This window comes from Atlantibacter sp. MEI4A-1023 (genome assembly GCF_056155425.1).
Genome location: NZ_CM149568.1, coordinates 3,561,560 through 3,676,902, shown reverse-complemented (window position 1 = coordinate 3,676,902; position 115,343 = coordinate 3,561,560). Strand labels below are relative to the sequence as shown.

The following is a 115,343-nucleotide window of genomic DNA, read 5'->3' as shown; positions in this document are numbered from 1 at the left end:
ACAGCTATGATCTTTTAAATCACGAGGCGTTACCGGATGGGTTTTTCGCTTGAAATAAGAGGGCGCTGCGACCACTGCAAAACGGAAATCCTTGGCAAGAGGCAGGGAAACCATATCCATATCGACCTGTTCGCCCAACCGAACGCCAGCATCATAACGTTCAGCGACAATATCTTTAAGTCCGTACTCGCTGATAATTTCAATGTTGATATCGGGATACTCAAGCATCACCGGGGCGAGTTTAGGCCAGAGAATTGCATCGGCTGCATGTTCAACGGCAGTAATACGCACAGTACCGGCTGGTTTTTCTCGCAATCCGCTCAGCGCAGCTATCTCACTTTCAATTTCGTCAAAATGGGGTCCTATACGGGAAAGTAGCCGCTCGCCAGCTTCAGTCACAGAAACGCTACGCGTGGTACGGGTAAGAAGACGAAGACCAAGGTCAGCTTCTAGAGTCCTCACCGTGTAGCTCAGCGCCGACTGTGAGACACCTAACTGAGCGGCCGCTTTAGTGAAGCTTTTTTCTCGGGCCACGGCGATAAAAGCTTGATAATCGTTCACATTTTTACGGCGCATTTATTGACCAGGTCCTTTTGGATTAATATTTCTTTCTTATAAAATAATTCCTGGGGTGGAGGTTTGTCTATTGGTAACGATCCGACGTTCCTCATCCATGACAAATATCCATTAGCACTCACTAATGCTCAACTTCCGCTTTTGGCACAAAGCAGACCTTAAATGGCGTCTGAATCGCACAACACGTGATCTTTAAAGTCAGATAAGGAAGGCATTGATACAGAAGGGATTGAGCTGCGATGCTAGCAGTAATGGGTGGCAATAACTACGTTGTCGGAAAACTCTTGGCAAAAGCAACAGGTGAGGCCATTTGCAATGCCGCATCTCGTAACTCAGCATAACGTTTATCGAAAGCGGCTGGCTTCGTTCTCTCTACCTGATGGACCTTTATTTCCTTTAACCCCCCGTCGGGTTCTACTTCACGCCATGCAGCCGCCAGCAACGACATTACTTCCTGAATTCCATCCGATGCAGAAGAGTCATATCGGGGATGACTGCAAACACCCAAATTGAATAGCATCATCATTCGACATGTCGAGGTACTTTCTGCCTCCCACAACCAGCGAAGAAGAGTAGGCTGCGACGGTTTACCCGCTTCAATACGTATCTTTGAATAATCGCCAATTCTGCAATAGGCTTCAGCGTGAAAACGTAGCAACTGGGCATTATCTTGTCGTGAGTTATCGCAGGAGTGGCAATTCGCATACTGTAGAATAAACTCCAGCGCAGCCAGTCGTGGGTAATGATCAGTCGCCTGCTGCAACACTCTACGAATAAGCATGACATTATTACCACTAGAGTTCGTCTTTAACGCTCCATTTTCAGCGCAATTGTTCATCGGTTTCTCTTTCAGTAATGGAAATTAGGGGGCGCGTTTAAAAGGGGAAGGTTTGGCCAAACAGGTCGTTTTCTGCTTTTGAGGCGGGTTACTGTGTACGGGAAATTTTTATGTTTGGGCATGTAATGAAACCGGCTGATGCCATAAAGGTTTCAACATGCAGGAAATGAGATTCCTGCCCATTCGGAGCAAGAATCGGAACTACCGGGCCACTGCAGTGGAAGCAGTAGAGTTTCCAGACTGAGGGAGAGCGAAAATCTTCCGCGTTGACCAGATTCCCCCATTCATCGACCGCGCATTTAGCAGGTTTTTGTTTCATACCGATACCTCAAAATTTTTCTTGGGTAGCAGGTGATGCAGGCAAATCACCACACCACTGACCTTCTTGTAAAACCCTGTTGATGTGTTGCTGGAGACCTTCTCTGGCCTGTTGAAACTTGCTGGTATCGGCAGAGTTTGCTCTTTGGCAGTAGAGCAATGAGGCTTTACTTAACTGCTCAAGTGCTCTCAAACGCCAACCATGCCGCTCGGCATCATTGCAATACCCAAACAAGCTATCCCGGCAGATCTTCATTCGGGTGATGTATAAACGGTATTCCGCCACCTTTACCGTGATTGTGTTCTCCGGCTGTTTCATTTTTGATTTTTCTTGTTTGGCAGGTATTAGAAAGACCCGACAGGGGGCGCTGCCGGGTATAAATGGAGTTGTGGAGCTGTTGATGCAGTACAGGTTGGAGCGTCAGGCTTCCAGGGGGCTGGTCCAGTCATTGCAGAGAGGACATTGTTTGTCGCCGTAATACCGGTGCTTGCACAGCATGCAGCACCGGTTGCGTACTGTTGTTCGTTGTCGAAGTTAGTGTTTAACCCATTCCGGAACGGGGGCTGAGTAGTCAAGGGGGTTCAGTACATGGTAAGACTGCTGGCCACCTTAGAGGTTATGACGGTATTTACAACTGTTTGCGCTGGCAAAGGTGTTGTGATTCGCCAGCACATACCAGTAATGCAATGTGTTATCTGCCTCGATTTCCTGCACCAATTGTACACCGCAGAATTCGGATACCAGAGGAGCATGGTCGATGTAGTTTTCATCAGCCAGTTCCTTATCCGGTAATGTAACTGCGTAAGGGGCGCGGATGAAGTGGAGTTACATGTGGAAGATCTCTGCTAAGGGTGACAGGCTGTCCGATAGCATTTAAACGGTTAGCGAGGGCGGGATTCCGCCACGCGATCCTGCATCCAGGCTTCAACTTCACTTTTACGCCAGCGACTGCTACGTCCAAGTTTGACAGGTTTCGGAAATTGTCCGTTTTTAATGAGTTTGAAGAAAAATTTGTCAGTCATGTTCGTGTATGTGGTGATAAAAACCATATCGATTAGTGGATCATCTGCGTTCAGTATTGTTGCGGTAGTCGTCATACTGTTTTTGGTATTCATACGTTGATTCCCCCTCTGAATGGTTAGCTACGGGAGAAGACCGGCAGGGTTGAGTGACATTGCTCGCCGGTACTCCTTCAGAGGATGACGTTCGTCTGTAAAAAAATACCGACACCACTAACCTGCGATATGGAACTGCCTATTAGGATCCGGATACTCCACCAGCGGACACTGCTAAACAGTGAAGTCACAGGCTGTGTATCCGGGTAAAAGATGATGCTCCATCTAATGTAATCCCCCTCTGTACAGGTGCAATGGTTATAGGCGGCTTTTACGACCATTCAGCAACGAGGGTCTGAACTGACTGCATTCGAAGGAGTGTTTATCATCACCATTGCATTTGGAATAGCGCTTAGCCAGATAAAACATCCGCTGTTCCGCATCCGTACGCTGGAAAGTGTTGTTATTTTCAATCCACATACAGGGGAAGTCAGATGGAAAACTGGCAAGGTTTGCGTACAATTCAATGGGTAATTTAATTGCACTACACCATGATCTCTGGATTAAATTTGCAAGCGTTCCAGGCCCTGAATCAGGAAGGGTGTAATTACCCAACTGATGAAACGTGTTTTTATTGAGCATCAGAACGACGTGGTAATGTTTGTTTCCATTGCGGGGACCAAACTCTCGTGCCCAGATATAATGCAGCATAGTCGGATGCACACGTTTACCTTCCGAACGCTTGTAATCAATGTAGGCGTTAATCTGGTATTTCAGGGCATCAATAAAACGTGAAATTGCTTTATCATCATCACGACCTGTTCCGTTTAGTGGAAATCTTAACGTGACAAAGAAACAGGCCAACTGGGAATGAATGCTGACTGCAGAGTTGACTGTTTGCAGAATACGTGCGATGTATGGCGGATGGTAAGAGTAATTAACGGACACGACTGACTCCGGTTGGAGATGATTTATTCTGGTTGGCTTTCCCATCAGAAACGCAATGATAAATCCTGAGTGAATTTTATTGATGAGGCATGACTAAGTGACTATGCTTTTTATAAGCACGGTGAGTGTCGCTGGTTAAATAATACTCATAATCAAGAGGGGCTAATAGCCAATAGGTATTGATGACTAAGGTATGTTATTACTGGTTAAAGTGTATTGATACTGATTGTTATATATCATTAATTTAATATATTTATATCCGACATGGCGTGGGCGTTAATTTACGTCTGGCATGGTTGATTTCTCTGGTTCTATTATATCTGAATGAATAAAGCAGATTCTGGAGTTATTTATCCACCTCACCATCATCTGACATTAACTCTATTTTGCAACCATCCCTCAATCTCGCTTTTAAGCCATCGCGAGCTGCGACCCAGTTTAATTGGCCCGGGTAAGTGACCGAGCTGAATTTGTCGGTAGACCCACTTATCACTTACACCGCAAAAGGCGGTGATAAAAGCCATGTCTACAAGCTGGTCGTTTAGTACAGATGTTGATGCAGGGCCACTGGCCAGTGTCGGATGAGTTCTGTTTGTCATGGTGATGCTCCCGTGAGTTAGTGTGATTTAGGGAGAGGGCCAGTTACTACTGGTGGGGTAACGGGTGTCCTTCTCATACCATACCCTAGGGTGTGAAAATTTACTTTATTTCCTTTGCTTAGGTTTGTACTGGCCCAAAGTACAGCCCTGAGAGCTGCCTGGTATCGTAACCAATCAAAAAGTTAAGCAGGCATATGTGATGGTATGCTGATTGAATTACCTGTATGAGAGCAAGTTTTTAAAGGTATGTGAATTTTAATTAACGGTATTTTTAAGGTATTGAGAGGGTATTTAATCGATATTGACACGGTACTAAGCAACGTTATAATTATCTGACAGAGTACACTTGATGGTTTTTTGAACGTTTGATGCGAAGCCATCTACTCCTTCATGAGGAAGAATGTCGGTGACGGAAAAAACAGGAAAAGACTCAAATTATCGAAATGCTAATGAAGAGATATCCAGCCGAAAACGGCGCTTTGTCCAGAAGAAAAGGATAGAGAGTTTTATATCTGGCAAGACAACGGAACCCCTAAAACGAGAATCATTTCAGGATAATTCAGAAGTGAACCTTCTTGACTGGATTAAAGGAGAACGTGCTATTTTTTTTGCCTGGGTTTACGTTAAATGTGCTACCTGCGATATTCTGGGTATCAAATTTCCAGAGCTTGGACTAGATGGCAGCCCTTATAAGACACTTTCTCTCCCAGAGAACCCTGTTACCAGCAAAGAAAGATTATCAATTATTCAGCGTTGGTTTTGTGAGATAGAAAAAAGTGTTGATTTTCGTTCAGCATGCGAAATAATGCTTCAGATGCGCACAGAATGGCTTTATATTCAAGAGAATATCAATCCTGTAAACTGGATAAGAAAAACGGATGTACATATCCGATGGTTATGGGGACGTCTTAAAAAAGATGAACTCTTCACAGATGGCTTCCTTTCCTGGTTTAACCCCGCAAATCCTAGTGAGCGTTTACTTGCGATTAATGCCGCGATTGACTTTTTTACGCCCAGTCAAACTTTAGATGTTCAAAAATTTACCAGACTTAAAAACAACTTCGTCTCTCGTGAAAAAAGAAATTACAACGCACACACTGCTTTTAAAGCTAAAAAAACATGTCAGGTAAGTGTGGGTTTATCTCCGGATGCGAAAATCATGCTGGATAAACTTGTCAAGTCAGGTGGTAAAACTCAGAGCGCGACAATCGAATGGTTAATCCGTGACAGGTGGACGACAACTAGCTCAGTTCAAGATGTAAGTGAACAGCAGGAGATAAATACTCGATTCGGTAATGATTAAGATCTTTGCTGTGGTTTCATGTAAGGATGATGCGCTATTGCTTATTGTCATCCTTTTTTAACAATCTTTTATATGCATTCGATAGAAAACGCTTGTCTATATCACTGATGTATTCTGATATTTTTTTCTGTTGATTTAAAAATTGCTCTTCAATGTAATTATTTTTGGCTTCAACGCTATTGTATATTTCTTTTCTGTTTTCCCAGTTATCTGAAAAGAAAGCAGTAAATAAATCTTCCTTGTCACTGTAGTACATAAAGGCAAAAAATAATGCTTTAGCTATTCTCTCCTTCCCACATGCATCACGAATATATTTTATCAGATTACGAATCCTGTCTGATTCTTGATGAAAGCCCAGTCTGTTGCACTCAAGCCACAAAAGTGTAAAGACAGGAGCGGGCTGGCTATTGAGGTTTACCCCTGGATGAAGCGTTTTCGGATGCACTGGTTTTAGCTCATCAGGAAAAAGTTCAGCAAGAGCGATGTCAAGTTTTTGCCTGTCACCACACGAATTTCGCAGAGCGGCATAGAGACTTCCTTTAAACTCTCCAGGAGTGTTACTTACGGGAAACTGTCGGACATACTCATCACGTTGCATGAAGGCATCAGCTTTTCGTCTGATGAACTTTGGAACAATAGCAAAATTGTGTGGCCAGGGTTGCCTTACTCTCGGCAGGGCACATATCTCCAGCTCAATGACGCCACTGGATTCAGCCTTAAATCTCTCAACGACGGCATAGAGCTGATACAGATGTACCACATCCGCAAAATTGAAATTATTCGGGCCTGTTTTTTCCGTACCAGAAAACAAACCCGGGACACACACTTTGCCACTGCGCTTTAGCATTTGCTGAACATTTAGCCATGCTCTGCTGCTTTTGATCTTTCTCGCGAGTGCAGGAGTTCCTGCTTCCCTGAATTTTTGTTGACGTAATTCCCTTTTATTTAACATTAAGCAATCAACCCATCCATTCCAGAATATTTCACAGCCATATTACCTCCTTGAACAGCCAATTAATCAACTATTGGCATAGCTTTTTCACAGGAGTAAATCATGCCTCAAATCCCCGACCCGCAGGATACAAGCAATGTTCTGCGCACCTGTCTTAATCTCTTACCCCCGCATTCTGCTGAACGTATTCTTTCCCGCCTCCAGGAGGCGATTCGCTATGAACCCATGATAGGCATAATGGGCAAAAGTGGTGCGGGCAAGAGTTCATTATGCAACGCGCTTTTTCAGCAACCCGTTTGCCTGACCAGTGATTTGCTCGGTTGCACCCGGGAACCCCAGCGGCTGATCCTGGATGTGGGTAATCGTTGTATGACACTGGTGGATTTACCGGGTGTGGGTGAGACACCGGAATACGACGAGGAATATCTGGCTCTCTATAAGGCGTTGCTGGCAGAGCTGGATTTGATTATCTGGGTGCTGCGTGCCGATGACCGTGCCCGGGCAACAGATATCAGTGCGTACAGGGCACTGATGGAAGCAGGTGCCGATCCTTCACGTTTCCTGTTTGTACTGACTCAGGCCGATCGCATTCCGCCCGTCAGGGGTGGGGAGCCATGGGAAGAAATACCTTCTTCTGAGCAATGCCTTTCACTGGCTGCAGTCAGTGCTCAGGTTGCCGGTCAGTTGCCGTCCTCTTTCCCGGTCATGGCTGTCTCTGCACATACCGGCTATAACCTGCCCGCCCTGGTGGAGTTGATGGTGCATGCCTTGCCCGTACAGGCCAGCAGTGCCGTGTATTGCCAGCTGAAACCAGAGCATCAGACTCCGGACACTGATGCCGCTGTACGGCAGCAGTTTGGTGAGGCAGCGGGTAAGGCTTTTGACACGGTGATTAATCCTGACCACCTACCTTCTGTCTGGACTGCTCTGTTAAGGAGTATCCGACAAAAGTTAGTGCAACTTGCCACGGCATTATGGGACCGAATATTTGGCTGATATCCGCCGCTTTACCGCTCAATTACCACATTCAAAAAACAGTATATTGATCTGTAAAAACGATCGATAATAAGATATCGATCGTTTTTATCTATTAAAATATCGATGTATTAGCTCCCTATTGATCGCTTTTACCTATCAAAGCAAAGGGATATTTCTTTCTCAAAAGTGTTCATGAGCACGACGAACAGGGACGTTGACATGATGGTCCGGATACAAAGGTGCATCAGGTTCTGTGTACCGCGTCCCCCGTTGCCGCTTCTGATTTACTAATAAGGTGACATATGAAAATTCAGACCGTGATTGCACTCGTTTTGTCAGCCGTTTCGGTTTCTGCTCAGGCGGGTAACTGGGCTGTGAAAAACGGCTGGTGCCAGACGCTGACCGATAATGGTCAGGCACTGGTGATGCTGAAAAACAACACCATTGGCATCTTTGGTCAGTTGCAGGGCTGCCCCAGTGGTCCGCAGGAGCTGATGGGGAGTCGCATCAGTGTAAACGGCAATCTGGTACCCACATCTCAGTTGTGCAACCAGCAAACAGGATTTAAGGCTGTTGAGGTTGAAGGCGGGCAGGCACCTGCAGCCGCCAGAAAGGCAATTGCTTCGATTGCAGGTCAGGAAACATCGACCCTTCAGGTCTTTGGTGCGCAACTGACATTCACCCGAGGGGACATGATGACGGTCTGCCCGAAATATGTATCTGGCCTTGCTGCCAGTGCCGGGAGCCGTGCGCCGGAGATTAACAAAGGGTCAGTCATGAAAGCAGCAAAAGAAGCCTACACGAAAGAGTATGACCGTGACACTGCTGAGGCCGCTGATTTTGGCAGCTACAAAGTGGAGGGAAATACTGTGGTTTATGAGGTCTACAATGCCGGGTATCGTACCTACGATAAGGTAGTTGTCACCGTGGGTACTGATGGTAAGGCCACCGGTGCCAGGGTTGAATATATGGGGCAATAACGCGTTATCCGCCACGCCATTTTTAATGTTAAAGGCCATGTTCCTTCGGGAGCATGGCCTTTTCTTTTTATACCGATAAACGCACAAAGGAGTGAATTATGCGATTAGCATCCCGCTTTGGTGCGGTGAACCTTGTTCGCCGTGACCGTCCCTTAACCCGTGATGAACTTGCTCACTATGTTCCCAGCGTGTTCAGTGAGGAAAAGCATGAATCGCGCAGCGAGCGCTATACCTGCATCCCGACCATCACTCTGCTGGATAACCTGCAGCGCGAAGGTTTTCAGCCGTTCTTTGCCTGCCAGACCCGTGTGCGAAACCCCGACAAGCGGGAACACACCAAACATATGCTACGTCTGCGCCGCGAAGGGCAGATTACCGGTAAACAGGTGCCGGAAATTATCCTGCTTAACAGCCATGACGGTTCTAGTTCCTACCAGATGCTGCCGGGACTGTTCCGAGCGGTCTGTCAGAACGGACTGATTTGCGGCGAGAGCTTTGGAGAGGTGCGAGTGCCCCATAAGGGCAACGTGGTGGAAAAGGTTATCGAAGGGGCTTACGAGGTGCTTGGGGTGTTTGACAGGGTGGAGGAAAAACGCGACGCCATGCAGTCACTAATGCTTCCGCCACCAGCACAACAGGCATTGGCAAAAGCTGCACTGACATATCGCTTTGGCGAGGAGCATCAGCCCGTGACGGAATCACAGCTATTGGCCCCTCGTCGCTGGCAGGATGAGTCCGGAGATCTCTGGACAACTTATCAGCGTATTCAGGAGAACCTAATCAAAGGTGGTTTGAACGGTCACAATGCAAAAGGAGGACGCACACATACACGTGCAATTAAAGGTATTGATGGTGATGTGAAGCTGAATCGAGCTCTGTGGGTGATGGCAGAAAATATGCTGCAACTCGCCTCATGAACGATATCTCCGTGTTTGTTTATAGCCCTGTAGCTGGTTGTTACGGGGCTTTTTCTTTTAAGGAGCCACCATGTCCGAACTGATTTTACCTTCGGTCTTCCCGATGAATGAGCAACGTACCATCCGTCGTGCCCTGCGATTACTGGAGAAATATCAGCGGCAGCCCAGTGAGTCGTTCCTAGCCGCTAGTTTCGCGAAAAAATGGTTACAGCTCTATTTGGCAAAGCAGGAGCGCGAAGTCTTTGTTGTTATCTATCTCGATAATCAACATCGTCTGCTGGAGCATGAAACGCTCTTCCTCGGCACGATTAACCATACCGAAATTCATCCTCGCGAAATTGTGAAATTTGCACTACGTCATAATGCAGCTGCGGTAATCATCTCTCATAACCACCCCTCTGGCATTACCGATGCCAGTCAAGCTGACAGAGCTATTACGTCCAGGATTAGAGAGGCGCTGGGTCTGGTCGATGTCCGGCTACTGGATCATTTCATCATTGGTGATGGTGAAGCGTTGTCGTTTGCTGAGCATGGATGGCTATAAGAAGAGGAAGGGCTAATGAAAATCATCAGTAAGCGTCAGGCGATGGCAATTTATCGTCTGCATCCTAAATCCCGATTGTTTCAATTCTGTACCGGGAAATATTGCTGGTTCGGGAGCGTCTGCCATTACTACGGTCGTGAAGTTCCGGATATCAAGGGTGTTCTGGCTGTCTTTGCCGAGCGACGCAAGGACCGGAACGGACCGTATGTCTCTCTGCGCAGCGTCACTCTCAATTAACCTTATGAAAGGAGCTTCAGATGTCGAGTAAGACACTGACAGTGAATGATGATACCGCTGAGCCCTGGTGGGGGCTGAATCGTAATGTCATTCCTTGTTTTGGTGCACGTCTGGTCCAGGAAGGTAACCGCCTACATTACCTGTCTGACCGCGCCAGCATAACAGGTCAGTTCAATAAAGCGGATTTGCTCCATCTTGACCAGGCATTTCCTGTTCTGCTGAAGCAGGCGGAGCTCATGCTTACCAGCGGCGAACTGAATCCCCGACACCAGCATTGCGTCACCCTCTATGCAAAGGGGCTGACCTGCGAAGCTGATACGCTGGGTTCCTGTGGTCACGTCTATATCTCCATTTATCCTACTCAACGCTAATTAACTTTAGAACTCACTTTTACGAGAACAACTCATGAATACTTTACCTGCAATAAACCAGCGGGCTGTTCAGACATGCTTATCACCCGTGGTTGTCTGGCAAATGCTGCTTGCTCGACTACTTGAGCAGCACTATGGCCTGACCTTAAATGACACGCCGTTCAGCGATGAGGCTGTTATTAAAAGACATATCGAAGCTGGTATCACGCTTGTCGATGCCGTTAATTTTCTGGTGGAGAAGTACGAATTGATCCGTATCGACCGCAGAGGATTTAGCTCACAGGGACAAGTGCCATATTTGACCGTGACAGATATCCTTCATGCCAGGAGAGCATGTGGATTAACGAACAGTTGTCCTTATCGGGAAGTAAGTAATATTGTTCTTGGCCGATCGCGGCAGTGAGGTGTACTTCAATAGCTGAGAAAATTTGTACGGTCTGTGAAGATATTAGTGGGATTAGCGACTCGATGAAAGGCTCATCGAGTCGCATGAAAAACAAGATGGGGGCACAAAAGGGGGCACTTATAAAGATGAAACAAGAAAAAACATATATTTATCAATGGTTATTCGCGGTGTGTTATGTTCCTATTATCGCACCATCTAAGCCTTTCCAGGTTTACCAAAACTCATTAAAAGCCCTTATCCTGCGGGTTACAGTCCGTTTCTTAATCTCCTATTACCTAACGGAATCAAGTTACAGTAGGGGCCTAAGTGGGGCATTTTGTGTGCTGTAGTAAGAGATGCCCCAATCAAGCTTTCCGCATGACAAGATCATGCCGCCAAAGCCAGAGGAAAGCCTAAAAGTGGGTAGATAAGTGTTGCCTTATCTTTATTCCAACAATAATGCTGCAAGACCCTGCTCAAGTACCGGCAGGGCCGCACCATAAATACCGAGATCGCGGCTCACCTGGCTAACGGTCAATGATTGAATTTCCTGACCAAAGAAACGATTTTTTTGTTCGAACCGTTCACGGAAAGATTGCCATATCCGTTGGTTTTGGACGAACGGGCCGGATACTACCAGCCTGTCCGGGAAAAATACGCGACAGACATTTGAAGCGGCCGTCGACATATGCTCCACGGCTTGCTGTATCGCGTGATTATCTGTTATGTCCTTGTCTTTCAGCACTTGCGCGATATGTTCTTCCTCGTCACCCGCCCGAAAATCTTCACCCAGGATAGGGGTGCCAATTGACCACAACGCCGTCAGTGTCTCCAGGCATCCCGTTTGCCCACAATGGCAGGACGTACCCTGATCGGTTACTCGCCAGTGCCCGATTTCACCAAACGCGCTTCCCCCTTCCACAATTCTGTCACTGGACTGGCCAAACGCGAAACCCACACCATATCCCCAGTGCAGTAGCAGGGTGCTTTGACGCTGAAGAAGCATATGAATGCGAAGCTCATTGTCCAGGGTGCGCGACAGGGAAATGGGGTGTTCTTCTCCGCTAAAAAGATGCTGAATATCCAGGTTATGCATTTTTGGCCAACGCGAAGTGTGGATCCAGCGGTGAGTGGTGCGATCAAAGACCCCGCCAAGGGAAAAAACGATACCGGCTAAATCTGCACCTGCGGGAAGCGCCATCATCACCGTTTGATAGAGCCGCAGAAAAATCGCACCCAGAGCCTCGTTATCACTCTCAGGTGACGCTTCCGCTTTTTCGTGACCAATGATCTCTGCTGACAGGTTGACCATAAACACATGCACTGACTGGCTGATAACCTGAAAGACAAGGGTTACCAGCCGTTCAGCGCAGGCATGCAATGTCCGCAACGGTCGCCCGCGACCTGCGCGGGCACTGATTTCCTCAGTTAGTAAGCGTCTTTCCAGTAAGTCGGCCACATGGTCTGAGATAGTCGTGGATCGAATCGACAACGTCCGGGTCGCTTCACTCCGGGAATGAACTTGTCCCCTGAGAACAGCAAGAAACACTCGCTCCCTGTCGTCGAGAACGGCACGGGTAACGGGTAAATGAGCCAGAAAATCCGAGACAGGAGTCTTATCCATGCGCATCCATACAGTGACGTATCGGGGCCGGGCCGGAATAGACACGGCATTTTCCTGTGAGAGGGCAGGCCCCATAAGCAGATAATATGAAAGAGTATCCTGAAAGCCGGGGCCTCTGGCAACCCCGGCGGGGGATGATGAATATACAGGAGCAGGGAAGGGGGAACTGGTGCCCCCGCTTCGTCAGCGGTAATGCCTGGTGAGGCCATGTCCTAAACGGCATTGCGTGACATGATAATTTTCATCCCAGATGACCTCACTGTGACAAAGCGCCCGCTGATGGTGTGCCAGTGATTTTTGCATCAACTGATGTGGACGTGTACTCGCCATCTCAACAGCCTCCTGGAAGCTGGTAAGTTCCCATTTCACCAGATTACGAATTGCCTGATCGAGTGTCAGGCTGGAACCTGCCAGGTTGGCGGCACCGGGCAGGCGCACCATCCCTTCACGGGTACATTCAACCTGTATGCCTGCAAAAGTATGTATGCCCGGATGCGCGCAGGCGGCGGCGCTCATTGCATCTGTCACCAGAATAGAACGGGCCGGCGTTTTAGCGCGCAGCAGGTTTTTCAGTGCAAAGGGGGGAATATGCACACCGTCTGCGATAAAACTTGCCTGAAGCTGGTCACAGCTGAGCTGAGCCTGGAGCGTGTTATCCAGCTTAGGTAATGTCTGAGGAATACCGTTTCCCAGATGTGTGCACAGACTGACTCCCGCAGTCGCTGCCGCCTCAAGTTGCGAATAATTGATACTGGAATGTCCTGCGGCAATACATTTTCCTCTTTGTTTCAGTGCACGAATAAAAACGAAGTTCTCATCCCGCTCGGGCGCGCAGGTAACAAGTAAAACAGGGCGCAAGATTTCCCTGTCAATATCATCAATTAACCGGATGTCCGGCGGCAGCATCGCTTCAGGGGGATGACAGCCAGCATATCCCTCGGCAGGATTCAGAAAGGGCCCTTCCAGATGATAACCCGGGATCATCAGTGCCCCGAGCTGGCTCTGCGCAACTGCCCTGTCGAGCGCCCTGAACCGGCGCAAAAGCTGCGGGACTGGCGCGGTGATAAGCGTAGGTAAGCAGCTTGTCACCCCGGTTTTCAGCATGGCTTCTAACGCCACATCCAGCCTGTCGGCGTCAATATTTTCATCATTGAAATCAACGCCAGCAAAGCCATTTACTTGCAGATCAAACAAACCCGAAGTGGCTTTCATCGTGCATCCTTTCATTCAGATAAGAGTGAGGCTGATTCAGTATCCAGAAACACCCGGCAGTCAGGATGCTGCTGTACGATAGACGCCGGCACTGCATTCGTAACCGGTCCTTCCAGCGCCATCTTGACGGCCTGGGCTTTGCGTCGGTCAGGAATACTCAGGATCAATACGCTGGACTGCATGATCTGATGAATACTCATCGAAATGGCCTGTAGCGGGACGTCGTCCAGGGTACTGAACCATTTTTCACCCAGTTGCTGCTGCCGGCAGGCTTCATCCAGATTCACCTTCAGAAAGGGTACCGTGGTAGTAAAGTCCGCTGGTGGATCGTTAAAGGCCAGATGCGCATTTTCACCAATACCGGCAAAGCAGACGTCAATTTCTTGCTCGCCAATGAGCTGATTCAGCCGTTCAATTTCGCGATCAATATTGTCCGCAGAGCCATTCACCCCCACGAAGCGATACAGAGAAGGCAGTTTATCCACCACACGTTCATGCAAATAGCGCCGGAAGCTTGCCCTGTGATCGTCTGGCAAACCAATATACTCATCCAGATGGAAAATCGTTACCCGGGACCAGTCGATATCGGCGCAGATAAGATTTTCAAGCATTTCAAACTGACTGGCGCCAGTGGCAAGAATAATGGCAATGCGCGCTTTGTTCGCCAGGGCATGTTGTATGGTCATAACCCCGCTTTGCGCTGCCAGTGTGCCAAGCTCATATTTATTTTCAGAAATCGTTATTTTCATTTTAACCTCACAGACGTGAACTGTTTCTCCGGGAACATTACGCGTGTTGCTTTAAGCCCTTCGCCATTTGCACGGCAATGAGCGTCAGCAGGCTGCAGAACATCAGGTAATAAATCAGGTAGGTGGGCTCCCCATTACCAAATGTGATCAGCGCAGCGGCGATGACTGGGGTGGAGCCGGCAAAGATAACGCTGTTCAGTTCACGCGACAGGGCAATACCTGAATAGCGATACTGGGTGGGAAACAGGTTCGCCAGAAATGCGCCTTGCGCACCCGATGTCGCACCATGCCCGATGCCATAGGCAATACACATCCCCAGCGTTGCCAGCATCAGACTGCCACTACCCAGAAGCCAGAACAGGGGGAAGGCGAATGCAGCAAGGAATATTGCACCAAATGAAAATACTGCCGTTGTGCCGAACCTGTCCGTCATTTTTCCCATAACAGGGGTCATCACGGTATTCACGGACACCGCAACCATCAGGGCCATCAGCCCTTCCGATCTTTCCATGCCTAACGTACTGGTCAAATAGCTGATACTGAAAACGCTTAGAACATATCCGTTTGCCTGATGGCCAGCCAGACTGAAGAAACCGCAAATCAAATTTAAAGGACTGTTTACAATCAGCGCCTTGAGGGGGACGGCCTGCGTTTTCCTGTTACGCTCCGCTTTTTCAACTGACTTCACATATTCCGGCGTTTCATCCAGATGCTTACGGATATAGATGGCCACAACAAACAGCACGATAGAAAACAAGAACGGCACCCGCCATCCCCAACTCATGAAGGCTTCATCCGGTAGTTGGGTGACCAGAAAAAAGGCCAGTGAGGATAAAAGTATGGCTACACCCGTTGAGGCATTGATTAACGAAGTGTAAAAACCTCGCTCCTTCATGGGCACATATTCTGCTACAAACGTCTGTGCCCCGGCCAGTTCAGCGCCTGACCCAAACCCCTGCATTAAGCGAATCACCACCAGCGCAACCGTCGCCCAGATGCCGATATGGTGATAAGTGGGCAACAACCCGAGCGCCAGCGTCGCGACGCCCATGAGCATTACGGCGAAAATCAACGCAGGCTTACGTCCGTACCGATCGCCGATGTGCGCAATGATCACGCCACCCAGTGGGCGGGAAACAAACCCTACCGCAAAGGTCAAAAATGCCGCCATCGTCGCAATAGTCGGCGACAGGTTTGGAAAGTAGAGCTTATTGATGATCAGACCCGCAGCGGCACCGTACAGTGAATAGTCATACCACTCAATGATGGTGCCGGAGACGCTGGCGAACATGACTTTGCGAATCGTTTTTTTGCTGGCCCTCTGCTCTTCGGGTATTTCCAGCACGCCGTCTTTAGTTAAGTTAGCTTCACTCATTGCTTCCCCTCTGGCTTTTAACCATTTGTTTTAAAAAACCTAATCTGTTTATGGGTACAGCGGATAAGCGGACATCAAACTCGCGTAAGATCAACGTAACACCACTTTGGTTATTTTTGAACGCATGTGTTCAAAAATAAGGCGCAAATGTGATGAGCGTCATAACTGCGCGGCTAAACTGCCAGAAGAGGAAAGGGCGAACAATGAATCCAGGAGAAAAGCAGAACGCTTTTATGATCCTGCTGTGATAGTCATTAAGTAATCATTAAAAGTGAAACCATTATTAAACATGGGATTCTATAAAGAGTGGAGCCTTTCACCTTGATTGAAAAAGATGCGTTTCAATTTTGCATTGTTTGACGTTTTATAGGGGTAACGTTTGTCTTCAATAATAAACCAGTCCTAAACAGCATCTCTTTAAATCAACAAAAATCCACGAGGGATTTTTAAATATAACCTAATGAACTGCTTGTTATTTTTACCAAAACAGTATGTTTTTAAAGAACCGCTGCAGCGGTTTTTTAATGGGCCATTTTATATGATTATGCTTCGTTGTAATTCCATTAAACTTTCACGGGGCAACATATAACCTTATATATTGCTGCTAAAAGAAATGTATTAATGAAAATTGATGCTAACGGTTATTTGTCGGATTTTTTGCCCTTTTCAAAGCCCTTTACCGGTGAAGAAGAAATCAGGGCAATCACCGATGTTATTCATTCAGGCTGGATAACCACAGGCCCTGTTAGTGAGGAGCTTGAACAGTCGATCCGGATGCTTACCGGTAGCCGCAATGCGATTGCGGTAAGTTCAGCGACAGCCGGAATGCATATTACCCTGATGGCACTCGGCATTGGACCGGGTGATGAAGTGATCACCCCTTCCATGACGTGGGTTTCAACCATAAATATGATTGTGTTGCTTGGCGCTACGCCCGTCATGGTGGATGTCGACCGGGACAATCTGATGGTCACTGCGCAAACGATAGAAGCCAGTATCACACCACGCACCAGAGCCATCGTTCCGGTTCACTATGCTGGCGCTCCGGCTGATATTGATGCTATCCGTCAGGTTGGCGAACGTCATGGTATCCCTGTGATTGAAGATGCCGCCCATGCAATAGGGACGTATTACAAGGGAGAGCATATTGGCCGTGGCGGTACAGCCATCTTCTCATTTCATGCCATAAAAAACGTGACCAGTGCAGAAGGCGGCATGATTGTCACTGATGACGATACGCTGGCCGATCGCCTGCGTAGCCTGAAATTTCACGGGCTTGGTATTGACGCCTATGACCGCCAGACGCATGGCCGTGTACCTCAGGCAGAGGTCATGACGCCTGGCTTTAAATACAACCTGGCTGATATTAATGCAGCGCTTGCACTGGTACAGCTTGGCAAGCTGAGTGGCGCAAATGCCCGTCGGGCGGTTATTGCCTGGCGTTATCTGAATGAGCTTGCCGATACGCCATTCCAGCCATTAAATCTTCCCGCCTGGGACCATTTTCATGCATGGCATCTGTTTATTATCCGCGTTGATGAAGCGCGTTGCGGAATAAACCGCGATGCGCTGATGGAAGCGCTGAAATTACGTGGTATTGGGACAGGGCTGCATTTTCGCGCTGTTCATACCCAGAAATATTACCGTGAGTGTTTTCCCGGGCTTTCATTACCGAATACCGAGTGGAACAGTGAACGCATCTGCTCACTGCCGCTTTTCCCAGGCATGACTCAGGATGATGTGACACGGGTTATCACTGCGCTGCGGGATATTGCGGGAGAACATCATGCTTAATCCTTCTCCGGTCAATAAAATCTCCGTGGTTATCCCGGTTTATAACGAGCAGGAAAGCCTTAGCGAACTGATTCGCCGCACTCATCTCGCCTGTAATCTCACCGGGAAATATTTCGAAATTTTACTGGTGGATGACGGAAGCAGTGACGAATCAGCCACCCTTATTATTAATGAAGCGCAAAAGCCGGACAGTTGCGTTGTCGCTATCTTACTGAACCGTAACTATGGTCAGCATTCCGCCATCATGGCGGGTTTCAGCTATGTGACCGGCGATCTGGTTATTACGCTTGATGCCGACCTGCAAAATCCGCCTGAAGAGATCCCGCGTCTGGTTGCTAAAGCGGAAGAAGGATTTGATGTGGTCGGGACAAAGCGTCTGAATCGTAAGGATAACGGGTTCAGAATAATGGGTTCGCGATCGGTCAACTGGTTAATCAAGCGCACCACGGGTAAGCCGATGGCGGATTACGGGTGCATGCTCCGGGCTTATCGTGGCCATATTGTCGAGGCCATGTTGAATTGCCATGAGCGAAGTACCTTTATCCCTGTTCTGGCTAATACCTTTGCTCGCCATACCGTGGATATTCCGGTCCAGCACGCCGAACGCGCATTTGGTGAATCCAAATACAGTTTCCTGCGTCTGATAAACCTGATGTATGACTTAGTCACGTGTCTGACAACCACGCCCCTGCGCCTGTTAAGTGTATTTGGCAGTGTTATCGCCTTATCGGGATTTTTCATTTCGCTTTTACTGGTGGTGTTACGTCTGACTCTGGGGCCGCAATGGGCAGCAGAGGGTGTTTTTATGCTGTTTGCCGTGCTGTTTATGTTTATTGGCGCACAGTTTATTGGAATGGGGCTTCTGGGCGAATATATCGGGCGAATATATAACGATGTCCGCGCCCGTCCCCGCTATTTCGTTCAACGTGTTGTCAGCCGTACTATAGATAAAGTTTCTGGAGAAGCGGAATAATGAAAGCTGTTGTCTTTGCCTATCATGATATGGGTTGCACAGGTATTCGCGCGTTGCTGGATGCCGGTTTTGATATTGCTGCGATTTATACTCATCCTGATCATCCTCAGGAAAATATGTTTTTTGATTCAGTTGCCCGGCTTGCGGCTGAAATAGGTATTCCTGTTTATGCACCTGATGATGTTAATCATCCATTGTGGGTTGAACGTATTAAAGCCATTAAACCGGACGTTATTTTCTCGTTCTATTACCGCAATCTGTTGAGCACAGAGATCCTCAATATTGCACCGCACGGTGCATTTAACCTTCATGGTTCATTGCTTCCGAAATACCGCGGATGCGCGCCGCTGAACTGGGTACTGGCCCAGGGTGAAACCGAAACGGGGGTAACGCTACATCAGATGGTTAAAAAAGCGGATGCCGGCGCGATTGTGGGTCAAATACGTGTGGCGATCGGCCCTGAAGAGATGGCGTTGTCATTGCATAATAAATTATGCAATACCGCCCAACAGCTGTTGCGCCATTATCTTCCCGGCATCAAAGAAGGGAAGTGGAAAGCAAAAGAACAGGACGAGAGCCAGGCAACCACTATGCGCCGTCGTACCCCGGAAGACGGGCGCCTGGTCTGGACGCAAAGTGCTAAAAAGCTGCATAACCTGGTTCGCGCTGTCTCGGCACCCTGGCCCGGCGCATTCGGTTTTGTCGGCAATACGAAATTCATGGTCTGGAAATCGCAGGTACGCACTGATTTCCCGGCCGCAAAAAGCGGCACCGTACTGAGTACTGCCCCCCTGGTGATTGCCTGTGGCGAACAGGCGCTGGAAGTGGCAACGGGGCAAACCGAAAATGGCGTATATATGCAGGGTGCGCAATTGGCGCAAACGCTGGGGCTGGTCGAGGGGGCAATGCTTGCCGCGTTTCCTGATGTTGTTAAGCGCGACCGGACCCGGGTATTAATCCTTGGGGTCAACGGTTTTATCGGCAATCATCTGACTGAGCGACTTTTACGCGATGATAAATACGAAGTCTACGGTATGGATATCAGTTCAGATGCCGTTTCACGCTTTACGGGCTGCCCTCGTTTTCATTTTGTGGAAGGCGATATCAGCATTCACAGCGAATGGATTGAATATCACATCAAAAAATGTGATGTCATTTTACCACTGGTCGCCATTGCTACGCCCATTGAGTACACCCGTAATCCCCTGCGGGTATTCGAACTGGACTTCGAAGAAAATCTCAAAATTGTGCGCGACTGCGTGAAGTACAAAAAGCGGATTATCTTCCCATCCACGTCTGAAGTGTATGGCATGAGTAGCGATACGGTTTTCGATGAGGACAATTCCAACCTGATTGTGGGCCCCATCAATAAGCAACGCTGGATCTACTCTGTCTCCAAACAGCTTCTGGATCGTGTGATCTGGGCCTATGGCGAAAAAGAAGGGTTACGTTTTACGCTGTTTCGCCCCTTCAACTGGATGGGGCCGCGCCTCGATTCGCTGAATGCTGCCCGCATCGGCAGTTCGCGTGCCATTACGCAACTTATTCTCAATCTTGTAGAAGGATCGCCCATCAAGCTGGTTGATGGCGGGCAACAGAAGCGTTGCTTTACGGATATCAGTGACGGTATTGAAGCCCTGTTTCGCATTATTGAAAACAAGGAAGGTTGCTGCGATCGGCAAATCATCAACATCGGCAATCCAGACAACGAGGCCAGCATAAGAGAGCTGGCAGAGATGCTGCTTGAGAGCTTTGAGCGTCATCCGTTGCGACCTTATTTCCCGCCTTTTGCCGGCTTCCGGGAAGTGGAAAGCAGCAGTTATTACGGTAAAGGTTATCAGGATGTGGCGCATCGCAAACCCGGTATTCGTAATGCCCGACGCCTGTTAGCCTGGAAACCGGAAATTGCCATGCGCCAGACTATCGATGAAACGCTGGATTACTTCCTGCGCACGGTCGACCTGCCGGACAGTGCCTCATGAAGAAGGTGGGGCTGCGTATTGATGTTGATACCTGGCGCGGTACCCGACAGGGAATGCCCCGATTGCTCGATATCCTTGAGCAATATGACGTGCGCGCCAGCGTATTTTTCAGTGTGGGACCCGATAATATGGGTCGCCATTTATGGCGACTCCTGAAACCCGCTTTCTTAACCAAAATGTTGCGTACCCGGGCAGCAAAACTCTATGGCTGGGATATCTTGCTTGCCGGCACTTTCTGGCCCGGTCGTCGTATTGGCGCTGGTAACCATGACATTATCCGCCGCACAGCGATCCGCCATGAAGTGGGTCTGCACGCCTGGGACCACTTTGCCTGGCAAACTTTTGCAGGGTCATGGGAAATCGAGCAGCTGTATGCAGATATCAACCGTGGCGTGACCGAACTGGAAACGATCACCGGAAGGTACGTGCCTTGCTCAGCAGCGGCGGGCTGGCGGGCTGACGAGGACGTTTTACGGGCTAAAGAGATTTTTGGTTTTCGTTATAACAGCGACTGCCGTGGAGAGTGTCCCTTTATTCCGCTCTTTGAAGACGGCAAATCCGGGACGGTGCAAATTCCGGTTTCTCTTCCCACCTGGGATGAAGTGGTGGGCAGGGAAACCGGTGCCACAGACTTCAACCGATATTTACTCGATAAAATCCATTCTCACAACGGCATACCGGTTTATACCCTTCACGCAGAAGTTGAAGGTATCGCGGAAGCCGCAAATTTTGAGGCATTACTGGAACTAGCCCGGCATGAGTCGGTCCAGTTTTGCCCGCTTGGTGAACTTATGCCGCAGGACCTGACGACGTTGCCTCAGGGCAGGATTGTCCGTGGACGGATAGCGGGCAGGGAAGGGTGGCTCGGTTGTCAGGAAAAGATGAGAAATAAATAATGAAAAGCGCCAAAGCCCTCTTATTAATGCTGATGGGTTATGTCCTGTATTATCTGGTTCCGCTAAATGCCAGAGCGCTCTGGCAACCGGATGAAACCCGTTACGCTGAAATCAGTCGGGAAATGCTCGCTTCAGGTGACTGGATCGTGCCGCATTTTTTCGGCTTACGCTATTTTGAAAAACCCGTCGCAGGTTACTGGATAAATAATATTGGCCAGTGGCTTTTTGGGCATAATAACTTTGCCGTACGCTTTGGTTCAGTATTATCCGTTACCCTGAGTGCGTTACTGATTGCCTGGCTGGCATGGCGGATGTGGGGTGATAAACGCACTGCGCTACTGGCTTCTGTCATCTACCTCACCTCATTTCTCGTCTATGGTGTTGGCACCTATGCCGTTCTGGATCCGATGGTGACACTGTGGCTTACTGCGGCGATGTGTCTTTTCTGGATGGCCACTCAGGCAACCACGAACGGAAAAAAGATACTGAGTTATGCATTACTGGGGGTAGCCTGCGGTTTCGGGGTGATGACAAAAGGCTTTCTGGCGCTGGCTATACCGGTCATCGCGGCGCTTCCCTGGATTATTTTTGCCAGACGATGGAAAGACGTTCTGACATTCGGTGGGCTGGCGATCGTGACTGCCACGCTGACGGTGCTGCCCTGGGGGATCGCCATTGCCCAACGCGAGCCGGATTTCTGGCACTATTTTTTCTGGGTGGAGCATATCCAGCGTTTCGCCAATGAAGACGCGCAGCATAAGGCCCCTTTCTGGTATTACCTTCCTCTGTTTTTAGCAGGATTTTTACCGTGGCTTGGCCTCCTGCCTGGCGCACTTCACTCAGGTTGGAAAAATCGGCATGACCATCCGGCATTGTTCTATCTGCTTTGCTGGACCCTTATGCCCTTGCTGTTCTTCAGTATTGCGAAAGGCAAGTTACCCACTTACATACTGCCTTGTTTTGCACCGCTGGCTTTGTTGACAGCCCGGTATGGCTTATACGCTTGCTCCACGGCGGTATACCGTATCAATGCCCGAATTAATATGGCGTTTGGCATTCTGGCTGCACTTTTTGTTCTGCTGGTACTTGCGCCGTGGAGTATTGCCAGTCGCCCGCTTTTTGCGCCATTTGAAATTTTCACGCTGGGTTTCGGCCTGTTAATCTTCCTGCTCTGGGCGGCTTTTGGCTATCTGAGCTATCGTGAACCGGAAAGACGCTGGACGCTGGCGGCGCTCTGTCCGCTTGGGATGGCACTGCTGATATCCCATGCTATTCCCGAAAGCGTTATTGATACCAAACAGCCGCAGTATTTTATCAAAACCATTCGCGCGTCATTAATGGGCAGTAAATATATTCTGGCGAACAGCCCGGGCATTGCAGCCTCCATCGCATGGGAATTAGAGCGAAGCGATATCTCCTTTTACGATCGAGCCGGAGAAATGAAATATGGGCTTCAGTATCCTGATGCTGCCGGGCGTTTTATCAGGGAAGCCGATTTCCCCGGCTGGCTAAAAGCGTTTAATCACAACGGAGACGTTGCGCTGATCTTACTGCTTTCTGAAAACGAAAATCTGGATTTTAAAACGCTTCCAAAGCCCGATTACATGCTGATGGAAGGCCGGCTGACATTGCTTTGCTATAAGCAGAAAAAATGAATATCTCCGGGATCATTCTGACCAGTTTACTGACCTGCACAGGGCAGACCCTGCAAAAAAAGGCAGCGCTTGCTGTTACACGGCGGGCAATAATCCTCTGGTTTGGCTTGTCCATCATTTCATTAACGCTGGGGATGGGCGTGTGGTTATGGGTATTACAAAGCACGCCGGTCAGTCTGGCCTATCCCATGCTGGCGCTTAATTTTGTCTGGGTCACCCTGGCAGCAAAATTAATCTGGAAAGAAAGGATCACCCCGGGACACTGGGTTGGTGTTTTCTTAATTCTCAGCGGGGTCGTCTTATTAACAGGAGCGTTGCCGTGGGGCTGATCAACGTATTGTGCAGTGTTTTTTTGGTGAGCCTGGCTCAGCTTTTATTAAAATTCGCCTCGATAAACCTGCATTCAGGATCGCTGTCAGACGCTTTATTCACTGCCCCTGTCTTTGCGCTCCTGGGGGGCCTTATAGGCTATGCGGTGTCTATGCTCTTCTGGTTTTTCGCTCTTCGCCGGGTTCCTCTGGGAAAGGCCTATGCGGTTCTGAGCCTGAGTTATCCTGCCGTATGGCTGGCTGCACAGTTTATACCGGCCATCGCTGAACCTTTTTTATGGCGAAGTCTTGTGGGTGTAGTACTGATAGTGTCGGGTGTGGTGATTATTTTTTCGGGCGGTTCGGAAATAACAAGCGGTAAAGAAAGGAGGAATTAACATTTGCCACCACTAAACGCTGGCTTTCTGCGAAAAAACCGCTGAGATTTCTTCTGAGCGGTTTCTATCCACAGTAATTACTTGCGTTCAATCGTTGCAAGTGTTCCGTAATAAGTTTTATAGAGATAGATTCCATTGTTAAACACGGCAGTGGATGTTGATATCTTCACCCCGTAAATAGCATTACCATCCCAGGCACTGTTCAGAAAATTTTTATACGCTTCGTAAAATTCATTTTTGTTTACTTCGGTTATGTCGCCGGTGAAAATTTTGTCTGAGATTTCAATTCGGTGGGTATATTCAATCAGCCCATGAATTTTGACCAGTTTCATCCCTTCCGGGAAATTATCCGTGCTTATAACAAACATAATTAATCCTTTTGGTAGGACAAAAATGCAGATGTCGTATCCTGAGTAATACGTGAGTCAAAATAGCCTGGTAGAGTGTTTCACGACGTCAGAAAGTACAACTTGACGGGGGAACAGAGACATCCACATGAATAAGTGACTTATTCATTGCAACAGATTATCTATGGCGTCAGAGGCGAATGCTCTGGTTCCCGAATTTCATGAATGCTTTGGCATAACTCACATAGTGAAAGCGCAGTTTAATTCTATGCAGCACCTAATCATAAACAGCTTTATCAGAAGCTGTATTTCAGACCGGCGGTCGTCATAAAATTGTAGTTTTCAATGCCGCTGGCACCGGCGACGTTATCGGTTGTATTTTCGTCGTAGTTGTAATCTGAAAGGCTTCCCTTTTTATTGGTGACTCGACTCCATATACCTTCAACATAGACCTTTGCGTTGTCAGTGACGTAATAGCCAAGACTGCCTGAAAGAGCATAATAATTCTGGTTATGAACCTTAGCTTTAAACGTGGTAGAGGTAAGATAATGTTCATCGTTATCGGTGGCATGCACCCAGCCGCTGTATTTGAAAGCGCCACTGGCTTCAAAATTGCTGTAACGGTAATTTCCGGTAAGACCGATATAGGGCATTTTGAAACGTTGCTGGTAACCTATAACCGCCACATCCCTCGGGAAATCGCCTGTATATTCACCGTTTTCATAGCTGTAAGCGCCACCCTTAGCAGTAAAGCTGTAGCGGCTTTCCTGATAACCCGCCATGACGCCGAGACGCCAGTCGGGTTCGTTAAAAAGCCATCCTTTCATATTTACATCAAATTCATTTGCATAATTCAGCCGTGTATTGGGATGACTGCTGTGATCGGTCCATTCTTTCTGCGTTTCACTCGTCCAGTCATAATCATTCATATCACCACCCCTGCTGGCAAGCGTGGTCCAGCCAGATGCGCCTAATGACACTCCTGGCATAAAATCCCAGTCAATGGCGCCGTTAATTACCGCTGCATTATTATATTTCCAGTTAAGCTGGCTAACCTTACGTCCCCCTTCTTCAGGATCGTAGACGCGTTCTTTGGTTTGTCCGCTTAGGGTGCCCAGATTAATGCCTGCTGATATTTTCTCTGGGGTAAATAAATCATCCTGCATGCTTGCCACGGATGAAAAACTTACCGGAACAGAAAAAACCAACAGGGCAACTTTTAATTTACTCATCATCACTTCTCTTTTTAGGGGGGAAGCTATATTTCCGCATTGCGTCTGATTGTTTTCAACAATTTTATGCAGGGCGTTGAGGTTATATTTAGGAATTATTTAACGGGGTGTCAGCAAGCGTTTTACTTGTTCCCGATTAACTTTTTTTTCACGGTTGTTCCGAAAAAATCGGTGTCGAAAGCGTGCCCGTATTCATTAAAGCACTTTTCATTAATATCTGTTCATGACTTCATCTTTGTCTCTTCCTCCTGGTCAAAGCGATCTTCCTCGCGGTCATTTTCCCGAAAACTATTAAAACCATTTCATTTAGGTAAGGTTTAATATAATAAGTCTTATTGACTATAACATTGCGGTACTATCAATAATCTTGACTGCGTTATGCATCATTAATCAGCTAATTATCTGGCATTGGCGGGTTTTGCTGGTCAATTGCTCTGCTGTTGCTGGCTTAAATGCTGAGTTTTACGGGATACCGGATTTACCTGTCGGTAATTGTTTAACTTCCTTCTCAGTTCAGAGCCCATGGATAAAAATACTTACGTATCTACCTCCCGCCAGGCGGGTTTTATTCATCATCGTCTTGTCAGCCTGATCGTCTGGCTGAATATCCTCATCCAGGTACTTTTCCCTCTCGCCGGAGCTTTTGCTCCTGTGATAGCCCGTGCCGCAGACAATGGCCCGCAGGTCACGCAACCCGCCAGCAGCATGGCCCCGCTGCCGGAAGTGACGTGGGACGATAAGGCCCCGGCGGGTGATGAGCAGGCCTCACGGATGGCCGGCTACGCCTCTCAGGTGGGCGGGGCGCTCGGTCAGCATGGCAGCAGCGATGCCGCGGCCTCCCTGGCCCGCAGCATGGCCACCGGCGCAGCCGGCGGCGCCGTCCAGGACTGGCTCAGCCAGTTCGGCACCGCCCGCGTACAGCTGGATGCGGACCGCAGCTTCTCGCTGAAAAACTCGCAGTTCGATATGCTGGTGCCCCTGTGGGAGCAGCCGGACATGCTGGCGTTCACCCAGACCGGCCTTCACCGCGCCGACGACCGCACCCAGGGCAACCTGGGCTTCGGGCTGCGCTGGTTCGCGGCGGATTACATGCTGGGTGCCAACACCTTTTTCGATTACGACTTCTCCCGCTACCACTACCGGGCGGGCGTGGGCGCGGAATACTGGCGTGACTACCTTAAGCTCTCCGCCAACGGTTACCTGCGCCTCTCGGACTGGCGGGACTCGCCGGACGTGACGGACTATGAAGCCCGCCCGGCTAACGGCTGGGACATCCGCACCGAAGGCTACCTGCCTGCGTGGCCGCACCTCGGGGCCACGCTGAAGTACGAGCAGTATTACGGCAACGAAGTGGCGCTGTTCGGCACCGAAAACCGCCAGCGCGACCCGCACGCCATCACGGCGGGTCTGACCTACACCCCGGTACCCCTGCTGACGCTGAGCGCGGAACAGCGCCAGGGGCAGAGCGGCAGGCATGACACGCGCATCGGTGCAGAGGTGACCGTGCAGCCGGGCGTGGCGTGGTCAAAACAGACAGACCCGGATGCGGTTGCGGCCCTGCGCAGCCTGGCGGGCAGCCGGCACGACCTGGTGGACCGCAACAGCGACATCGTGCTGGAGTACCGCAAGAAGGAGGTAATCCGTCTGAAGATGGCGTCACTGGTGACCGGCACCGGCGGCGAGCAGAAATCGCTGGGCGTCAGCGTTAACAGCAAATACGGCTACGCCGGAATGGCGTGGTCGGCGGCAGAGTTCGAGGCGGCGGGCGGCCAGCTGGTTGCCGACACGACCGGTCCGGGCTGGAGTGTAATATTGCCCGCTTACCAGCAAGGTCTGGAGGCAATCAATACCTACACCCTGTCTGCTGTGGCTAGCGATGCCCGTGGGAATCATTCAGCGCCTGCGGCAACCCAAATCACTGTGCTTTCCCCGCAGACTCAAACGACAGCGCCCCCCTGGCCAACGACTTCATCAATCAGAACCGATAAAACGGCTTACCCGGCAGGCAGCACCTTACAGGTGACAGTCACGCTGAACGATCCCGGGGGCAGCGCGATAATCGGCAAAGCCGCCCTGTTGACCGAAACAACGGTTAACGTACCGGGCGGAGAAACAGTGCCGGACAGCCGTTGGCAGGACAACAAAGACGGAACCTACACCAACCTTTACACCGTCACCGCGACCGGCGCGGGCCTTCAGGCTTCACTGCAGATCCCTGGCTGGAACACCTCTGTGCTGTCCGGTAAATATGCGCTGACAGGCAACCTCCCTGCACAGGCCAGTTCATCTATCGAAATGGATAACCAGGCCTACCTGATCGGCAATGATATGACCGTGACCGTGATGCTTAAAGACACGGAAGGCAGTCCGTTACCCGGCATGGCGGCACTGCTGAGAAGCGACAAAGTGAAGGTGCCGTCCGGCACGGCAAAAGCGGATAACTGGACCGACAACGGTGACGGCACTTACTCCCGGGTCTTTACGGCGAATACCGAAAACACAGGCCTGAAAGCCATACTGATGATGACAGGCTGGAAGGAGGAGGTCTCCTCAGCGGCCTACGATATTGTGGCTGCGCCCGTTGCGACAAGTTCAACCATCAGCACGGATAAAGATCGCTATTCTGCGGGACAGGATATGACGGTGACCGTCACGCTGAGAAGCCAGAAAGGCAACCCGGTCGTCGGGCAAACCGCTCTGCTGACAGATACCGTCGTGATGGTGCCGCATGCGATGCGCAAAACAGGCTGGTCGGATAATGGCAACGGGATCTACAGCGCAGTTTACACTGCCAGTACAGCGGGAAGCGGGCTGAAATCTTCACTACAGATGGTCGACTGGCGGATGCCGGTGGAATCAGGGGCATACGTATTATCGGCCCCCCTGCCAGCGCAAGTCAGCTCGGCCATTGTCTTAAACACTGATGAACACACCACCTATACCGTTGGGGAGGAGATGACCGTTAAGGTGGTACTGAATGATGCGCAATACAATCCGCTACCAGGCCAGGCGGATCTGCTGACTGACACCGCCGTGACGGTGCCGAACACGCTGCCTAAAACCCGTTGGACAGACAACGGCAACGGGACCTACACCAGGGTTTACACCGCCAGTACAGTGGGGGCAGGCCTGAAGGCCAGGCTGCAGATGGCCGACTGGAGCACGCCGCTGGAAACCAAAACGTATGATGTCATAAACGCTTTCCCTGCACAGGACGGTTCGACCATCAGTATCGATAAAAGCCTCTACGTTATTGATAATGACGTCACCGTAACGGTGACCCTGAAAGACGCGGCAGGCAATACCCTGCCCGGGCAGGCCTCTCTGTTGACGGACAGTGCCGTGAGGGTGCCGAATGTATACCGGAAAACCGACTGGAGTGACAACGGCGATGGTACCTACACACGGATATTTTCAGCAAGTTCACACGCCGTAGACACGAAGGCCACCCTGACCCTGCCTGGCTGGAGCGGCGAAAATACTTCATCGCCCTACAGTATTCTTACCGCTCCTGTACCTGACGGCTCGACAATCAGCACGGATAAAACCAGCTATATCGCCGGTGAAGATATGACCCTCATCATCACGCTAAAAGACCAGTTCGGCACTGGCGTTCCCGGAGAGATAGCGTTGCTGGAAGAGCGCAGAATAAAAGTAATGAGCGCGATGCTGAAAACAGCATGGGTAGATAACGGCGACGGAACCTATACCGCCGTGTATACCGCAACGCGTGCCGCGTCCGGTAGTAAGGCATTTGTGAGGCTGGCGGGTTGGAATGACAGCGTGTCATCAGGGGAGTATCTCATCAGTGCGGCAGCCCCGGCGCACGACAGTTCATCCATTACGCTGGATAAAAACAGCTACACCGCCGCTGATGACATGACGCTCACTGTCACACTTAAGGACGCGTGGAATAACCCCATCACCGGCCAGGCATCCCTGCTGACTGACGATGCCGTGTTGGTGCCAAATACACAGCCCAAAACCAGTTGGTCAGACAGCGGCAACGGAACTTACACGCGAGTGTATACGGCAAAAACGGCGGGAGCAGAGTTGAAGGCCACGCTGCAGATGACTGACTGGAGCGCGCCGCTGGAAACAGGGGCATTCGCTATAACAGCCGGTATTCCTGTTCAGGAAAACTCCGCCATCAGTACCGACAAAACCAGCTATATCGTGGGTGAGGACATGACGGTTGATATCACACTCAGGGACGCAGACGGCAACGGAACCCCCGGTCAGGCGGCACTCTTTGATCAATATACCCTTCACGTCCAAAGCGCCGAGCCTAAAACAGCATGGGTGGATAAGGGAGACGGAACCTACACCGCCGTCTATACCGCAAGGTGGGCCACAATGGGCGCGAAAGCCGTTCTGAGGCTGGTTGACTGGAAAGCTGATGTGAAATCAGACGGGTATTCCATCGATGCCGCTGCGCCTGCGCATGACACGTCTTCCATTATTGTGGACAACACCCGCTACAACGCCGCCGATGATATGAAAGTCACCATTGTTCTCAGGGACGCGTGGAATAATGCCATTATCAACGGCACCTCCCTGCTGACAGATGATGTGGTCACCGTCCCTCACACGCAGCCCAAATCCGACTGGCAAAACAACGGAAACGGAAGCTACACCCGGATTTATATTGCAAACGCGGTGGGCGCAGATCTGAAGGCAACGTTTAAAATGCCCGACTGGGACAGCGCGACAGAATCCGTAACTTACTCAGTCACAACCACAATCCCTGCCGAACAGGGTTCGGCCATCATGGTGGACAAAAACGAGTATGTCGTCGGCCAGGCCATCACCGTCACGGTGACGCTGAAGGATGCCGCAGGGAGTGCCATGTCCGGCCTGGGCTTTTTGCTGAATAACTCTGTCGTTGTGCCCCTTAGCGTAGACAGGGAGAAAGACTGGACAGACCATAATGACGGCACCTACACAAAAATTCTGACCGCGCAAAGCGAGCAATCGGCCCTCAAAGCCACCCTGAAAGTGAACGGATGGAGCGGCGACGTGTCCTCGGGAACCTATAACATTCTGGAGGCGCCTGTCAGGGATAACTCAACCATCAGCACCGACAAAACCCACTATGCTGCCGGAGAAGACATAAACGTGGATGTCTTTCTGGCGGGCTGGAATGGTGGTCTTCCAGGCCGGCTCTTTTTGCTGAACGAGCAGACGGTAAGCGTGGAAGGAGGGACGATGAAAACGGCCTGGACGGACGAGGGGAACGGGCACTACAGCGCGGTGTACGCGACCTCAAAGGCCAGTAAAGATGAGCAGCATGCGTGGTTATCACTGCCCCGCTATTTTAATAAACCTTCAGAGGGGTATTTCATCAACGCATCCGATCCAGCGGAGACAGGATCGTCCATCAGCATTGATAAAAATAGCTACAATGCCGGGGAGGGGATGACGGTCATTGTCACGCTCAGGGATGCATTTGATAACCCGATAGACGATCGCGTATCCCTGCTGACGTCAGAGAACGTAAAGGTGTCGGGTGCGAGAATCGATACGCGTACTGAATGGGTGGATAACAAGGACGGCACCTACACGACCCAGATAATCGCAGCTGAAGCCGGTACTGGTCAGACAGCCTCGATTCATTTTCCCGCATGGCGCGCAGAGGTGAAATCCACTGCCTATGACATTATTGCCGGCGCGCCATCAGAGCACGCTTCTGATATCAGCAGCGATAACACCCGATATACTGCCGGCGAGAACATGGCTGTTATCGTGACGCTCAGGGACGACTGGGGGAATGCCGTGCCTGGTCAGGCAGGCCTGCTGACCGACACGGTTGTGACCGTTCCGGGTGCGGAAGCGACAGCCGACAACGGCTGGAGTGATAAAGGGGACGGAACCTATTCACGGATATACGCAGCGAAAAGCATTGGCACCGGCCTGACGGCGTCCGTGAAACTCAACGAATGGAATGAGGGTATCCAGTCGGCTCCCTATGAGATAATCAGCACTGTCCCGGTACAGGGCAATTCAACCATTGCACTACAGGAAGACTATTATTTTACCGGCGAGAGCATGGCGGTGACTGTCACGCTAAAAGACTTATTTGGCAATGCCGTTGCTGGCGAAGTTGCCCGTCTGACAGATGCGGCTGTTACAGTGCCTAACGCAGTAATCAAGTCAGACTGGCATGACAACAATGACGGAACCTATACCGCCACTTACCGGGCACAATCCGCCGGTACTGGCCTGACGGCTTCGCTGCGCCTGGCGGAGTGGAGTAGCGGGTCCTCATCACAGGCATATTCAATCATGGTGGCGGTGGCCCCGAAGGAAATTGTGGTAAACGGGTATTCCTATGCGCCGGGCCAGGGCTTCCCGACCACCGGCTTTGCTGACGGGTCGTTCACTATCGTGCCAACTTTCGGCAGCGCTTCAGATTATATCTGGACAGTCGATGCAGACTGGGTAAAGGTCAGCAATGGTGAGGTGAAATTGTCGGGAGGCGATTACGGATCTGCCGGACAGAAAGTGACGGTTACCGCAAGGTTAAAAGACCATAATTCGGGGCTGGGAGTACAGTACAGCTTCACGATAAAAGAATGGTTTAATGTCATCAGTAAAACGATGAGTGTTTATGACGCCAGACATTTTTGCTCAGGCTCAGGCAGATTGCCCACGACCCAGGAACTCACCGGCAGCGCCGATCATGGTTCAGTGGTACGTGGCACTCTGGGTGGATTGATTAGTGAATGGGGCGAACTTACCCACTACCATGACTTTTCAGGTCAACGTACATTATGGACCGATGATTATATCCCTGATTATATGTACTGGGTTGTCGGGACGGATGGTTCGGTTAGCTCAATGAAGGGCGATTCGCTATTAAATGCGTATTGCATTCAGAACTAATACCGACAGCGTCGCGTCAACTGTTTTTATAAGAAACACCCGAGTGCGCAGGTTGCACTCGGGTGTGTGGACAACAGCCAGTGAGACCAACGCGCTCCGCGTGTTGCTGCTGGCCGCATTCCCTTATATAAAAAACCATCCCACAAAATCGACAGGAACCTTTTATGGTCAGGAAGATCCCGCAATCGCTGTTAGTCTGCGCCATGCTGGCGAGTACTTCTGCTTATGCTTCATTTGATATGGAAGATTGTGCCTGGAGCGCGGACAATTGTCTGCTAAAGGGCGTACCGGTTTTAACGTCGGGCAATGATTCGCGCGACAACCTGCTGCGCCTGCTCAGCGAGGCCAACTCTTTCGCGTTGCCCGTCCAGTCTATGCCTGCAGATATCACCCGTTCCCGCGATTATTATTTTGCTTATCACCCGCAGTGGGACGAGGCCGCCGTGCAACCTCCCGCAGCAGCGTCGCAAAGCGAAAACCCGCGTCTTGCGGAGCAGATCGCCGCGCTGCAACTCGATCCCGCCAGCCTGAGCGGACATGCTGACGAACTGGAAAACCGTTTTGTCTCCAATAATCTGGCGAGCGTAAGCCAGTTCTTTGCAGGGCTGCTGACTGACAGCGCGCTGACGCCCGAGCAGCGTCGCGGGCTGGCGCAGGTGCGCGTAGCGATTTTTGCGGGCGCGACGCCCGAACAGGCCATCACGGCGCTGACCGGGCTGCCGTCTAATGCGCCGTCATCGCCCTGGAAAACCTACCTCACGGCGGCGGCGCGCTTTTATGGCGGCGACTACCCCAATGCAGAACAAGATTTCAGCACGCTCACCCAAAGCGACCGCCCGTGGCTGGCGGAAGCCGCGCAGTATATGTTGATCCGCACCGCACTCAACAAAAGCAGCCAGAACAGCGTGGGCGAATATGGCGATTTTGACATCGCGCGCATCGATCGCGAGGACGCCGCCCAGGCGCAAACGGCGGCGCAGGCCTATCTGCAACGCTTTCCCCAGGGGCAGTATGCCGACTCCGCGCGCGGCCTGTTGCGACGCATCAACTGGTATCAGCAGGACTGGCCGCAGTTGGCGGAGCGCTATGAACAGATTTTTCAGCAGGCCGCCAGCCCGCAAGCGTTGCGCGACCTGGTGACGGAGTACGACAACGTCTATGGCATGCAATTCCTCGCCAACCCGGTGCACGAAGCGTTTCCTCAGGCGCCGCAGGTGAGTTATATCGAATTGCTGCGGGCGCTGCGCCTCAAGAGTGATAACAAACCCACGCTGACCCAGCAGATGCTCGACAATACCAGGCCGGTATTTGAAAAAAGCGGAAAACTGCCGCTATGGCGCAATCTCCAGCTTAACTTATGGATGGCGACAGAAAACTACGCCGCGCTGCTCAGGGAGGTCACGCCAGCAAAACAGCTCCCGGCTCACGATCTCCTCGCCTTCAGCGAGCAGGTAATGTACGGCGAAGCGTTGATGGGGCAGAAGCAGTGGCCTGCGGCGCGTGACTTCTGGCGACAGCTGCTTAAGCTCAGCCAGGATAATGAACAGCAGCAGTATCTCCAGGCCAAACTGGCCGCCACGCTGGTGTACAACGACGAAATCTCCGCCGTCTTTGCCCCTGAAAGCCAGGTGACAAGCCTGCGCTTTCGCTCCCGGATATTGAAAGCGGCGGCTTCGCCTGAGCTGTTGCGCCAGCAGGCGCAAAACGGGCCAAACAACGAGGCGCGCACCCTCGCTCTGCATACTCTGTTGGTGCGGGATCTCACGGAACAGCGCCTTGCTGACTGGTTAAAAGACAGGACGCTTATCAGCGCCATCACCCCGCCGGTGGTTGGCGAGGCGTTTGACGATGTCAATCTCAGCGCTTTTGACTGGAACGGCAAAGGCACCGAGCCGGGATATGTGTGCAGAAGCCTCGACGAAACCGTGCAGACGCTGAACAAAAAAGCGGATGACGCCCACGCGTTGAACTGCCTGGGCGAGTTCTTCCGCACCACGCAAACGCATGTCGATCTGTGGAAAGACAGCGCGGGCAACGATGTGCTGGAAGCGGCTATCGCCCGCGAGAAACCGTTCGGCCAGTTCGACCGCCAACATTATTATCAGCAGGTTATCGCCTCGACAGGCGCGGAGCCGGAAGATAAAAGCTATGCGCTGTATCGCGCCATTATGTGTTACGCGCCGTCCGGCATGAACGAATGCGGCGGCACCGAGGTGGATAAAGCGCAGCGCAAGCGCTGGTTCAGTCAATTAAAAACGCAATATCCGGGCAGCCCGTGGGCACAAAAACTCAAATACTACTGGTAATGGCGCTGCTGGCCGGGCAGGCGCGGGCGGCGGACATTGTCACGGCCCGCGATCATCCGGCCTTTTGGCTCTGGTCAGGCGTAAAAGCCAGTAACGAATTGCGCGACGCGCAAACCGTCTATCTGCATCAGGGCGACGTGCTGCAACGCGCAGGTGTGGTGGAATTTCAGCGGCTGGGGCTGCCGGTCAGCCGCCTGACGTTCCCGTCCATCTGGCTGACGGTGCGCTTTACCACACTTGATGTGCCGGAGACGATCGCGCCGCGGTTGGTGCGGCTTATGCAGCGCTGGCAAGCGGCGGGAAACCCGGTGATGGGGTTGCAGGTCGATTTTGACGCCGCCACGCACCAGCTTGACGACTACGCGCGCTTTTTGCGGCAGTTGCGCCACCAACTGCCGCCGCAGTTCGCGCTGGGCGTAACAGGGTTGTTGGACTGGGCGAAGACCGGCGATGTGGCGACGCTCAACGCCTTACCGGTGGATGAACTGGTGGTGCAAAGCTACCAGGGCCGAAGTACCGTGGCGAATTATCAGGACTATCTGCCCGCGCTGACCCGGCTGCGCATCCCGTTCAAACTCGGGTTGGTGCAACATGGCAAGCGCGACGTGCAGGCTGAAGCCCGGTTGCAAACCTCGCCGTGGTATCGTGGCACGGTGGTATTTATGCTCAACCCGGCTGACCGTTGAATATCGATTACGTTTCGCGCTGAGGCTGCAAACGGAACGCGATTCTCCGTGACAGTACCCGCCATTATTTCCTCATGTCATTAACCCGCTGATGGCATTACGCTTATTGGCGTAATTTGCCACGACTTTTTTCTATATCAAATTAAATATCGAAAATCGTACAAATTAAATAGCCGTTCCTTTCTGCAACAATTGTTCTAAATTCCGAAAGGCATTTGTTTAAAAATAAAAAAAGACTCTTTTTAACCCGTGCGTTTTATTTTTAACGCTCGGTGTCTTTGTTTAGCTATTATTTATCATTTAACATTTACAATTATTTTCATAAAAATGGAGAAGGGTATTTTAATGTTTCCGCCACGGAGAGGCAGTACCCTGGAATTTGAAAAATTCTTCAAGGCTGCATGGATGAGGAACTGAAGGCGCTCACGGCTTCAGGAACACCCATTCTTTTTCTATTATTTCACCGCAGCCTGAGCAGGCAAAGTTTTTCCCTGAGTGATGAACTGTTTTATGTGATGAGCGCGGTCGGTTATTTCTGCGCTAAAGAGCATGAAACTTTATTAACTGAAAATAACGTGTCCTCCCGCTGGTAATCATTATGGCGGGTTAATTGCGCACGCCCGATTCTTTTGAGTAGAAAATATGGATCAACGACATTCTCCTCCTGTATTTCGTCAGCCAGGCGGTCTTCATCGTCGCACCCGTCTGGTCAGCCTGGTCACCTGGCTGAATATCACCGTTCAACTGGTCTTCCCGGTTGCGATCGCGTTCACGCCCGCCATCACGCGCGCGGCGGAGCGTGGCCCGCGGGTTACGCAACCCGCCAGCAGTATGGCCCCGCTGCCGGAAGTGACGTGGGACGATAAGGCCCCGGCGGGTGATGAGCAGGCCTCACGGATGGCCGGCTACGCCTCTCAGGTGGGCGGGGCGCTCGGTCAGCATGGCAGCAGCGATGCCGCGGCCTCCCTGGCCCGCAGCATGGCCACCGGCGCAGCCGGCGGCGCCGTCCAGGACTGGCTCAGCCAGTTCGGCACCGCCCGCGTACAGCTGGATGCGGACCGCAGCTTCTCGCTGAAAAACTCGCAGTTCGATATGCTGGTGCCCCTGTGGGAGCAGCCGGACATGCTGGCGTTCACCCAGACCGGCCTTCACCGCGCCGACGACCGCACCCAGGGCAACCTGGGCTTCGGGCTGCGCTGGTTCGCGGCGGATTACATGCTGGGTGCCAACACCTTTTTCGATTACGACTTCTCCCGCTACCACTACCGGGCGGGCGTGGGCGCGGAATACTGGCGTGACTACCTTAAGCTCTCCGCCAACGGTTACCTGCGCCTCTCGGACTGGCGGGACTCGCCGGACGTGACGGACTATGAAGCCCGCCCGGCTAACGGCTGGGACATCCGCACCGAAGGCTACCTGCCTGCGTGGCCGCACCTCGGGGCCACGCTGAAGTACGAGCAGTATTACGGCAACGAAGTGGCGCTGTTCGGCACCGAAAACCGCCAGCGCGACCCGCACGCCATCACGGCGGGTCTGACCTACACCCCGGTACCCCTGCTGACGCTGAGCGCGGAACAGCGCCAGGGGCAGAGCGGCAGGCATGACACGCGCATCGGTGCAGAGGTGACCGTGCAGCCGGGCGTGGCGTGGTCAAAACAGACAGACCCGGATGCGGTTGCGGCCCTGCGCAGCCTGGCGGGCAGCCGGCACGACCTGGTGGACCGCAACAGCGACATCGTGCTGGAGTACCGCAAGAAGGAGGTAATCCGTCTGAAGATGGCGTCACTGGTGACCGGCACCGGCGGCGAGCAGAAATCGCTGGGCGTCAGCGTTAACAGCAAATACGGCTACGCCGGAATGGCGTGGTCGGCGGCAGAGTTCGAGGCGGCGGGCGGTCAGCTGGTTGCCGACACGACCGGTCCGGGCTGGAGTGTGGTGCTGCCCGCTTACCGTTATGGGCCGCAGGCAGTGAATAACTATATGCTCTCCGCGGTGGCGCTGGACACCAAAGGCAACCGCTCCGCACGGGCAGAAAGCCAGGTGACCGTCAACGCGCCGGCGATCAGCGCCGCTTCCTCCACCTTCACACCGGCGGAAGTCAATCTGCCGGCGGATGGCCTCAGCACGCAGGAGCTGGCGCTGACCACCCGGGATGACGCGGGCCAACTGGTGGATGTTCCGGCAGACATTATCGCTATCAACGTGACGCCGGTAGCGCAACGGGCGTCCGCATTGCGTGCCGCCGCCGCAGGGGTGCAATTATCCCCGCTCACTCGCGTATCGCCGGGTGTCTATAAAACCGTGCTCACCGCCGGAACAGGCCTCGGCGCATGGTCTGTGACACCGTCAGTAAATGGGATGGCGCTGTCCACCATTACCGTGACCCTCAATCAGGTAGCGCCTGATGCCGACAAATCGTCCTTCAAGGTCGACCCGGACAGCATTCCGGCAGACGGCAGTACTGTTGCCACCCTGACTTTTAGCGCTAACGACGCCAATGGCAATGCCATTCCGGGCCTCGCAGACAGTCTGGCGCTGGGCGTCAAAAACAGCGCGGGCGCTCCGCCCGCAGAAGGTGATGTGCAGGTCAGCAATCTGAGCGAGAGCGCAGCGGGCGTGTATACCGCGCGTCTGACCGGCACGCTGGCTGACAGCTACACCCTGACTCCACTGTACAACAACAAAACCGTGGGCAACCTGAGCGTCACGTTGACGCTGAACAGCCTCAAGCCTGACGCACCTGGCGCGCTGACGTTCTCTGCGGACGGCGCGATCCTGGCAGGCAAGGCGGCAGTAGGCACGACCGTGACGGTTATGTGGGAAGGTACGGTGCTGGGCAGCGTTATGGTTGGTGCTGACGGCACGTTCACCCTGAAACTGGATCCGCCGCAGAACGACGGCCAGACGCTGACCGTAACCGCCACCGATGCGGCAGGGCGCGTTAGCGATCCCACGACCATCACCGCGCCGATTATCGCACCCGATGCGCCAACCGAGCTAAACGTCACTGAGGACGGCATGACCCTGACAGGCCTCGCCACGCCAGGTGATACCGTAAAAGTCACCGACGGCACGCTGGATCGCGAGCGGGTTGTTCCCGTCAATGAAGACGGCACGTTCAGCGTAACGCTGACGCCGCCGCAGGTGAACGGCGAAACACTGAGTGTGACCGTCTTCAGCCCGGGTGGGCATCCTGGCCCGTCGGCCACCGTGCAGGCACCGGACAACACCCCACCGCCAGCGCCGACCAATCTGACATTCTCCACGGACGGCGCAACCCTGAAAGGCCATGCGGAAGCGGGTACCCGGGTCATTGCCTCAGCCGCAGAGGGCGAACCTGTGGGCCACACCGTGGCGCTTGCTGACGGTTCGTTTACCCTGCAACTGGATCCGCCGCAGACCGACGGACAGACGCTGTTGATCACGGCAGTAGATGCGAAGGGGCATATTAGCGATCCCACCACAGTGACGGCACCGGTTGTCCCGCCGGCAGCGCCCACCGACCTGATGTTCAGCGCGACGGGTGATATCCTGACAGGTAAGGCTATTGCGAATGGCAGTGTGAAGGTGTCGGGCGGCTCGCTTGAAGAAGAGACCAGTGCGCCAGTGAGCAGCACAGGCGAATTCACCGTCAGCCTGACGCCGCCTCAGGTGAACGGCGAAACGCTGAAAATCACCGCGATTAGCCCGGCGGGGCATCCCGGCGCATCGGCCACCGTGATGGCGCCCGATCTGACCCCACCGCCAATGCCTGAGGATCTGGCGTTCTCGGCGGACGGCGCGACCCTGACAGGCCGTGCTGAAGCAGATACCACCGTGATTGTTACCTATGAAGGCACAACGGTGGGGCGCAACCTTGTGCGTGCTGATGGTTCGTTTAGCGTGACGCTAACCCCTGCGCAGACGAAGGGGCAGATACTGATGGTGATCTCAGTTGACGTGGGAGGGAATATAAGCGATCCGGCCGAAGCGACGGCACCGCTCCTTCCTCCAGAGCCTCCCGCCGCGTTGGCGTTCTCTCAGGATGGCTCCACGCTCAGTGGGCGGGCAGAAGCGGGCGGCAGAGTCGACGCTTCCGTAAATGGCGAGCAACTGGCTTCGGGCGAAGCGGGGCCTGACGGCAGGTTCTCCCTGGCGTTGTCTCCGCCGCTGGACGACGGGCAAACCGTCACCGTGACGGTGACCGATTCGCTGGGCAATGTCAGCACGCCTGTTAACGTGACGGCACCGGTCGTTCCGCCTCCGGCACCTGTTGGCGTGGGCATCACGGTAGACGGCACGATGTTGACAGGCCTGGCTACGCCGAATGACACGGTGAAAGTGACGGGCGGAACCCTGGAGCCTGAGCCTGAGGCCACGATCCATGCAGACGGCTCGTTCAACGTCCCGTTGACGCCACCACAGGTTCATGGCGAAACGCTGACGGTCACGGTGTACAGCCCGGCGGGGCATCCCGGCGCGTCAGTGACGGTTGTAGCGCCAGAACTTCCGCCGCCTATGCCGGACCAACTTATCATCTCTGATGATGGTGCGAACCTGAGCGGCCACGCCGAGCCACAGAGCGTCGTGGCGGTACTTTATAAAGAGAGAGAACTGGCGCGTGTTACGGTAGGCGCTGACGGCGCATTCCTGATGGAATTCAGTCCACCGCAGACCGACGGGCAAACGTTAACCGTTATTGCAATCAATGCGAAGGGGCAGGTGAGCGCTGCTGCGACCGTAACGGCACCCATTATCCCACCGGCAGCGCCCAGCGATCTGGCGATTACGGTGGACGGTGTGACGCTGACAGGTCATGCGGTGCCGGGTGGCACGGTGAGCGTGATGGAGGGAACGCTTGAGCAGACGATCGTCGGTCCTGTGGATAGCCAGGGTAATTTTTCCGTCATCCTGACGCCGCCGCAGATACACGGTGAAACGCTGGCGGTTGTTGCCTTCAGCCCGGCAGGGCATCCTGGCCCGGCAACCTCGATTGTGGCACCGGATCTTCCGCCACCGATACCGGGCAATCTTCAAATCTCTGATGATGGCTCGACGCTGTCAGGCACGGCAGAAGCGAGCAGTAACGTGACGGTAACCTCTCAGGGTACCGAACTGGGGAACGTTATAGCGGATATGGACGGCAGCTTTATGATGGATCTCGCCATACCGCAGACAGACGGACAAACGTTAAGCGTTACCGCAACCAATGAGAGGGGACTTGTCAGCAAGCCCGCGACCGTGACGGCACCGATTATTCCCCCGGCCGCGCCCAGCGACTTAATGATAACGATGGACGGTTCGAGCCTGAGCGGCATTGCCATAGCGGACGGCACCGTGCAAGTGACAGGCGGTACGCTTGAGCACGAGATCACCGTTACGGTGGATCACGACGGCAATTTCACCGCTCCGCTGACGCCGCAGCAGGTCAGCGGCGAAACGCTGACGTTGATAGCCTTCAGCCCGGCGGGGCATCCTGGCCCGGCCGCCAGCATTACGGCACCCGACATCGCGCCGCCGCCGCCGCCCGCCAATCTTGCGGTCTCAGCAGATGGCTCTGCGGTGTCTGGCACGGCGCAGAGCCTCAGCACTGTAACCGTTTCTGGAGAGGGCATGGTGTTAGGTTCGGTTCAGGCAGGGATTGATGGTCGTTTTACCGCTGTGCTGGCTCAGGCGCAGACGGACGGGCAGACGCTCACGGTAACCGCAACCAACGCGGTAGGGAAAGTCAGCGAACCCGCGACCGTGAAGGCGCCATTGCCGGTCTCTCCCGCCTGCCAGGAAGTGAATGCCATTGAGAAAAATCATAGCTTTACTAAGCGCGATTTCGTGGGTTTTTATCAGGGCGAAAGTGTCACCGCACACATCACGACCAATGGTGAGCCGGGCGAGGGAGTCCCTGGTGATTATGTTTCTTTTGGTAAAGCTGGAACAGGGCAACTTGCAGATAAAATTTGGTTCTTTGCTAAAGAAGGCGAGGCGGGGGATCACATCAAAAAGGTGGAATCACTCTTTATTATGGCGGGCCCGACAGAAAACAATGGGCTTTCCGTTGCCGCCTTTATGGATAAGCAAATAACTGCACTCTCCTTTACCTGTAGCCGTTCACAGTAATAGCGATATAACGGGGCGACAGGGACGCCGCCGACAGTATTTTAGCAACCGCAGGAAACAGCGCGCTTTAATAAAAGCTATTTCCTGCAATAATTCTAAGGAACGATGATGAGCAACGTTAGCGTATTATTATATGAACCGGACAGGTATGCTCGGGCAGGTCTTGAAAAAATCGCAGAGGCGTTAAAAATTAATCATCTGCCTGTGACGGTTTTTGATTACGAGCACCTGTCTGTGTTTACCGCGTTGCCGGAAAATGCGGTGTTGATCCTGTGTACTGATACGCTGTTTACCGCAGAAGGCCGCGAGTGGCTGACCTCAGTAATTAAGTTAAATAAAACCCACCCCAATATTAAACTGCTTTGCCTGTGCCGCCATCGCCTGAGCGAGCGAGTGCTTCAGACCGCGATCTTGACCGGCTGCAGAGTGCAGGTGATCCCCGTGCAATCTTTTGCGAAAGCGCATACGCAACTGAATACCTGTTTTAGCGAACCCGATAACGACATACCGGAAGGACGATTAACTGCAAGGGAGCGCAAGGTGCTCAGACTGCTGCTCATTGGAATGAGCGTGTGCAATATCAGTATTATTATGAATATTTCACAAAAGACCGTGTATTCAATAAAATTGCGCGCCATGAAACGTTTCGATATTAATCATCTTAATCGCCTTTACTATTTGAGGGATGCGGTCCGGGTCATCTGAATATCGATTTTCAAATATTTATTATCTTCAGCGGAGTTACCAATTGCATGTTATTCAAAAAAATGGCGTTTATTTTCTCTTTTGCAGCATGCTTATACAGCTTTAGCAGCGTGGCACATCCTATTGATACCGATGATGCCGCAACAAAAACGGTCGGTATTGTTATTTTCCCGGGATTTGAGTTATTAGATGTTTTTGGCCCTGTCGAAATGTTTGGCGCATTGCCGGAGAAAATGAAACTGGTGCTGATTGGCACCACGACAGGCACTATCCCCTCTAATCAGGGGCCAGCCGTAAAGGTGGATACTGATATCGCGCATGCGCCCCACGTGGATATTTTACTTATTCCCGGCGGGCAGGGGGTACGAACAGAAATCGCCAACCCGGCCCTGCTGCAATGGTTGAAAAAAACGGCCTCGGGTACGCAATATGTTTTATCGGTCTGTACCGGCTCGGCGTTGTTAGCGAAAGCAGGCTTGCTGGATAACCACCGTGCCACCTCCAATAAAAGTGTTTTCGACTGGGTCGCCAGCCAGGGACCAAAAGTTAACTGGGTTAGAAAGGCGCGTTGGGTTGAAGACGGGAAATTTATTACCTCATCAGGCGTATCGGCAGGTATCGACATGAGCCTGTTCTTTATTAATAAACTGTACGGGCCGCAGGTATTAAAAGACGTCGAAAATTATACCGAATACACGTATAAGGCCGACGCCTCAGACGACAAGTTCAGCGATCTTTATTGACCTTCTCATCAATAAATAGGCAGGCTCCAGTCAGGGAGCCTGCGGAGCAAAAGGATGTACTGGCTTAGTCTTACCGAGCGCCTGGCACGGCAAAAGGTGCTTTGGTATGAAGACAAACTTGTAGATGTAGATATCGACATTTCTTGCCCGATGACAATACGTTAGTTCAGCCAATCACACCGCTCCATGCCCTGGGGGCATCTTAGCAAGCCGCTCTGGTAGACTCTCAACACGATAATAAATGAATGATATTCCACCACCTCTTCGTGCGCGCGTTCTTGCTGTTGCATATTTGCGTTTCCTTTCAGGGCGAGTGGAATGGAGTTACTGAAGGATTGATTCTCTGTTGTGGTAAGTCAGGACGTCTTTAAATGACGTCAAGGGGAAGTGCGTTCATTTTTATACAAGCTCATTCATGAATTCAGCCACTCATATATCGAATATCAGACATCAAAATAATGTTACATAATTTCTGGTGATGCTTACAGGTTAAATGAATCATATAGTGAATTGTATTTCACGCTTAATTAGGGTTAGCGAGGTCATTTCTTGCTTATTTTCATTTTCTTCATTTATGAGAATAAAGTCTGATTCAATATAAATACGTCATTGCTATCCTTCGCAGGCCCAGTTATGTCTGCAAAGTATAGCCATGATTCACTTTAATTAGTGACTGCTGATATTAATTATTCCGTTTAGCCCGCTTTACGTTACGCTGAATCGAGCGTTAAAATTAAAGGCCGACTTTAAATGATGGCACGCTGCCCGCCGAAGGGATTAATTAATTCAGGAGATAAATATATATGTCTGAATCATTTCAGAACGAGATGCCGCGTGCGCGCGTAAATATAAAACTGGATCTTTTAACGGGTGGGGCCCGGAAGAAAATTGAACTGCCGCTGAAACTTCTGAGTGTGGGTGACTTCAGCAATGGCAGGGCAGAAGGGCCCCTTTCTGAACGCGAAAAGATCAACGTCAACAGGAATAATTTCAACAGTGTTCTCGCTGACCTTAATCCTCAGGTCAGTCTCGCCGTTAAAAATACCCTCGCAAACGACGGCTCTGAAGAAAATGTGAAGCTGTCCTTTAAAAATATGAAAGATTTTGAACCTGAGGCTGTCGCGCGTCAAATTCCCCAGCTTCGTGCCATGCTCTCAATGCGTAATCTGTTACGCGATTTGAAATCCAATCTTCTTGATAATGTGACTTTCAGGAAAGAACTGGAAGCAATATTAAAAGACCCCCTGCTGTCCGATGAACTGCGCAGTGAGCTGAATGCGCTGGCCCCGCTCCAGGATTAATGACTGGAACTTCTTTTAACGGAATAATGACGAGTAAATGCTGATGTCAGTTAATAACGAATCCCGTAATCTGGCGGGCAGCGCCACAATTGAAAAAACACTGCCGCAGGGTGGGGTATATGCCTCGCTGTTTAACAAAATTAATTTAACGCCGGTCGCTGAGCTCGGTGATTTAAACGGTTTTGATGATAATACCGTGATGGCAGAAACGTCTGCGGATGCGCGTGTCACCGCCGCAGTGAAAGTGTTTATGCAGTGCCTGCAGAAATCCGGGCAGAAAGTGGACAAGCTGGATAAAACGATTCTCGACCAGCATATTGCAGAGCTGGATTTCCAGATAAGCCGTCAGCTTGATGAAGTCATGCATCATGAAGCGTTTCAGCGCACAGAGAGTATCTGGCGGGGTCTGAAATCACTGGTGGATAAAACCGATTTTCGCCAGAACGTGAAGCTGGAATTACTCGATTTGTCCAAAGAAGAGCTGCGTCAGGACTTCGAGGACGCTCCGGAAATTATTCAGAGCGGACTGTATAAGCAGACATACATCGCGGAATACGACACCCCGGGTGGCGAACCCCTTGCCGCGGTCATCTCTGCGTATGAGTTCGATGCATCCGCTCAGGATGTGGCGCTGATGCGCAATATTTCAAAAGTCTCCGCTGCGGCTCACATGCCGTTTATTGGTTCTGCAGGACCGGCGTTCTTTTTAAAAGACAACATGGAGCAGGTCGCGGCCATCAAGGATATCGGCAACTATTTTGACCGTGCCGAGTACATCAAGTGGAAAAGCTTCCGTGACACTGACGATTCCCGCTATATCGGTCTGGTGATGCCGCGCGTGCTGGGCCGCCTGCCGTATGGCCCGGATACCGTGCCGGTGCGCAGCTTTAACTACACCGAAGAAGTGAAGGGGCCGGAACACGATAAATACCTGTGGACCAACGCCTCGTTCGCTTTTGCCGCCAACATGGTGAAAAGCTTCATCAACAACGGCTGGTGCGTACAAATTCGCGGCCCGCAGGCGGGCGGCGCCGTGCAGGACCTGCCCATTCACCTGTATGACCTCGGTACCGGGAATCAGGTGAAAATTCCTTCTGAGGTGATGATCCCGGAAACCCGCGAGTTTGAGTTCGCTAACCTTGGCTTCATCCCGCTGTCTTACTACAAGAACCGCGACTACGCCTGCTTCTTCTCGGCGAACTCCACCCAGAAACCGGCGCTGTACGACACCGCCGACGCCACCGCCAACAGCCGTATCAATGCCCGTCTGCCGTACATCTTCCTGCTGTCGCGTATCGCTCACTACCTGAAGCTTATTCAGCGTGAAAACATCGGCACCACCAAGGATCGCCGCCTGCTTGAGCTGGAGCTCAATACCTGGGTGCGCGGCCTGGTAACGGAAATGACCGATCCGGGTGATGAACTGCAGGCCTCACACCCGCTGCGCGATGCAAAAGTGGTGGTGGAAGACATTGAGGACAACCCGGGCTTCTTCCGCGTCAGACTGTTTGCCGTACCGCATTTCCAGGTGGAGGGCATGGACGTCAGTCTGTCCCTGGTTTCTCAGATGCCGAAGGCAAAATCATAACCTGAGGCAAGGAAGCCGATGAAAACGGAACAACCGTTATGGGGAAGGGGCCAGATGGTCTCTCCCCAGCACTTCCAGCAACAGGCCGCGTATGCGGCCTGGTCTGCGGAATGCATCGCCCGGCTGGGGCTTTCCCACCCGTGGGGAATGATAGAGGCCACTTTCGAACCCGATGTACTGAAGCTGGGCCGCCTGCAGGCGCGTCATCTGCACATTCGTTTCCCGGACGGGACGCTGATTGATACTGATAATGCTGACGCCCTGCCACCAGTGTTATTGCTTGAGAGTGAAACGCAGAACGTGGTGGTGGTGCTGGCACTTCCACTGCTGCGCGCGAACGGCGGCAACTGCCTGAAACCCGATGAGGTGGCCGAGCGTCCGGTGCGATATCGTCAGCGCTGGCGGGATGTCCGCAATACCTTTGGGGATGACACCCGCCAGATAGCGGTGATGCAGCCAGAACTGACGCTGCGGTTTGCTCATCAGAACAACAGCGATTATCTGACCTGTCCGGTAGCCCGCCTGGAGCAGGATTCACAGGGGACCTGGCTGATTGATGAGACGTTTCTCCCCCCGCTGCTGACCATTCAGGGTAGTCGCTGGCTGGTCACTCAACTGGAACAATTGATGATGCAGTTGCGCGTCCGCCTGAGCCGCCTGATGGCCATGCGACGTGAAAGCAATGAGCGTATGGCCGATTTTGCCGTGGCCGACGTGTCTCTGTTCTGGCTGCTGAACGCCCTGAACAGCGCCGAGCCCGTGCTCGGGCAGTTTCAGCGTAACCTGCAAAGCCCGCCAGAACGCCTGTTCCCGGAACTTGCCCGTCTGGCCGGGAGCCTGCTGACCTTCTCGCTGGAGCATCAAGTGAGCGCCATTCCGCTCTGGCAGCATGAGCAACTGAATCACGTCTTCCCTCCGCTGTTTGACTTACTGGGTGATTTGCTGGAGGCCAGTCTGCCGTCACGGGTGGTGTCACTTGCACTTGACTATGATCCCCGCCTCCACTTCTGGCAGGCCCGTCTGCATGATCCACGCCTGCGGGAAGGGGCTGATTACTACCTTTCGGTGCGTTCACCGATGCCAGTGGCGCAACTCCAGGAGCAGTTCCCGCGTCAGTGCAAGGTAGGCAGTCCGGATCACGTCCGAAGTATTGTTAATTCATCCCGGGTGGGGGTTCCCCTGATGCCGTTGCGCCATGTGCCCGCCGCCATCCCATTGCGCCTGGAAAACCAATATTTCAGCCTCGATGTCTCTCATCCTCTGGCCACGGAAATGCTGCAGGGTGGCACCTGCATGTTTTATGTCCCGGGGATGCTCGGAGAGCCTGAACTTGAACTCTTTGCGGTACTGAGAACATGAGTGAGCGTAAACGCGGCACCGCCGCGCCCATTGATATTGATGCGTTACTGCAGGACACCTGGTTGCAGGTGATTAGTCTGCACCACGGTCCGACATTCCATGATGGGGAAGGGCGAACGCTGTGGGAGCGCTGTATCGCCGACGTGGAGCGGGTGCAGTGTGAACTGAAAGCGAGAGAGCTCGATGAGGCCAGTTGTCGGCATATTCTCACCGCGCAGTGCGCGCTGCTCGATGAGGCGGTTAAAGGCCGCGGCGTGGACGACGACGCCAGCGTGCAGTGGTATGACATTCCCCTGCAGGGGCATTTCCTCGGCACTATGGATGCCGGGGATACGCTGTGTGACCGGATGCGTGATGTGCTGCGCGAACCGGCCCCCGATCGTGACGTTATTACCTGCTTTCAGCGCGTGATGATGCTGGGATTCCTCGGCAGCTTTCGCTCCCTGAACGATCCGGATCGCCAAAAGCTTGTCAACGCTCTCAGTGAACATGTTCCCCCCTTCAGCTATCCACAAACCCATCCGATCCTGGCGGAAAGCTGCGGCGGACGGGGTATGGGCGGCTGGCTGGCGTCATGGCCCGTGCGTATTGCTCTGAGCGTGACGGTGGTCGCCGCCCTGTGGTGGGGGTTGAACAACTGGCTTGATCAGATGCTGCTGACCCTGCTGCCGGGAGTCGTGAAATGAATCATGCACAACAGCGAGGCCTTGCGCTGTGGGCAGCCCTGCTGTGTGCCGCCGTATGCCTGTTTTTTCTGCCAGCATCCCGGCAGGCGTCCGTTGTTATTTTTCTGGTTGTTCTGGGGCTGATTACGGCGTCCTGGTACATCGCCCGCCGTCGCGATCAGCACGACGTCACTCTGCGTCTGGATGATCTCCCGGAGGCGACGTACCGCCAGCCGGTGGTGCTGGTTTGTGGCGATCTGCCGCTGGCCTGGCCACAGCCGTCACAGGTGCTAACTGTCACGCAGGGTTGTTGGATCCGGGTAGAGGATTTTCAGGACCTGGAGCAGGTGGCCCGCCAGATACTATGGCAGCGCCCGGACTGGGGTCGCCAGCTGTCGGTCATGGTCTGTGTCTGCCCGCAGAAGCACGCTGATAGCGAAGCGTTGACCAGCCGTCTGCTGACACTGCGCTGGCAAATCAGCCAACTGCGTAAGGAGACCGGGCATTCCGTGCCGCTGGTTCTGAATGGTCAGGTCGGCAGTGCGATGACAAATGACAGGCTCTGGCAGGCGGCGCTCCCGGGTGAAGGCGTGAGGGTCTGGCGAGAATCCACCGCGCCCTGTTCGATTGCTGCGTGGGTCGCCAGCGGCGGTGCGCCTGCAATGCAGCAGCAGGTGTTGATGAACAGCCTGATGGCCTGGTTTCACAGCCACGTCACCGCCGTATTTATGGATGAGAACCCCGATGTGCCGGCCATTGAACCCGCAGCGGTGCTTTGGGGAATGGGACCCATTCTGGCCGGGAGCCTGGCATCTTCGGCCTGGACGGCGTGGTTGTCCCGTCACACGGCCATGCCGCAGGTAGCAGGCTGGCAGCCGGTAGGGACTGACAGCACGGTGATATCACCGCTGCCGGATTTTGCCCTGCCGCTGTTGCCGGAAGGGCGGGGACTCACCCCTCGTGGCCGCGCCTGGCGCTGTGCGCTGGGACTCTTCACGTTGGCGGCCATTGCAGCGCTGCTCAGCAGTGGCTGGAACAACCGCCAGTTGCTGCACCGCGTGAGCTTCGATATTACGCGTTATTACCGTATCCCGATGGATGATTACGATCCGAAAGCTGATGCCGTCGCGGTCCTGCGAGAGGATGCGGCACTGCTGGACGATCATGCGCGTAATGGTGTCCCGGTCCGGATGGGGCTCGGCCTGTATCAGGGTGAACGTCTGCGCCTTACGGTGCTGGAGGCCATCCGCTCATATGTTCCGCCACCCCCACCGCCCAAACCGCAGGCGACACTGGCACCGAAAATTGTCCGCCTCGACAGCATGTCGCTGTTCGACTCCGGCAGCGCGCACCTTAAGGCGGGCTCCACCCGCGTGCTGGTGAACGCTCTGGTGGGCATCAAAGCCAGACCGGGCTGGCTGATTGTGGTCGCCGGGCACACCGATAACACCGGCCTTCAGCAGATAAACCAGCCGTTGTCCCTGAAGCGTGCCGAAGCGGTACGCGACTGGATGCGTGACACCGGCGACGTGCCGGAAAGCTGTTTTGCGGTGCAGGGATACGGCGCAGGCCGCCCTGTCGCCACCAATGACACGCCGGAAGGCCGCGCGCTTAACCGCCGTGTCGAAATCAGTCTGGTGCCGCAGGCGAATGCCTGTCAGCTGCCGGGCACCCCCCCGGCGTCATCGCAGGATGATGACGCTTCACAACACAATGGAGAGTAATTTCATGGCAATTCCTGTTTATCTTTGGCTGAAAGACGACGGCGGCGCGGACATTAAAGGGTCCGTGGATGTTAAAGACCGTGAAGGCAGCATCGAAGTGGTGGCGCAGGAGCACAACCTGTACATCCCGACCGACAACAACACCGGCAAGCTGACCGGCACCCGCATTCACACCCCGTTCCTGTTCACCAAGGAAATTGACTCCTCCAGCCCGTATCTGTACAAGGCGGTGACCACCGGTCAGACCCTGAAAACGGCGGAGTTCAAATGGTACAAAATCAACGACGCGGGCCAGGAAGTGGAGTACTTCAACACGAAGCTTGAGAACGTCAAGCTGGTGAAAGTCGCGCCAAAAATGCACGACATCAAGGATCCTTCTTTCGAAAAGCATAACCACCTCGAGCAGATTGAACTGCGTTACGAAAAAATCACCTGGACCTACAAAGACGGCAACATCATTCATTCCGATTCCTGGAACGAACGCGCCACCGCGTAAGCCGCAAGCGGACAGAGTTTCTCTGTCCGCTTTTTTTGCTGAGCGTCCGCAGCCTGCGGGCCTTCAGCAAAGAAACCCACAACCTGCCAGCCCGACCCTGTGCGCTTTGGTCCCCTTCACGGGAAACAGCGAGGGGCGGTAGCGTGCCCAGGAAACGATAAAGAGAGAATCTCATGGAAAACCCGGCAATCCTCCTTCGACGTCTTAATCCCTTCAGTGCCCGTGCGATGGAAGGGGCGGCGTCGCTTTGCCAGACCCGCGCCCACGCGGAAATCCTGCCGGAGCACTGGCTGCTGAAGCTGCTGGAGCAGGGCGAGGGCGACCTGACGGTCCTGGCGCGTCGCTATGAATGGGATATGGATACTCTGTGGCAGGATTTGCTCGGCTGGCTGGATAAACAGCCGCGCTCTGTGCGCCACCGGCCCCAACTGTCTGACAACATTCAGACGCTGATGCAGCAGGCTTGGCTGACGGCTTCTCTCAATGGAGAAGCGCAAATCCGCAGTGTCCATCTGCTGATGGCCCTGGTGGATAAACCGAAACTGATACGCTGTGACGGTTTGTGGCCGCTGCTGACCCTGGGCCGGAGCCAGCTTGAGCGTTTACGCCCGCTGCTTGACGCGCAATCCGACGAACGCCCGGAAGCCCAGCAAGACGCAGAGCTGGCGCAGGGGCACGGCGGCGACGTGGAGTTTGTCGGTGGTGCGGTCGGGGCAGAGGTAAAAGAGGGTGAGCTCAATCCGGCGCTGCAAAATGCGCTGGATAAATTCACCCTCGACGCGGCCGCCAGGGCGCGTGAGGGCAAAATCGACCCGGTATTTGGCCGCGATACCGAAATCCGCCAGATGGTGGATATCCTCTCCCGTCGCCGTAAGAACAACCCGATTCTGGTGGGCGAGCCGGGCGTCGGTAAAACGGCCCTGGTAGAAGGCCTGGCGCTGCGCATCGCTGAGGGCAATGTTCCTGAATCGCTGAAAACCGTCAGCCTGCGCACCCTCGACCTGGGCCTGCTACAGGCAGGCGCGGGCGTGAAAGGTGAGTTTGAGCAGCGGCTGAAAAATGTCATCAGCGCCGTACAGCAGTCGCCGGATCCGGTGCTGCTGTTTATCGACGAAGCGCACACCATTATTGGCGCGGGTAACCGGGCGGGCGGCGCGGATGCGGCCAACCTGCTGAAACCCGCTCTCGCCCGCGGCGAACTCAGAACCATCGCCGCCACCACCTGGAGCGAATACAAACAGTATTTTGAACGTGACGCCGCGCTGGAGCGCCGTTTCCAGATGGTGAAGGTGGAGGAGCCGGACGACGATACGGCGTGCCTGATGCTCAGGGGCCTTAAATCCCGTTACGCGCAGCACCACGGCGTGCATATCACCGACGACGCCGTGCGTGCTGCCGTCACCCTGTCGCGCCGTTATCTGACCGGTCGTCAGTTGCCGGATAAAGCGGTCGACCTGCTGGATACTGCCTCCGCCCGCGTGCGCATGAGTCTGGATACCGTGCCGGAGCCGCTGACCCGCATCCGCGCGCAAATTACCGCGCTGGAAATGGAAAAGCAGGCGCTGCTGGAAGATATCGCGGTCGGCAGCCAGCGCCACGGCGAGCGTCTGGCGGCGATTGAGCAGGAAGAAAATAACTGCATCACTGAACGCGACGAACTGGAAACCCGGTACGGTCAGGAACTTAAACTTACCGCACAACTGCTGGAAAGCCGCCTGGATATCTCCCGTCAGAATGAAACGCTTGAGTTGCAACAGGCGCTTAACGGCATGCAGCATAGCAACCCGCTACTCCCGGTGGATGTGGATGTCCGCACCGTTGCCACCGTCATTGCCGACTGGACGGGCGTACCCCTGTCGTCGCTGTTGAAAGATGAGCAGACCGGACTGCTGACGCTTGAAAATGAAATCAGCAAACGCGTGGTCGGGCAGGACGTGGCGCTCAACGCCATCGCTCAGCGTTTGCGCGCCAGCAAAACCGGACTTACCCCGGAGAACGGCCCGCAGGGCGTGTTCCTGCTGGTTGGCCCGAGCGGCACCGGCAAAACCGAAACGGCGCTGACCCTGGCGGACGTGCTGTACGGTGGCGAAAAGTCGCTGATTACCATCAACCTGTCTGAGTACCAGGAGCCACACACGGTGTCCCAGCTCAAGGGGTCCCCGCCGGGCTACGTCGGTTACGGCCAGGGTGGCATTCTCACCGAAGCGGTGCGCAAACGCCCGTACAGCGTGGTACTGCTCGATGAAGTGGAAAAGGCGCACCGCGACGTAATGAACCTGTTTTATCAGGTGTTTGACCGCGGCTTTATGCGTGACGGCGAAGGGCGTGAAATCGACTTCCGTAACACCGTCATTCTGATGACCTCCAACCTCGGCAGCGACCAGGTTATGCAACTGCTGGATGAACAGCCGGAAGCGACAGATGTGGAACTGCACGAGCTGATGCGCCCCATCCTGCGCGACCACTTCCAGCCCGCGCTGCTGGCCCGTTTCCAGACCGTGATTTACCGCCCGCTGAATGAGGCCGCGATGCGCACCATCGTGCAGATGAAACTCGCCCAGGTCAGCCAGCGCTTACACCGTCATTACGGCCTGACCATGCACACCGACGAAAGCCTGTATGACGCGCTGACCGCCGCCTGCCTGTTGCCGGACACCGGGGCGCGTAATGTCGACAGTCTGCTCAATCATCAGATATTGCCGGTGCTGAGCCAGCAACTGCTAACCCGGATGGCTGCGAAACAGAAACCACAGTCACTTAGCCTTAGCTGGAGTGAGGAAGAGGGTATCGGGCTGGCGTTTGATCGTACACAGGGAGTGAACACATGAGCACCAGTCTCCCGATAATATTCAGCCACAACCACCACCTGCTGGCGGTGAAAGGGTGTGAGCCCGAACTGGACGTACTGGCCTTTGAAGGTCACGAAGCCCTGAGCACGCCGTTCAGTTATCGTATTGAATTCACAAGCCCTGACCATGCCATCAGCAAAGAAATGATGCTGATGAAAGCCGCTTCCCTGACGCTTCAGGCCCCGGTTGACCAGGGTTACGGCATCAGGGTACAGCAGGCAGTGCGTGTGATTCAGGGGGTAGTGTCCGGTTTTGAACGCCTCAGCACCTCGAAAGATGAAACCCATTACGCCGTGACGCTGCAGCCACGCCTGGCGCTGCTCGATCGTTCGCACCAGAACGCGGTTTACCAGGACATGTCGGTGCCGCAGATTGTGGAAAAAATCCTGCGTGAACGCCACGCCCTGCGCGGCCAGGACTTCCTGTTCTCGCTGGGTAACGACTACCCGCGCCGCGAGCAGGTGATGCAGTACGGCGAGGACGACCTGCACTTTATTACCCGCCTGCTGGGTGAGGTGGGGATCTGGTTCCGCTTTACCACTGATACGCGCCTGAACATCGACGTGGTGGAATTTTACGACGGTCAGCAGGGGTATGAAAAAGGTCTGACGCTGCCATCGGTTCCGCCATCAGGACAGCATTCGGACGGTGTGGACTCGGTCTGGGGCATGGAGAGCCATTATAACGTGGTGCAGAAGCAGGTCAGCACCCGTGACTACAACTACCGCCAGGCCACCGGGGACATGAACGCGCAGGCCGACGTGACCCGCGGGGATGCGACCACCTACGGGGAAGCCTACCATTATGCCGACAACTACCTGACGCCGGGCAGCGCGTATGACCGCCACCCGGCGCCGGAGTCCGGGGCGTTTTATGCCCGCATTCGCCATGAGCGTTACCTGAACGGCCGGACGCAGACCGCCGCCGTGACCAGCTGCCCGGTGCTCTCTCCCGGCCAGGTGCTGAAAGTCACCGGCGGGTATGAAGTGGCGGAGGCGTTTGCCCGGGGTGTGCTTATCACGGCGATGCACAGTTCTGCCCGCCGCGACCGTGATTTTGAGGTGCATTTCAGCGGTATCCCGGACAGCGCGGATACCGGCTTCCGCCCGGAGCCGGGTAAGCGTCCGGTGATGGCCGGCACGCTGCCGGCGCGGGTGACCAGCACCACGGAAAACGACGCCTACGGGCATATCGACAAAGACGGGCGCTACCGCGTCAGGATGCTGTTTGACCGGGATGCCTGGGAAACCGGCTTTGAGAGCCTGTGGGTGCGCCAGTCGCGCCCGTACGCCGGGGACACGTACGGCCTGCACCTGCCGCTGCTGGCGGGCACCGAGGTGGGGATTGGCTTTGAGGACGGCAACCCGGACCGGCCGTATATAGCGGGCGTGCTGCACGACTCGGCGCACGGCGACCACGTCACCATCCGCAACTATAAACGCAACGTGCTGCGGACGCCTGCGAACAACAAAATCCGCCTGGACGACAGCCGTGGCCGGGAGCACATCAAGGTCAGCACGGAGTACGGGGGCAAAAGCCAGCTGAACCTGGGGCACCTGGTGGACGGTGAAAGACAGCCGCGCGGCGAGGGGTTTGAGCTGCGAACCGACAGTTACGGGGCCATCCGCGCCGGGAAGGGGATATTTATCAGCGCCGACGGCCAGGCCGGGGCGCAGGGGCAACAGCTGGCGATGGAGCCGGCGCTGTCGCGGCTTTCCGCAGCGCTGGTGGAAATGCAGTCGCTGGCGGCCAGTGCCCGGCAGGCGCTGGCACTGGCTGCGGATGTCGGTCGCCAGCAGACGCTGCTGGAACAGAAGATAGCGCAGCTTAAGAAGGATGTACTGCTGGGCACGGCTCCGCAGGGCGTGGCGCTGGCAAGCGGTGACGACATGCTGCTGTCAGCGCAGGAGAACCTGACGCTGGTTGCCGGTAAGCAACTGGATGTGGGAGCACAGAAGGATTTCACACTGGCGGCAGGCAGACAGCTCAGTCTCTGGAGCGGGCAGGGGGCGAAATGGTTTGCATCGCAGGGCGATATTGATATTCAGGCGCAGGGCGGAAATTTCACCAGCTGGTCCACGCAGGACACGCATATTTCGGGCGGTAAAAAGGTGGTGATAACGGCACAGGATGAGCTGACGCTGGTCTGCGGGGGCGGCTATATCAGAATCAGGGGCGGAAACGTGGAGATGGGTGGCCCGGGCAAACTGCTGATAAAGAATGCCGGTATTAAAAAGGCAGGCGCAGGCAGTATGCAGGGGGTGATGAAGTCGTTTGAACCGGGAAGTTTTGATGAAAAATTTGTTATTACTCATCCGGCTTCTGGAAAGGCACTGGCGAATCAGAAATATGAAATCCACTTGCCAGACGGAAGCGTAATGTCTGGTGTGACAGATGCGATGGGACATTCTTCTCTTGTAAGTTCGCAAGCAATTGATGGACTGAAGATTATTTTGAAGAAATAACAGGGATAAAAATATGATAAATAAATTAACCGCATTGCTTTTGAGCCTGTTACTGTTGAGCTGTTTTCTGCTTTCATTAAGCGGTTGCGTTACTGAAGGGGCCGCATTCGGTCTGGGGGCAGGGAGCCTGCATGAAACGGTAATGAAAGAAAAAGACAAAAATGCGCCGCCACCGGTATATGGTCCGCCTCAGGTGATCTACCGGATAGATAATAATCGTTATTTTACATTAGAAAATTATACTCGTTGTGAGAATGGGCAAACGTTTTATAATAATAAAGAAAAAGATATTCATGTCAAAGTACTGGAAGGTTCAGGGTATCTGTTTAAAGGCCGTTTATTCTGGTTGTCCACGCGTAATGATTATCTGGCATTTCCAGCAACAATCGATACAAATCATGCAGCTTGTATGGGGTCAGATAAAGGTTGTATGAATGCCGTTCTGGTCACTACTGATAGTGGAAATATATTGGATGGTATTGCATATGGTGGCTATACCCAAGATCCTACAGGCGATACAAAGGATTATGATATGCTAGTTACGAATGGCGGGTTTTATTTGATTGAGTATAGAGGTATCAACCGGATTTACCCAGTTGTAGATAGATGGAATTTTGATAAAAACAGTTTTTCTGGTGTGGTTGAGTCAGATCATGAATATGATTTGTTCCGGCCCGCAGAAGAGGTTCCGGTTGGCGGATTTTACCAGATAGACCTTTCAAAATTTTATCCTAAAAATGGTGTGGTGAAAATGCAGTGCGATCGGACGTTGGAGCCATCCGTGCAGTCGTCAAGAGGTAGATAATAATGACAGATAAAAATGCTTCACCAACTAGAAAGGTTGAAACGCAACTTACCGATAACGGTACGCCCTTTGCCTATTCAATAACCTCGCATAAAAATATAAAGGTCAATGCTGAGGTTCAGCCGCCATTGCAGTTACCAGGTTTAATTATATTTGTTCATGGAGTTAATTCTGAAGGGGAGTGGTATAGTCATGCTGAAAAGGCACTTTGTTCGGGACTGAACCAGCGACTGGGCCTCAAGGATAAGCACTCTCTTATTGAGAATAAATATAAAAGTGGTTTTTTTGAGCCTTGTGATAAAAATAGCCCAGAATGGGCGGCATGTTACGGAGGTGATGATAAAAAAAAATGGATGCCTCCCTCTCGTAAAATGAAAGAAGAGGGCCGCTCCCCGGTTATCCGCTTCTATTGGGGTTACCGTGCTGCCGATAATGAGACCGATAAATACGCCATTCCGTTAAAAAACAAGAAAAGTGATAACTACTATGACCTCTCTCCCGAAGAGCGCAAAGCGAAAGGCCCATGGTACTGGGGCGGTGGGCCGTTCCAGAACGGCTGTAATCAGTTGGTCAGCCTGTGGAGCGAGCAGGGATTTAACAACTGGCCGAATGTGCTTGGTATGCCGATGCCGTTCAGCACACAACTGATGAATGGTGAACGTGATCGCCTGCTGACCGCGGCGCCGCCGCGCCACTATTATGCGCACGCCGCCGGGCGTCTGGCGGACCTGATAAAAACCATCCGCAGTAAACATCCTGAAGATACCGTCACGGTGCTGTCGCACAGCCAGGGGACAATGGTTGCGCTGGCGGCAGCAGCCATTGAGGCACCGGATGCGCTGTTCGTCATGAATTCACCTTATGCGCTGGATAACGAACCCACCACCTATATTTCCTATCCGGTGAAAGAGATCATCAGCAGGGAAGCCCGGGAGACTACGTTTGCCGATATCGTTAAAAAGGTGGCGGAAAACAAAACCCGCCTGGCGCAGCAGGGCTGCGATCACCTGCTGGCAGGCGTCAGCAGCGATGGCGAAAGCTGGACACCGGAAGGGAAAACTCACGCTGGTCTGCCGGAGCGCGATAACCACGGTACCACGTGGATTTACTGTAATCCGCATGACCGGGTGATGGGCTCGGCTCCGCTGCGCAGTATTGGCTGGCAGGGGTTACCCAATACAAAAGAAAGTAATTATTGTGAATCCCATTCTTTATTTAAGCTGGCAGGCGACACTCTGTATGTCCGTATGCTGGGGCGCAATACACCGTGTGGAAATGCACCGGATACACAAACCCATTTCAGTAACCTGGGGGATGGTAAGCCATTCTGGGACAGTACGACAACGCTGCTTCAGAAGATGACCTGGCCGGAACCAGATAAAGGACAAACGCTGAAGATTAATGCGCCGCGGGTACCAGAACCGCTGACTTCTGAGGAACTGAAAAATTTTGACCAAGATTATGCCAGTATTGAAAAGCAAACCGGCTCAATAGGATACGGCTACGGGCAGATTAACCCGACGACTAAAAAAGCCGTTGACACGGACTACCGTTATTACATTTCCCTCTACGGCTATTTTGACCAGAAGATGGTGCCTAAAAAAAATTCCTTCTGGTATCAGCCGGGGCCAGGCTCGAAAGAAGACCGGATAAAATATGAAAAACAGTCGAGAGCTGAAATGTTGGAAGATGTAAGGACCTATGTTCAGCGCCCGACCGATCACAGTACCCTGCCAATGAATGAACATTTTATGAGTCAGGTTGTGGCCTATGATCTACCGGTAGGGTACTGCTGGCATTCGTGGGATCGGGCAGGCCTGGCAGAGTTGCGCAGGCAGGCAGACTGGCTGGAAAGTGATGATTATTATTTCACAGGCAAACTGAATAAGCCGGCTATACCCCCGGCAATCCGGCAGGATGTGGCAGAAGATGCGGTGGAGAGAAAGACCGAAGAAACAGCCCGATGCACCAGAAACAAATAAAATTATCATCGAAAGCAATTGCTGTTTTTATCAGCAATAGAATTAATTACATGCGTATTTTCTGACTTAAGCGTTTATTAACTGCATGCCATTATGTGTGGCATTTTATTGCCTGATATACAAATTAATAACTTTGATTTGAAGAGTGTTTACGGTTAGTGGCTATTGTTTTATGGCTTCATGGGTTTTTATTTGTGACTGTGAAAAAAGAATTCATGATATGAAAACATGTTACGAGAACAGTTAGTTACAGGAAATACATATAATTAAGCGTGTTGTCGTTCATAACGATGCCACATCTCATAGCGGAAAGGTTATTTCTGTGTCGTCCACGTTTAATATTGAAGGTCAAAACTGAGTCGCAAAGCTTAAATATTATGATTGAGAGGGCTGTTTCATTTATTCAATATCCTGAGCATGCATCATTTGCAGATGAAACTAATGGTTACTATGCAGACCCGATGGAAATAATGTTTATTTTCATAATTATGAGCGTAATGGAAATGATTTAGGGAATGTTACTTAAAGCGATTTAAGAGATTCGAGGAATAACCGTTGGGCTGTAGTGATTGGAAGGGTAACAGAAATAGACCTGTCTTAACTTTGCCACAGAGGTCAAGTATTGATCATAATTTATCTCATGTTGGAGATGGAATGAAATTTCGTGGGAGAGGGTTTAAACAGTTAACTGATTTAGCGAGTTATACCGGGTATTGGACTTATAGAGAATAGTTAAGTCAAATGGGTTATGATAATAATTGGTGGCTAACTCCAATTCTATTAAGGCTTCCTGCAATTGATAATCCTCAGAATAAATCAAAAAATCCGTAAAATACATTGGTTCTGAAGGGCAATTCGTTGCAGAAAATGGAGTTTTACGAAGAGCTGATTGTGGGGTTGCTCGCGATAGTTCAAGAGTTGTTAGCATGGTGATAAATAGAGGGGATGATCCATCTTTTAATCGCAGATTTCAATAAATATAAGGTGCGCGCTCTATTGTTGGTAATAATTAAATGAAAATTATTATAATGTTTTTTTATTTATTTGCAGCATCGAATTACAGCGAAGGTTGTAAATTAATCCATGTCAAATAGGCTGTTGTCAGAATTTTTGTTAGTTGGTGTCTTAAAAAAATAATTATTGCCTACACATCAGAAATGAATATGTAAACGCATTTGATTTTCTTAAAATATATAGATTATCATCAGACGAAGAAAGTTATTATTTTACAACGAATAATGGCGGGGAATGGGTGGCTTTGACTGATGGTGTTCCTGTATTGTCAAATGTAAATGTTGCGTCGAAATTTACCGGTATGAGTGCAATTGTTTCTTGTAAATCTAAAAAGGACGCTGGGTATCATACTGAATAGTCTTTTCAGGCAGAGATAAGTTTACCAAAAAAGATAAAATTCATTTTTACTGATAGGGATGATTCATGTTTATTTAAGGATTATAAGAAAGTATACCTTTTATTTGAGGTTAAATAATAGAATGTGGAATATTTGGTCTAATGTAAATTGCACCAGAGCGCGATTTACCTGGACATGTCGGTGCCGCAGATTGTGGAAAGAATCCTGCGTGAGCGCCACGCCATGCGCGGGCACCGAGGTGGGGATTGGCTTTGAGGACGGCAACCCGGACCGGCCGTATATAGCGGGCGTGCTGCACGACTCGGCGCACGGCGACCACGTCACCATCCGCAACTATAAACGCAACGTGCTGCGGACGCCTGCGAACAACAAAATCCGCCTGGACGACAGCCGTGGCCGGGAGCACATCAAGGTCAGCACGGAGTACGGGGGTAAAAGCCAGCTGAACCTGGGGCACCTGGTGGACGGTGAAAGGCAGCCGCGCGGCGAGGGGTTTGAGCTGCGAACCGACAGTTACGGGGCCATCCGCGCCGGGAAGGGGATATTTATCAGCGCCGACGGCCAGGCCGGGGCGCAGGGGCAACAGCTGGCGATGGAGCCGGCGCTGTCGCGGCTTTCCGCAGCGCTGGTGGAAATGCAGTCGCTGGCGGCCAGTGCCCGGCAGGCGCTGGCACTGGCCGCGGATGTCGGTCGCCAGCAGACGCTGCTGGAACAGAAGATAGCGCAGCTTAAGAAGGACGTACTGCTGGGCACGGCTCCGCAGGGCGTGGCGCTGGCAAGCGGTGACGACATGCTGCTGTCAGCGCAGGAGAACCTGACGCTGGTTGCCGGTAAGCAACTGGATGTGGGAGCACAGAAGGATTTCACGCTGGCGGCAGGCAGACAGCTCAGTCTCTGGAGCGGGCAGGGGGCGAAATGGTTTGCATCGCAGGGCGATATTGATATTCAGGCGCAGGGCGGAAATTTCACCAGCTGGTCCACGCAGGACACGCATATTTCGGGCGGTAAAAAGGTGGTGATAACGGCACAGGATGAGCTGACGCTGGTCTGCGGGGGCGGCTATATCAGAATCAGGGGCGGAAACGTGGAGATGGGTGGCCCGGGCAAACTGCTGATAAAGAATGCCGGTATTAAAAAGGCAGGCGCAGGCAGTATGCAGGGGGTGATGAAGTCGTTTGAACCGGGAAGTTTTGATGAAAGTTTTGCATTACTTCATCCTGTGAGCGGAGAACCTATTGCCAATCAACGATTTCGCCTCACACTGCCGGACGGTTCTGTACAGGAAGGTGTAACGGATAATCAGGGGAAAACGCCGTTGGTTCAGGGAAATACTCTGGACGATGTTATTTTTGAACTGATCAAAGGGGATTAGGAATGTGCAATATCAAAGGAGTGGCCTTGTGGTTGACGGGAATTACAGGGTTGGTACTGTCGTGCTTTTCGCTTTCCGGTTGTGTTGTCACATCCGGTGCCGCGTTTGGTGCTGCATCGGGGGCGATGGCAGCAAAAGGTGTCGGCAACGATTTTAAATATTACGTTTTTGACGTACCACCGCAGGTTATTTATCGTATTGATGACCACCGGTATTTCACGCTGGAGAATTATAAAGATTGCGAACATGGTGGCATTGTTTATTACCATGATACGAATAAAAATATTAAACAGTATGTTAATGGTGGTTCAGACAGTAATTCAATATTGAAAGCAAACTAGATGATGTCATGGAAAGGACAGTTCATTTATGCAGCATCCGATAAAGTTCTGGCATATATATATCGACGTCCACTAATGAGTGACAGAGATACACATAGTGGTGTTTATGTTGTGTATGAAACTGATGGACGACATGGAAAGATAGAACTGGGTGGCGATACAAATCCTGGTTTTGATATAACGTTATTAATCACAGATGAAAATATTTATGTTACGTCGAAAGTTATTGATAGATATGCATATGATTTGTGGTCAACACCAGGAAGTCCACGAAAACTGCATATCGTGGGAAATGCATATAATTTACGGTCAACATCAGTGAACTCATATAATGGAGCCTTAAGCGATTATGATGAAGTTGAAGATAAAGACTGGCCGCAAATAAATACCCCTTCTGGCGCTATACGTTTTACCTGCAATATGTCAATCAGACCTACTAATGTCAGTGTCACACCTGAACAGGTTTATTCTGAGAATGCCACAGGGATACCCAGGCATGAATAATTCACAGTCAGAGCAGTTACGCGATGCACCCTTAAATATGGGTGATCATGGTAAACCGAGTTGGCGGGGTAAGTGTTCTCATAAGAATATTAAAATTTGTTCTGCCAGCCATGTAAAATGGGCTGCAGGGTTATGCGGACTGTTGCTGTCTTGTTTCTCGCTTTCCGGTTGTGTTGTCACATCCGGTGCCGCGTTTGGTGCTGCATCGGGGGCGATGGCAGCAAAAGGTGTCGGCAACGATTTTAAATATTACGTTTTTGACGTACCACCGCAGGTTATTTATCGTATTGATGACCACCGGTATTTCACGCTGGAGAATTATAAAGATTGCGAACATGGTGGCATTGTTTATTACCATGATGCGAATAAGAATATTAAACAGTATGTTAATGGTGGTTCAGATAGTAATTCAATATTGAAAGCGAATCAGATGATATCGTGGAGAGGTAAGTTTATTTATGCGGCATCGGATAAATTTCTGGCATATATATATCGACGTCCATTGATGAGTGACAGAGATACACATAGTGGTGTTTTTGTTGTGTATAAAATTGATGGCCGAATTGGGAAAATAGAACTGAGCGATGCTACAGACCCTGGTTTTGATATAACGTTATTAATTACAGATGAAAATATTTATGTTGCATCGAAAACTATTGACAGATATGCATATGATTTGTGGTCAACACCAGGAAATCCACGAAAACTGCATATCGTGGGAAATGCATATAATTTACGGTCAACATCAGTAGAATCATATAATGGAGCCTTAAGCGATTATGATGAAGTTGAAGATAAAGACTGGCCGCAAATAAATACCCCTTCTGGCGCTATACGTTTTACCTGCAATATGTCAATCAGACCTACTAATGTCAGTGTCACACCTCAACAGGTTTACGCTGCAGATGCCACAGGAATCCCTCATCATGAGTAATACACAACCAGAACCCTTACGTGATGCGCCGATGAGTATGGATGATAATGGTAAACCGAGCTGGCGGGGGATGTGTTCGCATAAAAATATCAAAATACGCTCCGCCTGTTATCATCCAGTTCAACTTCCAGGGCTAATTATTTTTGTTCATGGGGTTAACTCTGAAGGTGAATGGTATGATTTAGCAGAAGCAAATCTCTGCAACGGTCTGAATGACCGTTTAAATTTGCCTACTGATATGCAGCTCAAAAAAAATACTTATCAGACAGGTAAAACACAACTTCGGGAAATCGCTGACTCTGATGCCAGTCGTTCTCCGGTAATTCGCTTTTACTGGGGATATAGTGCAGAGCCGGGTACTGAAGACAATTACCAGATCCCGCTGCGTAACCTGGCGGGCGATGATTACCACGACCTGAAAAAATACCAGAAGCTACCCGATGCGCAAATCGCAGCCCGTGGTCCCTGGTACTGGGGCGGCGGCCCGTTCCAGAATGGCTGCAACCAACTGGTGTCGTTGTGGAGCGACCAGGGCTTCAGCAAATGGCTGAAACAGACGCCAATTCCGTTCAGCGTTCAGTTTGTCAACACCGAGCTGGATCGCCTGCTGGCCAGTGCGCCCGCCCGCCACTATTACGCCCATGCCGCCCGGCGGCTGGCGGATTTGTTGAATACTATCCGCAACACTTACCCGAAAGATACGGTGACGCTGGTTTCGCACAGCCAGGGCACGATGATTGCGATGGCCGCGACGCTGCTGGCGGATAAAGCGCCGGATGCCCTGTTTGTGATGAACTCGCCCTATGCCATGGAACACAAAACCATGGATCGGTTTTCGTATCCTTTTGCGGAGTGTATTTCCACGAAAGCGCGGCATAAGACCTTTGGCACCATTGTTGAAAAGGTGGCGAAGCAGGCCGGGCATCTCTCAGAAGCTGACTACAACCGCCTGGTGGCTGGGGTGGATGCTGATGGCCGGAGCTGGAAACCCACCGGTATGGCCGATAACGGTATTGCCGAGCGGGATAATCACGGTCGGACCTGGGTTTACTGCAATGCCCATGACCGGGTGATGGGGATGAGCGCGCTGCTCAGTATCGGCTGGCAGGGGTTGCCCAATGATGAAGCCGGGGGAACCAACCCGTTACTGATCGCTTATCAGGGGCACTTATTCCAGCGAATGATGGCCCGAGAAACGCCCTGTGGGGATACGCCACGGCAGGACATGCCCTTTGGCCGTCTGCCGCCGGCAGGATCGTCGTTCTGGGATGATGGTGGACAGTTTGGTGTTTACGATGCGCCGCCGCCTGAGCAGACGCTGTATATCAATGGTGAAAAAGTCCCCAAACCGATTACGGCCAAAGATTTAATTGGTTTTGATGCCACTCGCGTGGGATTACAGAAAGAGAACGAGAAAAATACCGGCGAGGAGGGCTACGGCTGGGGGCAATATTCTGCCGATGAAAAGGGAAACAAAACCTGGCATGACGATACCTTCCGCTGGTATGCCTCCTTGTACCCGGAGCAGTGGGTGACGGACAAGGGAACTATGAATTGGTATCCGCAGAACTCAAAGGATGAGCGTCAGAATCGCCACCGGGAAACCCGCGCGGAAAAGGATGCGCGGCTACGGATGTTTGTCTCCCAGCCCAGCGATCACAGCTCTCTTCCTTCAAACAAGCTATTTATGAGTCGAGTTGTGGCCTATGACCTGCCGGTAGGCATCTGCGAAAGCTCAAACGATAAAAGTTTCCTCGAACAGCTGCGCCGGATGGCCGACTGGCAGTATTCAGACGCGTATTTTCACACCGGCAGGCATCCGCCATACAGCAAGCCCGCCGAAGTGGATGCCGGGAGCGCCGGCGGCATCGGGCCGGAAGAAAAGGCCGAAATGAAGAAAATGGAAGCCTTGTATGGCCGTCATTAACAGGAAATGGATATGCCTGAACGTGTAGTAGTGCTTAACGATGCCACATCCCACGGTGGCAGGGTGGTTTCAGTTTCTTCCACCTTTGAGATCGAAGGTAAAAATGCGGCTTTGCTGAATGACACCGTATCCTGCCCGGAGCACGGCACTAACCCGATAGTGGAGTGCGATATGGGCTATGAGGAAAACGGTAAGGGAATTGTCGTGCATGGCTGTAAAAGCGCCTGTGGTTCGGTGGTTTATGCCAGCTTACCGGATGTGGAGATAGACTGATGAGTTGGTCATTACCGGAGGTTTCCGCGAAGCCGGATGCTCAGCCCTGGTCGCCTTGGGTATGCCTGTCGCTTACTTTCGCCGGTGTATTTATCGCACTGGTTCGGATAGTGCTGCATTCTCCCTCTGGCGGTTTACCAACGCTTGCCAGCGGCTACTGGCTCCCCCTGACCGGATATACCCTGGCAGGGATAATGATCGCCATAACTTTTTATTTGTTATGGTGGGAAATTCAGACGTTCCGCGTCCGTAACTGGAATAACTGGCGGCGGAATATGCATCTGGCGTGGCGGCATCAGGCATATCAGCATCGCTGTATAGCCTGCCATGCTTTACTGATGGCTGACGAACAACTTATTTCCCGGCTGGCAGGCGTTGCGTCAGAAAATGATGATGAACTTTCTTCTCGGGTATTACCTCATGAGGCGCCACTGATACCCGGTATACTGCGTTTTGAGCAGCTTTGTAGGCAACTATTCGGGCAGATTAAACCTGCTTTATTGCAATACAACCTATCCGGCTCGTTAACTGTATTTTTACAGACATCAGCACCAGAAAAAGAACAAGAGCTAACGAGTTTCGCCCGGTTGTGGAAGGCAGAAGCATTGCCCCGAATGCTCGATCTCCGGGTTATTGAAGCATTTCCTGCCAGCGACTGGAATCACACTCTCAATACGGTAAATGGGCCGCTGCTGGTGCTGGCATTACATTACCGCCAGCCGGAGGAAGACTTGCCTGAAGTCGCCTGTACGTTGCTGCTGTTGCCAGAAGCCATGCTGAAAACGTCAGAACGGCGTGATGCCGTGCGGGTATTTCGTGCCATGCCGCTGAATACCGGGGCGTTGCCCCGTGAGCTGGCTGAATTACGCGATATGGCGCAGCAGCCTGCCGGGATAAAACATCTGGTCTGGCACAGTGGGTTATCTGCGTCATCTGCACAGGCGCTGGGGCGAGTGGTGAATGAACTGCCGTTGCCCCTGCATGCTGATATCGCAGCCGGCGGCATCGTCGATTTTGCGAAAATCAGTGCAGACTACGGGTCTCTGGCCGGATGGCTGATGGCAGCTGCGGCAACAGAGATGGTCAATTACGGTCCGGGGAGCCACTGGCTGCTACAGGCGGATGACAAACAGGCCAGTGCAATGGTCGTCGGCAACAGCTTGCCGGTTATCCGTGATGAAGATATTAAGCTCTCTCCACTGCCTTATCCGGCAGGGTCACTCAGCCTTGCGGTATTGATTAATGTAGCGGTTTTTGGTGCCGTAGCCCGTTTATCTCCGGACTGGATGTTTTCATGGTGCGGCGTGCTCAGTGTGCTGCTGTCGCTGGCAACCTCACTACCCGGAGCCGTTTTCCTTCTGCGCCGCGCGCTCACTTATCTGCAACGCCCCCGCTTTATTCAGGCTGCCGGACTCGCCCGAAAGGAATAATCCCACATGAAAAGGTTTTTATACATACTGGGGGCAGGTCTCTGTGTCCTTGTTGTTTTGTCGACGCTGTTGTTTATTCTGGCTCAGACATCTCTTCTTACTGAAGGTGCTGATAATCGTTCATCCTGGATTTCGTTATTGGGTGTGGTTTTTCTGACCAGTGTGCTGAGTGTGCTGATATTTTTCCTTATTCCTTCCGAGAAAAACGACACGCCGGTGACGCCCCAGGGCAGTCATCAGACAGGTAAGATGGCGGATACACAGGAACGAAATGCCTCCATTTCTTCGCTAAAAAAATATCTCTCCCGCCGTTACGGCCTCTTCTGGCGCAGTACAGTCCGTCTGCTACTGGTTTGCGGAGAGGACAAACATATTGCCGCCATCGTCCCCGGTCTTGCAGAGAAACAGTGGCTGGAGGGCAACCACACGGTACTGATTTACGGCGGCAGCCTGTCATCTGCGGTGGACACCGAACGCCTGAGCGCCCTGCGTAAGCTGCGCCGCAGTCGTCCTCTGGACGGCATCGTGCTGGCGCTTGATGAGATACAGGCGACAGCCGGCGCGCTGGATAACTCTCTTCGCACCCTGGAGCAGGTCGGGGAGGCGCTGCACTGGCAGCCGCCGGTGTATCTGTGGCAGGTATGCGACACCCTGTGGTCGCAGGATACCCGCATCACCCAGACCGTGGGCGCGCTGTTTCCGGCACGGGCCACGCCGGAGGTGGTCGAACGCCAGCTTCGCGCCATTCTGCCGTCGCTGCGTGAACAGGGGATGCAGCAGATGTGCGCTGACCCGGCCCATGATTATCTGCTGCGTTTCGGGCGCTTCCTTGAGAAACAGGGCATTGCCCGCTGGAGCACGCTTCTGACACCGTGGCTGACGGAGCGCCTGAAACGTGTTCCGCTGCGCGGCCTGATGTTCAGCCCGTCGCTGACGGCGGACAGGAAAACGGATGGTGACCTTCATTCCCATCGCTGGCCCGCCCCGGCAATCTGGCAGGGGGTGACGGCAGACTGTATGCGCACGCGCGGCGTGCGGGTGGGGATGGCGTGGCAGCGTACCCTCGGCGTCACCCTGCTGACGCTGATTGCCCTGTGGGGCACCGGCAGCCTGCTCTCCTTTATGGTCAACCGCCAGCATATGGTGAGTGCCGCGGAGCGGGCGCAGCAACTGGTGAACCAGCATGCCGTCAGTGATGAACAACTGATGGCGTTACAGTTACTGCGTAACGATATCGGACGTTTACAGATTCAGGGTGAACGCGGTGCGCCCTGGTACCAGCGTTTCGGTCTCGACCATAATGCGCAGCTTGCTGCCGCACTGATGCCCTGGTACACGCAGGCGAATAACCGCCTGATACGTGATGCGGCAGTGCAGGTACTGACGCAAAAGCTTAGCGTGCTGGCAAATTTGCCGCCGCGTAGTCCGCAACGGACAACGCTTGCAAAAGCGGGTTACGACCAGTTGAAGGCGTACCTGATGATGGTGCGGCCGGACAAAGCTGACCCGACGTTTTACGCTCAGGTGATGAAAACAACCGGGCCCTCCCGATCAGGGATGTCCACGGCACTGTGGCAGAGTATTGCGCCGGATTTATGGGGTTTTTACATGCATAACCTGCCGTCGCAGCCAGCCTGGAAAATCACACCGGAAACCGCGCTGGTGTCCCAGGTGCGTCAGGTGCTGCTCGAACAAATCGGCCAGCGCAACGCTGAAAGCACCCTGTACGAAAACATGCTCACTCAGGTGCGCCGAAACTATGCTGACATGACCCTTGAGGAGATGACGCCACAGACCGACGCCAGCCGTCTGTTCAGCACGCAGGAGTCGGTGCCGGGCATGTTCACCCGCCAGGCATGGGAGGGCAGTATTCAGGACGCGATGGATAAAGCCGTGGCCTCGCGGCGCGATGAAATCGACTGGGTGCTGAGCGATAACCGGAAAACTGTGTCAACGGATGTTTCACCGGAGGCGCTTAAGCAGCGGCTGACGGAGCGCTACTTTACCGATTTCGCCGGGGCATGGCTGGGCTTTCTCAACAGTATCCGGCTTAATCCGGTGAACAATATCGCTGACGTCACCGACCAGCTGACTCTGGCAGGGGACGTGCGTCAGTCGCCGCTGATTGCCCTGATGAATACGCTGGCATACCAGGGGCAGACCGGGCAGCAGAAAGAGGCGATAGCCGACTCGCTGGTAAAATCCGCGAAAAATCTGCTGGGCAGGGACGATAAACCGGTGATTGATCAGCTGGCCACCGGGCCGGTCAGCCCGCTGGACGGCACCTTCGGCCCCCTGCTGGCCCTGATGGGTAAAAACAGCGCGCAGAACGTGATGGCGGCGGACAGTTCGCTCAGTTTACAGACGTATCTGACCCGTATCACCCGCGTGCGCCTGCGTCTCCAGCAGGTGGCGGGCGCTCCCGACCCACAGGCGATGATGCAACAGCTGGCGCAGACGGTGTTCCAGGGCAAAAGCGTGGACCTGACCGACACCCGGGAATACGGCAGCCTGGTGGCGGCGAGTCTTGGTGAAGAGTGGAGCGGATTCGGACAGACAATGTTTGTTCAGCCGCTGACGCAGGCCTGGGAGACAGTGCTGGAGCCTTCTGCGGCCAGCCTCAACGAGGACTGGCAGCGCTCGGTTGTCGCTAACTGGCATTCGGCCTTTGACGGGCGTTATCCCTTTGCAGCAGGTAAAAATGATGCCTCATTACCCATGCTGGCGGCGTTCATTCGTCGCGACAGCGGGCGTATCGACCGCTTCCTGACCAGCCAGCTTGGTGGCGTACTCCACCGCGAGGGCAGCACCTGGGTGGCGGACAGTACTCACAGTCAGGGGCTGGCATTCACTCCGGCGTTTCTGAAGGCGGTTAATCAGTTGAGTGAGTTGTCCGATATTTTGTTTACTGACGGCAGTCAGGGCATCAGCTTTGAAATGCAGGGAGTGGCGATGCCGGAGATTGTCGAGACGCAACTGACTCTCGACGGACAGACGCTGCATTATTTCAACCAGCTTGCCGACTGGCAGAGCTTCCGCTGGCCGGGCGTGATTAATAAACCCGGCGCGATGCTGACCTGGACCTCAACGGCGGCAGGCACCCGGTTATTTGCAAACGACAGCGGCCCCTGGGGAACCCTGCGGATGCTGGAGCAGATGAAGCGCCAGAAGGTGGGCGACGGACTGTACCGGCTGACCGTGACCGCACCGGACAACCGTCAGCTCCAGTGGCTGCTGCGCACGGAGCTGGGCAGTGGTCCGCTGGCCCTGCTGGCGCTACGCAACTTCAGCCTGCCGGAGCAGATATTCAGTGTGGGTGCTTCTGCAACGACGCAGGTGCTGACCAGTACGGATAATTCAGCCACGGATGGAATGGAATAATGACGCCATTACAAAGCATGCTCCACGACTGTGGAGCAGATGAAAATACCGTACTAATCCAGGCTCCAGGCCCACTCGCGCAGCGCTGAGTGGGAAAGCTGCCTTTCACCTGTTAATTAACCGTACACAGGGAGTGAACACATGAGCAGTCATCCCCCGACAAGATTCAGTCATACCCATCATCTGCTGGCGGTAAAGGGCTGCGCCTGCGATACCGACGTGCTGGCGTTTGAGGGTGATGAAGCCCTGAGCAGGCCCTTCCGCTACCGGGTGGAATTCACCAGTCCGGAGCATGCCATCAGCAGGGAGAGGATGCTGATGAAGGCGGCGTCCCTGACGCTGCAGGCCCCGGTGGACCAGGGCGCCGGGATTAGGGCGCAGCAGCCGGTGCGGGTGATACAGGGTGTGGTCACGGGGTTTGAGCGGCTGGCCACCTCGAGGGATGAAACGCATTACGCCGTGACGCTGCAGCCGCGCCTGGCGCTGCTGGACCGCGCGCACCAGAACGCGGTTTACCAGGACATGTCGGTGCCGCAGATTGTGGAAAAAATCCTGCGTGAACGCCACGCCCTGCGCGGCCAGGACTTCCTGTTCTCGCTGGGTAACGACTACCCGCGCCGCGAGCAGGTGATGCAGTACGGCGAGGACGACCTGCACTTTATTACCCGCCTGCTGGGTGAGGTGGGTATCTGGTTCCGCTTTACCACCGACACGCGCCTGAACATCGACGTGGTGGAATTTTACGACGGTCAGCAGGGGTATGAAAAAGGTCTGGCGCTGCCGTCGGTGCCGCCGTCCGGGCAGCACGCGCAGGGCGCGGACGCGGTGTGGGGAATGGAGAGCCACCATCACGTGGTGCAGAAGCAGGTCAGCACCCGGGACTACAACTACCGCCAGGCCACCGGGGACATGAACGCGCAGGCCGACGTGACCCGCGGGGATGCGACCACCTACGGGGAAGCCTACCATTATGCCGACAACTACCTGACGCCGGGCAGCGCGTATGACCGCCACCCGGCGCCGGAGTCCGGGGCGTTTTATGCCCGCATTCGCCATGAGCGTTACCTGAACGGCCGGACGCAGACCGCCGCCGTGACCAGCTGCCCGGTGCTCTCTCCCGGCCAGGTGCTGAAAGTCACCGGCGGGTATGAAGTGGCGGAGGCGTTTGCCCGGGGTGTGCTTATCACGGCGATGCGCAGCTCTGCCCGCCGCGACCGGGATTTTGAGGTGCGTTTCAGCGGTATCCCGGACAGCGCGGATACCGGCTTCCGCCCGGAGCCGGGTAAGCGTCCGGTGATGGCCGGCACGCTGCCGGCGCGGGTGACCAGCACCACGGAAAACGACGCCTACGGGCATATCGACAAAGACGGGCGCTACCGCGTCAGGATGCTGTTTGACCGGGATGCCTGGGAAACCGGCTTTGAGAGCCTGTGGGTGCGCCAGTCGCGCCCGTACGCCGGGGACACGTACGGCCTGCACCTGCCGCTGCTGGCGGGCACCGAGGTGGGGATTGGCTTTGAGGACGGCAACCCGGACCGGCCGTATATAGCGGGCGTGCTGCACGACTCGGCGCACGGCGACCACGTCACCATCCGCAACTATAAACGCAACGTGCTGCGGACGCCTGCGAACAACAAAATCCGCCTGGACGACAGCCGTGGCCGGGAGCACATCAAGGTCAGCACGGAGTACGGGGGCAAGAGCCAGCTGAACCTGGGGCACCTGGTGGACGGTGAAAGGCAGCCGCGCGGGGAGGGGGCAGAACTACGCACGGATGACTGGGTCTCTGTCCGTGGTGGCAAGGGTATCCTCCTGACGGCACAAGCACAGCCCAATGCTGTCGGTCAACAACTGAGTATGGATGAGATTAAGCAGCAACTCTCTGATGCGCTTGCTCTGGCGGAGTCATTATCCGGTGTTATGCAGGCGGCCCAGCTTGAGCCGCTGGACAACAGTACGCAGCAGAATTTTCTTCAGCAGAATATAGATTCTCTGCAAACACCAGCAATTGTCGCTGGTGCGCCGGGCGGTATCGCGTTGTCCACGCCGCAGCATATTCAGCTCAGCGCTAATGGCAGTCAGATACTGACGGCAGCCGGAAACACAGAAGTTTCTTCATTACAACGGATGGTACTGGCGGCAAAGCGTGGCCTGGTGGCTTTCGCACATGAGCTGGGGATGAAACTGGTGGCCGCAGCCGGAAAAGTGACCCTTCAGGCGCAGACCGATGCGATGGAAATAACGGCGATGAAGGGGATCTCCATCACCAGCACACAGGATGAAATCATCATCTCCGCCCAGAAGAAAATCACCCTTCAGTGTGGCGGCTCTTACGTGACGATCTCGCCGGACAAAATTGAGAACGGCTGTAGCGGGGATTTCAAGGTGAAGAGCGCAAACTTTGATTATGCCGGACCGGCCACGCTCAGCGCCACAATGCCAGGGTTTACGGCCTGTGAAAATACGGCTGCGGATGCCTCGGAGCAGGGGGCGGCAACAGTGCCGCTGAGTTGAGGAGGAGACATGATTACCCGTTATTACCGGCCAGAGCCGTTGTCGCTGTCTGCACACCAGTATCTGGTGATTGATCGCCTGAGCGCCGGAGCATTACCCGATACGCTGCCGCTGACGGAACTGGTCACACCGTTAACTGCCCCGCAGGCACACCTTTACCCCTGGTTGTTGTCACTGAATACCCTGTCGGTGGCTGACTGGAGATGGCTGGAGGAGCAGTTTCGATTGTCGGCAAAAAACAGCGGACGCCCGCCGGGTTGTCTGCTGTTAACCAGTCATCAGTCTGAGTCTGTGATGAAAAGCCATCTGATAAATATGTTATTTATCAGTGATGAACAGCGAAAGCGGCATATGCTGCGCTGGTTTGACCCACGGGTACTGTTTCACCTGTGCTGGATGATGGATGCCCGTAGCCTGGCAGATATGTTGCACATTCGTGACATTCCGGACTGGACATACTGGCTGAACGGACGATGGCAAACACTTTCGTTTGAGAAAGATAACGCACCGGAGAGGGAATTGCCTGAACCGCATCGCCTTTTTAATCAGTTGCAGCATGTCGGACTGATAAACGATGTACTTGCCACTATGCCGGATGAGGTGGATTTATTGCAGCGTGAGCGACTGAGTCAGCAGGTTCTCCACCTGGCGGAGACGGGAAAAAACTGGCTCAGCCATCCACGAGATTTGCAGGCGTTTGTTCTGCACGGCATAAAAAATGGTCCGCGTTTTTATGAATCGGAAATGATTCAGTCTCTGGTGAAAAAAGATGGCAAAACGCCCGGCGTTTATTACCAGGTGACCCGTAGCTGGAATGATGAGCAATGGCTGGCAGTAAGCCACAGTGTCACCAGAAAAGAGCATAAAGGATATTTCACATGAGTCAGAAACAGGGTTGTAATTTTTGTACCCGTCAGGGGCTGGCGTTGTTGCCGGTACGTCCGGGTATTAAAGGACTGGATGACCGCGCACCGGATTTCCCCGCGACATTCACACCACCGCCGGTGACGGCGCAGGGTGAAACAGCTTATACCACCCGGTTACTCCGTGAAGGATTTCTGTATATCTGGAATGAAATGGCCGGAAGCTGGATAAATTACTATGTGACGCAGGAAGGTTTTTATTATCCATTGCCGGAAAGCGGAAATGTGCCGCCGACAGTGGTGAATGGCAAAACAAAGCCCTGCATTACGGAACCCGCAGAACTGGCGCGCGCTTCGCTGATAACGCTGCTGGTGATGCCGCCGCCTTACCAGAATGGCATGTTCTGGTTTGCGTGGAGCGAGGTGGAATGGACGGATGCGGTGCGTAAACAGCACGAAGATGCGGGATACCAGGCCCGGTATATGCAGCGTTTTGATCTGAATGGCTGGCTGAATAGTGGTAAAGAGGAGAATGTGGTCCCCATTTCGGCACTGACGGAAACTGTTGCGGAATACAGTCAAGGTGCGGACGGCAGTGATATTCGTCTGTGGTCGCCGGTGTACTGGAAAAAGGCAAAAGCGCTGGATGGCACGAATCTGTTTCTGGCAGCGGATGCGCTGTCGCCAGAGAAGGGAGGGATGATTATGTTGCCAGACCCGGTGGCGGTGGCGCAGGAATTGAGTGCGCTGTCGAATTACCGGCTGGAGACAAATTTCAGCAACAACCCTGATTACAAACGGGGGCTGGCGTTATCTTCGGCCCTGTCGGGCCTGAAGGATGCGATGTGCACCCAGTTTGCCCGCGATTTGCTCGCGCAGGACGAGCGGATGGAAAGCCGGACCCGGTATGGCTGGGAGACGACAGGGGGCATAATAATCCCGGCACAACCGGAACGGGCGGATGATCTGCATGAACTGAATAACAGCGTGATGGAAACTCAGGTCGGTGAACGCTGGGCCGCATATGAAAAATATATCGACCGGGAGCAGGAAAAGGCATTCCTGAAAAAATACGATGATGCGCTGCTTGCGTATGATTCCCGCATCATCGTCCCAATGACAGAAATGTATCTGAACTGGATGAAAAGTGGCGAATTGCTGGACTATCTCGATCACAACTTTGATCCGGAAGATGTGGCAAGTGGAGGTCTGTTCGTTCAGGCAGTGACGGATTGTATTGCCGGGATGACCGACAAGAAAGGGGCATCAGATTACTTCTGTGAGCAAATGAGCCTGCCGTCGGTAACGGCCCGTAATATCCTGCTACGGGCCACGGTAATGAATAATACCTCGTGGATGCAACAGATAAACAGTTCGGTTTCAGGTGGTCGTTACGATGATTTGCCTTGGGATAAGCTGGCGGACGGCTTTAAGGATATTACCAAAGGGCTGAACGCTGGCATAAATCTGGCTATGGAAACGTATCTCAGTTCTGTGAGCAGCGTACTGCTGGCGGTTGCACGTAAGTCGGTGGAGGGGGCGCTGATGCCCGCACTGGTTGCACTGGCGTCATGCAGCGGTCATGCTTTAAAAACCGTACAACTGACGGGAAAGAGGAAACATTTTGTCAGTGCGGTGCTGGAACAACTCGCTGAGTTAACGGATGTGGACGACAGGGTCTCAAAGGATCGCCTGCGGCACTATATCGATATAGAAATGCGGCGGATGAAGATTTCCGGAGCGGAAATGAACGGTAAGCAGGAGAGTCGGTTCATTGTCATGATTGATATTGATGAAGCGAAACAACTGAAATCTTTGCCAGCCGTAGGAAGGGAGAAAGCGCTGGCGAAAACGATCCATTCAGCAGAAGAAATTAATGAATCGGTGTTTCCGAAATACTGGCGAAACAAGATGTCTGTCGTAAAAGGGATATCAACAAACCGACTGGCGGGCGATGCGGCCACTGCCGTACCATTAGCAGGCGGTGTGCTTTCTGTGGTGCTGCAATGGAATTCGGTCGTTGGCGGCGGTTTGCCAAAAAACTTTGAGAGTGGCAGTAAATTTACGGCCAATATTGTTTCAGCAGTAGGCGCTTCTGCGGAGGCGGTGGACACGGTCTGGCGGGAGTTCAGGACGATACGGCTTCGTGGGGTGGTGAGGCTGAGATACGGGGCGAGTATGGAGCGGTTTATAACCCAAACTTTAAAGGTGTTTAAATGGGTTGGTGCCGCCGCTGGAGTTGTGGCTGTATTGTGGGATACAGTGAACGGCATTGATGAAATGTTTTTTAAAGAAAATTATAGTGTAGGAGTTGCATATTTAGCATCTGCCGTCGGTGGTGGGTTCCTTTGGGTATCAGCCATGGGGTGGCTGGCATTAGGCCCTCTTGGAATAATTATTTGCCTGGTGCTGGTCTTTGGTTCGGCAATATATCTTGCTTCAAAAGAGAAGGATGAAATTCAGAAATGGCTGGCAGCGACCCTGTGGAGGAAAACTCCGCCTGAAGACAAGGATATACCTGCAATAATGCCGACGAGTAAAATTGAAATGGATGCATTTAATAAACTGATGCAGCAAGAAGGTGCTTCGGCATGATGAACTATACCGGATTATATACGCCTTATAAGCTGAACCGACCTTTAACAGAAAAGGAGCGGGATAGTCAGTTCCGTCAGGGGAAATGGCGAAGAGTGAAGTTTGTTATAGACGAACACTCCGTCGTCAGAATAAATTCAACATATATGGAAACAGTGTGTAAATATTATTCTGGTGTTGGAATTGCAACATCAATGCTTTTCCCCGTTTTTTTTGTTCTGTCTTGTGGGGTTGCAATTGGCATTTGGTCACTTATTAATTCCATTGATAATGGTGATCTAAATTCAATAATGATTAAATCAATTACGACAGTAGTTATAGCATTTTTTGCTGTTGCTGTAGTGAAGCTTCTAAAAAAAGAGTGGTTCAGAAAGACATATTATCCGATCCGTTTTAATCGCAGAAACCAGATGGTCTATGTTTATCAGGTGAATGGGCAGATACTTACTGTTCCCTGGAGTCAGGTGTTTTTTACCTCTGCAATGTCGAGGGGGGTGATGTCGGAATGGGGTATTGATGGACATATCTTGGCTGATGATGGCGAGACGGTGATTAACACCTTCAGTTTGGCGATTTCTGCGATGGGTGGCAAAAAACTGCTCAATGAATACTGGGAGTTTATTCGCTGCTATATGGAGGAAGATTGCATGGAGGAACTGGCGGGTATTGTGACTCTCTGTCCCCCCGTGGAGAACAGAAAAGAGGGATATATTTTTGGTCTGCAATATCTGCTGAAAATAGATTCCCGTCTGGAGTGGATATTCCTGCCGATAATGTTTCCTCTTGGTCTATTAGCCAGCATAGCTCGTTATGTCGCCATGCAATCCAGCAAAATTCCGCAGTGGTCGCAGGAGGTGCTGGACGCATGTCAGCCCGATCCGGACGATCCGGTAAATGTTAGTGCGGCAAACAACCCGGAACACCTGTGGCGCTACGTGCTGGCCAATGAAAAACGGGAAGAGTATGAAATACGCCATGCCCGACAAACGGCGGCAAATGAACGGATAAAGACAAAGCTGGCAGCGCGCTATGAGGGAAAAAATGGATAATGATATAATTGGACTATGGGAAAAAATAGAACTGTCTTCTGTCAATGATAAAGAAAAGGCAATTAATGATTTCCTTACGGAATTTACACTTATGGAATTCTGGATTGAATGTGAAGAGCATGATGGAACGTTAGGTTTTGTGCTTACGGAAGCAACTGAAGATGATCTGAAATCGTTGCTATTTGTATATCCAGCGGATAGAGCAGAAGAACCACCGGAGATGTTAGCTAATGCAATAAATGAAGGAGGTAAAAAATTTCATAAATTCGATGGCGCTTCATTGTTGGGGGTTTTACATGGTATTGGATGTTCTTTAATGATTGTATCCTCAGAGCAAAAATTTCTTTGTGTCAAAAAAGATATTATAGATAAATTTTATATTGCTCTGACAGGTGATGTGAACTCTGGTAATAATAATGGTGGTATGTCACAAAAGTGGTTTTTGGTTTGTATTGCTGTAATCGTATTGCTGTGTTTCCTGGGAGGTAAATTTTATCTGGACAGTTACCCCCAGATACCAACAACTAACTTATCTAAATTATCGTGGCGAATAGCAAAAATTGACGTCACGAAGGGTGATTTCTCGGTAGAACTACCATTTAATTATGAAGCTGATAGCTGGAAGAAAGATCTTGCTTATGAACTTCAAACAGGGAAGGTCTTTAGAGTTTATAAAAGCAACGATGCTGTATTTCGTAATCATATCATTAATATTGGTTTTATCCCCTCCGGAATATCACTGTCTGAATCAATGACTGATTTGGATGTTGAAACCAGTTTGATGCTGTCTGCAATGCAAGAAAAATTGGGAGAAATAAAAATAAGCAGCAGAGAACATGTTGATATTAACAATAAAGATATGGTTATGGTTAAGGGAAATATGAAAATAAACGGAGATGATGCGAGGCTTACTTCTGTTATTGCGTTAACGGATTCGGGGGTTATGTGGATACAAGTGATCTCTGCAAGAGGAGATTCTGAAGAACATGACTTTTTTGCAAATAAAATAATCAACAGTGTTGAGATCATGAAATGAAAGGCATCATCCGCAAAAACGACAAACTTTCCAGCGGGGGTTATGTCACTGTGGGTTCTGAGACCATGAAATTCGATGGTATCGGTGTGGCGCATAAGGACGACCCGGTGAGTTGCCCACTGGAGGGACACAGTCCTTCTTTTATTGCAGAAGGCCATCCGACCTTCAGGGATAATGGCAGGCAGGTTGCCTTTCACGGCTATAAATGTACCTGCGGCTGTACGCTTATCTCCTCCCTCGGCAATGCCACGACGAGTAAATAATGCCAGTCGATCTTACCTGCATACCTGCGCGGGCTGAAAACCGCACGGCGCCCTCGGCCAGGCGCTGGCTGGTGTTTTTGCTGGCGCTGCTGGCTGGAAACGGTCTAACAACCGCCTGGCTGTGGCCTGCCGGAGTTTCCACCCATATTCCGCTGTTCTGGATCTGTTTTCCAGGAGGGGCGATCGTTACCTGGCTGGCTCTTGTCATTGTCCGAAGCGCGATTTTCCTGACCCCGGTATTCGGTAATGACGGCTGGAACGATACGCGTGAAAGGGATCTTGCTCAGGAGATCCGGCGCGGGCAACGTAGCCTGGTTATGCTGGCTCAGGCCGCGCAGCTACCGCATGTGGTTGCCTCCGGAACATTATCCGGGCAGTTGCTGATACCTGATGGGATCTCCTTACCTCCGGTCGCCGATGCCACCGGGCAGAATGTGATTCATCAGGCACGGTTTGGCGACGCTTCGCTGGCGTGGATGGACAGGTTGAAAGTCCGGCTTCAGGCGCTGTTGTCAGACAACCGGGTGCAGTCTGCTCTTCGCGGTTTGCCCCCGCAAAGCTCCCTTGCGATCGCATTATTGACGGGCCCGGAAGATTCGGTGACCCCGGAACAACAGCAGATGTTAGAACAGATTATCAGAGAGATAACAGGATTATCGTTTCGTCTTTCATTTATTGAAGGAACCGGGCCGGACATTCTGGATCGCTGGCTGGACGAACCAGGGCTGATGCAGACTCTGCTGGTACTGGCTGTGAATCTGGTGGAAGAGGATGCTGACGGAACGGGGGAGGCCGCCGTTGCGCTGTTACTGCAACGGGACGACGGCCTGATGGAGGAAGCCGTGGTATCCATTCACCGTCCGGAACTGACCCATTCTGAGCTGGGCATAACATATGCGTTGCAGCAGGCGCTGTTGTGGGGAATGACTACACCAGATGCGGTTCGCCAGATATGGCTGACGGGTACAGGAACTGAAAATAAAGCCGATGGACTGTTTTCTGATGCAGGTATTCGTTTTCCGGGAGCGGGGCAACCCTGCGATATTGATTTGCGTACCGGGCAGACCGGATATGCATCTCCCTGGCTGGCGATGGCCGTGGCAGCCGAAAATCTTATCGCCACATCATCTCCACAGTTGCTTATGAGTGTTGGCGGAGAAAATTGTTCTCCGAGGTTCATGGTGATCCGTTCCCCGGCTGAGCCTGCCTAATTTCATCTCTTTTTACTGTCTCTCATCGCTGTAACAGGACCGCTCCTGCTGTCCGTCAGTTTCCTTACAGGAGTAAACCGTAGTGAAGCGCTTTCGCTCATTATTTAACATATTCAAAAATTCCGGCATTCAGTTGTGGCTGCTTTGTGTTGCTATTCTGGGGCTGGGCGGCGGCACCTGCCTGTTGCTGATATTACATCCTGAGTGGGTGAATATTCGGCGGGATTCTGTTGTGTGGTGGGTCTCTTTGATTGCCGGGGCTTTCGTTACCCTGATTTTATTTTCCGGCATCCTGATCCTGATGTTTACCAGCCGGAGCGTGGGGGGGCACGGGTATCTGAAAGCGAAGGCGCTGGCTGCGGGTAAGGGGAATGCCACAACGGCGGAGAAAAAGAAAACAGCTGCCAGCACAGATGACGATAGTTTTCGCAAAATGGTGGCCCATCTTCGCCGCCGTTACAACCGCTTCTGGCGCAGTAAAGTTCGCCTGCTGCTGGTCGTCGGTGAACCTGCACACATCGCCGCCATCGCCCCCGGTCTTGCAGAGAAACAGTGGCTGGAGGGCAACCACACGGTACTGATTTACGGCGGCAGCCTGTCATCTGCGGTGGACACCGAACGCCTGAGCGCCCTGCGTAAGCTGCGCCGCAGTCGTCCTCTGGACGGCATCGTGCTGGCGCTTGATGAGATACAGGCGACAGCCGGCGCGCTGGATAACTCTCTTCGCACCCTGGAGCAGGTCGGGGAGGCGCTGCACTGGCAGCCGCCGGTGTATCTGTGGCAGGTATGCGACACCCTGTGGTCGCAGGATACCCGCATCACCCAGACCGTGGGCGCGCTGTTTCCGGCACGGGCCACGCCGGAGGTGGTCGAACGCCAGCTTCGCGCCATTCTGCCGTCGCTGCGTGAACAGGGGATGCAGCAGATGTGCGCTGACCCGGCCCATGATTATCTGCTGCGTTTCGGGCGCTTCCTTGAGAAACAGGGCATTGCCCGCTGGAGCACGCTTCTGACACCGTGGCTGACGGAGCGCCTGAAACGTGTTCCGCTGCGCGGCCTGATGTTCAGCCCGTCGCTGACGGCGGACAGGAAAACGGATGGTGACCTTCATTCCCATCGTTGGCCCGCCCCGGCAATCTGGCAGGGGGTAAGGGCAGACTGTATGCGTGCGCGCGGCGTGCGTGTCGGTATGGCGTGGGAACAGACGTTTGCCTGGACGTTGATGGCCATTATCGGTCTCTGGGGGGCGGGGATGCTGCTGTCGTTTGCGGTAAACCGCCTGCAGATAGTTTCTGTTGCTGAACAGGCTCGTGCCCTGGTTGAACACCCCTCCGTTTCTGATTACCAGCTCACGGCCTTACATGCGCTGCGTAACGATGCCGGTCGCCTGCAACATCATGTTCAGGACGGAGCCCCGTGGTATCAGCGTTTCGGCCTTGATCATAACCCACAACTCCTGAGCGCCATGCTTCCGTGGTATGGCGTGGCGAACAACCGCCTGCTCCGCGACCCGGCCAGTGCCGCGCTGAGCCAGACGCTCACCGCGCTGGCGAGCTCAGCGCCGAACAGCGACCAGCGTGCGCAACTGGCAAAACCCGGCTACGACCAACTGAAAGCCTGGCTGATGATGGCGCGCCCGGACAAAGCGGATGGGGAGTTCTATGCCCAAACCATGAAGGCGGTCCAGCCGACCCGGACGGGTATTTCCACCGGCCTGTGGCAGAGCCTGTCGCCGGACCTGTGGGCATTTTACATGGACGAACTGCCGCAACAGCCGCAGTGGAAAATTACCCCCGATGCATCCCTGGTCAGCCAGAGCCGTCAGGTGCTGTTGCAGCAAATAGGACGGCGCAACGCGGAAAGTACGCTGTATGAGAACATGCTTAAATCCGTACGTCGTAACTTTGCGGATGTGTCTCTGGAAGACATGACCAGCGGTACAGATGCCCGCCGCCTGTTTACCACCGAGGAAGTGGTGCCGGGCATGTTCACCCGCCAGGCATGGGAAGGGGGAGTTCAGCAGGCCATCGAGAAAGCCGCCAGTTCCCGCCGGGATGAAATCGACTGGGTGCTGAGCGACAGCCGAAAAGCCGTATCCCCGGACCTGTCGCCGGAAGCACTGAAAGCGCGCCTGACGCAACGTTATTTCACCGACTTTGCGGGCAGTTGGTTGAGCTTCCTTAATAGTCTGCGACTTAACCCGGCGAATAACATTGCCGATGTGACCGACCAGCTGACGCTGATGAGCGACGTGCGTCAGTCGCCACTGATTGCCCTGATGAATACCCTCGCCTGGCAGGGGCAGACCGGCCAGCAAAGCGAAGGCCTTTCGGACTCCATCATCAAATCGGCGAAAGACCTGGTGGGGGGAAAAGACAAACCCGTGATTGACCAGTCTGCATCAGGCCCGCAGGGGCCGCTGGATGACACCTTTGGTCCACTGCTTCAGCTTCTGGGCAAAAACAAAGGCAACAACGTTATGTCGGCTGATAACTCACTGAGCCTGCAGACGTATCTGACCCGTATCACCCGCGTGCGCCTGCGCCTGCAACAGGTTGCCAGCGCCTCTGACCCGCAGGAGATGATGCAGACCCTGGCGCAGACCGTATTCCAGGGCAAAAGCGTGGATCTGACCGACACCCAGCAGTACGGCAGTCTGATTTCGGCGAGCCTTGGTGAAGAGTGGAGCGGCTTTGGCAGCACGATGTTTGTGCAGCCACTGACCCAGGCGTGGGAAACGGTGCTTCAACCGTCGGCGGCGAGTCTTAATGACAAATGGAGTCGCTCCGTAGTGGCGAACTGGCAAACGGCATTTGACGGACGCTTCCCGTTTGCCGTCAGCAAAAGTGATGCCTCCCTGCCGATGCTGGCTGAATTTGTACGCAAGGACAGCGGACGTATAGAGCGCTTCCTGTCGACGGAGCTCAGCGGTGTGCTGCACAAGGAGGGCAGCCAGTGGGTGCCGGATAAGGTCAACAGCCAGGGGCTGAGCTTTAACCCGGCCTTCCTGCAGGCCATTAATCAACTGAGCCAGTTGTCGGATATTTTGTTTACCGACGGCAGCCAGGGCATCAGCTTCGAACTTCAGGGGCGTCCTGTACCGCAGGTGGTGGAAACCCAACTCACCATCGATGGACAAAAACTGCATTACTTTAACCAAATGGCCGACTGGCAGAGCTTCCGCTGGCCTGGAGACAACTACAAACCAGGCACCATGTTGACCTGGACCACGGTTAACGCCGGGGCGCGTCTGTTTGGTGATTACAGTGGGACTTGGGGCTTTATTCGCTGGCTGGATCAGGGCAAGCGCCAGCAGCTTGACCACAGTCAGTGGATGATGAGTTTTACAACCCCGGATGGCAGCACGCTGCAGTGGGTGCTGCGCTCACAACTTGGCAAGGGACCTCTGGCATTGCTGGCCCTGCGCGGCTTCACGCTGCCGGACCGGATTTTTAGCGTCGACAGCGCGGCCACGGCTCAGGCGCTGATGGTCAACACGGAAAACAGTGACATGGACGGAATAGAATAATGAGCAATCTGCAGAATCTGGTTGCCGCCTGTCAGGCGGACGACGCGCTGCTGCGACAGCAGGCGCAGGGACGAACCGAAAACTGGCGTCGCTGGTATGCACCGATAAGCGACGCCAGCCCGACCGGCGAAGATCCCGGTTACGACGATGATTTTCAGCGTATCCGTGAAGAGGTCAACAAACTCTCCGGCACTGATACCGCTCTGATTTGCCAACTGGCGGAAAAATTACTGACGACTACTGCTCAGGATATTCGGGTTGCCACCTATTACTGCTGGGCCCGCCTGCATCAGGACGGCGAGACTGGTTTTGCCGAAGGGCTGGAACTGCTGGCGGGAATGTTGCAATGCTTCGGCACACTGCTGCATCCGCAACGCGATCGCAGCCGAAAAGCCGCACTGGAATGGCTAACAGGCTCCCGTGTACTCGACAGCCTGTCACTCTGGCCGGAAGTCGTACAGGAAGAGGCACAGCGCACCACCGGGGCGCTGTTGCTCATTCAGCGCTGCCTTGAGGCAGAACCGGAAGCGTCCCGGCCGGAGCTGAATGCTCTGTACAGCGCACTTGAATCCCGCCTGATAAAGGCGGGTGGCGTGGATGCCGTGGTGCCTCAGAACGCCAGTAATATCACTCAGAACATGCATACGTCTGACGCAACGGGCAGTGCTGCGCCAGCACTGACTCGCATCACGTCGGGTCAGGATTTGCTGGCTCAGGCCCGGATCCTGACGGAGTATCTGCGTGAGCAGCCAGATGGCTGGCTGGCATCACACCGGCTGATGAAGAGTCTGCGTCATGACACCCTGAGAGCCATTCCAGCCCCCGATGCGGAGGGAAAAACACGTATTGAACCTCCACGGGCGGATCAGCGGGCCATGCTCAAACGTCTGTACCTGCAAAAGAGCTGGTCGGAAATTCTGGAGCAGGCGGACAGTGCCTTTTCTCGTGGTGCGAATCATCTTTGGCTCGATTTACAGTGGTATATCCATCAGGCTCTGGTGAAGTCAGGGCAGGATATCCTTGCGGAGATTATCGTTGCGGACCTGAAAGGTTTGCTTCGTCGCCTCATCGGGCTGGAAACGCTGGCCTTTAACGACGGGACGCCGTTTGCCGATGAAGTCACGCTGGACTGGATAAACCAAAGTGTGCTGGACGATATGTCCGGTTGGCGCAATGAACCGGTCAGCGTCGTCAGCGCAGTCGAGAGCGAGCTTCTGGCTCTTGAACCGGAAGCGCTGGAGAAAGCTGACACTGACGGTCTGGATGCCACACTCCTCTGGCTGCAGACACGACCTGGCACGGACTCAACAAAAGATAAATGGCTGCTGCGCCTGCTGATGGCCCGTGTGGCGGAACAGAAAGGCAAGAATGAGCTTGCCCTGCATTTGTTGGACGAGCTCGACAGCACGGCACAATCCATCACCCTCACGCAGTGGACACCCGCGCTGTTGTTTGAAGTCAAATCACGGCGCCTCAGACTGCTGCGCATGAAAGCCACTCGTGGCGAGACGGATAAAGCCCGTTTGCAGCCAGAGATGGACAGGCTGCTTGGGGCACTGATCGCACTCGATCCTGCCAGTGCTGCAGTGCTAACAGGGTGAATGGCCAGAAATACGCGGGCACGTTACACAGTAAAAGTGGCTGTCCGTGTGCGGCAACGTTAATTCCTTCCCATCAGGAACGCACCTACGAAGTTTAAAACCTTCACTCTTGACCAGCACGCTTAACCGGATGGTCACACAATACTCAGGTTATCTATGGACGACTTAACCCTGCGTTATTACGACGCTGAAATGCGCTACCTGCTGGAAGCCGGCGAAGAATTCGCCCGAGCTCACCCGGAGCAGGCGGCAATGCTTAACCTCGACAAAGCGGGCGCGCGCGATCCGTACGTGGAGCGCCTGTTTGAAGGCTTTGCCTTCCTGATGGGCCGCCTGCGCGAGAAGCTTGATGATGATTTACCCGAACTGACCGAAGGGCTGGTCAGCCTGTTATGGCCGCATTACCTGCGCACCATTCCGTCGATGTCCGTGGTGGAGTTCACTCCCGACTGGCGTGGAATGAAAGAGCCGATGCGCATTGGCAAAGGCTTTGAAATTAATTCCCGGCCCATTGGCGAAAAAGGCACGCGCTGCCGGTACACAACCACCAAAGACATCACACTTCAGCCGCTGTCGCTGGAGCACGCCAGCCTGGCGACCGATCCTGATGGTCGGTCAGTTATCACGCTGCGCTTCAACTGCAGCCAGCTGGCGGACTGGAGCCGTGTCGATCTCAGTTATATTCCGTTCTATTTCAATGCTGATGCGCCGCTAGCTTGTGCCATGCACGAAGCCTTCACCATGAATGTGGCCAGGATGTGGTTGCGCCTTCCCGGTGATGTGGACAGAAGGCCGCTTGGCGGTCATTTCACCGCAGTTGGGTTTGGTGATGACGATGACCTGTGGCCGAAGGATAACAGTAGTTTCAGCGGTTACCAGCTGTTGCTGGAGTACTTCACCTTCCGTGAGAAATTTATGTTTACCGGCTTGCGTGGGCTGGAAACCGTGGCTTTCCCGGCTGAACTCCGCTGGTTTGAAATCGACGTGGTGCTGGCTGAACGCTGGGAGCATGACTTCAGCTTTACCGGGAAGCATCTGCGCTTGAATTGCGTGCCGGTGATTAACCTGTTCACGCTGGAATCCGACCCGCTGACGTTAAACTCCCTACAGACAGAGTACATGCTGCGTCCGATGCGTGTGCAGGACGGCCATACCGAGATTTACGCCGTGGACTCGGTCATATCATCCAGCCAGCATACCTACGTACCGTTCTCCAGTTTCCGCCATAAAGGCGGGATGATGCGCCATGACGCCCCGGAATATTACTACCACACCCGCGTGCGCCGCGGCCCGTCCGGGCTGCATAACACCTGGCTGATTCTTGGCGGCGAAGCCTTTGATAATCACACCGTGCCGGAAGATGAAAGCCTGTCGTTGACGCTCACCGGTACCAATGGTCAGTTGCCGCGGCGGGCGCTACAGAGCACGGTGCTCGATACGGTGATGAAAACCACTTCGGTCAGCATTGCGGTGCGCAATCTCTGCGCCCCGACGTTGCCCTGCTATCCACCGGCGCAGGACCGTTTTCACTGGCGCGTGCTGAGCCACCTCGGCAGCGGTTTTCTTTCGATGATGGATAACGCTGACGTGCTACGCGGCACCCTGGCACTGTATGAGTGGACAGACAGCGAGATGAACCGCCGTCGTCTGGAAGCCATCATCGAGGTGAAGCACAGTGAAACTGAGCGCTTCGAACAGGGCTATCTGGTGCGCGGTGTGCAAATTGAAGTGACACTGAACAGCCACGGCTTTGCCGGTCGCGGCGATATCTGCCTGTTCGGTGAGATGCTGAGCCGCTTCTTTGCCCTCTACACCGATATTTACCTGTTTAATCGCTTGATTATCATCCTGCAACCCACCGGAGAACGCCTGGAATGGGAAGAGAAGCACAACCGCCGCATTCCCGGCTAACCCCTCGGCTGGAAGCCGACCTTCACCGGATTAACTTTTACCGTTTCTGCCAACTGTTGGAGAAGCGTAACCCGGGCAGACCGCTGATGGGCTCAACCAGCCATCCCGCCGATGACCCGGTGCGCTTTGCCCCGCATCCCGGGATGGGGTTTCCGGCCAGTGAACTGAAAGCCGTCGAGTATGACGAGGACGATGACAGCAAGCCGCCGGTTATCCGCACCACGTTTATGGGGATGTACGGGGTCGATTCACCGTTGCCGACGGCCTATCTCGACGACATCACCCAGCAGCGGGAAGGGCATGAGGCGTTACAGGGGTTTCTGGATATCTTCAGCCATCGCATCCTGACGCAGTTTTACCGCATCTGGCGTAAACACTCTTACCCGGCCACGTTTGAGCCTGGCGGTACTGACAGCATTTCACAGTCACTGCTGGGGCTGGTGGGGCTGGGCATTCCGGGCACCGCAGAGCATATCGCCACCCCGGTTTCGCGCTTTTTGTCACTGCTTGGCGTACTGCAACAACCTGGAAAAACGCAGGAGGGAATGCAGTCACTGGTGAGCCTGCTGGCACCGCATACCACGGTGAAGGTCAGTCCATACTGCCTGCGGCCGGTTGAGCTCAGTCATCCACTGGGGTTTTACGGCGATGAAGATTTTCTGATGGATGGCAACACGCCGCTCGGTGAAGAAGCCATGGATGCCAGTAGCCAGTTGCAGGTGTCGCTGGCGACAGATAATGAGCAGGAGGCGCAGGGCTGGAAGCCTGATGGCCTGCTGTATCAGGATTTTCTGGTCATGCTGCGGGTCTATCTGGGCTGGCGATTCAAAGCCAGAATCATGCTCACAGTCAGTACCCGTCTTCTGATTGCCCCGCCTCTCGGTGATGGCCCTTTCTGGCTTGGCATGAATGGCGTGCTGGGCGCAGACAGCGCAGAACTATCAGAGGATATTCCTCAAACCTTTACGACGGAACTGGGCTATTACACAGGACTTCAGCCCGCAACACCACAACAAGGAAACCGACGTGTTACGTACAAATTTGACTAAATCCACACGCTGGCTGCTGCCAGTGCTGGCTTTGAGCCTGACGGGCTGCGGTGTGACGCAGGGCGTCGCAGATGGCACGAAATCAGTCTATACCTCTCTGTTTTACAAGAAGATTAAGAACCTGCATCTGGATTTCACGGCGCGTGAAGCGCTCAATACCGATGCACGGGAAAGCAACTCCCTGTCCGAACCTGTCGTGGTACGGGTCTACCAGCTAAAAGACCGTAAGGCCTTTGATAAAACGGTCTATCAGCAGTTGCTCCAGGACGGCGAAACTGTGCTGAAAGACGAACTGCTGGCCAGCCGTGATGTGGTGGTGAAACCGGGGGGTGATGCAAGCCTCGATATGCCGATGGAAGAGGACGCACAGTTTGTGGCCGTGGTAGGCCTGTTCCGTCATCCGGATATGGTGAACAACACCTGGAAGCGGGTTATCAAACGCGACGATTTGGATCCGGATAAGCCGCGCATTCTGGAAGCCGGGAATAATCAACTCACGTTACAGCCGCTAAAGGATGACTGATGCCAGAGGGACACAACACGCCATCGCTGTATGAAATGCTGAGCGGTAACTTCTCTGGCGGCCTCGCCCTCAGTCAGGTCAGTGAGCAGAACCAGGTGATTTTATCCGTACTCGATAACATGCAGCGTGTGCTTAACTGCCGCGCCGGTACGCTGGCGCACCTGCCGGACTACGGCTTGCCGGATATGACCAAAATCCTGCAGGGAATGCCGGGTACAGCCCATCAACTCATGGGCACTCTGTCGGCCGTCTTGCTCAAATACGAACCGCGGCTGAAGAAAATTAACGTGGTACTGCTCGAGCAGGACATGCCGGGCGAGCTGCGCTATGCGATTGATGCCGAACTCAGGGGGATTGGCCTGGTGCGCTACGGCACCGAATTTATGCCCGAAGGCCGTGTGCTGATACGCCACCTCAGACAGCAGCAATATCTTGATGCCCGGGCCTGCCTCTAACCTCACACCAGACCGAGAAAGCATGACGGCTAAAGCACGTTTTTTGAAGAAGCTACTGGACCAGCTACCCCGCAGCGCCACCTTTAACACCCGGGCAGAGGCCGATATCGCGGCGTTCCGCCAGCGGATAAGCCAGTTGCAGGAGACCATGGAGATATGGCTCGCCGGGACAGAGATCCGCACCGAAACCACAAACACCTCCCTGGTTGAATTACTGGTAAGCAGTAGCGCGTTTTCAGTCCCGGGCATCACGCTGCACTACCCGCAACGGAGTATCCGGTTTACGCCCATTTTTCTTTACGGGCAGGGTGTGACCGGGTGTATCGAAGCCAGTCTGTGTACAGCGGGTGGTATCCGGCCTTTGTACCGCCTGTTTATGCGCAGCGGAACAGAGAATGACTGGACATGGCGCCCGGCCGGAACGCTCAGCGGGAAACCTGCCCGGTTTGATGAAGACGCGTTCTTTACCCTGATTGCCTCCCTGCTTCCCGGGTAGCCACTGCATCTGAACCCGATTCTCCTTAATCCCCACGGATGACCTTAATATGTATAACGAACACCCCCGCCCGGTGAGAACCGGCGGCGATCCGCGCCCATTGTCAGAATTTATGGCGTTGCGCGATGAGATAAGTAAGCTGACACATCCGGCACGCCCGGACGTCGACTGGAAACAGGTGGAAGCCCTCTCACTCTCCCTGTTTGAAATAAACGGCGTGGAGTTGCAGACCTGCGCCTGGTACACCCTTGCGCGCAGCCATCTGGCGCGGATCAGCGGGATGAACGAGGGGGTGAACATCCTGAATGCGCTGCTGAGCCACCAGTGGGCGCAACTCTGGCCACAGCCAGCGCATGCCCGGGCAGAGATACTCAATGGCCTGCTACAGCGGTTACAGAAGCTCTTTCGTACCTTTTCGCTGAGCCCCGCAGATGTTCCTGCCCTGGCGCTGGCGGAAAAGCAGCTCCAGGAGATGAAGGAGATTCTCAGGCGCCAGGAGCTGAGTCACGCCTGCCCGATGAAACCGATGATGCAGTTGATCCAGAGCGCGTTAAGCCGTCTCGAAAACAGCCCTCATCCTGAGGATGTCCCTGCTGACAGCATGATTCCTCACCAGGCGTTGAGCCTAACGCAAGAGGCGGCTCCGGCCAGTCGTCTGGTCTATGTCATCCGGAAAGAGCCTGAAGTTGGCGTTCAGGTAACAGAGGACGTCCCGGCAACACCGAAACGCTGGCCCGCTTTTATGGCCGGCATGGCGACTGCACTGGTACTCAGTGCTGTCACCGTTTTTAGCGGGCAGGCGCTCCAGCGTCCGGATGAGGCCACACAGGCGATGGCCGCATCAGTAGCCCGGGTGCCGGAACCCATGACCCCCTCGCAGATAGACGCCTTCCGCGCAACGAATAACAGCCCATCGCATTCCCAACCGTGGATTGCGCATATCACGAACCAGGTCAACTGGATCACCCGCCAGGCGCCAGGCTGGCGTCTTCGCTACGGTCAGGGACTGGTCTCGCAGGCGCAGGCCCTGTGGCCGGATGATCCTGCAACCCGGGCACTGGTGCAGCAGTGGGCGCAGTATCAGGTAGCCAGAACGCTGCCTGCCAGTGAACTGAATGGCTGGCATGACGGCATGATGCAGCTTCGTGCCCTGTCGGCACAGTTGGATGCGCTGGACAGGCAGAAGGGTAAATATCTGACCGGCAGCGAGCTGAAGACGATTGTCTGGCGTATTACCAGCACGTTTGCCGGTGCCGTCCCGGTGGAAGAACAGTTGCGGCAGTTGGTTACCGAAACGGGAGAAGTCAATTCCCCCGGAGCCAGCATTGAACAGGCCGCACGCCACCTGGATTCGCTAATCTACGTTCTGGAACAACTGTCAGTAGATAAAACCGGGGTTCCGGCAGGAAAACCTGCTCGTGCCACCCCGTAAACGCAAGGGCGTCGTAACGGAATAGAATTGACTGAAGGCGTTACGGCCCGCTACTACGCTGCAACATCACTCTGCGCTTCGTTGACCTGGTGTTCGAGCGAGGCGCGCACGTCGTGCAGGGCTTTCTCCTGTTGGGCAAAATACGTTTCCATATTGTTCAGCGACGAGACCAACAGCCAGGATTCTTCTTTTTCCAGCTCCGCCAGTTCGCTCACCAGGGTATCGATTTGCTCGCGAACCTGCGCCATTCTTTTACGGATCCGTTCCAGATCGTTCAGCGTGTCGCTGGCCATTAGCGGCTCAAAGCCGTGTTGCAGGCGGGCAACCAGTGAGCGAATGGCCTTCACATCGCCGCGCTGCTTCGCCTGATTAAGCTGTACCATAATGGCATTCGCTTCTTCTTTCCGATCCTCGGCGACTAAATCCGGGTGGCAGAGCTTGCTTGCCTGGCGCCACAGCCGTTTCAGCTCGTTGCGGTCCTCTTCCGACAGCGCCTTGCCTTTACGCAACCGAATCTCCGCATCGTGGTGCTGTTCGCGGTATTTCTCGAACTCTTCGTTTGCCCGGTCCCGGGCCTTCCGCGCAGGCTCTTCTTCGCGGGTTAGCCCTGTTTCCAGTTCCAGCGCTTCGGCGAGCAGATTGGCAATCAGATCGCTTTGCTGTTGCAAATGCTTACGCGCATCGGCAGCCTGTACGGAGTCCGCCGGCAGTTCGCGCCAGCGTTGAGTGAGCGTTGCCAACACCTCCACCGCCTGGGCCATATAGTGCTGGCAGCGGCGGTAATCTTCTTCACGGCGGCGCGCTTCCGCCTGCTGACGGCGCAGGTTCAGCTCCGCCAGCGTTTTGCGCAGAGAGAGGATCTGCTGCATTAACGGCCCAAGGCGCGAGAAATAGAGATCGTTAAACTCATCCAACTGCTGTACCCGCGCATTGCGGCGGTCAATGAGATCGCGCAGGCGCTCCTCCAGCGCTTTCAGTTCCAGCTTGCTGGCCGCCATTTGCGGATCGCGCCACTGCGTCATGGCACGCTGGCTTTGCAGCCAGGCAGTAATCGCTGCCATTGCGGTGGTGTAGTTTTTCGCTTCGAGCGCCGTGACGATGGCCTGTAGCTCATCGCCAAACGCTTCGTTTCTCAGCCGTACCAGTTGGTTCTGGATGATGTCGTCATCTTCCAGCTCAATGGCATTTTTAATGATTTCCAGCCGTTTGATCGGTGTGCTCATGATGCTTTTCGCTTCAGCGCTTAAGTATTTGAGTTAAGGTTAGTTGTCGCTCAGTGCAGCGCAAATAATACACACGTATCATGATCGGCGCGATGGGGGAATTCTTTAGTTTCTGTCTGCTGTGACGCCTGTTTAAATCCCGGTAGGGTTATACGGAAGATTTGCCCTATAACCCCCCAGAAAACTTAAAAATCATGGCGCGAAAGCCCTACGTCCTTTAACTGCTCATCACTCATGCCCTGCAAAATCCGGCGCGTCCGGTGAAGGCGATACCCATTTTTTAGCGCCTCCCACAGCCAGATAAACAGGATAAACGGACGTTTTGAACGATTTTCATTGAATTCCATGATGTTTTCCTCACTGGTTAGAGGCTTTATCATCATGCAATTCCCGCCAGGCAATACAGAGCCAAAAACTACTTTTATTTAACATACAGATTGGTTAAAACGTTATCTGAATGCCGTTTTTAGCGGCAAACTGTACCGGTTTATTAATCTGTATGATGCCACCCAAGGATACAGCATGACGCGTTACCAACATCTGGCCAATCTGCTGGCCGAGCGTATTGAACAGGGTCTGTATCGCAGCGGCGAGCGTTTGCCCTCGGTGCGTTCGCTGAGCCAGCAACACGGCGTGAGCATCAGCACCATACAGCAGGCCTACCGGCTGCTCGAAAACCTTCAGCTTATTACGCCGCTGCCGCGCTCCGGTTATTTTGTTTCGCCCCGTAAGGCGCAGCCGCCGGTCCCGGCCATGACGCGTCCGGTTCAGCGCCCGGTGGAAGTGTCCCAGTGGGATGAAGTCATGACGCTGCTTGATACTCGCGGGGATAAAGATATGGTCCCTTTTGGCAGCGGATCGCCGGATCTCGACCAGCCTGGGCTCAAGCCTCTGTGGCGCGAAATCAGCCGGGTGGCCCAGCATCAGCCGGAAGCGGTATTGAGTTATGACATGCTCACCGGGCGCCAGGAGTTGCGTGAGCAAATCGCCCGTCTGATGCTGGATGGCGGGGCAGTGGTCTCGCCGGATGAAATTGTCGTGACCAGCGGTTGCCACGGCGCGCTGGCGATAGCCCTGCTGTCGGTATGCAAAGCCGGGGATATCGTAGCGGTCGAGTCGCCGTCTTATCACGGCACCATGCAGATGCTGCGCGGGTTCGATATCAAAGCCATCGAAATCCCCACCGATTCGCAAACGGGTATCAGTATTGAAGCGCTGGAACTGGCGCTTGAGCAGTGGCCGATCAAAGGCGTGATTCTGGTGCCAAACTGCAATAATCCGCTGGGTTTTATCATGCCCGATAACCGCAAGCGGCAAATTCTGGCATTAGCCCAGCGTCACGATATCGTGATTTTTGAGGATGATATTTACGGTGAGCTGGCGGCGGCTTATCCGCGTCCTTCCACCCTAAAATCGTATGATGTCGATGGTCGCGTATTGTTGTGCAGCTCCATTACCAAGAGTGTCGCGCCGGGCCTGCGCGTGGGCTGGATCGCGCCGGGGCGTTATTACGACAGGGTGGTGCATATGAAATATGCCGCCAGCAGTTTTGGCGTACCGGCGACCCAGATGGCGGTCGCCGCCTTTATCCGCGACGGCCACTATCATCGCCACGTGCGGCGTATGCGCCAGATTTACCAACAAAATATGGAAACGTACACCTGCCTGGTGCGGCAATATTTCCCGTGTGGAATTTGCATGACGCGCCCGCAGGGCGGCTTTTTGCTGTGGCTTGAGTTGCCTGAAGAGGTGGATATGGTTTCTGTCAGCAAGCAACTACGGCTTCAGAACATTCAGGTTGCTGCCGGCTCGCTATTCTCGGCGTCAGGGAAATATCGCAACTGTCTGCGCATCAACTGTGCGCTGCCGCCGAACGAGCGCAACCGCAATGCGCTTAAGCAGATTGGCGAGGCGGTGCAACGTGCGATGGAAGGAGCCTAAAAGCCGGTATAGCCCGCCAGGCTATACCGGCCGCTTTTCTTTAGCGCGCCATCAGGGCAAACACGCCCCAGCCGACATATTCCCGCGTCCAGGTCACATGACGTACAGGTGCCTGGGTTAGCGTCTGCCGGACTTCTCCGGCGAACGCATCGTCTGGGTTCTCCTCCAGCCAGCGGCGCATCGTTAGCCACTTAGCGGCTTCATATCTGTCCCAGCCTTCCTGGTCTGCCAGCACCATTTCCACCACGTCGTAGCCGAGCGGGTCGAATGAGGCGACAAGCGCAGGAAGCGTGAGAAAATCGCTGGCAGACGTGACGCCACACGCTCTGGCCGTCTCGTCATCAGCGGGATGCTGGTGCCAGTACGGCTCGCCGATAAGGATGATGCCGCCAGGCCTGAGGCTCTTTTCCAGCAGCGCAATCGTGCCGGGGACGCCACCCGCAATCCAGGTGGCACCCGCACAGGCTGCCACGTCGCATTTCTCCTCAGCCACAAAACCGGCGGCGTCGCTATGGATGAAATTAACCTGCCCGGATACGCCGAGTTCTTCAGCACGCAGGGTGGCCTGTTTGCTGAATAGCGGGCTGATGTCGATGCCGAGGCCGGTGATGTCATAATCGCGCGCCCAGGTGCAGAGCATCTCCCCCGATCCGCAACCCAGGTCGAGGATCCGCGCACCCGGCTTCAGACGTAGCACCCGGCCAAGCGTGGCGTATTTCTGTGGCGTGAACGGATTGTGGATGCGGTGCTCGCTTTCACTAATAGTAAAAATACGTGGGATATCCATTGTGTTCTCCTTAACGGTTATCAAGCTCAGCCCGAACATTGTTGAGACCCGCGGTATTGATGCGGTAGGGCTGGCCATTGACGGATTTGATCAGTTTTTTGGTTTTGAGTTTTTTAAACACGGCGAGCGTGCAGTCGGCCAGCAGCAGCCCTTCGCGGCTGTAGCATTCAACGGCAGTGACGCGGCCTGAAGCATCGCGGACGTAGGCAATACGTCCACCTTTGGCGAGAACGTGTAAGGTACGTTGTTCCTGACGGGATAAATTCATACTGGAAAACCTGTGTCATCATCATGTGCAAAACGTGCAAACACACAGCGGTGCCCGCATACAATTTCGGCGCATTGATAATCAGTCCGGCCTGAACAGGTCGGGGCGCTGATTATCGGATGATGACATTCTCCAGCATCAAAGCCTCGGGTTGAGTTGAAAGGTATTTACGGAGTGAATAATAACACGCCGTGTTTACAGGGATATCAGCGATCCTGAAAACTGTGATCCGTTGCGGGAAACGTTATCCCGCCACGCCACAGAGTACTCAATGATGGCTATCGGTACTCAGCAAAAAGCCGCTCACCGATCTGTGCAATCGCCATATTGGCCATTTGCATTGTCGCCTCCGTTTGGGTGAGATAAATCGCCACATAAAACGGTGCCTGCTTCGGCGGGTAAACCGCGGCAATTATCGCCCGTGAACCGAAACCGCCGGCCCCGGTTTTATCGGCAATCGCCCAGCCTTTGGGCAGCGCGGCGCGCAACAGCGCATCGCCGACTTTATCTTCCCGCATCCAGTTTTCCAGCGTTGCCCGGTTTGCCGGCGTGAGCACCGTTGAGGTGAGAATTTTTTGCAGTCCCGCCGCCATGTTTTTCGGCGAGGAGGTATCGCGCGCATCGCCAGGCGTGGCTTCATTCAGCGTCGGCTCGGTGCGATCCAGCCGGGTCACGTTATCGCCAATGCCACGCATAAACCGGGTCACTGACCCCGGCCCGCCAAGATACGCCAGAATGCGGTTGCCCGCGGTGTTGTCGCTGTAACTCACCGCCGCCATGCACAGCGTGCCCAGCGAGATCGTCGCGGGAGCCAGATAGTTTTTGGCAATCGGCGCGTAGTCCAGCAGTTCATCGGGTTGGATCGTGACCTGTTCATCCAGCGATCCGCCGTTTTTCTGCAACTGCTCAAGCAGCGCGGCGCAGGCCAGCGTTTTAAAGGTGCTGGTCAGCGGGAACCGCTCATCCTGCCGATAGCCGAACACCGGCTTCCCCTGCGCATTCACTACCGCCATCCCTATCCTGGCGTTAAGCCGCTTTTCCTGTTGCTGTAGAAAATCTGTCATTGCCGGGGAAATGACTGCCCTCGCAGGCGGGAGCAGAGCCAGCACAATAAAAGCGGCCGCGCCGATAATACGTTTCATTATTTGTCCTTAAATGCCACGTTCGGCACGGTTTTGGTCAACGGAGACAGAGACGTTTATAAAGTAAGCCGTGATAGCCGTCCACCGGCACCGCCTCGGTTAAGATTGCCTTTCAGAGAGTTTCGGTAAATAACGCCATGCGGCAATGCCGCAGAAAAGCGCACTGATTACCAGAGACGCACCTAAGGATTGCCCCCACCCGGAAAGCGCCAGGCCGCAGCCAATCAACAGATAATAACAGAGGCCGAACAGCGCCCCTGCGGTTCCCCGACAGTCTCCATAGGCGCTTAGCGCCGAGCCCAGCACCACCGGTATCGCCATTGAAAACGCGGCGGTAACCAGCGTCATGGGTATCAGGAACAACACCGAATGGCTGAGCCAGAAAACGCCGATGCTGCCAAAAAGGTTAACCGTGCAGGCGAAAGCCAATAGCCACGCCAGGCGCTTGCCTTGCTTCAGTAACCCACGATTTATCGACGAACCGATAACCGACCCCGCCGCGAGGGCGATACCGCTGTAACCGAATACCTGCGCGTCATAATGCAGCCGTTCGAAAAGAAACGGGGCCAGGCTGTAATAGCTAAACAGGCTGACATTAAAAGAGGCGACAAGCAGGGTCGCCAGCCAGATTTTGCTATCGCCCGCCATACGAGAGACAACGGCTATAATCGGGATGTGGGTGCGTTGCGCCGGGCGTGTTTCCGGGAGCGTCAGGCAGCCGGCAAGGAGCAGCACGGCCAGGCTCGCCAGCGCGATAAAGACGCCATAGAAACCCCAACGGGATGCCAGTACACCGCCCGCATAAACGCCTATAGCGGGGCTGATGGCCAGCGCGATGCCAATAAACGAGAAAATACTGGCAAGCTGATGGCCGCTAAACTTGTCGCGCAACATCGTTTGCGTCACCACCGATCCTGTGGCCGCGCCAAAGGCACTGATCACGCGAGCCGTGAGCAACAGGGTAAAGTCGTTGGCAACTAACGCGATCGCTGTTCCCAGGGCATACACGCACAGGCCCGCAATAATCGCGGGCTTTCGTCCCAGGGCATCACAGAGACGCCCCCAGAAAAGCACGCCGAAAGCGAAGCCGATAAAATAAACGGACAGGGTTTGCGCGGCGTCGTCTGCGGTGACCAAAAAATGGGCGCTGATATGCGTAAGCGCCGGGCTGTACAGGGTTTCCGCAATCTGCGGGAACATAAGCAATGCGGTCATCATGACCAGAGATAAGCGGCTGAACATATTCGCCTCCTGAATTAAAGAGGCGCTATTGTAGATAAGTCATTTTTTTCACATTATAAACATAATGACTTTTTATATCGGAAATAGGACGTAATGGCCTGGCTTAATGCGCATGACGCGTTCAATCCCGACACGCTGAACAACACAGTAATCGGTATTCAGTCCGAGTTAGGTCATCACGACTCGGGCCTACATCAACATGCGATGGCGCAGATCCTGTTTACCCGGCAAGGCTGCATAAGACTGACGCTCAATGAGGGCGCGTTATTATGTCTTCTCCCTCCCACCCGAGCCGCCTGGATCCCCGCTGGCGTCAGCCATCGCGCAGAAATGAAAAATACGGTGGACTACCGTTCCGTCTGGTTTCAGCCCTCTGCGTTTCCTTCACTTCCTTGCTCCCCGGCCATACTGAACGTGTCGCCTTTACTCCATGAACTGCTGGAGCGTATTTCTGAACAGCCGTGGGAGGCGCGCTGGGACGGCGTGCCGCTATGCCATCTCGCCGCGCTGTGTGCGGCAGAAATTTGCGCGGCGGCGCATGAGCCTATGATGCTGGCGATGCCCAGGGATAAACGGCTTCGGCATCTTTCCGGCAACGAACTCCCGCCGACGCTCCAGGCAACGGCAGCGCGCTCCGGTGCCAGTGAAAAAACCGTTAGCCGTATTTTCCGGCGTGATACCGGCATGTCTTTCCAGCAGTGGCGGCAACAGTGGCGGCTGATGAAGGCCGTTGAGCTTCTTTCAACCGGGCAGCGCATTACGGATACTGCGCAGGCGTTAGGTTTCTCCAGCGACAGCGCATTCGTGTACTTTTTCCGGACCATGACAGGCCGTACCCCGGGGCACTATTTCGCCACGCACCGTTTTGGCGGCAATGGCTGACGCCGATGACCTGCTACACTCAGCCGAGGCCATCTCCCGGAGGATGCATGAAATTAGGCTTTGCTTGTAAATATCTGGATGCGGACTTCAAACAACCGTTTCCCTTCAAATCCACGACGCGCACCCGATTTTTAAGCCTGGACAGTGATGCACGAGCAACGCTGCTCCATACGCTCGCCACCACCAACCTCACCAATTTGTCTCTGATTTTCGAACAGATGGCCCGGCAGCCGCCCGCATTGCGGATGATGCGTATTGGCAGCGATCTGCTGCCGCTCTATACCGTGCCCGAAGCCACGGCGCTGTATAACGAAATTTTGCCGGATTTGCGCCCGCTGTTCACGAAATGCGGGGAATTTGCCCGGGCAAACGCTATCCGCCTGTCATTTCATCCGGGGCAGTATTCGGTGCTGGCCTCAGACAATGTGCTGGTGGTGGAAAGAGCGCTGGAAGATGTCGAATACCACACGCTGTGCGCCAGGCTGATGGGCTACGGCCAGTCCTTTCAGGATTTCAAAATCAATATTCATATGAACGGCAAAGCGGGTTTCGACGGCTTTAAACGCGCGTTCGGCAAGCTCAGCCCGGAGGCGCGGCGCATGCTGACGGTGGAAAATGATGAGATTTCCTGCTCGCTGGATGAGGTATTACAGGCGAAAGCGTTATGCCCGATTGTGGTGGATATCCACCATCACTGGGTGAAAGAGAATGAATTTCTCCAGCCGGACGATCCGCGTATCGCGCTGATTACCGAGTCCTGGCGCGGGGTCACGCCGGTGATGCATTACTCCATCTCCCAGGAGGGCATCATTCCTGAACAGGGGTTCCCGGATCAAAATGCCCTGAGCGTGGCGAAAACAAAACTCAGGGCGCATTCGGATTTTTACTTTAACCCAACGCTTAACGACTGGGCGCTGTCGTTTGACGGCTTCGACATCATGTGTGAAGTGAAAATGAAAAACCTTGCCCGCGACAGGCTGTATCACACTGCGCTATCGCGGTAGCAAATCACGTCACTTTCACCTTGCTCGCCACCAGTAGCGCCGTTAACAGCATCAGCGCGCCGGAGATCGCCAGCGGCGAAAGCAGCCCCAGCGTATCCAGCGCGTAACCGCCCATGGCCGCCCCGCAGGTATTCGCCAACTGGATCACCGCTACCTGGATTGATCCTGCTTTTTCTGCCTGATCGGCCAGCGAGCGGGTGATCCACGTTGACCAACCCACCGGCACCAGCGCGAACGACAGCCCCCAGACAACCGCGATCCCTGCCGCGACCACCTGATGGGTGCCCCACAGAATCAGCACTAAGGCGCTTATCGCCAGGATCAGCGGCGCGCAGGCCAGCGCCAGCTTCACGGAACGTTTCAGAATATGGGAAGAGAACGACGTGCCAACAAAGCTGGCGATACCAAAGCTCAACAGCACCAGCGTTAACCCGTCAACATCAAACCCCGCCAGGTTCATATAGATGGGGCGAATATAGGTAAAGAAAGAAAATTGCCCGGCGAAGGCCATAAAAATTGCGATCATCCCGGCCAGCACGCCCGGACGCTTCAGCAGGCCAAACATATTCTGGTGATGCTCGGTCTGCCCCGGCATTGCCGGTAACGCCTTCCAGACCCAGATAATGCAGGCTACGCCCATCAGCGCCGCCGCGTTAAACACGTGCCGCCAGCCGATGATCCCGCCGAGGAAACTGCCCAGCGGCGCGGCAATCACCAGCGCGATCGACACCGCGCCGAAAATCACCGACAGCGCTTTGGGGATACTGCGGGCAGGCACCAGCCGCATGGTCAATGACGCCGACATCGCCCAGAAACCGCCCAGCGCCAGCCCCAGACAGGCGCGGCCAACCAGCAGCAGCGTGAAATTATCAGCAAACGAAACCAGCAAACAGGAGAGCGTCAGCAGCACGGAAAAGGCGATAACCACCCGCCGGCGATCGGTTTTGCCGATGATCTGGGTAATAAACAGGCTGGCGAACATAGCGATAAACGCCGTTACCGTAACGGACTGCCCGGCGACGCCTTCCGAGACGCCGAGATCCTGCGCCATCGGCGTCAACAGGCTCACCGGCAGAAATTCCACCGTAATCAGGCAGGCCACGCAAAACGCGACGGCAAAAACTGCCGACCAGTTGGGGCGAGCTATCTCAGTTGTAAAAGGCGGCGCCTGCTGCACATCGATCATTCTTGTTACCTGGTTTGGTGTTTATCGTGAAAGTTGCGCAGTGTAACAAACTAAATCGTGATCTGATTAACATTTTGGCAACTTAACCCGCAGCAACGGGTTGCCAGCCGCATTAAACCTGCCAGTAGAGCGGCTCGCCAAACACCTCAACAAAGTAATCAATGACCGCCCTGACATTGAGCGGCTGATGGCGCGTGTTGGGATAAATCGCCGCGATATGCAGCGGCTCGGTCCTGATAGACGCCTCCACATCCGGCAGCAACCTGACCAGTTCCCCCGTCTTTAACCGATCGCCAATAAGCCAGTCCGGGAACAGCACCATGCCCATACCATTGAGTGCGGCGATCAGTAATGTTTCCGCGTTGTTCGACGTGAGCAGGGGCGAGATCGGGTAATGTACCCATTCCCCACCTGGCGCTTTAAGCAACCAGCGATTCGGGCCGGACGACCCCCGATACACCAGGCAAGGATGCTGATGAATGTCAGCAGGCGTTTTCGGTGCGCCGTAGCGGGCGAGATAGGCGGGTGACGCGGCAAGATGATAGTGCTGTAAACCGAAAACGCGCGCCTGAAAAGAAGAATCCGTCAGCGGCCCGATACGGAAAAGCACGTCTGCGGCATCGCGATGCGGATCGATATAGTCATCCGTCTGCGCCAGGTCGATCAGCAAATTCGGGTAGCGTTCAGACAACCCCGCCAGCCAGGGCGCAATATGCCGCTGGCCGAAAAACACCGGCGCATTAATACGCACCAGCCCGGACGGTTGCAGTGTTCGCTCCCGCATTCTACTCCGCGCCTCTTCAATCTGACTGAGGGTCATCCGGGCATGATCGATAAACAGATGCGCGTTTTCAGTGGGAATAATCGCCCGGGTATTGCGATAGAAAAGCTGCTGACCCAGAGCATCCTCTAACTGCTGAATTACCCGCGACACTTGCGAAGCGGAGATGCCTTCCCGCCTGGCAACCACTGAGAAATTTTGTGCCTCGTAGACGTTGATAAATACTTTCAGTGCACGAAGGGTAATGGAGCCTGGCTCATTCATTGATGCATATCCTGCAAAGGTGTTTGATTGATTATACGGTTTTTCTCATCCATCAACCGCTATATGCTTCTCCGCCTTGATTCCAGAAGGCGGTTTGCTATGCATTTTTTACTGATTTTATTTGTGATTGCCGGAGGGATGGGGTTGTCGATAGAAGCGGGGCTGCTCGGGCCGTTGGGAAATGAAGTGGGCGATTTATGGGCGACTTTCAGCATTTTTAGTGTCGGTGCGGCGCTGACTTTTTTCCTGATGCTGTTTTTTAGCCCGCGTAGCAGCCCTTCATTTTTCGCCCAACCGGCATGGCAACTGCTGGGCGGCGTCCTTGGCCCGGTTTATGTGATTATCCTGACGGTCGCCACCCCGGCGATCGGCATTGCCATGACCATGATTGGCATTCTTGCCGGGCAGGTATTTAAAAGCCTGATCATCGATCACTTCGCGCTACTGGGCACGGCCCGCCGGCAGATCGACGCAAAACGCCTCATCGCCCTGTTATTTATTATCGCGGCGCTGGCATTAATGGCAAAAGGGTGAGGTAACACGATGGTTATTATGATGATTATTCTGACATTTATCGGCGGCGCGATGCTGAGTTTACAGGCGGCGATCAATGGTCAGTTGGGAAGTAAAGTCGGGGTTTTCCGCAGTGCGTTTCTCACCTTCTCGGTGGGCGCGCTGATCACCGCATTGCTGATTTTCTTCTTCGAACCGAAGCAGGCAATAAGCTTACTGGATGTTCCGAAATGGCAGTTGCTTGGCGCGCTGTGCGGTGTGCCCTATATCGTGATTATGGTGGTGGCCGTACAGCGTATCGGCACGGCGGTTGCTACAGTGGCGGTGATTTTCGGGCAACTGGCGATGAGTATGCTGATTGATCATTTCGGATGGCTGGGCAATGACGCCATACCATTCTCTTTCAGCCGCCTGGGTGCGGTGATTTGCCTGGGTATCGCACTGTTCTTTATCTATTCCAGCAACCGTAAGCCTTCCCGCCATACTGCATGAGCCGCAGCGAGCTGGCGGCACAGGAACGGTAAATAACAAAATGCGGCGTCATGGCCGCATTTCCTGCCGATCGGAACGTAAAAGCAGGCCATGAAAGGAACTCTTTCATTTTTTTAGCAAAATATATTCTGTTGATTAACTCTTTCATCTTTCTCACTTACCGGCCGATGTCAGCGCCATCGCCCCTGCGCTGCTTTGTGACCCTCGCCCTTCACTTTTCATCCCATAGTCTATGATTGATTTTCGTATGGAACCTGGTGTCACGGTATCTGGAGACCGTTTCAATCCCCCTCTCTTTGCGGCGCCGACCTCTTCAGGACAACCTGGAGACGACCGGCCCGTGGTGGCATTCAGGTCTATTTTCGCGTTTAAGCTACTGGAGCTCGCCTCGGCGACCAACGCGCGATGGCGTGCATTGCTCACTTTCGGGTTAAACGAGGCATTGATATGGGATCGAAAACGTTTGTAAAAAGCTGGGGCAGTGAGTTTGTAACGGATGGCACCGTGCGCTTTCGCCTTTGGGCGCCGGGGCAGGACAGCATGACGCTGAGACTCAACGGCGAAGAGCTGCCAATGATGGCCGCCGATGACGGCTGGTTTGAACATGAGACGACCGGCGTATCACCCGGCGCAGAATACCAGTTTGTGCTCGCCGACGGGATGGCGGTCCCTGACCCGGCTTCCCGCGCGCAAAAAGCCGATGTGAACGGGCCTTCGCTGGTTGTCGACCCTGACCAGTATGCCTGGCAAAATACCGGCTGGCAGGGGCGCCCCTGGGAAGAGACCGTGGTGTACGAGATGCACTTCGGTACGTTTACCCCGGAAGGCACTTACCGCTCGGCAATCGAAAAGCTGCCGTATCTTGCCGAGCTCGGCATCACCATGATTGAAGTGCTGCCCGTTTCGCAGTTCGGCGGCAATCGCGGCTGGGGCTACGATGGCGTGCTGCTATACGCGCCGCATTCCGCCTACGGCACGCCGGATGATTTCAAAGCCTTTGTCGATGCCGCCCACGGCTACGGCTTGTCGGTGGTGCTGGATATCGTACTCAACCACTTCGGCCCGGAAGGCAACTATTTGCCGCTGCTGGCCCCGGATTTCTTCCATAAAGAACGCATGACCCCCTGGGGGCCTGGCATCGCCTATGACGTGGACGCGGTGCGCCGTTATATCGTCGAAGCGCCGCTCTATTGGCTGAAGGAGTATCACCTCGACGGCCTGCGCTTTGACGCCATCGATCATATCCATGACGTCCCGGAAAAACACGTGTTGAACGAGATCGCCGAACGCATTCGCGCGGAAATTACCGACCGTCCGATCCATCTCACCACCGAAGACAGCCGCAATATCATCGATCTGCACCCGCGTGATGAAAAGGGCGCTGCGCCGCTGTTTACTGCGGAATGGAACGACGATTTCCATAATGCCGTTCACGTGTTCGCCACCGGCGAAACCCACGCCTACTACGAAGACTTTGCCGAACAGCCGGAACAACACGTCGCCCGCACCCTGGCGGAAGGGTTCGCGTATCAAGGCGAGCACTCCAGGCATGCGGGTAAAACGCGCGGCGTTGACAGCACTGGCCAGCCGCCCATGGCCTTTGTTGATTTTATCCAGAACCACGACCAGACCGGCAACCGCGCTCATGGCGACCGGTTAATTGAACTGGCGGGCGCGGATCGCACCAAAGTGCTGCTCGCCACGCTGCTGCTGTCGCCGCATATCCCGCTGCTGTTTATGGGCGAAGAGTATGGCGAAACCAATCCGTTCCTGTTCTTTACCGATTTCCACGGCGAGCTTGCCAAAGCGGTGCGCGAAGGGCGCGCCAAAGAGTTTAAGGGCCATCACGGCCACGATGGCGAAGACGTGCCCGATCCTAACGCTGAGCAAACCTTTACCCGCTCGAAACTGGACTGGCACCGCCGTTGCAGCGAGCAGGGCAAACAGTGGCTGGCGCTGACCCGGCAGCTGCTGCAACTGCGTCAGCAATATATTGTGCCGCTGCTGGCAACCGCGCAAGGGGCAGGCGAGGTGGTGAAAACCGCGCCGGGCTTTGTCGCCGTGCGCTGGACGTTCCAGCAGGGCACGCTGTCGATGGCGCTGAATATCGGTGAAAACGCGCAACCGCTGCCTGATTTGCCTGGCGAGACGATTTTCGCCTGGCCGAACGCGGCAAATGACCTGCCGCAAAATTCCATTATTGTCCGCCTTGCTTCGGGAGAGGCTAACTGATGATCCCAACCGCGACATATCGTATTCAGTTTCGCAACGGCATGACCTTCGACCGCGCCGCTGCGCGGGTTCCTTATCTAAAGCGGCTGGGTATCAGCCATTTATATGCCTCGCCGATATTTACCGCGACTTCGGGGTCGACCCACGGCTATGACGTTACCGACGCCAATGAAATCGACCCGTCTATCGGCGGGCGCGAAGGGTTCGACCGCATGGCGAAAGCCCTGAAGGATGCAGGGCTGGGGCTGATCCTGGATATCGTGCCGAACCATATGGCGACATCGCTGGAAAACACCTGGTGGCGCGATGTGATCGAGCATGGCGAAAACAGCCGCTATGCCCGTCATTTCGATATCGACTGGACACGCCGACTGACGCTGCCGTTCCTCGGCGATACTTTCGAAGCGGTGCTGGAAAGCGGCGATATCCGTATCCAGGCCGATCCGCAAACCGGCAAACCCGCGCTGGCGTATTTTGAGAACCTCTATCCGCTGACGCCGGAGAGCTGGCAGGGCCGCGAGCAGGACGTACTGAACCTGACCGATAAAGCGGCTATTGCTGAACTGCACGAGCGCCAGCCGTACCGCCTGATGTCCTGGCGGGATGCGCCGCGCGAGCTGTCATTCCGCCGCTTCTTTGAAGTCACCGGGCTGGTGGGGATGCGGGTGGAAGACGACGCGGTGTTTGACGACACCCACCGGCTGATCCTTGAACTGGTGCATTCCGGGGCGGTGGACGGGCTGCGTATCGACCACGTCGACGGGCTGGCCGATCCCAAAGCCTATGTGGAAAAACTGCGCCAGCAGGCCGGGCCGGACTGCTATATCACCGTGGAGAAAATCCTTGGTAAAGGCGAGCATCTGCCTCAGGACTGGCCGATTTCTGGCACCACCGGCTATGAGTTTATTTCGTCACTATCGGAAGTGCTGGTGGACGACGAGCAGATCGCCGCGCTTCGCAGCGTCTATGACAGCGTGGCGGGCCAGCCGGTAGATATTAAAGCCGAGCTGCGCGCCGCCAAACTGCTGATGGTGGATCGCAACTTCGAAGGGGAATTCACCCGGCTGCTTAACCTGGCGGTCAACATTGCCGAAGCCGATAGCGTGGCGCTGGACGAACCGACCCTCCGGGCGGCGCTGCGCGAATTGCTGATTGCTTTCCCGGTGTATCGCACCTACGGCACGCTCCAGGGGATGCCGGAAGAAGGGCAGGAACTGTTAGCGAAAATCGTCAATAAGGTGAAAACCAGCGAATTTGCGCCCGATCCGGCGGCGCTCGATTTCCTGACCCGTATTCTTCATGGCGAGGTGTCCGCTGGCGCGTCGGCGACCGCCGGGCACTTCCGCACCCGCTTCCAGCAGCTAACCGGCCCGCTGATGGCGAAATCGGTGGAGGATACGCTGTTCTTCCGCCAGAACATGGGCCTGGCGCTCAACGAAGTCGGGGCCGAGCCGGTGCAGCGCGCGTTTTCGCTCGACCGCTTCCATAAAGAGATGAAAACCCGGCTGGCGCGCCAGCCGGATGCGATTTCCAGTACCTCGACCCACGATACCAAACGCGGCGAAGACGCCCGCGCCCGGCTGTATACGCTCACCGAAGCGCCACAGCTCTGGGACGAATGCTTTGCCCGCTGGCGGCAGATGAACCAGACCAAAGTGGTGTTCCTGAACGACGGCACCGCGCCGCGCGGCGTGGATACCTGGATGCTGTACCAGGCGCTGGCGGGCGTGTGGCCTGCCACGCTGCATCCGCAGGATGAGGCGGGTATCAACGCGCTGGAAGAACGTTTCCTGGCGTTTGTCGAAAAAGCGCTGCGCGAAGCCAAGCTGCGCACCGACTGGGTCGACAGCAACGAAGCCTACGAAAACGCAGTGCTCGATTACGCTCGCCATATGCTGGACCCGGCGAACCAGGCGTTCTTGCAGGATTTTTGCGACGGTTTGCAGCCGTTTATCCGTGCGGGCCTGGTCAATAGCCTGACCCAGACGGTGATTAAGCTGACCGCGCCGGGCGTACCGGATATCTATCAGGGCAGCGAGGCGCTGAATTTTAGCTTGGTTGACCCGGATAACCGCCGTGACCCGGATTTCGCGGCCCTCGAACGGATGCTGGAGGATGAACGGCCCAACTTCAGCGCTGAAGAGAACTGGTTCAGCGGCCAGGTAAAGCAGCGGGTTATCGCCCAGGTGCTGCATTTGCGCCTGCAAAAACCGATGCTGTTCCGCCGTGGCGACTATTTGCCGCTCGCCGCATCCGGCAAGCGGGCGGATAACGTCATCACGTTTGCCCGGATACAGGATGACGACGCGCTGATCGTCATCGCCCCGCGCCTGGTGTTTGGCGCGCTGCACGGCGGCCTGGAACTGCCCCATACGGAACTCTGGACGGAGACGGAAATCCCGTTGCCGGAACAGCTGGCTCACTGCCGCTACCGCGACATTCTTAGCGGAAAAGAGATCTTACTGACGGATCGCATCGACCTTAATTCAGTCGATTCCTGTTCATCCGTGTTGCTGCAACGGGTTAACTCCACAGACAGATAAAACGTTAACCGCTGCATTTGCTGAAATTTCTGGTTTCAAGAGAGGGATTCATGTCTAAAGGTAAACCGTTTGAAATCCTGGCGGGGCACGCCCATCAACTCGGCGCCAACTACGATGGCGAGGGCGTGAACTTCGCGATTTTCTCCGCCCATGCGGAACGTATCGAGCTGTGTCTCTACGATCCCACTGGCAACGTTGAAATTGCCCGGCGCGATCTGCCGGAATGTACCCACGAGGTGTGGCATGGCTACGTGCCGGGCCTGAAGCCTGGCGCACTGTACGGCTTTCGCGTCCACGGCCCTTTCGACCCCGAGAATGGCCACCGCTTTAACCCTAATAAACTGCTGATCGACCCTTACGCCCGGGATCTGGTGGGCGACCTTGAGTGGAACGAAGCCCATTTCGCCTATGATCTGTATCACGACGATAAAGATCTGACCTTCGACGAGCGCGACAGCGCGCCGTTTACCCCGAAATGCCGGGTTATCGATCCCAATGAATTTAACTGGCACGATCAGAACCGCCCGACCGTTCCGTGGCCGAAAACCGTGATCTACGAAACCCACGTCAAAGGGTTTACCCAGCTTAATTCCGCGCTGCCGGAAGAGATGCGCGGCACCTACGACGGCATGAGCCATAAATCTACCGTTCAGTACATCAAAAGCCTCGGCATTACTTCAGTAGAACTGCTGCCGGTACACTGGTTCCCGGACGATCAGCACCTGCTGGATCGCGGGCTGAAAAATTTCTGGGGCTACAATTCGCTGGGCTTCTTCGCGCCTGCCTCGCGCTACTTTGGGCCGCGCGGCATCCAGGGTTTCCGCGATATGGTGCGCGCTTTCCATGATGAAGGCATCGAAGTGATCCTCGACGTGGTGTACAACCACACCGCCGAGGGCAACGAACTGGGCCCGACGCTGTCGTTCAAGGGCATCGATAACTTCTCTTATTACCGCACTATGCCCGGCCAGCACCGTTATTACATCAACGATACCGGCACCGGCAACACCGTGAATACCTCCCATCCGCGCGTATTGCAGATGGTGATGGATTCCCTGCGTTACTGGGCCGATTCGATGCATATCGACGGTTTCCGCTTCGATTTGGGTACCATTCTTGGGCGCGAGCCGGAAGGCTTTGACCAGCGCGGCGGGTTCTTCGACGCCATCATGCAGGACCCGAAATTGTCCCGCCTGAAGCTGATTGGCGAGCCCTGGGATATCGGCCCCGGCGGCTATCAGGTGGGCGGCTTCCCGCCAGGCTGGGCGGAGTGGAACGATAAATACCGCGACACAGTGCGTGAATACTGGAAGGGCGACAATGTCTCGACTGATTTCGCCGCGCGCCTGCTGGGTTCCGGCGATCTCTACGATCAGCGTGGCCGCCGCCCGTGGGCCAGCGTCAACTTTATCACCGCCCATGACGGCTTCACCCTGAACGACCTGGTGTCGTACAACGAGAAGCACAACGAGGCCAACGGCGAAGATAACAACGACGGCCATAACGATAACCGCTCCTACAACTACGGCGCGGAAGGCCCGACCGACGACGAAGGCATCAACGCGGTGCGCGAGCGCCAGAAACGCAACTTCCTCGCCACGCTGTTCTTCTCCCACGGTACGCCGATGCTGCTGGCGGGGGACGAGTTTGGCCGTAGCCAGATGGGCAATAACAACGGCTACTGTCAGGACAGCGAGATCTCCTGGGTGCACTGGGACAACCTACCAGAATCCAGCGAGGCGCTGCGCGAGTTCACGCGCCATCTCATCAAACTGCGCGCCGAGCAGCCGCTGCTGCGCCGCGATAACTGGCGCGACGGCATGGTGATCGAATGGTTTAACGCCGGCGGCGGCCCGCAGCAGCCGGAGCAGTGGGACGAAGGCTCAACCCTGGGCGTGTACATTGGCCGCACCGACTTCCAGACCGAAGAGGGCATCTGGCACGACATCCTGATGCTGTTCAACCCGTTTGAAGGCAACGTGCCGTTCCGCATCCCGCAGTTTGGCGAAGGCGGCTGGGTGCTGGAATTGAGCACGTCGGAGTCGGTAGAGCCGGGTCTGGTGATCACCAAAGAGAAGGATTTTGAACTGGAAGGACGCAGTCTGGCGCTGTTCAGAAGGCCGTAATATAGACAAGGGTGGCGAAAGCCACCTTATCTTGCTCGCCTAAGGGACAACCGGCAACCGTAAAAAAAGCGTTTTTTCCTGGGTAAGAGAGGGTAAAAAACCATGATGCTGATAAAACTGTTTTGCCGAGTCAGACAGAGCATGAACCATAACGGCCCGCACGCCAATATTCTCTGCCACCCGACAAATGCGTAACACAGCATCATGGAGTAAATCTGCGCCAAGGCCCTTGCCATGGAAATTTACATCGACAGCAAGTTTTGCCAGTATGATGACGGGGATGGGATCAGGCATATTTCGACGAAGACCGCCGGGCGCGACAGCATGAGTTACACTACCGGTTGCCAAAGAGTAAAAGCCGACCACCTGCGAAGTATTCTCTCTGCACACAATAAACGTTCTTGCTGCACCCGTGGATTGATTTTTTAATCCCCGAAGTCTGATCCAATCATCCAGCACGGCTTCCCCACAGCGAAACTCTGAAAGAATATGTGCTGCATTGAGTGTTACCGGAGAGGTTATTTTTCCCACTGAGGTTTTCTCACCAGAAGCGCATCAAGTGCCGGGTTCTCTGTGACGGGCGCATCCAGCATTTCGATAAATTCGGCGTATTGTTTATCATTAAGGTTGAACATCCGTCGATCAAGGATAATGTGTTCAGCAGCCTGACAGGCGGTCTCAAGTATAAAGTCGGTACGCGATTTATGGAGAATGGCCGCTGCTGTATCAATCAAAGCACGCTGAGCTTCTTTGGCTCGAATGTTGAGTTGCACATCAGATTTCATCAGGTATTCCTTGTATAGCATATGGTACACATAGCTTATACCTACCGTATAGCAAACGCTATACGGATTTTGAGTCTTATTGCCTTAAATTAAAAAACTCAATCTCAACCTTTTTTACGCCGGGCGCACCTTCCTGCGCGAATCCAGCGAAATCAACGCCACGGATGACAAAATCATCAGCGTGCCCAGCCAGTCTGGCAACGTAAACGAAATCCCCAGCAGCGCCAGGGACAGCAGCGCGCTACTTAGCGGTTCCGCGCAGCTCAAGATGCTGGCTTTCGGGCCGCCGATCATCTGCGCGCCTTTCAGGTAAATGCTGAAGGTGAGGGCAGTGCCCACGACGACCAGATAGAAAAACGCCATCAGCACGTGGCTGTTAACGGTCACGCCGTTGTGCTGGCCGGAATAGAACGGCAGCAGCGCCGCGCCGCCAATTAACATACTCCAGCCGACGATCGGCAACGTGCCGTACTGGCCGATAAGCTTAGAGGGATAGGTGGTGTAAAACGCGGCGGCAAACGCCGAGGCGATGCCCCAGAACAGCGCGGCGCCGGATATTGACAGCGAAGTTGGGTTACCGTGGGTGACCAGCAGAAACGTGCCGGTAAGCGATGTCACCACCGCCATCATCACGTAGCGCGACGGGCGTTTTTTCAGGATAGCGGCAAACCACATCACAATGATGGTCGGCGACAAGAACTGCAAGATTGTGGCCGTGGCGGCGTTGGATTTCTCAATGGCGACCAGAAATGTGAACTGGACCAGCAGCGCGCCGAACAGGGAGAAAATAATCAGGCTGATGGCGTCACGGCGGATTTTGAACATCGCGAAAATTTTATCGCCCTGCATAAAGGAGAGCGTCAGGAGAATGAAACCGCTAAACAGCAGGCGGATCATGGTCAGAAACGGCGCGGATATCTGGCTTTGCTCCATAATGTACTGCGCGGCCACGCCGGAACTTCCCCAGAATATGGCGGCGAGCAGAACGTACAGCATCCCTTTTTTTGCGTAACTCATTTGTTTCCCGGCAGTCATGTTAATAAGCCGCTAAAGCATAACATAGTATTAATAATTGATGCTTCAGCCGTCGTGCCGGAAATGCACTGCAAAGTTTGGGGGGTATTCACGATAAAACCCGCCACGGCTATTCACCGGGCGGGCTTAATAATAGCAGGGGTTATTTTACGGCCTGCTGGGCATTTTCCATTGCTTGTTTTTCTGATGCGGACAGGATCGCTGACTGGCGCTGCTGTTCCGCTAAATAGCAGGTATCACGGCTAATGCCTTTAGCCTCGCAGTCAGCCTGGCGCTGCGCCGCGCTGGAGCAGCCCGCGACCAGGCCAACAAATACGATACAACCTGCCATCATAATTAACTTTTTCATCATCTAACCTTATAAATAATTATCCTGATAATTCAGGTGTGAAACTAAGATAGTTTTTTAAGGTAGAAATAACCCATCGGATTAATACGAATAACCGCAAATAAATAATGAGGTTTACGCATTTTATCCGTGCGTGAGTAAAATAATAACAATAATTGATAGCTAACTTTACAACGCGGTTTATCGCTTCATTTATTGTTATCTGAATAATGACAATTGCACTGCTTATCGTGATAGCGACAATCCGTGCACAGATATGCGCTGGCGCTTTCGCCACCCTTTTAAATCCGTGCTATGATGCGTTTTTATCCATAACACCCTGTCACTGTTCATTAATACGACGTTTATGAAAGATACTGGCGATCAATCCCCAAAAGACACTTCCCATACCATCGGCAGCGCATTGCGCCGTCGCCCGCTGGCGCGCGTGAAATTGTCTGAAATGGTGGAAGAAGAGCTGGAGCAGATGATCCGCCGCCGCGAGTTTTCCGAAGGCGAGCAGCTCCCGTCAGAACGCGAATTAATGACCTTTTTCAACGTTGGCCGCCCCTCGGTGCGTGAAGCGCTGGCGGCGCTGAAGCGCAAAGGGCTGGTGCAGATTAATAACGGCGAGCGCGCCCGCGTATCCCGGCCTTCCGCTGATACCATCATCAGCGAACTGTCCGGCATGGCGAAAGATTTCCTGGCGCATCCCGAAGGCATCGGCCATTTTGAGCAGTTGCGCCTGTTCTTTGAATCCAGCCTGGTGCGCCACGCTGCCCAGCACGCTACCGATCGGCAGGTCGAACGGCTGGCGAAGGCGCTGGAGCTTAACAGCCAGTCGCTGGATGACAACGCCGCGTTTATCCGTTCAGACGTTGAATTCCACCGGGTACTGGCGGAAATCCCCGGCAACCCGATCTTTATGGCGATCCATGTCGCCCTGCTTGACTGGCTGATCGCCGCACGCCCCACGGTGCCGGATGATGAGCTTTATCAGCATAATAACGTGAGCTACCAGCAGCATATCGTTATCGTCGACGCGATCCGCAATCGCGATCCCGATGCGGCGGATCGGGCGTTGCATGACCATCTCAACAGCGTTTTCGCTGCACGTCACGCCTTCGAGCAAAGCAAAAAATCCCGCAAGAAAGCGTAACGATCGTTTAGTGAAGTAGATCCCATTCTGAATCTTTCCCCGAAAGTGGCGCTTTTTCGTTCTGGTATAACAGGTATAAAGGTATATAGTTACGTCACATTCATCATTCATGAGGTTGCTATGTCTGCCACATTAAAAGGGGTTATGCCCGCACTGCTTACGCCGTTTGATCAACACCAGAGACTGGATACCGAGAGCCTGCGCCGTCTGGTGCGGTTCAATATTGACCAAGGGATCGACGGGCTGTATGTCGGTGGTTCAACCGGCGAAGCCTTTGTCCAGAACATCGCTGAGCGCGAAGAAGTGCTTGAAATTGTTGCTGAAGAAGCCAAAGGGAAAATTACGCTGATTGCCCACGTCGGCACCGTCAGCACCGGGGAAAGCCAGCAACTGGCCGATGCCGCCAGCCGTTACGGCTTCGATGCCGTCTCAGCGGTCACGCCGTTTTACTATCCGTTCAGCTTTGAGGAGCATTGCGATCACTATCGCGCGATTATTGATTCTGCAAATGGATTGCCGATGGTGGTGTATAACATTCCGGCGCTCAGCGGCGTGAAGCTCAGCCTTGATCAGATCAATACGCTGGTGACGCTGCCTGGCGTTGGCGCGCTGAAGCAGACCTCCGGCGATCTGTACCAGATGGAGCAAATCCGCCGCGCGCATCCGGATTTGGTGCTTTACAACGGCTATGACGAAATTTTCGCATCTGGCCTGCTGGCGGGGGCTGACGGCGGTATCGGCAGCACCTATAACATTATGGGCTGGCGCTACCAGGGCATTGTGAACGCGCTGAAGGAAGGGGACATCGCCCAGGCGCAGCGCTTGCAGACCCAGTGTAACGAAGTCATCGACCTGCTGATTAAAACCGGCGTGTTCCGCGGCCTGAAAACCGTGCTGCACTATATGGACGTGGTGGCCTCGCCGCTGTGCCGTAAACCGTTCGCGCCGGTGGATGAAAAATATCTGCCTGAACTGAAAGCCTTAGCGCAAAAGCTCCAACAAGAAAAACAACAACTGAAATAAAAAACCGGATGCCGGAGCCATCCGGCACCTACCCTACAAGACGCGTTTCGGGAGACTCATATGAGTATCACTACCCAAAATATCCCGTGGTATCGCCACCTCAACCGGAGTCAGTGGCGGGCATTTTCCGCCGCCTGGTTGGGGTATTTGCTTGATGGTTTTGATTTTGTCCTGATTGCCCTGGTACTGACCGAAATTCAGGGAGAATTCGGTTTAACGACGGTGCAGGCCGCCAGCCTGATTTCCGCCGCGTTTATTTCCCGCTGGTTTGGCGGCCTGATGCTGGGCGCGATGGGCGACCGCTATGGCCGCCGCCTGGCGATGGTGTCGAGTATTGTGCTGTTTTCGGTGGGGACGCTGGCCTGCGGCCTCGCGCCCGGTTACACCACCATGTTTATCGCCCGTCTGGTGATCGGCATGGGGATGGCGGGCGAATACGGCTCCAGCGCGACGTATGTCATTGAAAGCTGGCCAAAGCATCTGCGTAACAAAGCCAGCGGCTTTTTGATTTCCGGGTTCTCGGTCGGCGCGGTGGTCGCGGCGCAGGTATACAGCCTGGTGGTCCCGGTCTGGGGCTGGCGCGCGCTGTTTTTCATCGGCATTCTGCCGATTATCTTCGCCCTGTGGTTGCGTAAAAATATCCCTGAAGCCGAAGACTGGAAGCAAAAACACGCGGGCAAAGCGCCGGTGCGCACTATGGTGGATATCCTCTATCGCGGCGAGCATCGCGTCCTTAACGTACTGCTGACGATTGCGGCGGCAACCGCCTTGTGGTTCTGCTTCGCGGGCCAGTTGAACAACGCGGCGATTGTGGCGGCGCTCGGTTTGCTGTGTGCGGCGATTTTTATCAGCTTTATGGTGCAGGGCAGCGGTAAGCGCTGGCCGACCGGCGTGACGCTGATGGTAGTGGTGCTGTTCGCGTTCCTCTACTCGTGGCCGATTCAGGCGCTGCTGCCGACTTATCTGAAAACCGAACTGGCCTACGATCCGGCCACGGTAGCGCGGGTACTGTTCTTTAGCGGGTTCGGCGCGGCAGTGGGCTGTTGCGTGGGCGGTTTCCTGGGCGACTGGCTCGGTACTCGTAAAGCCTACGTCTGTAGCCTGCTGGCGTCTCAGCTATTGATTATCCCGGTGTTTGCCATCGGCGGCGCCAACGTCTGGGTGCTGGGCCTGCTGCTGTTTTTCCAGCAGATGCTCGGGCAGGGGATTTCGGGAATTCTGCCGAAGCTGATCGGTGGCTACTTCGATACCGATCAGCGCGCTGCCGGGCTGGGCTTTACCTACAACGTTGGCGCGCTGGGCGGGGCGTTAGCGCCGATTATTGGTGCGCTGATTGCCCAACGCCTTGATTTGGGGACGGCGCTCGGTTCGCTCTCCTTCAGCCTGACGTTTGTCGTGATCCTGCTGATTGGCCTGGATATGCCGTCCCGCGTTCAGCGCTGGGTGCGTCCTGAAGCCCTGCGCACCCACGATGCCATCGACGGCAAACCCTTTAGCGGCGCGGTGGTAAAAAGCGTAAAGCCGCGTGAACTGGTGAAAAGCAAGAGCTAAGGCTTAAGCGCCGCCATTGTCTTTAACTTATTCGCCCGGGCCTGTTCCGGGCGAGCCTGCACCAGCAGGCTGTACAGCATATCGAGCACAAATGCCTGCGCCACACGGGTAGCCAGCGAGTCGCCCTGCAATTCCCCCTGATGATGGCCATTAATGAGCGTGATATCGGCCTGTTCCAGCAGCGGCGTGGCGAGATTATGCGTCAACGCCACGGTGGTTGCGCTGGCGGCTTTCGCCAGCCGTAACGCCTTTACCGTTTCCGGTGACGCGCCGGAATGGCTGATAGCGATAGCCACATCGTCGGGCCGCAGCAACGCCGCCTGCATCGCCATCTCGTGATTATCCTGCAACGCCACCGCTCGCAAGCCCACCCGCATCAGCTTGTGCTTCATCTCCTGGGCGCAGATCCCCGACGACCCCACGCCGAACAGGTACACCGTCCCGGCGTTAAGCAGCGCATCCACCGCCCGCCGCACCTGGTGCGCATCCAGCAGGGTGCGGGTTTGCGCCAGCACGCTGCTCACCGTTTCCTGAAGTTTGGCGCTGATGGCGTCCACGTCATCATCCGGCGTGATA

Annotated in this window: 89 protein-coding genes and 4 pseudogenes (2 of these 93 running past the window's edge); 67 read left to right on the top strand and 26 right to left on the bottom strand. The window is 54.0% G+C overall.

Features of this window, described 5'->3' with window-relative positions; all coding sequences use genetic code 11:
- The 6 genes from ACVV26_RS17410 to ACVV26_RS17385 form a co-directional block, all read right to left on the bottom strand.
- Window positions 1-576 carry the 5' portion of a LysR family transcriptional regulator gene (locus ACVV26_RS17410; RefSeq protein ID WP_474798486.1) on the bottom strand. Its footprint begins 315 nt before the window's first position, so only the first 576 of its 891 coding nucleotides appear in the window; the start codon lies at window positions 574-576; its stop codon lies beyond the left edge, outside the window.
- 265 nt (window positions 577-841) lie between these two features.
- Entirely contained in the window at window positions 842-1,414 is a 573-nt protein-coding gene (locus ACVV26_RS17405; protein ID WP_474798484.1) for a UCP030791 family putative phage-derived protein, read from the bottom strand.
- A gap of 328 nt (window positions 1,415-1,742) precedes the next feature.
- Complete coding sequence (locus ACVV26_RS17400) at window positions 1,743-2,051, bottom strand: hypothetical protein (RefSeq protein WP_326924973.1); 309 nt, start codon at window positions 2,049-2,051, stop codon at window positions 1,743-1,745.
- Between the two features lie 563 nt (window positions 2,052-2,614).
- Window positions 2,615-2,830: a helix-turn-helix transcriptional regulator gene (locus tag ACVV26_RS17395; protein WP_370612354.1), complete on the bottom strand. Its 216-nt coding sequence runs from the start codon at window positions 2,828-2,830 to the stop codon at window positions 2,615-2,617.
- Between the two features lie 276 nt (window positions 2,831-3,106).
- The gene (locus ACVV26_RS17390) at window positions 3,107-3,736 is read right to left on the bottom strand and encodes a YagK/YfjJ domain-containing protein (RefSeq protein ID WP_474798483.1); all 630 of its coding nucleotides are present in this window, start codon (window positions 3,734-3,736) and stop codon (window positions 3,107-3,109) included.
- 365 nt (window positions 3,737-4,101) lie between these two features.
- Entirely contained in the window at window positions 4,102-4,260 is a 159-nt protein-coding gene (locus tag ACVV26_RS17385) for a helix-turn-helix transcriptional regulator (RefSeq protein WP_321033251.1), read from the bottom strand.
- Between the two features lie 475 nt (window positions 4,261-4,735).
- Between ACVV26_RS17385 and ACVV26_RS17380 the strand changes: the two genes are divergently transcribed.
- Window positions 4,736-5,638, top strand: a complete 903-nt coding sequence (locus ACVV26_RS17380) for a hypothetical protein (RefSeq protein WP_474798481.1) — start codon at window positions 4,736-4,738, stop codon at window positions 5,636-5,638.
- Between the two features lie 34 nt (window positions 5,639-5,672).
- On the opposite strand, the gene ACVV26_RS17375 is transcribed toward ACVV26_RS17380, so the two are convergent.
- Window positions 5,673-6,590, bottom strand: a complete 918-nt coding sequence (locus ACVV26_RS17375) for a hypothetical protein (protein ID WP_474798480.1) — start codon at window positions 6,588-6,590, stop codon at window positions 5,673-5,675.
- Window positions 6,591-6,692: 102 nt separating this feature from the next.
- Between ACVV26_RS17375 and ACVV26_RS17370 the strand changes: the two genes are divergently transcribed.
- The 7 genes from ACVV26_RS17370 (at window position 6,693) to ACVV26_RS17340 (ending at window position 11,020) form a co-directional block, all read left to right on the top strand.
- Entirely contained in the window at window positions 6,693-7,586 is an 894-nt protein-coding gene (locus tag ACVV26_RS17370) for a GTPase family protein (RefSeq protein ID WP_474798478.1), read from the top strand.
- Between the two features lie 284 nt (window positions 7,587-7,870).
- Window positions 7,871-8,548 (top strand): hypothetical protein, encoded by a 678-nt coding sequence (locus tag ACVV26_RS17365; protein WP_474798476.1) that lies wholly within the window; start codon window positions 7,871-7,873, stop codon window positions 8,546-8,548.
- A gap of 95 nt (window positions 8,549-8,643) precedes the next feature.
- Window positions 8,644-9,465: a DUF932 domain-containing protein gene (locus ACVV26_RS17360; RefSeq protein WP_164722837.1), complete on the top strand. Its 822-nt coding sequence runs from the start codon at window positions 8,644-8,646 to the stop codon at window positions 9,463-9,465.
- 70 nt (window positions 9,466-9,535) lie between these two features.
- On the top strand, window positions 9,536-10,009 hold the full coding sequence (gene radC, locus ACVV26_RS17355) for a RadC family protein (protein ID WP_474798474.1): 474 nt from the start codon (window positions 9,536-9,538) through the stop codon (window positions 10,007-10,009).
- Between the two features lie 15 nt (window positions 10,010-10,024).
- Window positions 10,025-10,246, top strand: coding sequence for a DUF987 domain-containing protein (locus ACVV26_RS17350; RefSeq protein WP_474798473.1), 222 nt, complete (start codon window positions 10,025-10,027; stop codon window positions 10,244-10,246).
- Window positions 10,247-10,266: 20 nt separating this feature from the next.
- Window positions 10,267-10,617 (top strand): type IV toxin-antitoxin system YeeU family antitoxin, encoded by a 351-nt coding sequence (locus ACVV26_RS17345; protein WP_474798471.1) that lies wholly within the window; start codon window positions 10,267-10,269, stop codon window positions 10,615-10,617.
- Window positions 10,618-10,651: 34 nt separating this feature from the next.
- Entirely contained in the window at window positions 10,652-11,020 is a 369-nt protein-coding gene (locus tag ACVV26_RS17340) for a TA system toxin CbtA family protein (protein WP_085551900.1), read from the top strand.
- A gap of 427 nt (window positions 11,021-11,447) precedes the next feature.
- On the opposite strand, the gene ACVV26_RS17335 is transcribed toward ACVV26_RS17340, so the two are convergent.
- The 4 genes from ACVV26_RS17335 to ACVV26_RS17320 form a co-directional block, all read right to left on the bottom strand.
- Window positions 11,448-12,626 carry an ROK family protein gene (locus ACVV26_RS17335; protein WP_474798469.1) on the bottom strand — a complete coding sequence of 393 codons (1,179 nt, stop codon included), beginning with the start codon at window positions 12,624-12,626 and terminating at the stop codon, window positions 11,448-11,450.
- A 183-nt stretch (window positions 12,627-12,809) separates the two neighbouring features.
- Complete coding sequence (locus ACVV26_RS17330; protein ID WP_474798467.1) at window positions 12,810-13,838, bottom strand: N-acetylglucosamine-6-phosphate deacetylase; 1,029 nt, start codon at window positions 13,836-13,838, stop codon at window positions 12,810-12,812.
- A gap of 11 nt (window positions 13,839-13,849) precedes the next feature.
- On the bottom strand, window positions 13,850-14,524 hold the full coding sequence (locus ACVV26_RS17325; protein WP_474798465.1) for a glucosamine-6-phosphate deaminase: 675 nt from the start codon (window positions 14,522-14,524) through the stop codon (window positions 13,850-13,852).
- Window positions 14,525-14,624: 100 nt separating this feature from the next.
- On the bottom strand, window positions 14,625-15,962 hold the full coding sequence (locus ACVV26_RS17320; protein ID WP_474798463.1) for an MFS transporter: 1,338 nt from the start codon (window positions 15,960-15,962) through the stop codon (window positions 14,625-14,627).
- Between the two features lie 645 nt (window positions 15,963-16,607).
- On the opposite strand from ACVV26_RS17320, the gene arnB reads away from it, so the two are divergent.
- Genes arnB through arnF form a run of 7 tightly spaced genes read left to right on the top strand, consistent with a single transcriptional unit; the run spans window position 16,608 to window position 23,968 of the window.
- Window positions 16,608-17,756 (top strand): UDP-4-amino-4-deoxy-L-arabinose aminotransferase, encoded by a 1,149-nt coding sequence (arnB, locus tag ACVV26_RS17315; protein ID WP_474801892.1) that lies wholly within the window; start codon window positions 16,608-16,610, stop codon window positions 17,754-17,756.
- A complete protein-coding gene (arnC, locus tag ACVV26_RS17310; RefSeq protein WP_474798461.1) occupies window positions 17,749-18,729 on the top strand; it encodes an undecaprenyl-phosphate 4-deoxy-4-formamido-L-arabinose transferase in 981 nt (326 codons plus the stop codon). Before arnB ends, arnC begins: the two co-directional genes overlap by 8 nt.
- Window positions 18,729-20,711: a bifunctional UDP-4-amino-4-deoxy-L-arabinose formyltransferase/UDP-glucuronic acid oxidase ArnA gene (gene arnA / locus ACVV26_RS17305; RefSeq protein ID WP_474798460.1), complete on the top strand. Its 1,983-nt coding sequence runs from the start codon at window positions 18,729-18,731 to the stop codon at window positions 20,709-20,711. Before arnC ends, arnA begins: the two co-directional genes overlap by 1 nt.
- Entirely contained in the window at window positions 20,708-21,607 is a 900-nt protein-coding gene (arnD, locus tag ACVV26_RS17300) for a 4-deoxy-4-formamido-L-arabinose-phosphoundecaprenol deformylase (protein WP_474798459.1), read from the top strand. Before arnA ends, arnD begins: the two co-directional genes overlap by 4 nt.
- Window positions 21,607-23,262, top strand: coding sequence for a lipid IV(A) 4-amino-4-deoxy-L-arabinosyltransferase (gene arnT, locus ACVV26_RS17295; protein ID WP_474798458.1), 1,656 nt, complete (start codon window positions 21,607-21,609; stop codon window positions 23,260-23,262). Before arnD ends, arnT begins: the two co-directional genes overlap by 1 nt.
- The gene (arnE, locus tag ACVV26_RS17290) at window positions 23,259-23,591 is read left to right on the top strand and encodes a 4-amino-4-deoxy-L-arabinose-phosphoundecaprenol flippase subunit ArnE (protein WP_474798457.1); all 333 of its coding nucleotides are present in this window, start codon (window positions 23,259-23,261) and stop codon (window positions 23,589-23,591) included. The genes arnT and arnE overlap by 4 nt, the downstream gene beginning before the upstream one ends.
- Window positions 23,582-23,968: a 4-amino-4-deoxy-L-arabinose-phosphoundecaprenol flippase subunit ArnF gene (arnF, locus tag ACVV26_RS17285; RefSeq protein ID WP_474798456.1), complete on the top strand. Its 387-nt coding sequence runs from the start codon at window positions 23,582-23,584 to the stop codon at window positions 23,966-23,968. The genes arnE and arnF overlap by 10 nt, the downstream gene beginning before the upstream one ends.
- Window positions 23,969-24,045: 77 nt before the next feature.
- Here arnF and ACVV26_RS17280 read toward each other — a convergent pair whose 3' ends face one another.
- Both ACVV26_RS17280 and ACVV26_RS17275 read right to left on the bottom strand, forming a co-directional pair.
- Window positions 24,046-24,336: a hypothetical protein gene (locus tag ACVV26_RS17280; RefSeq protein WP_474798454.1), complete on the bottom strand. Its 291-nt coding sequence runs from the start codon at window positions 24,334-24,336 to the stop codon at window positions 24,046-24,048.
- A 275-nt stretch (window positions 24,337-24,611) separates the two neighbouring features.
- Window positions 24,612-25,547, bottom strand: a complete 936-nt coding sequence (locus ACVV26_RS17275) for an omptin family outer membrane protease (protein ID WP_474801890.1) — start codon at window positions 25,545-25,547, stop codon at window positions 24,612-24,614.
- 522 nt (window positions 25,548-26,069) lie between these two features.
- On the opposite strand from ACVV26_RS17275, the gene ACVV26_RS17270 reads away from it, so the two are divergent.
- The 41 genes and pseudogenes from ACVV26_RS17270 (at window position 26,070) to ACVV26_RS17070 (ending at window position 90,260) form a co-directional block, all read left to right on the top strand.
- Window positions 26,070-32,432, top strand: a complete 6,363-nt coding sequence (locus ACVV26_RS17270) for an inverse autotransporter beta domain-containing protein (protein WP_474798453.1) — start codon at window positions 26,070-26,072, stop codon at window positions 32,430-32,432.
- Between the two features lie 164 nt (window positions 32,433-32,596).
- On the top strand, window positions 32,597-34,738 hold the full coding sequence (locus ACVV26_RS17265; protein ID WP_474798452.1) for a PA5441 family protein: 2,142 nt from the start codon (window positions 32,597-32,599) through the stop codon (window positions 34,736-34,738).
- Window positions 34,708-35,424, top strand: coding sequence for a DUF3142 domain-containing protein (locus ACVV26_RS17260; protein ID WP_474798451.1), 717 nt, complete (start codon window positions 34,708-34,710; stop codon window positions 35,422-35,424). The genes ACVV26_RS17265 and ACVV26_RS17260 overlap by 31 nt, the downstream gene beginning before the upstream one ends.
- 401 nt (window positions 35,425-35,825) lie before the next feature.
- Window positions 35,826-36,017, top strand: a complete 192-nt coding sequence (locus ACVV26_RS17255) for a hypothetical protein (RefSeq protein ID WP_474798450.1) — start codon at window positions 35,826-35,828, stop codon at window positions 36,015-36,017.
- A gap of 49 nt (window positions 36,018-36,066) precedes the next feature.
- Complete coding sequence (locus ACVV26_RS17250; RefSeq protein ID WP_474798449.1) at window positions 36,067-41,517, top strand: Ig-like domain-containing protein; 5,451 nt, start codon at window positions 36,067-36,069, stop codon at window positions 41,515-41,517.
- Between the two features lie 105 nt (window positions 41,518-41,622).
- Window positions 41,623-42,222, top strand: a complete 600-nt coding sequence (locus ACVV26_RS17245) for a helix-turn-helix domain-containing protein (RefSeq protein WP_474798448.1) — start codon at window positions 41,623-41,625, stop codon at window positions 42,220-42,222.
- Window positions 42,223-42,269: 47 nt separating this feature from the next.
- On the top strand, window positions 42,270-42,965 hold the full coding sequence (locus tag ACVV26_RS17240; protein ID WP_474798447.1) for a DJ-1/PfpI family protein: 696 nt from the start codon (window positions 42,270-42,272) through the stop codon (window positions 42,963-42,965).
- Between the two features lie 803 nt (window positions 42,966-43,768).
- Entirely contained in the window at window positions 43,769-44,266 is a 498-nt protein-coding gene (gene tssB, locus ACVV26_RS17235; protein ID WP_474798446.1) for a type VI secretion system contractile sheath small subunit, read from the top strand.
- Between the two features lie 37 nt (window positions 44,267-44,303).
- Window positions 44,304-45,854 (top strand): type VI secretion system contractile sheath large subunit, encoded by a 1,551-nt coding sequence (gene tssC / locus ACVV26_RS17230; protein ID WP_474798445.1) that lies wholly within the window; start codon window positions 44,304-44,306, stop codon window positions 45,852-45,854.
- An 18-nt stretch (window positions 45,855-45,872) separates the two neighbouring features.
- The gene (gene tssK, locus ACVV26_RS17225; protein WP_474798443.1) at window positions 45,873-47,213 is read left to right on the top strand and encodes a type VI secretion system baseplate subunit TssK; all 1,341 of its coding nucleotides are present in this window, start codon (window positions 45,873-45,875) and stop codon (window positions 47,211-47,213) included.
- The gene (tssL, locus tag ACVV26_RS17220; protein WP_474798442.1) at window positions 47,210-47,899 is read left to right on the top strand and encodes a type VI secretion system protein TssL, short form; all 690 of its coding nucleotides are present in this window, start codon (window positions 47,210-47,212) and stop codon (window positions 47,897-47,899) included. Before tssK ends, tssL begins: the two co-directional genes overlap by 4 nt.
- Entirely contained in the window at window positions 47,896-49,602 is a 1,707-nt protein-coding gene (locus tag ACVV26_RS17215) for an OmpA family protein (protein WP_474798441.1), read from the top strand. Before tssL ends, ACVV26_RS17215 begins: the two co-directional genes overlap by 4 nt.
- Before the next feature lie 4 nt (window positions 49,603-49,606).
- Window positions 49,607-50,098, top strand: coding sequence for a type VI secretion system effector Hcp (gene hcp, locus ACVV26_RS17210; RefSeq protein ID WP_312983560.1), 492 nt, complete (start codon window positions 49,607-49,609; stop codon window positions 50,096-50,098).
- A 173-nt stretch (window positions 50,099-50,271) separates the two neighbouring features.
- Window positions 50,272-52,926, top strand: a complete 2,655-nt coding sequence (tssH, locus tag ACVV26_RS17205; protein WP_474798440.1) for a type VI secretion system ATPase TssH — start codon at window positions 50,272-50,274, stop codon at window positions 52,924-52,926.
- Window positions 52,923-55,412 carry a type VI secretion system Vgr family protein gene (locus ACVV26_RS17200; protein ID WP_474798439.1) on the top strand — a complete coding sequence of 830 codons (2,490 nt, stop codon included), beginning with the start codon at window positions 52,923-52,925 and terminating at the stop codon, window positions 55,410-55,412. Before tssH ends, ACVV26_RS17200 begins: the two co-directional genes overlap by 4 nt.
- A gap of 13 nt (window positions 55,413-55,425) precedes the next feature.
- Window positions 55,426-56,217, top strand: coding sequence for a T6SS immunity protein Tli3 family protein (locus ACVV26_RS17195; RefSeq protein WP_474798438.1), 792 nt, complete (start codon window positions 55,426-55,428; stop codon window positions 56,215-56,217).
- A gap of 2 nt (window positions 56,218-56,219) precedes the next feature.
- Window positions 56,220-58,199 carry a T6SS effector phospholipase Tle3 domain-containing protein gene (locus ACVV26_RS17190; RefSeq protein ID WP_474798437.1) on the top strand — a complete coding sequence of 660 codons (1,980 nt, stop codon included), beginning with the start codon at window positions 56,220-56,222 and terminating at the stop codon, window positions 58,197-58,199.
- A gap of 356 nt (window positions 58,200-58,555) precedes the next feature.
- Window positions 58,556-59,176: pseudogene (locus tag ACVV26_RS17185) on the top strand (hydroxyethylthiazole kinase); the annotation flags it as partial.
- 621 nt (window positions 59,177-59,797) lie between these two features.
- Window positions 59,798-60,943, top strand: a pseudogene (locus ACVV26_RS17180) (DUF2345 domain-containing protein); the annotation flags it as partial.
- 2 nt (window positions 60,944-60,945) lie between these two features.
- Window positions 60,946-61,284 (top strand): T6SS immunity protein Tli3 family protein, encoded by a 339-nt coding sequence (locus tag ACVV26_RS17175; protein ID WP_474798436.1) that lies wholly within the window; start codon window positions 60,946-60,948, stop codon window positions 61,282-61,284.
- Window positions 61,285-61,788: a hypothetical protein gene (locus tag ACVV26_RS17170; protein ID WP_474798435.1), complete on the top strand. Its 504-nt coding sequence runs from the start codon at window positions 61,285-61,287 to the stop codon at window positions 61,786-61,788.
- Window positions 61,781-62,722, top strand: a complete 942-nt coding sequence (locus ACVV26_RS17165) for a T6SS immunity protein Tli3 family protein (RefSeq protein ID WP_474798434.1) — start codon at window positions 61,781-61,783, stop codon at window positions 62,720-62,722. Before ACVV26_RS17170 ends, ACVV26_RS17165 begins: the two co-directional genes overlap by 8 nt.
- Window positions 62,715-64,649: a T6SS effector phospholipase Tle3 domain-containing protein gene (locus ACVV26_RS17160; protein ID WP_474798433.1), complete on the top strand. Its 1,935-nt coding sequence runs from the start codon at window positions 62,715-62,717 to the stop codon at window positions 64,647-64,649. Before ACVV26_RS17165 ends, ACVV26_RS17160 begins: the two co-directional genes overlap by 8 nt.
- Before the next feature lie 12 nt (window positions 64,650-64,661).
- The gene (locus ACVV26_RS17155) at window positions 64,662-64,922 is read left to right on the top strand and encodes a PAAR domain-containing protein (RefSeq protein ID WP_474798432.1); all 261 of its coding nucleotides are present in this window, start codon (window positions 64,662-64,664) and stop codon (window positions 64,920-64,922) included.
- Window positions 64,922-66,352 (top strand): hypothetical protein, encoded by a 1,431-nt coding sequence (locus ACVV26_RS17150; protein ID WP_474798431.1) that lies wholly within the window; start codon window positions 64,922-64,924, stop codon window positions 66,350-66,352. Before ACVV26_RS17155 ends, ACVV26_RS17150 begins: the two co-directional genes overlap by 1 nt.
- A gap of 6 nt (window positions 66,353-66,358) precedes the next feature.
- A complete protein-coding gene (locus ACVV26_RS17145) occupies window positions 66,359-69,733 on the top strand; it encodes an ImcF-related family protein (RefSeq protein ID WP_474798430.1) in 3,375 nt (1,124 codons plus the stop codon).
- A 141-nt stretch (window positions 69,734-69,874) separates the two neighbouring features.
- Window positions 69,875-72,247, top strand: a complete 2,373-nt coding sequence (locus ACVV26_RS17140) for a type VI secretion system Vgr family protein (protein WP_474798428.1) — start codon at window positions 69,875-69,877, stop codon at window positions 72,245-72,247.
- 9 nt (window positions 72,248-72,256) lie between these two features.
- Window positions 72,257-73,129 carry a DUF4123 domain-containing protein gene (locus ACVV26_RS17135; RefSeq protein WP_474798426.1) on the top strand — a complete coding sequence of 291 codons (873 nt, stop codon included), beginning with the start codon at window positions 72,257-72,259 and terminating at the stop codon, window positions 73,127-73,129.
- The gene (locus tag ACVV26_RS17130) at window positions 73,126-75,705 is read left to right on the top strand and encodes a T6SS effector BTH_I2691 family protein (RefSeq protein ID WP_474798425.1); all 2,580 of its coding nucleotides are present in this window, start codon (window positions 73,126-73,128) and stop codon (window positions 75,703-75,705) included. The genes ACVV26_RS17135 and ACVV26_RS17130 overlap by 4 nt, the downstream gene beginning before the upstream one ends.
- The gene (locus tag ACVV26_RS17125; RefSeq protein ID WP_474798424.1) at window positions 75,702-76,754 is read left to right on the top strand and encodes a DUF6708 domain-containing protein; all 1,053 of its coding nucleotides are present in this window, start codon (window positions 75,702-75,704) and stop codon (window positions 76,752-76,754) included. The genes ACVV26_RS17130 and ACVV26_RS17125 overlap by 4 nt, the downstream gene beginning before the upstream one ends.
- Window positions 76,747-77,790: a hypothetical protein gene (locus ACVV26_RS17120; RefSeq protein WP_474798423.1), complete on the top strand. Its 1,044-nt coding sequence runs from the start codon at window positions 76,747-76,749 to the stop codon at window positions 77,788-77,790. The genes ACVV26_RS17125 and ACVV26_RS17120 overlap by 8 nt, the downstream gene beginning before the upstream one ends.
- On the top strand, window positions 77,787-78,053 hold the full coding sequence (locus tag ACVV26_RS17115) for a PAAR domain-containing protein (protein ID WP_134897314.1): 267 nt from the start codon (window positions 77,787-77,789) through the stop codon (window positions 78,051-78,053). The genes ACVV26_RS17120 and ACVV26_RS17115 overlap by 4 nt, the downstream gene beginning before the upstream one ends.
- Window positions 78,053-79,264, top strand: a complete 1,212-nt coding sequence (locus ACVV26_RS17110) for a hypothetical protein (RefSeq protein WP_474798422.1) — start codon at window positions 78,053-78,055, stop codon at window positions 79,262-79,264. Before ACVV26_RS17115 ends, ACVV26_RS17110 begins: the two co-directional genes overlap by 1 nt.
- Before the next feature lie 82 nt (window positions 79,265-79,346).
- Window positions 79,347-82,793, top strand: a complete 3,447-nt coding sequence (locus ACVV26_RS17105) for an ImcF-related family protein (RefSeq protein WP_474798421.1) — start codon at window positions 79,347-79,349, stop codon at window positions 82,791-82,793.
- On the top strand, window positions 82,793-84,394 hold the full coding sequence (gene tssA / locus ACVV26_RS17100) for a type VI secretion system protein TssA (RefSeq protein ID WP_474798420.1): 1,602 nt from the start codon (window positions 82,793-82,795) through the stop codon (window positions 84,392-84,394). The genes ACVV26_RS17105 and tssA overlap by 1 nt, the downstream gene beginning before the upstream one ends.
- Before the next feature lie 156 nt (window positions 84,395-84,550).
- Window positions 84,551-86,305, top strand: coding sequence for a type VI secretion system baseplate subunit TssF (gene tssF / locus ACVV26_RS17095; protein WP_474798419.1), 1,755 nt, complete (start codon window positions 84,551-84,553; stop codon window positions 86,303-86,305).
- Window positions 86,269-87,354, top strand: a complete 1,086-nt coding sequence (tssG, locus tag ACVV26_RS17090; RefSeq protein ID WP_474798418.1) for a type VI secretion system baseplate subunit TssG — start codon at window positions 86,269-86,271, stop codon at window positions 87,352-87,354. The genes tssF and tssG overlap by 37 nt, the downstream gene beginning before the upstream one ends.
- Window positions 87,332-87,877, top strand: coding sequence for a type VI secretion system lipoprotein TssJ (gene tssJ / locus ACVV26_RS17085; RefSeq protein ID WP_474798416.1), 546 nt, complete (start codon window positions 87,332-87,334; stop codon window positions 87,875-87,877). Before tssG ends, tssJ begins: the two co-directional genes overlap by 23 nt.
- Window positions 87,877-88,332, top strand: coding sequence for a type VI secretion system baseplate subunit TssE (gene tssE, locus ACVV26_RS17080; protein WP_474798415.1), 456 nt, complete (start codon window positions 87,877-87,879; stop codon window positions 88,330-88,332). The genes tssJ and tssE overlap by 1 nt, the downstream gene beginning before the upstream one ends.
- Before the next feature lie 22 nt (window positions 88,333-88,354).
- On the top strand, window positions 88,355-88,828 hold the full coding sequence (locus ACVV26_RS17075; RefSeq protein WP_474798414.1) for a hypothetical protein: 474 nt from the start codon (window positions 88,355-88,357) through the stop codon (window positions 88,826-88,828).
- A gap of 49 nt (window positions 88,829-88,877) precedes the next feature.
- The gene (locus tag ACVV26_RS17070; protein ID WP_474798412.1) at window positions 88,878-90,260 is read left to right on the top strand and encodes a VasL domain-containing protein; all 1,383 of its coding nucleotides are present in this window, start codon (window positions 88,878-88,880) and stop codon (window positions 90,258-90,260) included.
- A gap of 53 nt (window positions 90,261-90,313) precedes the next feature.
- Here the strand turns inward: ACVV26_RS17070 and ACVV26_RS17065 are convergent, their stop codons facing one another.
- Window positions 90,314-91,483 carry a coiled-coil domain-containing protein gene (locus ACVV26_RS17065; protein ID WP_474798411.1) on the bottom strand — a complete coding sequence of 390 codons (1,170 nt, stop codon included), beginning with the start codon at window positions 91,481-91,483 and terminating at the stop codon, window positions 90,314-90,316.
- A gap of 185 nt (window positions 91,484-91,668) precedes the next feature.
- Entirely contained in the window at window positions 91,669-91,830 is a 162-nt protein-coding gene (locus ACVV26_RS17060) for a DUF1127 domain-containing protein (protein WP_474798410.1), read from the bottom strand.
- A gap of 175 nt (window positions 91,831-92,005) precedes the next feature.
- Between ACVV26_RS17060 and ACVV26_RS17055 the strand changes: the two genes are divergently transcribed.
- Window positions 92,006-93,424, top strand: a complete 1,419-nt coding sequence (locus tag ACVV26_RS17055; RefSeq protein ID WP_474798409.1) for an aminotransferase-like domain-containing protein — start codon at window positions 92,006-92,008, stop codon at window positions 93,422-93,424.
- A 40-nt stretch (window positions 93,425-93,464) separates the two neighbouring features.
- Here the strand turns inward: ACVV26_RS17055 and ACVV26_RS17050 are convergent.
- From ACVV26_RS17050 to ACVV26_RS17035, 4 genes and pseudogenes are all read right to left on the bottom strand, one after another.
- Window positions 93,465-94,268: pseudogene (locus tag ACVV26_RS17050) on the bottom strand (SAM-dependent methyltransferase); the annotation flags it as partial.
- The gene (locus ACVV26_RS17045) at window positions 94,222-94,479 is read right to left on the bottom strand and encodes a YjhX family toxin (RefSeq protein ID WP_474798407.1); all 258 of its coding nucleotides are present in this window, start codon (window positions 94,477-94,479) and stop codon (window positions 94,222-94,224) included. The gene ACVV26_RS17045 and the pseudogene ACVV26_RS17050, both read right to left, overlap by 47 nt.
- A gap of 278 nt (window positions 94,480-94,757) precedes the next feature.
- Window positions 94,758-95,621 carry a class A beta-lactamase gene (bla, locus tag ACVV26_RS17040; RefSeq protein ID WP_474798406.1) on the bottom strand — a complete coding sequence of 288 codons (864 nt, stop codon included), beginning with the start codon at window positions 95,619-95,621 and terminating at the stop codon, window positions 94,758-94,760.
- Window positions 95,622-95,720: 99 nt separating this feature from the next.
- A complete protein-coding gene (locus tag ACVV26_RS17035; protein WP_474798404.1) occupies window positions 95,721-96,863 on the bottom strand; it encodes an MFS transporter in 1,143 nt (380 codons plus the stop codon).
- A 93-nt stretch (window positions 96,864-96,956) separates the two neighbouring features.
- Here ACVV26_RS17035 and ACVV26_RS17030 point away from each other — a divergent pair, with 93 nt between their 5' ends.
- Both ACVV26_RS17030 and ACVV26_RS17025 read left to right on the top strand, forming a co-directional pair.
- Window positions 96,957-97,745: an AraC family transcriptional regulator gene (locus tag ACVV26_RS17030; protein WP_474798403.1), complete on the top strand. Its 789-nt coding sequence runs from the start codon at window positions 96,957-96,959 to the stop codon at window positions 97,743-97,745.
- 47 nt (window positions 97,746-97,792) lie between these two features.
- Window positions 97,793-98,749, top strand: coding sequence for an apurinic/apyrimidinic endonuclease family protein (locus tag ACVV26_RS17025; protein WP_474798402.1), 957 nt, complete (start codon window positions 97,793-97,795; stop codon window positions 98,747-98,749).
- Between the two features lie 4 nt (window positions 98,750-98,753).
- Here ACVV26_RS17025 and nepI read toward each other — a convergent pair whose 3' ends face one another.
- On the bottom strand, window positions 98,754-99,935 hold the full coding sequence (gene nepI, locus ACVV26_RS17020; RefSeq protein ID WP_474798401.1) for a purine ribonucleoside efflux pump NepI: 1,182 nt from the start codon (window positions 99,933-99,935) through the stop codon (window positions 98,754-98,756).
- 112 nt (window positions 99,936-100,047) lie between these two features.
- Window positions 100,048-100,980 (bottom strand): LysR family transcriptional regulator, encoded by a 933-nt coding sequence (locus tag ACVV26_RS17015; RefSeq protein WP_474798400.1) that lies wholly within the window; start codon window positions 100,978-100,980, stop codon window positions 100,048-100,050.
- 99 nt (window positions 100,981-101,079) lie between these two features.
- Here ACVV26_RS17015 and ACVV26_RS17010 point away from each other — a divergent pair, with 99 nt between their 5' ends.
- The 5 genes from ACVV26_RS17010 (at window position 101,080) to glgX (ending at window position 108,886) form a co-directional block, all read left to right on the top strand.
- A complete protein-coding gene (locus ACVV26_RS17010; RefSeq protein ID WP_474798398.1) occupies window positions 101,080-101,514 on the top strand; it encodes a DMT family transporter in 435 nt (144 codons plus the stop codon).
- 9 nt (window positions 101,515-101,523) lie between these two features.
- Window positions 101,524-101,985, top strand: coding sequence for a DMT family transporter (locus tag ACVV26_RS17005; RefSeq protein WP_312983623.1), 462 nt, complete (start codon window positions 101,524-101,526; stop codon window positions 101,983-101,985).
- A 447-nt stretch (window positions 101,986-102,432) separates the two neighbouring features.
- Window positions 102,433-104,217 carry a malto-oligosyltrehalose trehalohydrolase gene (gene treZ / locus ACVV26_RS17000; RefSeq protein WP_474798397.1) on the top strand — a complete coding sequence of 595 codons (1,785 nt, stop codon included), beginning with the start codon at window positions 102,433-102,435 and terminating at the stop codon, window positions 104,215-104,217.
- Window positions 104,217-106,760, top strand: a complete 2,544-nt coding sequence (treY, locus tag ACVV26_RS16995; protein ID WP_474798396.1) for a malto-oligosyltrehalose synthase — start codon at window positions 104,217-104,219, stop codon at window positions 106,758-106,760. The genes treZ and treY overlap by 1 nt, the downstream gene beginning before the upstream one ends.
- Window positions 106,761-106,810: 50 nt before the next feature.
- Window positions 106,811-108,886, top strand: a complete 2,076-nt coding sequence (gene glgX, locus ACVV26_RS16990) for a glycogen debranching protein GlgX (protein WP_474798395.1) — start codon at window positions 106,811-106,813, stop codon at window positions 108,884-108,886.
- 39 nt (window positions 108,887-108,925) lie between these two features.
- On the opposite strand, the gene ACVV26_RS16985 is transcribed toward glgX, so the two are convergent.
- The 4 genes and pseudogenes from ACVV26_RS16985 to ACVV26_RS16970 all read right to left on the bottom strand — a co-directional run.
- Entirely contained in the window at window positions 108,926-109,417 is a 492-nt protein-coding gene (locus ACVV26_RS16985; protein ID WP_474798394.1) for a GNAT family N-acetyltransferase, read from the bottom strand.
- A complete protein-coding gene (locus ACVV26_RS16980) occupies window positions 109,405-109,692 on the bottom strand; it encodes a type II toxin-antitoxin system TacA family antitoxin (protein WP_474798393.1) in 288 nt (95 codons plus the stop codon). The genes ACVV26_RS16985 and ACVV26_RS16980 overlap by 13 nt, the downstream gene beginning before the upstream one ends.
- A gap of 93 nt (window positions 109,693-109,785) precedes the next feature.
- A complete protein-coding gene (locus ACVV26_RS16975) occupies window positions 109,786-110,688 on the bottom strand; it encodes an EamA family transporter (protein WP_474798391.1) in 903 nt (300 codons plus the stop codon).
- A gap of 169 nt (window positions 110,689-110,857) precedes the next feature.
- A pseudogene (locus ACVV26_RS16970) lies at window positions 110,858-111,055 on the bottom strand (hypothetical protein); the annotation flags it as partial.
- Between the two features lie 346 nt (window positions 111,056-111,401).
- Between ACVV26_RS16970 and nanR the strand changes: the two are divergent.
- The 3 genes from nanR (at window position 111,402) to ACVV26_RS16955 (ending at window position 114,767) form a co-directional block, all read left to right on the top strand.
- Window positions 111,402-112,193 (top strand): transcriptional regulator NanR, encoded by a 792-nt coding sequence (gene nanR / locus ACVV26_RS16965; protein ID WP_474798389.1) that lies wholly within the window; start codon window positions 111,402-111,404, stop codon window positions 112,191-112,193.
- Window positions 112,194-112,313: 120 nt separating this feature from the next.
- On the top strand, window positions 112,314-113,216 hold the full coding sequence (gene nanA, locus ACVV26_RS16960) for an N-acetylneuraminate lyase (RefSeq protein ID WP_474798387.1): 903 nt from the start codon (window positions 112,314-112,316) through the stop codon (window positions 113,214-113,216).
- 60 nt (window positions 113,217-113,276) lie between these two features.
- Entirely contained in the window at window positions 113,277-114,767 is a 1,491-nt protein-coding gene (locus tag ACVV26_RS16955; protein WP_474798386.1) for an MFS transporter, read from the top strand.
- On the opposite strand, the gene ACVV26_RS16950 is transcribed toward ACVV26_RS16955, so the two are convergent.
- A protein-coding gene (locus tag ACVV26_RS16950) for a MurR/RpiR family transcriptional regulator (RefSeq protein WP_474798385.1) crosses the window boundary here: on the bottom strand, window positions 114,764-115,343 show its 3' portion. It continues 296 nt past the right edge of the window; 580 of the gene's 876 nt are visible here — the last part of the coding sequence; the start codon falls outside the window, past its right edge — the gene reads right to left on this strand; the stop codon is at window positions 114,764-114,766. The two genes, ACVV26_RS16955 and ACVV26_RS16950, sit on opposite strands and share 4 nt — an antisense overlap.

Bases quoted from the DNA above. Each gene is read 5' to 3' on its own strand.
- ACVV26_RS17405 (WP_474798484.1), bottom strand. From the start codon at position 1,414: ATGAACAATTGCGCTGAAAATGGAGCGTTAAAGACGAACTCTAGTGGT.
- ACVV26_RS17400 (WP_326924973.1), bottom strand. From the start codon at position 2,051: ATGAAACAGCCGGAGAACACAATCACGGTAAAGGTGGCGGAATACCGT.
- ACVV26_RS17395 (WP_370612354.1), bottom strand. From the start codon at position 2,830: ATGACGACTACCGCAACAATACTGAACGCAGATGATCCACTAATCGAT.
- ACVV26_RS17385 (WP_321033251.1), bottom strand. From the start codon at position 4,260: ATGGCTTTTATCACCGCCTTTTGCGGTGTAAGTGATAAGTGGGTCTAC.
- ACVV26_RS17380 (WP_474798481.1), top strand. From the start codon at position 4,736: ATGTCGGTGACGGAAAAAACAGGAAAAGACTCAAATTATCGAAATGCT.
- ACVV26_RS17375 (WP_474798480.1), bottom strand. From the start codon at position 6,590: ATGTTAAATAAAAGGGAATTACGTCAACAAAAATTCAGGGAAGCAGGA.
- ACVV26_RS17370 (WP_474798478.1), top strand. From the start codon at position 6,693: ATGCCTCAAATCCCCGACCCGCAGGATACAAGCAATGTTCTGCGCACC.
- ACVV26_RS17365 (WP_474798476.1), top strand. From the start codon at position 7,871: ATGAAAATTCAGACCGTGATTGCACTCGTTTTGTCAGCCGTTTCGGTT.
- radC (WP_474798474.1), top strand. From the start codon at position 9,536: ATGTCCGAACTGATTTTACCTTCGGTCTTCCCGATGAATGAGCAACGT.
- ACVV26_RS17350 (WP_474798473.1), top strand. From the start codon at position 10,025: ATGAAAATCATCAGTAAGCGTCAGGCGATGGCAATTTATCGTCTGCAT.
- ACVV26_RS17345 (WP_474798471.1), top strand. From the start codon at position 10,267: ATGTCGAGTAAGACACTGACAGTGAATGATGATACCGCTGAGCCCTGG.
- ACVV26_RS17340 (WP_085551900.1), top strand. From the start codon at position 10,652: ATGAATACTTTACCTGCAATAAACCAGCGGGCTGTTCAGACATGCTTA.
- ACVV26_RS17335 (WP_474798469.1), bottom strand. From the start codon at position 12,626: ATGGATAAGACTCCTGTCTCGGATTTTCTGGCTCATTTACCCGTTACC.
- ACVV26_RS17330 (WP_474798467.1), bottom strand. From the start codon at position 13,838: ATGAAAGCCACTTCGGGTTTGTTTGATCTGCAAGTAAATGGCTTTGCT.
- ACVV26_RS17325 (WP_474798465.1), bottom strand. From the start codon at position 14,524: ATGACCATACAACATGCCCTGGCGAACAAAGCGCGCATTGCCATTATT.
- ACVV26_RS17320 (WP_474798463.1), bottom strand. From the start codon at position 15,962: ATGAGTGAAGCTAACTTAACTAAAGACGGCGTGCTGGAAATACCCGAA.
- arnC (WP_474798461.1), top strand. From the start codon at position 17,749: ATGCTTAATCCTTCTCCGGTCAATAAAATCTCCGTGGTTATCCCGGTT.
- arnA (WP_474798460.1), top strand. From the start codon at position 18,729: ATGAAAGCTGTTGTCTTTGCCTATCATGATATGGGTTGCACAGGTATT.
- arnD (WP_474798459.1), top strand. From the start codon at position 20,708: ATGAAGAAGGTGGGGCTGCGTATTGATGTTGATACCTGGCGCGGTACC.
- arnT (WP_474798458.1), top strand. From the start codon at position 21,607: ATGAAAAGCGCCAAAGCCCTCTTATTAATGCTGATGGGTTATGTCCTG.
- arnE (WP_474798457.1), top strand. From the start codon at position 23,259: ATGAATATCTCCGGGATCATTCTGACCAGTTTACTGACCTGCACAGGG.
- ACVV26_RS17280 (WP_474798454.1), bottom strand. From the start codon at position 24,336: ATGTTTGTTATAAGCACGGATAATTTCCCGGAAGGGATGAAACTGGTC.
- ACVV26_RS17275 (WP_474801890.1), bottom strand. From the start codon at position 25,547: ATGAGTAAATTAAAAGTTGCCCTGTTGGTTTTTTCTGTTCCGGTAAGT.
- ACVV26_RS17270 (WP_474798453.1), top strand. From the start codon at position 26,070: ATGGATAAAAATACTTACGTATCTACCTCCCGCCAGGCGGGTTTTATT.
- ACVV26_RS17265 (WP_474798452.1), top strand. From the start codon at position 32,597: ATGGTCAGGAAGATCCCGCAATCGCTGTTAGTCTGCGCCATGCTGGCG.
- ACVV26_RS17255 (WP_474798450.1), top strand. From the start codon at position 35,826: ATGGATGAGGAACTGAAGGCGCTCACGGCTTCAGGAACACCCATTCTT.
- ACVV26_RS17250 (WP_474798449.1), top strand. From the start codon at position 36,067: ATGGATCAACGACATTCTCCTCCTGTATTTCGTCAGCCAGGCGGTCTT.
- ACVV26_RS17245 (WP_474798448.1), top strand. From the start codon at position 41,623: ATGATGAGCAACGTTAGCGTATTATTATATGAACCGGACAGGTATGCT.
- ACVV26_RS17240 (WP_474798447.1), top strand. From the start codon at position 42,270: ATGTTATTCAAAAAAATGGCGTTTATTTTCTCTTTTGCAGCATGCTTA.
- tssB (WP_474798446.1), top strand. From the start codon at position 43,769: ATGTCTGAATCATTTCAGAACGAGATGCCGCGTGCGCGCGTAAATATA.
- tssC (WP_474798445.1), top strand. From the start codon at position 44,304: ATGCTGATGTCAGTTAATAACGAATCCCGTAATCTGGCGGGCAGCGCC.
- tssK (WP_474798443.1), top strand. From the start codon at position 45,873: ATGAAAACGGAACAACCGTTATGGGGAAGGGGCCAGATGGTCTCTCCC.
- tssL (WP_474798442.1), top strand. From the start codon at position 47,210: ATGAGTGAGCGTAAACGCGGCACCGCCGCGCCCATTGATATTGATGCG.
- ACVV26_RS17215 (WP_474798441.1), top strand. From the start codon at position 47,896: ATGAATCATGCACAACAGCGAGGCCTTGCGCTGTGGGCAGCCCTGCTG.
- hcp (WP_312983560.1), top strand. From the start codon at position 49,607: ATGGCAATTCCTGTTTATCTTTGGCTGAAAGACGACGGCGGCGCGGAC.
- tssH (WP_474798440.1), top strand. From the start codon at position 50,272: ATGGAAAACCCGGCAATCCTCCTTCGACGTCTTAATCCCTTCAGTGCC.
- ACVV26_RS17200 (WP_474798439.1), top strand. From the start codon at position 52,923: ATGAGCACCAGTCTCCCGATAATATTCAGCCACAACCACCACCTGCTG.
- ACVV26_RS17195 (WP_474798438.1), top strand. From the start codon at position 55,426: ATGATAAATAAATTAACCGCATTGCTTTTGAGCCTGTTACTGTTGAGC.
- ACVV26_RS17190 (WP_474798437.1), top strand. From the start codon at position 56,220: ATGACAGATAAAAATGCTTCACCAACTAGAAAGGTTGAAACGCAACTT.
- ACVV26_RS17175 (WP_474798436.1), top strand. From the start codon at position 60,946: ATGTGCAATATCAAAGGAGTGGCCTTGTGGTTGACGGGAATTACAGGG.
- ACVV26_RS17170 (WP_474798435.1), top strand. From the start codon at position 61,285: ATGATGTCATGGAAAGGACAGTTCATTTATGCAGCATCCGATAAAGTT.
- ACVV26_RS17165 (WP_474798434.1), top strand. From the start codon at position 61,781: ATGAATAATTCACAGTCAGAGCAGTTACGCGATGCACCCTTAAATATG.
- ACVV26_RS17160 (WP_474798433.1), top strand. From the start codon at position 62,715: ATGAGTAATACACAACCAGAACCCTTACGTGATGCGCCGATGAGTATG.
- ACVV26_RS17155 (WP_474798432.1), top strand. From the start codon at position 64,662: ATGCCTGAACGTGTAGTAGTGCTTAACGATGCCACATCCCACGGTGGC.
- ACVV26_RS17150 (WP_474798431.1), top strand. From the start codon at position 64,922: ATGAGTTGGTCATTACCGGAGGTTTCCGCGAAGCCGGATGCTCAGCCC.
- ACVV26_RS17145 (WP_474798430.1), top strand. From the start codon at position 66,359: ATGAAAAGGTTTTTATACATACTGGGGGCAGGTCTCTGTGTCCTTGTT.
- ACVV26_RS17140 (WP_474798428.1), top strand. From the start codon at position 69,875: ATGAGCAGTCATCCCCCGACAAGATTCAGTCATACCCATCATCTGCTG.
- ACVV26_RS17135 (WP_474798426.1), top strand. From the start codon at position 72,257: ATGATTACCCGTTATTACCGGCCAGAGCCGTTGTCGCTGTCTGCACAC.
- ACVV26_RS17130 (WP_474798425.1), top strand. From the start codon at position 73,126: ATGAGTCAGAAACAGGGTTGTAATTTTTGTACCCGTCAGGGGCTGGCG.
- ACVV26_RS17125 (WP_474798424.1), top strand. From the start codon at position 75,702: ATGATGAACTATACCGGATTATATACGCCTTATAAGCTGAACCGACCT.
- ACVV26_RS17120 (WP_474798423.1), top strand. From the start codon at position 76,747: ATGGATAATGATATAATTGGACTATGGGAAAAAATAGAACTGTCTTCT.
- ACVV26_RS17115 (WP_134897314.1), top strand. From the start codon at position 77,787: ATGAAAGGCATCATCCGCAAAAACGACAAACTTTCCAGCGGGGGTTAT.
- ACVV26_RS17110 (WP_474798422.1), top strand. From the start codon at position 78,053: ATGCCAGTCGATCTTACCTGCATACCTGCGCGGGCTGAAAACCGCACG.
- tssA (WP_474798420.1), top strand. From the start codon at position 82,793: ATGAGCAATCTGCAGAATCTGGTTGCCGCCTGTCAGGCGGACGACGCG.
- tssF (WP_474798419.1), top strand. From the start codon at position 84,551: ATGGACGACTTAACCCTGCGTTATTACGACGCTGAAATGCGCTACCTG.
- tssG (WP_474798418.1), top strand. From the start codon at position 86,269: ATGGGAAGAGAAGCACAACCGCCGCATTCCCGGCTAACCCCTCGGCTG.
- tssE (WP_474798415.1), top strand. From the start codon at position 87,877: ATGCCAGAGGGACACAACACGCCATCGCTGTATGAAATGCTGAGCGGT.
- ACVV26_RS17075 (WP_474798414.1), top strand. From the start codon at position 88,355: ATGACGGCTAAAGCACGTTTTTTGAAGAAGCTACTGGACCAGCTACCC.
- ACVV26_RS17070 (WP_474798412.1), top strand. From the start codon at position 88,878: ATGTATAACGAACACCCCCGCCCGGTGAGAACCGGCGGCGATCCGCGC.
- ACVV26_RS17065 (WP_474798411.1), bottom strand. From the start codon at position 91,483: ATGAGCACACCGATCAAACGGCTGGAAATCATTAAAAATGCCATTGAG.
- ACVV26_RS17060 (WP_474798410.1), bottom strand. From the start codon at position 91,830: ATGGAATTCAATGAAAATCGTTCAAAACGTCCGTTTATCCTGTTTATC.
- ACVV26_RS17055 (WP_474798409.1), top strand. From the start codon at position 92,006: ATGACGCGTTACCAACATCTGGCCAATCTGCTGGCCGAGCGTATTGAA.
- ACVV26_RS17045 (WP_474798407.1), bottom strand. From the start codon at position 94,479: ATGAATTTATCCCGTCAGGAACAACGTACCTTACACGTTCTCGCCAAA.
- bla (WP_474798406.1), bottom strand. From the start codon at position 95,621: ATGAAACGTATTATCGGCGCGGCCGCTTTTATTGTGCTGGCTCTGCTC.
- ACVV26_RS17035 (WP_474798404.1), bottom strand. From the start codon at position 96,863: ATGTTCAGCCGCTTATCTCTGGTCATGATGACCGCATTGCTTATGTTC.
- ACVV26_RS17030 (WP_474798403.1), top strand. From the start codon at position 96,957: ATGGCCTGGCTTAATGCGCATGACGCGTTCAATCCCGACACGCTGAAC.
- ACVV26_RS17025 (WP_474798402.1), top strand. From the start codon at position 97,793: ATGAAATTAGGCTTTGCTTGTAAATATCTGGATGCGGACTTCAAACAA.
- nepI (WP_474798401.1), bottom strand. From the start codon at position 99,935: ATGATCGATGTGCAGCAGGCGCCGCCTTTTACAACTGAGATAGCTCGC.
- ACVV26_RS17015 (WP_474798400.1), bottom strand. From the start codon at position 100,980: ATGAATGAGCCAGGCTCCATTACCCTTCGTGCACTGAAAGTATTTATC.
- ACVV26_RS17010 (WP_474798398.1), top strand. From the start codon at position 101,080: ATGCATTTTTTACTGATTTTATTTGTGATTGCCGGAGGGATGGGGTTG.
- ACVV26_RS17005 (WP_312983623.1), top strand. From the start codon at position 101,524: ATGGTTATTATGATGATTATTCTGACATTTATCGGCGGCGCGATGCTG.
- treZ (WP_474798397.1), top strand. From the start codon at position 102,433: ATGGGATCGAAAACGTTTGTAAAAAGCTGGGGCAGTGAGTTTGTAACG.
- treY (WP_474798396.1), top strand. From the start codon at position 104,217: ATGATCCCAACCGCGACATATCGTATTCAGTTTCGCAACGGCATGACC.
- glgX (WP_474798395.1), top strand. From the start codon at position 106,811: ATGTCTAAAGGTAAACCGTTTGAAATCCTGGCGGGGCACGCCCATCAA.
- ACVV26_RS16980 (WP_474798393.1), bottom strand. From the start codon at position 109,692: ATGCTATACAAGGAATACCTGATGAAATCTGATGTGCAACTCAACATT.
- ACVV26_RS16975 (WP_474798391.1), bottom strand. From the start codon at position 110,688: ATGAGTTACGCAAAAAAAGGGATGCTGTACGTTCTGCTCGCCGCCATA.
- nanR (WP_474798389.1), top strand. From the start codon at position 111,402: ATGAAAGATACTGGCGATCAATCCCCAAAAGACACTTCCCATACCATC.
- nanA (WP_474798387.1), top strand. From the start codon at position 112,314: ATGTCTGCCACATTAAAAGGGGTTATGCCCGCACTGCTTACGCCGTTT.
- ACVV26_RS16955 (WP_474798386.1), top strand. From the start codon at position 113,277: ATGAGTATCACTACCCAAAATATCCCGTGGTATCGCCACCTCAACCGG.